This window comes from Reichenbachiella sp. MALMAid0571 (assembly GCF_040151475.1).
In the GTDB taxonomy this organism is placed as follows: Bacteria; Bacteroidota; Bacteroidia; order Cytophagales; family Cyclobacteriaceae; genus CAXBNB01.
The window spans coordinates 1-115,343 of sequence record NZ_JBDKWG010000144.1; the positions used below are offsets into that span (position 1 = coordinate 1).

Annotated in this window: 90 protein-coding genes and 1 tRNA gene; 43 read left to right on the forward strand and 48 right to left on the reverse strand. The window is 36.5% G+C overall.

Going from position 1 to position 115,343, the window contains the following annotated elements:
- Window positions 1–136: 136 nt before the first annotated feature.
- The 4 genes from AAOP42_RS17395 to tpiA form a co-directional block, all read right to left on the reverse strand.
- On the reverse strand, window positions 137–5,035 hold the full coding sequence (locus AAOP42_RS17395; protein WP_349529840.1) for a hypothetical protein: 4,899 nt from the start codon (window positions 5,033–5,035) through the stop codon (window positions 137–139).
- Between the two features lie 102 nt (window positions 5,036–5,137).
- Window positions 5,138–5,971, reverse strand: coding sequence for a 50S ribosomal protein L11 methyltransferase (gene prmA / locus AAOP42_RS17400; RefSeq protein ID WP_349529841.1), 834 nt, complete (start codon window positions 5,969–5,971; stop codon window positions 5,138–5,140).
- 3 nt (window positions 5,972–5,974) lie between these two features.
- Entirely contained in the window at window positions 5,975–6,319 is a 345-nt protein-coding gene (locus AAOP42_RS17405) for a 7(1) septoil knot domain-containing protein (protein WP_349529842.1), read from the reverse strand.
- Between the two features lie 37 nt (window positions 6,320–6,356).
- Complete coding sequence (gene tpiA / locus AAOP42_RS17410) at window positions 6,357–7,112, reverse strand: triose-phosphate isomerase (protein ID WP_349529843.1); 756 nt, start codon at window positions 7,110–7,112, stop codon at window positions 6,357–6,359.
- Window positions 7,113–7,361: 249 nt separating this feature from the next.
- Here tpiA and AAOP42_RS17415 point away from each other — a divergent pair, with 249 nt between their 5' ends.
- Window positions 7,362–9,143: a glycoside hydrolase family 15 protein gene (locus AAOP42_RS17415; RefSeq protein ID WP_349529844.1), complete on the forward strand. Its 1,782-nt coding sequence runs from the start codon at window positions 7,362–7,364 to the stop codon at window positions 9,141–9,143.
- 53 nt (window positions 9,144–9,196) lie between these two features.
- Here the strand turns inward: AAOP42_RS17415 and AAOP42_RS17420 are convergent, their stop codons facing one another.
- The 8 genes from AAOP42_RS17420 to pnuC all read right to left on the reverse strand — a co-directional run bounded on the left by AAOP42_RS17420 (window position 9,197) and on the right by pnuC (window position 15,164).
- A complete protein-coding gene (locus AAOP42_RS17420; protein WP_349529845.1) occupies window positions 9,197–9,523 on the reverse strand; it encodes a nucleotide pyrophosphohydrolase in 327 nt (108 codons plus the stop codon).
- 16 nt (window positions 9,524–9,539) lie between these two features.
- Window positions 9,540–9,992, reverse strand: a complete 453-nt coding sequence (gene dtd, locus AAOP42_RS17425) for a D-aminoacyl-tRNA deacylase (RefSeq protein ID WP_349529846.1) — start codon at window positions 9,990–9,992, stop codon at window positions 9,540–9,542.
- A gap of 45 nt (window positions 9,993–10,037) precedes the next feature.
- A complete protein-coding gene (locus AAOP42_RS17430) occupies window positions 10,038–10,712 on the reverse strand; it encodes an NAD-dependent epimerase/dehydratase family protein (RefSeq protein WP_349529847.1) in 675 nt (224 codons plus the stop codon).
- A 138-nt stretch (window positions 10,713–10,850) separates the two neighbouring features.
- On the reverse strand, window positions 10,851–11,108 hold the full coding sequence (locus AAOP42_RS17435; protein ID WP_349529848.1) for a hypothetical protein: 258 nt from the start codon (window positions 11,106–11,108) through the stop codon (window positions 10,851–10,853).
- An 8-nt stretch (window positions 11,109–11,116) separates the two neighbouring features.
- Window positions 11,117–12,622 carry a F0F1 ATP synthase subunit beta gene (gene atpD / locus AAOP42_RS17440; protein ID WP_349529849.1) on the reverse strand — a complete coding sequence of 502 codons (1,506 nt, stop codon included), beginning with the start codon at window positions 12,620–12,622 and terminating at the stop codon, window positions 11,117–11,119.
- A 100-nt stretch (window positions 12,623–12,722) separates the two neighbouring features.
- Entirely contained in the window at window positions 12,723–13,958 is a 1,236-nt protein-coding gene (locus AAOP42_RS17445) for a sensor histidine kinase (protein ID WP_349529850.1), read from the reverse strand.
- 74 nt (window positions 13,959–14,032) lie between these two features.
- Complete coding sequence (locus AAOP42_RS17450; RefSeq protein WP_349529851.1) at window positions 14,033–14,560, reverse strand: AAA family ATPase; 528 nt, start codon at window positions 14,558–14,560, stop codon at window positions 14,033–14,035.
- The gene (pnuC, locus tag AAOP42_RS17455; RefSeq protein WP_349529852.1) at window positions 14,547–15,164 is read right to left on the reverse strand and encodes a nicotinamide riboside transporter PnuC; all 618 of its coding nucleotides are present in this window, start codon (window positions 15,162–15,164) and stop codon (window positions 14,547–14,549) included. The genes AAOP42_RS17450 and pnuC overlap by 14 nt, the downstream gene beginning before the upstream one ends.
- A 125-nt stretch (window positions 15,165–15,289) precedes the next feature.
- On the opposite strand from pnuC, the gene AAOP42_RS17460 reads away from it, so the two are divergent.
- From AAOP42_RS17460 to AAOP42_RS17480, 5 genes are all read left to right on the forward strand, one after another.
- On the forward strand, window positions 15,290–17,566 hold the full coding sequence (locus AAOP42_RS17460; RefSeq protein ID WP_349529853.1) for a patatin-like phospholipase family protein: 2,277 nt from the start codon (window positions 15,290–15,292) through the stop codon (window positions 17,564–17,566).
- A 68-nt stretch (window positions 17,567–17,634) separates the two neighbouring features.
- Window positions 17,635–18,336, forward strand: coding sequence for an OmpA family protein (locus tag AAOP42_RS17465; protein WP_349529854.1), 702 nt, complete (start codon window positions 17,635–17,637; stop codon window positions 18,334–18,336).
- Window positions 18,337–18,383: 47 nt separating this feature from the next.
- Complete coding sequence (locus AAOP42_RS17470; protein WP_349529855.1) at window positions 18,384–20,429, forward strand: OmpA family protein; 2,046 nt, start codon at window positions 18,384–18,386, stop codon at window positions 20,427–20,429.
- A gap of 123 nt (window positions 20,430–20,552) precedes the next feature.
- Window positions 20,553–22,634, forward strand: coding sequence for an OmpA family protein (locus AAOP42_RS17475; RefSeq protein WP_349529856.1), 2,082 nt, complete (start codon window positions 20,553–20,555; stop codon window positions 22,632–22,634).
- A gap of 111 nt (window positions 22,635–22,745) precedes the next feature.
- On the forward strand, window positions 22,746–23,684 hold the full coding sequence (locus tag AAOP42_RS17480) for a hydrogen peroxide-inducible genes activator (protein WP_349529857.1): 939 nt from the start codon (window positions 22,746–22,748) through the stop codon (window positions 23,682–23,684).
- A 5-nt stretch (window positions 23,685–23,689) separates the two neighbouring features.
- On the opposite strand, the gene AAOP42_RS17485 is transcribed toward AAOP42_RS17480, so the two are convergent.
- Window positions 23,690–24,379, reverse strand: a complete 690-nt coding sequence (locus AAOP42_RS17485) for a Crp/Fnr family transcriptional regulator (RefSeq protein WP_349529858.1) — start codon at window positions 24,377–24,379, stop codon at window positions 23,690–23,692.
- 204 nt (window positions 24,380–24,583) lie between these two features.
- Window positions 24,584–25,186 carry a sigma-70 family RNA polymerase sigma factor gene (locus AAOP42_RS17490; RefSeq protein ID WP_349529859.1) on the reverse strand — a complete coding sequence of 201 codons (603 nt, stop codon included), beginning with the start codon at window positions 25,184–25,186 and terminating at the stop codon, window positions 24,584–24,586.
- 283 nt (window positions 25,187–25,469) lie between these two features.
- On the opposite strand from AAOP42_RS17490, the gene gldJ reads away from it, so the two are divergent.
- Window positions 25,470–26,693 (forward strand): gliding motility lipoprotein GldJ, encoded by a 1,224-nt coding sequence (gene gldJ / locus AAOP42_RS17495; RefSeq protein WP_349529860.1) that lies wholly within the window; start codon window positions 25,470–25,472, stop codon window positions 26,691–26,693.
- Window positions 26,694–26,748: 55 nt separating this feature from the next.
- On the opposite strand, the gene AAOP42_RS17500 is transcribed toward gldJ, so the two are convergent.
- The gene (locus tag AAOP42_RS17500; protein ID WP_349529861.1) at window positions 26,749–27,441 is read right to left on the reverse strand and encodes a ComF family protein; all 693 of its coding nucleotides are present in this window, start codon (window positions 27,439–27,441) and stop codon (window positions 26,749–26,751) included.
- Between the two features lie 84 nt (window positions 27,442–27,525).
- Here AAOP42_RS17500 and AAOP42_RS17505 point away from each other — a divergent pair, with 84 nt between their 5' ends.
- The 15 genes from AAOP42_RS17505 (at window position 27,526) to AAOP42_RS17575 (ending at window position 48,411) form a co-directional block, all read left to right on the forward strand.
- Window positions 27,526–27,879, forward strand: coding sequence for a hypothetical protein (locus AAOP42_RS17505; RefSeq protein WP_349529862.1), 354 nt, complete (start codon window positions 27,526–27,528; stop codon window positions 27,877–27,879).
- 167 nt (window positions 27,880–28,046) lie between these two features.
- Window positions 28,047–29,273 carry an ABC transporter substrate-binding protein gene (locus AAOP42_RS17510; protein WP_349529863.1) on the forward strand — a complete coding sequence of 409 codons (1,227 nt, stop codon included), beginning with the start codon at window positions 28,047–28,049 and terminating at the stop codon, window positions 29,271–29,273.
- Between the two features lie 14 nt (window positions 29,274–29,287).
- Window positions 29,288–32,584 (forward strand): DUF4175 family protein, encoded by a 3,297-nt coding sequence (locus AAOP42_RS17515; RefSeq protein WP_349529864.1) that lies wholly within the window; start codon window positions 29,288–29,290, stop codon window positions 32,582–32,584.
- Between the two features lie 38 nt (window positions 32,585–32,622).
- On the forward strand, window positions 32,623–33,024 hold the full coding sequence (locus AAOP42_RS17520) for an ATP-binding protein (protein ID WP_349529865.1): 402 nt from the start codon (window positions 32,623–32,625) through the stop codon (window positions 33,022–33,024).
- Entirely contained in the window at window positions 33,024–33,449 is a 426-nt protein-coding gene (gene ybeY / locus AAOP42_RS17525) for an rRNA maturation RNase YbeY (RefSeq protein WP_349529866.1), read from the forward strand. The genes AAOP42_RS17520 and ybeY overlap by 1 nt, the downstream gene beginning before the upstream one ends.
- Before the next feature lie 72 nt (window positions 33,450–33,521).
- The gene (gene mnmG, locus AAOP42_RS17530) at window positions 33,522–35,384 is read left to right on the forward strand and encodes a tRNA uridine-5-carboxymethylaminomethyl(34) synthesis enzyme MnmG (protein ID WP_349529867.1); all 1,863 of its coding nucleotides are present in this window, start codon (window positions 33,522–33,524) and stop codon (window positions 35,382–35,384) included.
- A 242-nt stretch (window positions 35,385–35,626) separates the two neighbouring features.
- Window positions 35,627–36,271: a class I SAM-dependent methyltransferase gene (locus AAOP42_RS17535; RefSeq protein WP_349529868.1), complete on the forward strand. Its 645-nt coding sequence runs from the start codon at window positions 35,627–35,629 to the stop codon at window positions 36,269–36,271.
- On the forward strand, window positions 36,268–38,022 hold the full coding sequence (locus tag AAOP42_RS17540; protein WP_349529869.1) for an Ig-like domain-containing protein: 1,755 nt from the start codon (window positions 36,268–36,270) through the stop codon (window positions 38,020–38,022). The genes AAOP42_RS17535 and AAOP42_RS17540 overlap by 4 nt, the downstream gene beginning before the upstream one ends.
- A gap of 438 nt (window positions 38,023–38,460) precedes the next feature.
- On the forward strand, window positions 38,461–40,272 hold the full coding sequence (locus AAOP42_RS17545) for a tetratricopeptide repeat protein (RefSeq protein WP_349529870.1): 1,812 nt from the start codon (window positions 38,461–38,463) through the stop codon (window positions 40,270–40,272).
- Between the two features lie 167 nt (window positions 40,273–40,439).
- A complete protein-coding gene (gene dxs / locus AAOP42_RS17550) occupies window positions 40,440–42,353 on the forward strand; it encodes a 1-deoxy-D-xylulose-5-phosphate synthase (protein WP_349529871.1) in 1,914 nt (637 codons plus the stop codon).
- A gap of 7 nt (window positions 42,354–42,360) precedes the next feature.
- On the forward strand, window positions 42,361–43,128 hold the full coding sequence (locus tag AAOP42_RS17555; RefSeq protein ID WP_349529872.1) for an alpha/beta fold hydrolase: 768 nt from the start codon (window positions 42,361–42,363) through the stop codon (window positions 43,126–43,128).
- Window positions 43,129–43,236: 108 nt separating this feature from the next.
- Window positions 43,237–44,682: an MltF family protein gene (locus AAOP42_RS17560; RefSeq protein WP_349529873.1), complete on the forward strand. Its 1,446-nt coding sequence runs from the start codon at window positions 43,237–43,239 to the stop codon at window positions 44,680–44,682.
- Window positions 44,683–44,915: 233 nt separating this feature from the next.
- A complete protein-coding gene (locus AAOP42_RS17565; RefSeq protein WP_349529874.1) occupies window positions 44,916–45,707 on the forward strand; it encodes a BRO family protein in 792 nt (263 codons plus the stop codon).
- 125 nt (window positions 45,708–45,832) lie between these two features.
- Window positions 45,833–47,650 carry a tetratricopeptide repeat-containing sensor histidine kinase gene (locus AAOP42_RS17570; RefSeq protein WP_349529875.1) on the forward strand — a complete coding sequence of 606 codons (1,818 nt, stop codon included), beginning with the start codon at window positions 45,833–45,835 and terminating at the stop codon, window positions 47,648–47,650.
- Between the two features lie 17 nt (window positions 47,651–47,667).
- Window positions 47,668–48,411, forward strand: a complete 744-nt coding sequence (locus AAOP42_RS17575; RefSeq protein ID WP_349529876.1) for a LytR/AlgR family response regulator transcription factor — start codon at window positions 47,668–47,670, stop codon at window positions 48,409–48,411.
- Between the two features lie 20 nt (window positions 48,412–48,431).
- Here AAOP42_RS17575 and AAOP42_RS17580 read toward each other — a convergent pair whose 3' ends face one another.
- Both AAOP42_RS17580 and AAOP42_RS17585 read right to left on the reverse strand, forming a co-directional pair.
- The gene (locus AAOP42_RS17580; RefSeq protein WP_349529877.1) at window positions 48,432–49,565 is read right to left on the reverse strand and encodes a cysteine desulfurase family protein; all 1,134 of its coding nucleotides are present in this window, start codon (window positions 49,563–49,565) and stop codon (window positions 48,432–48,434) included.
- Between the two features lie 68 nt (window positions 49,566–49,633).
- Window positions 49,634–49,831, reverse strand: a complete 198-nt coding sequence (locus AAOP42_RS17585; RefSeq protein WP_349529878.1) for a hypothetical protein — start codon at window positions 49,829–49,831, stop codon at window positions 49,634–49,636.
- 123 nt (window positions 49,832–49,954) lie between these two features.
- Here AAOP42_RS17585 and AAOP42_RS17590 point away from each other — a divergent pair, with 123 nt between their 5' ends.
- The 5 genes from AAOP42_RS17590 (at window position 49,955) to AAOP42_RS17610 (ending at window position 56,745) form a co-directional block, all read left to right on the forward strand.
- On the forward strand, window positions 49,955–51,394 hold the full coding sequence (locus AAOP42_RS17590; RefSeq protein ID WP_349529879.1) for a BatD family protein: 1,440 nt from the start codon (window positions 49,955–49,957) through the stop codon (window positions 51,392–51,394).
- A 79-nt stretch (window positions 51,395–51,473) separates the two neighbouring features.
- Window positions 51,474–52,550, forward strand: coding sequence for a chorismate synthase (gene aroC / locus AAOP42_RS17595; RefSeq protein ID WP_349529880.1), 1,077 nt, complete (start codon window positions 51,474–51,476; stop codon window positions 52,548–52,550).
- A 77-nt stretch (window positions 52,551–52,627) separates the two neighbouring features.
- Window positions 52,628–54,034 (forward strand): dicarboxylate/amino acid:cation symporter, encoded by a 1,407-nt coding sequence (locus tag AAOP42_RS17600; RefSeq protein ID WP_349529881.1) that lies wholly within the window; start codon window positions 52,628–52,630, stop codon window positions 54,032–54,034.
- Between the two features lie 380 nt (window positions 54,035–54,414).
- Entirely contained in the window at window positions 54,415–55,980 is a 1,566-nt protein-coding gene (locus AAOP42_RS17605; RefSeq protein WP_349529882.1) for a hypothetical protein, read from the forward strand.
- A 180-nt stretch (window positions 55,981–56,160) separates the two neighbouring features.
- Window positions 56,161–56,745 (forward strand): NifU family protein, encoded by a 585-nt coding sequence (locus AAOP42_RS17610; RefSeq protein ID WP_349529883.1) that lies wholly within the window; start codon window positions 56,161–56,163, stop codon window positions 56,743–56,745.
- A 1-nt stretch (window position 56,746) separates the two neighbouring features.
- Here the strand turns inward: AAOP42_RS17610 and AAOP42_RS17615 are convergent, their stop codons facing one another.
- The 3 genes from AAOP42_RS17615 to rho form a co-directional block, all read right to left on the reverse strand.
- Entirely contained in the window at window positions 56,747–58,216 is a 1,470-nt protein-coding gene (locus AAOP42_RS17615; RefSeq protein WP_349529884.1) for a TlpA family protein disulfide reductase, read from the reverse strand.
- Between the two features lie 339 nt (window positions 58,217–58,555).
- Entirely contained in the window at window positions 58,556–59,287 is a 732-nt protein-coding gene (locus AAOP42_RS17620; protein WP_349529885.1) for a hypothetical protein, read from the reverse strand.
- A 259-nt stretch (window positions 59,288–59,546) separates the two neighbouring features.
- A complete protein-coding gene (gene rho, locus AAOP42_RS17625) occupies window positions 59,547–61,205 on the reverse strand; it encodes a transcription termination factor Rho (RefSeq protein WP_349529886.1) in 1,659 nt (552 codons plus the stop codon).
- Between the two features lie 274 nt (window positions 61,206–61,479).
- Between rho and serS the strand changes: the two genes are divergently transcribed.
- Window positions 61,480–62,754: a serine--tRNA ligase gene (serS, locus tag AAOP42_RS17630; RefSeq protein WP_349529887.1), complete on the forward strand. Its 1,275-nt coding sequence runs from the start codon at window positions 61,480–61,482 to the stop codon at window positions 62,752–62,754.
- Window positions 62,755–62,766: 12 nt separating this feature from the next.
- Here serS and AAOP42_RS17635 read toward each other — a convergent pair whose 3' ends face one another.
- Window positions 62,767–63,069 carry a DUF4286 family protein gene (locus AAOP42_RS17635; RefSeq protein WP_349529888.1) on the reverse strand — a complete coding sequence of 101 codons (303 nt, stop codon included), beginning with the start codon at window positions 63,067–63,069 and terminating at the stop codon, window positions 62,767–62,769.
- A 205-nt stretch (window positions 63,070–63,274) separates the two neighbouring features.
- On the opposite strand from AAOP42_RS17635, the gene AAOP42_RS17640 reads away from it, so the two are divergent.
- The 3 genes from AAOP42_RS17640 (at window position 63,275) to AAOP42_RS17650 (ending at window position 69,025) form a co-directional block, all read left to right on the forward strand.
- Complete coding sequence (locus AAOP42_RS17640; protein ID WP_349529889.1) at window positions 63,275–63,775, forward strand: NUMOD4 domain-containing protein; 501 nt, start codon at window positions 63,275–63,277, stop codon at window positions 63,773–63,775.
- A 97-nt stretch (window positions 63,776–63,872) separates the two neighbouring features.
- A complete protein-coding gene (gene uvrA / locus AAOP42_RS17645) occupies window positions 63,873–66,701 on the forward strand; it encodes an excinuclease ABC subunit UvrA (protein WP_349529890.1) in 2,829 nt (942 codons plus the stop codon).
- A 128-nt stretch (window positions 66,702–66,829) separates the two neighbouring features.
- Complete coding sequence (locus tag AAOP42_RS17650; protein WP_349529891.1) at window positions 66,830–69,025, forward strand: bifunctional alpha,alpha-trehalose-phosphate synthase (UDP-forming)/trehalose-phosphatase; 2,196 nt, start codon at window positions 66,830–66,832, stop codon at window positions 69,023–69,025.
- Window positions 69,026–69,038: 13 nt separating this feature from the next.
- On the opposite strand, the gene lpdA is transcribed toward AAOP42_RS17650, so the two are convergent.
- From lpdA to AAOP42_RS17715, 13 genes are all read right to left on the reverse strand, one after another.
- The gene (gene lpdA / locus AAOP42_RS17655; protein ID WP_349529892.1) at window positions 69,039–70,439 is read right to left on the reverse strand and encodes a dihydrolipoyl dehydrogenase; all 1,401 of its coding nucleotides are present in this window, start codon (window positions 70,437–70,439) and stop codon (window positions 69,039–69,041) included.
- A gap of 47 nt (window positions 70,440–70,486) precedes the next feature.
- Window positions 70,487–70,837: a four helix bundle protein gene (locus tag AAOP42_RS17660; protein ID WP_349529893.1), complete on the reverse strand. Its 351-nt coding sequence runs from the start codon at window positions 70,835–70,837 to the stop codon at window positions 70,487–70,489.
- A gap of 41 nt (window positions 70,838–70,878) precedes the next feature.
- On the reverse strand, window positions 70,879–72,384 hold the full coding sequence (odhB, locus tag AAOP42_RS17665; protein WP_349529894.1) for a 2-oxoglutarate dehydrogenase complex dihydrolipoyllysine-residue succinyltransferase: 1,506 nt from the start codon (window positions 72,382–72,384) through the stop codon (window positions 70,879–70,881).
- 40 nt (window positions 72,385–72,424) lie between these two features.
- Window positions 72,425–75,151 carry a 2-oxoglutarate dehydrogenase E1 component gene (locus tag AAOP42_RS17670; protein ID WP_349529895.1) on the reverse strand — a complete coding sequence of 909 codons (2,727 nt, stop codon included), beginning with the start codon at window positions 75,149–75,151 and terminating at the stop codon, window positions 72,425–72,427.
- A gap of 184 nt (window positions 75,152–75,335) precedes the next feature.
- Complete coding sequence (locus AAOP42_RS17675; RefSeq protein ID WP_349529896.1) at window positions 75,336–76,343, reverse strand: glycosyltransferase family 2 protein; 1,008 nt, start codon at window positions 76,341–76,343, stop codon at window positions 75,336–75,338.
- An 83-nt stretch (window positions 76,344–76,426) separates the two neighbouring features.
- Complete coding sequence (locus AAOP42_RS17680) at window positions 76,427–76,801, reverse strand: ASCH domain-containing protein (RefSeq protein ID WP_349529897.1); 375 nt, start codon at window positions 76,799–76,801, stop codon at window positions 76,427–76,429.
- A gap of 4 nt (window positions 76,802–76,805) precedes the next feature.
- The gene (locus tag AAOP42_RS17685) at window positions 76,806–78,155 is read right to left on the reverse strand and encodes a PIN domain-containing protein (RefSeq protein ID WP_349529898.1); all 1,350 of its coding nucleotides are present in this window, start codon (window positions 78,153–78,155) and stop codon (window positions 76,806–76,808) included.
- A gap of 170 nt (window positions 78,156–78,325) precedes the next feature.
- Window positions 78,326–79,393: a hypothetical protein gene (locus tag AAOP42_RS17690; protein ID WP_349529899.1), complete on the reverse strand. Its 1,068-nt coding sequence runs from the start codon at window positions 79,391–79,393 to the stop codon at window positions 78,326–78,328.
- Entirely contained in the window at window positions 79,394–79,915 is a 522-nt protein-coding gene (locus AAOP42_RS17695; RefSeq protein WP_349529900.1) for an ATP-binding protein, read from the reverse strand. It abuts the gene before it with no gap.
- Window positions 79,916–80,047: 132 nt separating this feature from the next.
- Entirely contained in the window at window positions 80,048–81,697 is a 1,650-nt protein-coding gene (locus tag AAOP42_RS17700) for an ArnT family glycosyltransferase (protein WP_349529901.1), read from the reverse strand.
- A gap of 60 nt (window positions 81,698–81,757) precedes the next feature.
- The gene (locus tag AAOP42_RS17705) at window positions 81,758–82,618 is read right to left on the reverse strand and encodes a hypothetical protein (protein ID WP_349529902.1); all 861 of its coding nucleotides are present in this window, start codon (window positions 82,616–82,618) and stop codon (window positions 81,758–81,760) included.
- A gap of 79 nt (window positions 82,619–82,697) precedes the next feature.
- Window positions 82,698–84,053 carry a deoxyguanosinetriphosphate triphosphohydrolase gene (locus AAOP42_RS17710; protein ID WP_349529903.1) on the reverse strand — a complete coding sequence of 452 codons (1,356 nt, stop codon included), beginning with the start codon at window positions 84,051–84,053 and terminating at the stop codon, window positions 82,698–82,700.
- Entirely contained in the window at window positions 84,050–84,802 is a 753-nt protein-coding gene (locus tag AAOP42_RS17715) for an SDR family NAD(P)-dependent oxidoreductase (protein ID WP_349529904.1), read from the reverse strand. Before AAOP42_RS17715 ends, AAOP42_RS17710 begins: the two co-directional genes overlap by 4 nt.
- 131 nt (window positions 84,803–84,933) lie before the next feature.
- On the opposite strand from AAOP42_RS17715, the gene AAOP42_RS17720 reads away from it, so the two are divergent.
- Window positions 84,934–86,199 (forward strand): hypothetical protein, encoded by a 1,266-nt coding sequence (locus AAOP42_RS17720; RefSeq protein WP_349529905.1) that lies wholly within the window; start codon window positions 84,934–84,936, stop codon window positions 86,197–86,199.
- Window positions 86,200–86,202: 3 nt separating this feature from the next.
- On the opposite strand, the gene AAOP42_RS17725 is transcribed toward AAOP42_RS17720, so the two are convergent.
- Complete coding sequence (locus AAOP42_RS17725; RefSeq protein ID WP_349529906.1) at window positions 86,203–86,670, reverse strand: ExbD/TolR family protein; 468 nt, start codon at window positions 86,668–86,670, stop codon at window positions 86,203–86,205.
- 3 nt (window positions 86,671–86,673) lie between these two features.
- Window positions 86,674–87,225, reverse strand: a complete 552-nt coding sequence (locus AAOP42_RS17730) for an ExbD/TolR family protein (protein ID WP_349529907.1) — start codon at window positions 87,223–87,225, stop codon at window positions 86,674–86,676.
- A gap of 159 nt (window positions 87,226–87,384) precedes the next feature.
- Between AAOP42_RS17730 and AAOP42_RS17735 the strand changes: the two genes are divergently transcribed.
- Both AAOP42_RS17735 and AAOP42_RS17740 read left to right on the forward strand, forming a co-directional pair.
- Window positions 87,385–87,747 carry a BlaI/MecI/CopY family transcriptional regulator gene (locus AAOP42_RS17735; protein ID WP_349529908.1) on the forward strand — a complete coding sequence of 121 codons (363 nt, stop codon included), beginning with the start codon at window positions 87,385–87,387 and terminating at the stop codon, window positions 87,745–87,747.
- Window position 87,748: 1 nt separating this feature from the next.
- Entirely contained in the window at window positions 87,749–89,602 is a 1,854-nt protein-coding gene (locus AAOP42_RS17740) for a M56 family metallopeptidase (protein ID WP_349529909.1), read from the forward strand.
- Between the two features lie 203 nt (window positions 89,603–89,805).
- On the opposite strand, the gene AAOP42_RS17745 is transcribed toward AAOP42_RS17740, so the two are convergent.
- Complete coding sequence (locus AAOP42_RS17745) at window positions 89,806–91,119, reverse strand: sterol desaturase family protein (RefSeq protein ID WP_349529910.1); 1,314 nt, start codon at window positions 91,117–91,119, stop codon at window positions 89,806–89,808.
- Between the two features lie 65 nt (window positions 91,120–91,184).
- Complete coding sequence (locus AAOP42_RS17750) at window positions 91,185–92,015, reverse strand: CvfB family protein (protein ID WP_349529911.1); 831 nt, start codon at window positions 92,013–92,015, stop codon at window positions 91,185–91,187.
- A gap of 196 nt (window positions 92,016–92,211) precedes the next feature.
- Between AAOP42_RS17750 and AAOP42_RS17755 the strand changes: the two genes are divergently transcribed.
- Complete coding sequence (locus AAOP42_RS17755; RefSeq protein WP_349529912.1) at window positions 92,212–93,318, forward strand: fatty acid desaturase family protein; 1,107 nt, start codon at window positions 92,212–92,214, stop codon at window positions 93,316–93,318.
- Between the two features lie 16 nt (window positions 93,319–93,334).
- Here the strand turns inward: AAOP42_RS17755 and AAOP42_RS23810 are convergent, their stop codons facing one another.
- The 3 genes from AAOP42_RS23810 to AAOP42_RS17765 all read right to left on the reverse strand — a co-directional run bounded on the left by AAOP42_RS23810 (window position 93,335) and on the right by AAOP42_RS17765 (window position 94,579).
- Window positions 93,335–93,442 (reverse strand): type II toxin-antitoxin system RelE family toxin, encoded by a 108-nt coding sequence (locus tag AAOP42_RS23810; RefSeq protein WP_502947673.1) that lies wholly within the window; start codon window positions 93,440–93,442, stop codon window positions 93,335–93,337.
- Window positions 93,443–93,578: 136 nt separating this feature from the next.
- Entirely contained in the window at window positions 93,579–93,773 is a 195-nt protein-coding gene (locus AAOP42_RS17760) for a hypothetical protein (RefSeq protein ID WP_349529913.1), read from the reverse strand.
- A 92-nt stretch (window positions 93,774–93,865) separates the two neighbouring features.
- The gene (locus AAOP42_RS17765; RefSeq protein ID WP_349529914.1) at window positions 93,866–94,579 is read right to left on the reverse strand and encodes a hypothetical protein; all 714 of its coding nucleotides are present in this window, start codon (window positions 94,577–94,579) and stop codon (window positions 93,866–93,868) included.
- A 210-nt stretch (window positions 94,580–94,789) separates the two neighbouring features.
- Between AAOP42_RS17765 and AAOP42_RS17770 the strand changes: the two genes are divergently transcribed.
- Genes AAOP42_RS17770 through AAOP42_RS17780 form a run of 3 tightly spaced genes read left to right on the forward strand, consistent with a single transcriptional unit; the run spans window position 94,790 to window position 97,604 of the window.
- Window positions 94,790–95,284, forward strand: coding sequence for a tetratricopeptide repeat protein (locus AAOP42_RS17770; protein ID WP_349529916.1), 495 nt, complete (start codon window positions 94,790–94,792; stop codon window positions 95,282–95,284).
- 25 nt (window positions 95,285–95,309) lie between these two features.
- A complete protein-coding gene (locus AAOP42_RS17775) occupies window positions 95,310–96,584 on the forward strand; it encodes an ABC transporter permease (RefSeq protein WP_349529917.1) in 1,275 nt (424 codons plus the stop codon).
- Between the two features lie 6 nt (window positions 96,585–96,590).
- Entirely contained in the window at window positions 96,591–97,604 is a 1,014-nt protein-coding gene (locus AAOP42_RS17780) for an ABC transporter permease (protein WP_349529918.1), read from the forward strand.
- Between the two features lie 5 nt (window positions 97,605–97,609).
- Here AAOP42_RS17780 and AAOP42_RS17785 read toward each other — a convergent pair whose 3' ends face one another.
- Both AAOP42_RS17785 and AAOP42_RS17790 read right to left on the reverse strand, forming a co-directional pair.
- The gene (locus tag AAOP42_RS17785; protein WP_502947675.1) at window positions 97,610–98,398 is read right to left on the reverse strand and encodes a (Fe-S)-binding protein; all 789 of its coding nucleotides are present in this window, start codon (window positions 98,396–98,398) and stop codon (window positions 97,610–97,612) included.
- Between the two features lie 13 nt (window positions 98,399–98,411).
- Window positions 98,412–99,710, reverse strand: coding sequence for a 4Fe-4S dicluster domain-containing protein (locus AAOP42_RS17790; RefSeq protein ID WP_349529920.1), 1,299 nt, complete (start codon window positions 99,708–99,710; stop codon window positions 98,412–98,414).
- Between the two features lie 86 nt (window positions 99,711–99,796).
- Between AAOP42_RS17790 and AAOP42_RS17795 the strand changes: the two genes are divergently transcribed.
- Window positions 99,797–99,869 (forward strand) — tRNA-Phe (locus AAOP42_RS17795).
- Window positions 99,870–100,018: 149 nt separating this feature from the next.
- On the opposite strand, the gene AAOP42_RS17800 is transcribed toward AAOP42_RS17795, so the two are convergent.
- Window positions 100,019–105,397 (reverse strand): MG2 domain-containing protein, encoded by a 5,379-nt coding sequence (locus AAOP42_RS17800; RefSeq protein WP_349529921.1) that lies wholly within the window; start codon window positions 105,395–105,397, stop codon window positions 100,019–100,021.
- 70 nt (window positions 105,398–105,467) lie between these two features.
- Here AAOP42_RS17800 and pbpC point away from each other — a divergent pair, with 70 nt between their 5' ends.
- Window positions 105,468–107,756 carry a penicillin-binding protein 1C gene (gene pbpC / locus AAOP42_RS17805; protein ID WP_349529922.1) on the forward strand — a complete coding sequence of 763 codons (2,289 nt, stop codon included), beginning with the start codon at window positions 105,468–105,470 and terminating at the stop codon, window positions 107,754–107,756.
- Window positions 107,757–107,771: 15 nt separating this feature from the next.
- Here the strand turns inward: pbpC and AAOP42_RS17810 are convergent, their stop codons facing one another.
- The 3 genes from AAOP42_RS17810 to AAOP42_RS17820 form a co-directional block, all read right to left on the reverse strand.
- Window positions 107,772–108,617, reverse strand: coding sequence for a hypothetical protein (locus tag AAOP42_RS17810; RefSeq protein ID WP_349529923.1), 846 nt, complete (start codon window positions 108,615–108,617; stop codon window positions 107,772–107,774).
- Window positions 108,618–108,656: 39 nt separating this feature from the next.
- Window positions 108,657–109,103: a DM13 domain-containing protein gene (locus tag AAOP42_RS17815; protein ID WP_349529924.1), complete on the reverse strand. Its 447-nt coding sequence runs from the start codon at window positions 109,101–109,103 to the stop codon at window positions 108,657–108,659.
- A gap of 187 nt (window positions 109,104–109,290) precedes the next feature.
- Entirely contained in the window at window positions 109,291–109,776 is a 486-nt protein-coding gene (locus AAOP42_RS17820; protein ID WP_349529925.1) for a gliding motility lipoprotein GldH, read from the reverse strand.
- Between the two features lie 254 nt (window positions 109,777–110,030).
- Between AAOP42_RS17820 and AAOP42_RS17825 the strand changes: the two genes are divergently transcribed.
- On the forward strand, window positions 110,031–111,803 hold the full coding sequence (locus AAOP42_RS17825) for an AMP-dependent synthetase/ligase (RefSeq protein ID WP_349529926.1): 1,773 nt from the start codon (window positions 110,031–110,033) through the stop codon (window positions 111,801–111,803).
- A gap of 7 nt (window positions 111,804–111,810) precedes the next feature.
- Here AAOP42_RS17825 and AAOP42_RS17830 read toward each other — a convergent pair whose 3' ends face one another.
- Window positions 111,811–112,158 (reverse strand): YraN family protein, encoded by a 348-nt coding sequence (locus AAOP42_RS17830; protein ID WP_349529927.1) that lies wholly within the window; start codon window positions 112,156–112,158, stop codon window positions 111,811–111,813.
- A 397-nt stretch (window positions 112,159–112,555) separates the two neighbouring features.
- Here AAOP42_RS17830 and AAOP42_RS17835 point away from each other — a divergent pair, with 397 nt between their 5' ends.
- Both AAOP42_RS17835 and AAOP42_RS17840 read left to right on the forward strand, forming a co-directional pair.
- Window positions 112,556–113,905: an ammonium transporter gene (locus tag AAOP42_RS17835; protein WP_349529928.1), complete on the forward strand. Its 1,350-nt coding sequence runs from the start codon at window positions 112,556–112,558 to the stop codon at window positions 113,903–113,905.
- A gap of 121 nt (window positions 113,906–114,026) precedes the next feature.
- On the forward strand, window positions 114,027–115,091 hold the full coding sequence (locus tag AAOP42_RS17840) for an outer membrane beta-barrel protein (protein ID WP_349529929.1): 1,065 nt from the start codon (window positions 114,027–114,029) through the stop codon (window positions 115,089–115,091).
- Window positions 115,092–115,343 lie beyond the last annotated feature (252 nt).

A 115,343-nucleotide genomic window follows, 5' to 3' on the forward strand; every position in this document is an offset into this window, starting at 1 on the left:
GTCCATACAATGTGATAATCACATCGATATAGAACATGACTCAACTTTTTGAAATTACTCATCACTCAAAGTTAAGGGTTTCAGGCATAGCCTAATGTACATAACCACCTTCAAAGAAGGTGGATTTTAAGTTATATTAAAAACCGTCATCTTCCTCCTCCTCCTCGGTGTATTCAGATTTCTTTTCTTTTTCTTCTACTTTTTCTATTGTTTCGAACGACTCATTGTTTTCTAAGATGACATCTTGAGGAAATTCGAGATTATACGGGTCATCAAGATTGTAATAATTTTTTCTAAATTCATTTATAAACTTCATTGTTTCTGACTCTTCTCCAAGCCCTATTACAAATTGCCCAAAGCCAGCTTTAGCAATATTGGAAGTTTTTACCACCTCATCATTAAATAATTCATTAGATGAATATAAAAATAACCTATTGTCATCAAAGCTGAAATGATACCAGGTAGTCTCGGCCACTTGTAAAAAAAGGTTCACTACATCTCCTCCAAGGTCATTTTTTCTTATCTCTAAAAATCCTGACATTAAAGCATTTATATCCACACCCCGAATCCCGGACAGTCCAATTTTAGAAGAATTGTACCATGCTTTATGTTCGTCATTCCATTTCAAATCTACATTTGAAAGCACTATGGTTTTTTGTAGTACGGGAGAAATACTGACCATTGGCACATAATCTCTAAGAGACTTATCTTCATAATTTTTAGCTACATGATCACCAACAAGATCGGACAATTTGTAGATCAATTCAATACTGTTGTCGTGTGCTACATCTGCACCTAACCTCTCTATTATATCCAACACATCCTTAGTGAAAGCCTCCACGATCAATGGATTGACATTCATATTGAGCATTAAAAATGCATCAATAAAATATTGGGCAGAATCAGGCTTACCTACACCAAGACCTGATGCTTCCAAAGAAAAGTTTTCATCATTCTTTGTGAAAGTTAAAGCTCCCTCAAAAATTACATTTTTGTTTTTGTCGTTATAGATAAAGGTTTTCCCTGCGTAAGACTCTCCCGATGATTTTAACTCCGGTTCAATTTTATATGTGTGGTTTTCAAAATCATGAGTAAGAAGGCCATCAGCTTTAAAAATATACTCATCTTCAGGCCTGTTTTTGTTGTTGACAAAAAGGGAATAAACCTTATAGTTAAGATTGTCATAGAGCAAGCCAACATCAATAGGAGTAGCATCTTCCGTTAGAGCACTTCCTACATCTAGTTTTAGCTCAGTAGAGTCCCCCGAATTATAATATTGAATCCAATAGTTATAATCATCTACACTCTCCAAATCCAGTTTTACCAGACCACTTAATTCCAAAGCCTTTCTATCAGCGTACATTGTAGCATCTCCTTTAAACAACACTCCGGGTGCTATTTGTACTTTTTCTTCCTCTAAAACTGTACCTCCTGAAACCGTCATTTTTTTAGTTACCTCTTTTTTACTGGTTGTTTTACCAGTTGGAATGTCCATGAGGTCAAAACTCTCGAATTTAATGTTGAATGTATCACTCGCAGCTGTTACCAGTTCATACATAGCATTTCCTTCGAATTTGTTTCTTGAAATGATTTTAATATTTCCTTCAGTTAAATGGTGAAACTCATTTAAGGTATCAATTTTTAAACTGGCATTCTCAAATTGCTGTAGTTCCGAATTTTCCAGAATGGTTGTTTCGTTGTTGTCGGGTATTATTTCTGCATCTGCCACTTTGATATATGGAATACCTTTAATATTCAGTTTATAGGTATTTATATCATAAATAGCATTTGTTGCATTAAATGCCAATGAATCCAGTTCTTCTCTGGTGGTATAAAAATAGGAAGAACTGATATCCACATCTGCCGGTTTGGTCATTGTAATTTGGGATGTATTCAAATCCCAAATAGCGTTGGTAATTGACGTTTTCATTTGTGCATAAGGAAAACTTATAGCGGCTACACCTTCTTGCTCAGGGTGAACATCAGCAACGTTTTTAACCAAATCGAAATGAAGCGATATGTCATCTCCGGCCATGGCTGGTTTATCCGGAACATCCGTTAGAATCTCAAACTTTGCATGTTGAGCTGAGTATTCATATTGTTTAAATTCAAATTCATTTGATTCCGAACGTGACCCCCTTGAAAGCATTACACCAGAGCCAAAAACTCCTTTCGCACTAATGTTGGCTTTACCATCCAACGATGCAGTTGCATTATAAAACTGAAACGGCTCACCAATATTTGCAATGTACATACTGTCTTTCCTGGGCAACCATTTCATACTATATGGACCCAATACAGCTTCCGGATATGAGGCCCCTTTGTAATTTCCCTCTCTAATTACTCCCTCATTCCCAACAGCGGAAACAGAATCCATGTAAAATATAAAATCATTGGAATTAACGGTGGTAGTACGATAATCTATCTTTCCATTGACACGCAAACCTTCGTAATTCAATTTCAGGTCATTATACACAACACCCTCACCTCCATACAAAGAGTATCCTTCATCTGGTATTTTATGAGAAAAACCCAAAGACTTATCCGGCATTACTACCAGCTTTTCCTTAAACTCAGGAAGTATATCTCCAGCAATAAAAGTTCCTTCAAATCCCACCCCTATCATATCCGGTCTTGCTAAACTATCCACCTCAAAAGGAGGAATGATAAATTTAACAGTACGGTCATAAGCACCACCCAATATTTCAGGACTGTCAAAATAAACAACAGCATCAGAGTCAGAAGTAAAATATGGATACTTTTTATGTTCTCTTAATCCCGCTTTATTTTTTGGGTGGTTCACATATAAAATACCTGATGTTTCTGTGATTTGATTATGTAACGCCACTTTCTCATGATGGTCTGCTGTTTTCAATGAATCATGTACTTCAACCTCTATCCTAATAGAATCTACTTGTGCCATATTTATTAAAAATGCATTGTAGTCAAAGTCAAATTCTTTACCAATATATTTAAATCCACCAGACACCACAGTACCATCAAACCTCATGTCTTTATTCTTCAACAAGGTAAGTTCTTCATCTTTTGGAGTGACTACATTCTTATTATCAGGAGTCAGAAAAATTCTTCTAACCCCTCTTACTGTCATTTCACTGGTTTCGAAATTGAGAGATGCATTTGGTTTGTCAGGAGAAAGAGAGGATATCAAAATATTGTCATAATCTTTCTTTTTGCTATAAGACAAAATATTGTGATAGGATTTTCTTAAGACATGAATATCTCCGGTAATCTCATCATATCCTATATACTGGTTTTGCTGCAAGTAAATCATTGCCGCCCTTATCAGTTTTTCATCCACTTTATTATAATGGACAATCAACTCTGCAACATTAAAATTTGAGTCATTAATTTTTCTGGCATACTGCACAACAGCCACAATAGGATGAAAGCCAAATAAGCCCGTAAGTTTATCATACCTGATGGGATTAAAATATTCTTCCGATTCGAAAACTGCCGGAATAATATTTCTACCATTCATTATAGAAATATCAAGGCTGTCTGCATTAAGATCCCATTGGATTAAATCAGCCTTAAAATCCATTTTAAAGTATGATGAAAAATAATAGGTATTCTTAAAATCTCCTTCATCCTTCAACAAGGTGAGTTTGGGAATGGAAGTATCAAATGAAAACTGTACTCCGGGATGTACAATAGAATCGGACCCATGAAAAATTACCTGATAGGCTCTTTTTGACCGAATGACAGAATCTTCAAAAGAATATTTAACGGCTTCAGTTCTAAAGCTTCTGCCTTTTCCATCCTTTACATTTATCACCGAGGGATGTTCTGAAATTGATGTGCCATACATTTTATCTCCCACCAGCGAAAACCCTCCTTTGTAAGTGAAATTTTCAATTGGCAGTTTCAGTTCTGTTTTAGAATAGTTCGAAATAAATTTTGGATAAGTTCTGTTCTTATTGTCCTTACGTCTATGACTTCTGAAGATAAAAGCTCCATCTAAAGAATCGGAAAACAATCTGGGAAACCTCATTTTCGCTTTGGTAGTCTTTAGATAGGGCACACTGGTTTTAAAATGATACTCTTTGAGAATTACTTCAGCTCCTTCAGTACCCTTCAAACTATTTGGCCAATCAAAAACCCCTCCCTGGCCTACAAACATCAAGTCATTGATCATATAAGAACCAGATGTATTTTTAATTTCCACGGTATCATAGGGAGTTGTCATGAGCAAGTCAACATTCTTTAACTTGATAATTGCTCCAGATAAAGGAGGGGTAATATCGTCAGCTTGATAGTCAGACACTTTGTCTGTTTTAATCACATCTACATTTGGCCGATGAAAAGCAGGCCTTTCCGGAACCTCTTCTTCATAGGTTTCTTCAGTACCCCATCCATCATCATTACCCCAGCTGTCTTCCTGGTCATCTCCCCAGCCGTCATCGTTCCCCCATCCATCATCATCTCCCCAACTATCTTCTTGTGTGTTTGAGTCTTCTTCCTGAATTGAAATTTCTTCTTCAGTAATCTGCTCATCTAATGGGACATTAGTATCTTGCTCCTCTATTTGATCGAGAAAGCTTTTTGGAGCACCTAAAATTTCAAAGCTATAGCTACCCCCTGAAAATTTTAGAGAGTTGAACCTCGAAGTGTACAATGCACTGCGGGCAAAAAACATACTCATTCTTCTTAAATATTCATCAAGCTTCCTGTGTCCGTAAGTTTCTACTGCTGTTTCCGTAATTTTAAGCACATTGGTAAGCCTTTCGGAATCCAAATTAGCCTGTGTAACGGCATAAGTAATCAGACTAAAATAGTATTGAAAATACGGACGTGTTTGCAGCCTTTCCGCCTGCATTTTTTTTGCGGTACTTATTATTATTTTCTTCTGCTCATTGCTGATTTTAGAAGTCCAGATGTTCCTGAAATCATAAGCCACCTTTTGAGCGGACTCTGTATCAATTCTTGAAATCCCCGCTACAACGTCATTGACAAATACGTCGGGTTCTTCAGAAAAATTGAAGTATTGAGCATTGGTTTTGAATACCAAAAGCATCAATACAAATAGTAAGGGAATATATTTCGAGCGAAAGTTCAAAAGCAGTAACACAAATTCGAATAAAGATAGGCAATCGAATATTTATAATCTAAAAGAAAATCAGGATTTACTAAATACTACTGCTGCCCAGTTATCCTTAGTAACTATTTTGTCAAGTATAAGATTATACTTATCTGCACATTTTTTTATATCCGAAATGTCTTTTTCATAAAACCCACTCAACAAAAGGAAGCCTTTTTCTACTAAAAGATTGGAGTAATATGGTATCTCTTTCAGCAAAACATTTTTGTTAATGTTCGCAATAATAATGTCAAAATTGTCTTCAAATTGAAGGCCTGCTATCTCCCCTTTTTGAATTTTTACATCATTTATTCCGTTAAGTGCATAGTTTTCTTTACTGTTTTCAATGCACCACTCATCTATATCTGTTGCTTCTATGGACTTAGCTCCTAACTTATTTGCCATGATGGCAAGCACTCCGGTCCCGCAACCTACATCAAGCACTTTTTTATTGAGAAAATTGATGTCTAACTGTAATTTGAGCATTTGCCACGTTGTAGCATGGTGACCTGTCCCAAAGGACATTTTTGGAGTAATGATAATTTCAATTGGATACTTCTTCTCAATGTTATGGAAAGAAGCCTTAACTATACATCGATCATCTACTTCGATAGGATCGTAGTTTTCTTCCCACTTTTTATTCCAATTTTCCTTTTCAACAGAATTTATTTCTACTGTAAAATCAAAAGAACCTTTATATCTGGAAATAATTTCATCTAATGCCTTCTGATCGAAAGATTCGGCTGCAATATACGCTTTGAGTCCTGACTCCACTTCTTCAAACGTATCAAAATCTATTTCTCCTAACTCTGCCATAAGAATATCAGAGATAGAACTGTCTTCTGTGGAAATATATACTTCTATGAAAGACAAATTCTATTTGTTACAACCGGCAAAAGATTCGAAATCTGTAAAGTAAACTGAAAAATCAGCCAGCCCTTTTTGCTTTTCCCAGTAGATGTAGAAATCCGCAAATTCTTTTTTGTCTGTGAAACTCCAAAGCCCCTGCTTGTCAGCATAAAGCCTGTTTTCCTCTTCAAAAATCAAAATGTCAGCAAAAGCTTCCGAACTTTCCTCGTAAACCTTGAAATGCGCATAACGTGGATTCTTTTCTACATAGACCACACCGAAAATCTTGCATGGATCATATACCTTTCTGGTAGATCCTGTATTGATTATGATTCCGCAAAAAGCAATGAAATAAAAAAGAGTCTTCAACATTATGAGATTGTATTATAAACTTGACAATACTAAAACTCTAAAATGAGTTTACTATTGCAATAAAGTCGGCAGATTTTAAGGATGCTCCACCTATTAATCCTCCATCAACATCAGGGCATGCAAAAATCTCCTGAGCATTGTCAGGTTTACAGCTACCTCCGTAAAGAATAGATAAATCAGCAGCAGCTTCTTTTCCAAATTTTTCAGCCAAATGGGTTCTCAAATAAGCATGCATTTCCTGAGCCTGTTGAGAAGTTGCCGTTTTTCCTGTACCGATAGCCCAGATTGGCTCATAGGCTATTACTATTTTAGAAAATTCATCTTTGCTTAAGTGAAATAAGCTTTCTGTCAATTGATTACAGACATATTCGAAATGTGTCCCTTTTTCTCGAATTTCCAGCGGTTCTCCACAGCAAAATATTGGTGTCAGGTCATTAGCCAATGCCTGATTCAATTTTTCTGCCAACTCTTCATTTGACTCTTTGAAGTATTCTCTTCTCTCACTGTGTCCTATAATTACATATTCCGCACCAGTAGATTTTACCATTTCTGCAGAGATTTCACCTGTATATGCTCCACTGGTTTTGTCGCTACAGTTTTGGGCAGATACTTCAATATTACTACTATTAGCAACAAGTTTACTTACTGAAGTCAAATGAATAAAGGGGGTTCCGAGTACTACTTGCACATTTTCATCCAAATTACCTGCACTCACAATCTCATTGGTAAGCTCTATTCCTTCACTCAATGATTTGTTCATTTTCCAGTTGCCCGCTACTATATTCTTTCTCATTTCAATTTCATTTTGATGTTCTGGGCAAATATATAATGTCAAATGCGGTATATCCTGAATATCACTAATATTTTGATAAAAAAAAGCACTAAATAATTCGATTTTTTGAATTATCAACCACATCAATAATTAAGAGTCATAATTATTTTGATTCTAACTTTTTATTCAAATAATTTACCAATCATTAATAAAACAGTATAAATATTATATTATTTATAATAATACATATCAGTTATTAAACTAAGAAGGATGGCAAAACACACGTATGATTTCGGAGTAATTGGCAATTGTGCATTCACAGCTCATATAAAAAAAGACACTAATATTTCCTGGTTATGTTGGCCAAGGTTCGACAGTAGTTTCATCTTTGGTGGTCTGGTAGATGAGGAAAAAGGAGGTGAGTTTTCTGCCCTTCCTGTAGATGAAAATTATGAATCCAACCAATATTACCTCGAAAACACAAATGTGTTGTGCACGGAAATCAGCAGTGAAACCGGAAAGTATCGGGTAACTGATTTCGCTCCAAGGTTTTACCAGCATGAAAGATATTATAAACCTCTGATGCTAGTCAGAAAGATTGAACCGATAGATGGCTATTCATCGATAAATGTGAAATGTCATCCCGTAGGAGACTATGGAAAAATAGTTCCGGAAACCAGCCTTGGAAGTAGTCATATCCGTTACTTGGGGTTAAATTCTCAGGTACGACTTACGACGAATATTTCACTGAATTATGTCATGAATGACAAGCCTTTCGTACTCAATGAAACCAAATACCTGATATTATCTTATGGTCCTCCTTTAGAAGATGCCTTAACAGATACCGCTGAAAGATTTTTAAGTAAAACCGTTAATTATTGGAGAAAATGGATCAAAACAGCCAGCATTGTTAACTTTTATCAACGAGCGGCTATCAGATCTGCTCTTATTTTAAAGATTCACCAATATGAAGATACTGGTGCAATCATAGCTGCCACCACTACCAGTTTGCCGGAATCTCCCGGTGCCGGGCGAAATTGGGACTACCGATATTGCTGGATGCGAGACACTTATTATACTCTAAATGCCTTCAACAACATCGGTCACTTTGAAGAGTTGGAGCAATATTTCCACTATATAATGAATATTATTTCGGTGGAAGAAGATCGTTTCCAGCCATTGTATGGGATTTCAGGAGAAAAAAAATTGACAGAAATAGAAACAGATCTAGAAGGATATAAAGGTAACAAACCTGTGAGGGTAGGAAATCAAGCATATACTCATATACAAAATGACGTTTATGGTCAGGTACTTGTATCACTTCTACCTCTCTATTCGGATATGAGAATCATATTTACCGAGCTGTATGATTCTACTGAAATAGTGATTAAAGCACTAAAAATGATTGAAAAAACCATGGAAGAACCTGATGCCGGTCTATGGGAATTTAGAAACTTAAAGCAATATCATTGTTACACATACCTTTTTCACTGGGCAGGAAGTAAAGCAGCTGAAAAAATTGCAGATGTATTGAAAAACAGTGAAATGAAGGAACTGGCCACCAGGCTGAAAAATATGGCAGCTGAAAAAATAGAAGCGTGTTATTCGGAAGAGAAAAAAGGCTATGCTCAAGCAATAGGTGTGGATAGGATGGATGCCAGTTGTTTGCAACTTATAAACATGAACTACTTGCATGGTAACAGCCAACGTGCAAAAGACCACCTTAAAGCACTAGAAGCTGAACTAAAAGCCTCGAATGGCCTCTTTTACAGATACAAACATCAGGATGATTTCGGCGAGCCCGAAACTACTTTTTTAATTTGCGGGTTTTGGTATGTGGAAGCTTTGGCTTGTGTGGGAAGAGTGGATGAAGCTGTTGAGGCTTTTAAAAAACTGGAAGGCTTTAGCAACCACCTCGGATTACTCAGTGAAGATGTAAACGAACACGATGGCAGTCAATGGGGTAATTTTCCTCAAGCATACAGCCATGTAGGATTGTTAAATACGGCCAATAGAATTGCTAAAAAACTGGATAATCCTGATTTTTATTGATTTAATTCTTAAATAAGAAAATACTTTTTTAAGGAAGTTGAAGTAAATGGTTTTTACTTTAACTTCTTATTTTCCTTATGCCGATTAACGTCTCTATTGTTTTTCTTTTCAATATTCTTTTTTAAAGCATCTGTCAGATCGACACCCGTTTGATTGGCCAGGCATATAAGTACCCAAAGTACATCTGCCATTTCATCACCCAAATCTCTGTTTTTATCCGATTCTTTGAATGATTGCTCTCCATATTTCCGGGAAATAATCCTGGCCAATTCCCCGACTTCTTCTGTAAGAATAGCCATATTGGTAAGTTCATTGAAATACCTGACCCCAATAGAGTTTATCCAGTCATCCACTAGTTTCTGAGCTTCTTTTATTTCCATACGTTTTTAGATTGTACTATTTTTTATCTTTCGTATCCATGATGATGGTTACCGGCCCATCATTTATCAATGATACTTTCATGTCTGCTCCAAACTTACCTGTTTGAATCTTTTTTCCAAACTCAGATTGAATATGATCTATGAACCTTTCGTATAGGGGAATAGCTACTTCAGGTTTAGCTGCCAGAATATATGAGGGGCGATTTCCTTTTTTGGTACTGGCATGCAACGTAAACTGACTGATTAACAGTATGTCTCCATTAATATCCAATACACTTTTATTCATCACTCCGTCATGGTCGTCAAAAATCCTAAGGTTCAGTATTTTTTTGACTAGCCATACAATATCTTCCTCAGTGTCTTCATGTTCTATTCCCAAGAGAATCATTAAACCCTGATCTATTTTACCATGTACCTCTCCATCAATTAATACAGAGGATTCTATTACTCTTTGTATAACAACTTTCAATTTAAATGTACTGTGGATTTAGCAGATAAGAAACTTCAATAGTCATTATTCAATGTTCGCAATCCGAATCATTTTTAAAGGCTTATATACATGAACTCCTTCGTCTTCCTTGCTTTTCGCAACCAAAAACATTGCCTTAGCTACATCAGATGCTTTAATTGCCCAGAGTCTTAAACGAGTGCCTATGATAAAAAAAGAAAAAACGGAAGAAATAAGCTTTGCTACTTCTTCAAAAAAACGGAATTCATCACGATCTCCTAATAGAAGAGATGGCTGAAAGATTAATAAAGTTTTGAGATTTAACGCTCTTAAAGCATCTTCTGTCTTTCCTTTCACTTTATTGTAAAACAAAGCAGAATCAGTATTCGCACCATAAGACGAAACCATAAGAAATTGCTCAAAATTTGAATCTTGTTTGGCATGTTCCGCCAACATTAGAGGAATAGAATAATCCACTTTCATAAAGGCTTCTTTTGAACCCGCCTTTTTCATTGTAGTACCAACACTACAATAATAGTCATTGGCAGAAACCTGCATCTTATATTTTTCAAATTCCTTAAATTCAAAAATTAGCTCTTTGATACGACCATCCTCAATTCCTACAGACCTTCTGCCAATTATCATGATTTGATCATAATAATCATTTTCAAGAAGCACTTTCAAAATCTGCTTGCCCACCAGGCCAGTGGCACCTACGATAAGGGCAGATTTATTTTCCATTCTATTTAAGCAGCTATGATTGAATTTAAAAAGTTAGATAAAAAACAGGAAAAAATAATGGGAAAATAGGTTTATTTGAAAATAAAAAAAGCTGTCTAAAATAGACAGCTTTAAAAAATTTAATTTTTATTTAGATGTTTAGGCTTGAACAGACTCTACCAATACCAAGACCCGATTGTTCAAAACCTCTACTATCCCTCCATCTATTTTCAATTCTTTTTCTTTGATGTGGTCATGATCTTTGTATTTGTACCTTAATTCTCCCAAACCAAGAGAACTTACCAAAGGCGCATGGTCATCCAATACCTGAAAAGAACCTTCATTCCCTGGAAAAGTTGCGGAATCAACTTCTCCTTCAAAAAGCTTGTTGTCAGGAGTAATTATTTCTAAAAACATAGTTTTGATTATTTAGCTTCAGCCATCAATTTTTCACCTTTTGCCACAGCTTCTTCGATACTGCCTACAAGGTTGAATGCTGCTTCTGGCAGATGATCATGTTTGCCATCCATTATTTCATTAAAACCCTTGATGGTATCTTTAATATCAACCAAAGCTCCCGAAAGACCAGTAAACTGCTCGGCCACATGGAACGGCTGTGATAAAAATCTCTGAACTCTTCTGGCTCTGTGTACAGCCTCCTTGTCTTCATCTGAAAGCTCGTCCATGCCAAGAATGGCGATAATATCCTGAAGCTCTTTATATCTCTGAAGGATCTCAATCACTCTCTGTGCACAGCTATAGTGTTCTTCACCCACAATTTCTTCACTCAAAATTCTGGAAGTAGAATCCAATGGATCAACAGCAGGGTAAATCCCTAGCTCAGCAATCTTTCTGGAAAGTACTGTTGTAGCATCAAGGTGAGCAAAAGTTGTAGCCGGAGCTGGATCCGTTAAATCATCTGCAGGAACATATACTGCCTGAACGGATGTGATCGATCCTCTTTTTGTAGATGTAATCCTTTCCTGCATGGCTCCCATCTCTGTAGCCAAAGTTGGTTGATAACCAACAGCTGACGGCATCCTTCCCAAAAGAGCTGATACCTCAGAACCTGCCTGAGTAAATCTAAATATATTATCAATAAAGAATAGAATATCTCTTCCTTGTCCTTCTCCATCACCATCCCTGAAATATTCAGCCACTGTCAGACCTGAAAGTGCAACCCTGGCTCTTGCTCCCGGGGGCTCATTCATTTGTCCAAACACCAAAGTAGCTTGAGATTTTAAAAGCTCATCTTTGTCAACTTTGGTCAAATCCCAGCCTCCTTGAGCCATGGACTCTTCAAATTCTTTTCCGTATTTAATTACACCAGATTCGATCATCTCACGCAACAAATCGTTTCCTTCTCTTGTTCTCTCTCCAACTCCTGCAAATACTGAAAGACCTGAGTATGCTTTGGCAATATTATTGATCAATTCCATGATCAATACAGTTTTACCAACACCAGCACCACCAAACAATCCAATTTTACCCCCTTTAACATAAGGTTCAATCAAATCAATCACTTTGATACCAGTAAATAGTACTTCCGTAGAAGTTGACAATTCATCAAATGCAGGTGCTTTTCTATGAATTGGAAAACCCTTGCTATTATCTATGTACCCAATACCATCAATTGCTTCACCTACCACATTAAAAAGTCTTCCTTTTATTTCCTCACCAATAGGCATTTTGATCGGTGCTCCTGTATCCTCAACATCTAAACCTCTCATCAGACCTTCGGTACTATCCATAGCTACAGTACGAACTCTATCTTCACCCAAATGCTGCTGACATTCCAAAATTACTTTTTGGCCGTCAGGTCTAACAACAAAGAGTGCGTCTAAAATATCTGGTATTTTTGATCCCTCAGACTCAAAACTTACGTCCACAACAGGACCAATAACTTGTGTGATTTTACCGATGTTTGCCATTTTCAATCGCTTATTTCAATAAATATTATGATGTTGATTTTAAAGGTGCGAAGTTAAGTCAATAATTATATAAACCAAAGAGACTCAGTCCTTTTTGGTTTTACTTAATTCTCAGCAAAATTCTAAATGTCGTGCCTTTATTAATATCCGAAGATTTGACAAAAATTTTACCCTTGTGATAGTTCTCTACTATTCTTTTTACTAATGTCAACCCGAGTCCCCAGCCTCTTTTCTTTGTAGTAAATCCGGGCTGAAAAACTTTTCCTATTTTAGATTTCACAATCCCTTTTCCAGTATCGGTAATATCAATTACAGCCTGACCTTCATTGGCACGCAACAGTTTGATTGACAAATGACCCACACCTCCCATTGCATCAACTGCATTTTTACACAAATTTTCTATTACCCATTTAAACAGAGGCTCATTAATTTCGGCTGAAATGTTTTTGTTTGGAAAGCTCTTAACCTCAAACGTCACTTTGGTGGAAACGCGCTTTTTAAGATAATCAACTGTTTCACTAACTATTTCATAAAGGTTGGTTGTTTTCAAAATAGGTTCAGACCCTATATTGGAAAAACGAGAGGTGATCATTTCCAACCGTTCTACGTCCTTCTCCAACTCAGCAACAATCTCTTTGTCTTTTAGGTCATCGTCTGTTTTGAAGTATTCAACCCATGCCATTAGCGAAGAAAGCGGCGTGCCCAATTGATGAGCTGTTTCTTTTGCCAACCCGACCCACACCCGGTTTTGTTCAGCTGTTTTCGAATAATTGAATGCCATAAATGCTATCAAACCAAAAATGGCAATGATTGACAATTGTGCTATTGGGTAATATTTTAATTGAGTAAGGAGTGTTGAGTTTTTGTAATAGATGTATTGATAGCCCAGTATTTCATTAGTTTCATTATTTATTAAAGTTATAAGTCTTGGTTCATGTTGCTGCTTCATTTCTTCTAATTCCTCTCTCAGGATTCTGTTCCTAAGTTTCGAATTTTCTGCCTCTTTAGCTCTAGGAATATTTCTAAAACCACCCTCGACTGGTATCCCAAACTCATTGGTCATAACAATTGGTATAGTTGTATTGGCCGCTATTATCTCCTCAAAAAGGAAATTATAGTTTGTTTTAGTATCTTCTTCGTTGGCAAAAAATTCTAATGCATTCGCAAATTGTTCAATAAGTTTTTTTTCTCGTTGTTTAATTTTTTCAACGAGAATATTGGTGTACCATATTGACCCAAGCCCGATTATAACAGAAACACCCAGAACCACCCATTTCAGGTTTGAACGTTTTGAATACAAGTCTAAAGTTGTAGAATTATTGGATTGAGAAGCCATAAAGGTTTTCGATACTAGTAAAAGACCAGCGATACTGTGGACAAATATACTTTTTATTGATTCAGGTTAAAACTTCATTTTAGATCGTTCAGTAGTTCAGATACAAAGTCAGCTGCCAGATTGGTTCTCTGAACTCCTTTGCCTTCTACAACTTTGTAAGACTGATTGTTTTGTTTCAAATAAGAACTATAAATGTGGAACAAATATTCTCTTCTATGTTCATCTTCTCTCAATGGATCTGGCTGCCATGGCAGATCTGGCTTGCACAACAACATCAGATCATATTTCTCCATACCCAATTGCTGCTCTATCCATTTTTCACATTTCCCAAATTTATCATAGCTCCACACTTTTATGGTTATCAAAGAACTGTCGCAAATGAGCATATGATCTGAATTCACAAATGCCTCATTTTCCTGTTTCATTTGTTTTTTAGCAATAATCTGCAAATCTCGATAAGAATATGGCCTATCCAGATTTTGTATATACTGCCGGGCATACTCCTCCACATAGTCACATTGAAACAATGAAGCAAGTTCTTTAACCAACGTGGACTTACCTGAAGATTCCGGACCAACTACCGCAACTTTAATTTTCTTCATTTTTCAAAGTAGCTAATTTTTGTCTCCACGAAAAGTAACCTGCTATTGCCAGCGCAAGAAATACCAAAAATTGAAAACTTGTAAGAATATAACCTTTATAAAAATACAATGGTATAGATATTAAATCCGTGATAATCCATGCAATCCAGTTTTCAATTTTCTTCTTCGCCATTAGCCACATGGCCGTAAAAGCAAATGAAGTAGTAACAGCATCCCAGTGCGGAACGTCACTATCTGTGTAATTTTCCAACAAAAAACTTAACACAAAATATGAAAGCAAAAGAATCAATAAACTACTGCTATTTTCCGTTTTGTTATTTGAAGCAATCGGTATGTGATTTGCAGTATCCGTTTTTTTTGCCCACACATACCAGCCATAGATACTCATAATGAAATAATAAGCATTGATACTCATGTCGGCATACAGCTTTGCCCCAAAACAAATTTTTACATAGATGGTTACACTGATAATTCCCGTTGGGAAAACAAGAATCTTTTCCTTTTTTGCATACCAGACTGAAAGTAATCCAAAAAATACTGCAACTGCCTCCAGAAGTGTCATTTGTTCTACACCAATACGAAACCCTTCTATGATTACATCCATTAGTGATGATTATTACCGTCAAAGTATTATTTAACTCTGCAATTTCTCATTTTACATTATATAATCAATATTTTTAGTGCTGAGATAAAAATAGTTCAAGGTAAATATCAAAAGACTCTTTTTTTATGAAATACCGTCTTTTATTGTTATTGTTTGTTTGTTGTCAATATGCGTTTGCTCAAAAAGTCGCTTTGGTTTTAAGCGGTGGTGGTGCTAAAGGGTTAGCCCATGTAGGCGCATTAAAAGCACTGGAAGAAAACAATATACCAATAGATTGCATCACCGGTACTTCGATGGGAGCATTGGTTGGTGGCTTTTATGCCGCCGGATACAGTACCGAAGAAATTTTGTCATTAGGCTTATCTAAAGATTTACAAGATTGGGTAAAAAACATTCCTAAAAGCAAATACAGTTATTTACAAAAAGAAGATGACTTTGATCCATCCTGGCTTACTCTTAAGTTTAGCATAGATTCGAGCTTTTCCGCTACCCTAGGTACCACTTTATCCGAAGACTATATTTTGAACTTTGCTCTGGCAAAAGAATTTGCTTCAGCCACAAAACTCAGCAAAAGCAATTTTGACAACTTATTCGTGCCTTACAGAGCCACAGCGTCAGAAATATTCACAGAACAAGAAGTGATATTGAGTTCCGGTAATTTATTTGAAGCGGCCAGAGCATCAATGGCTGTCCCCTTTTTTTATCGGCCTGTCAGAATCAACAATCGGTTACTGTTTGATGGAGGTATTTACAACAATTTTCCCGTAAAAACAGCAAAAGAGGCATTTCACCCAGATGTAGTTATAGGGATAAATGTGGCCTCAAAAAAAATGCAAGAGTATCCTTATGACAAAGACAATAACCTTATTGCAGAATCTCTGCTTTTTGCCATTCTGGATAAAACAGACTCGACCGAAATAAGTGACAATGGTGTATTCATCGACGTAGAATTAGAAAATTTCAATGCATTGGATTTCAATGAAGCCAAAAATATTATCGAATTGGGCTACAACTCTACCATGAGAAAAATGGAGGAGATAAAAACCAAAATAAAGAGACGGGTATCTGATGATGAGCTAAAAGAAAAAAGAGAGGCATTCAGCTTGAAATCTGATGAAATATTATTTGATAGTATAGCAATTAAGGGATTTAAAAAAAATCAATTCAGATACATAACAGGACGGTTTGATAATACCAACCCAATATCTTTTGACAAAATAGAAGACGGGTATAACAAAATTGTTTCTGACGATTATTTCGCCAATATATTTCCATCTTACTCTTTTACTAAAAAAAATACATTCACACTTTCCGGAAATCCTAACCCAAAGTTGAGAGGAAAAATCGGAGGAAGTCTTACATCCAGAAATACCAGCCAACTATTTGTTGGGTTTGATTTCAAACGGTTGACAAGAGTACTCTCACATTATTCCCTTGGGATTCATACAGGAAGGTTTTATCAATCTGTGAACATAAAATCCAAAGTTCAGTTTCCTGGAAAACTAGAGTTGTCTATTAAGCCGGAATTCATTTACAACCATTGGAACTTCACCAGCATCACCGATTTGTTTTCACCAGGAGTCGAACCTGAAATTCAGGATTCTAAAGATTTGAGTTATGGAATCAATTTTGAATTTCCTATTAGAGAAAGGATCAAATTTAATTTTCATACTTCTTATTTCAAAAATCGGGACAAGTTCAGCAACAATAGCATTTTGGTTTCTTCTGACACCCTTGATGTTTTAAAACTAACAGGAAGTAAAATTCAGGGAAAAATATATTTTAACAGCCTCAACCTACATCAATATCCATCTAAAGGTCAAAAGCTAAACCTATTTGCCAATTACATCTTTAGCAACGAAAACTATAGCGCAGGAAACACTTCTAATATAAACTCTATTCAAAACAAAAGACAAAATTGGTATAAAGTTGGTCTTGAAGCCGAAAAATATATGAATCCTCATAAGTTTTACAGTTTGGGAATAAGTTTCACCTCCATATATTCTAATCAGCCTACATTCGGCAGTACTCGTTCAACTGTGTTGAGCCAAGCTTCTTTCAACCCATTACAAGATAGCCGGACACTGGTTCTCGGAAATTTCAGAGGTAGAAAATATATGACAATGGGAATTAAGAATGTTTTTCATCTAAACGGCAACTTTCAATTTCGGGTAGAAGGCTATGCTATTTATCATTTTGAAAAACTAAGCATTGACACAGAAAACCAGCCATATTATTTCACAAGTAAAAAAATCAACTTTTCAGGCACTACAGGTTTAGTCTATCAAAGCCTGATTGGACCAATTAGCTTAAGCTTGAATTATTATGATCAACAAAACCGCAATTGGAGTGGATTATTACATATTGGATATTTATTATTCAATAAAAAATCATTGGATTAATAATATAATAAATCACTAAATTACGTGTTGAATTGAACTTATTATTTCGTTTAAATCTTTTAATGATAATGGAACGCTTTCGACTCATCTTTTTCTTTTTCATTTTTGGGATCAGTTTTCCATGCCTTTCTTCGGGTTTTTTCTACCAAGCCGATACCTTGATAACGGTAACAGGAAAGATTACAGATAAAGAAACCAAAGAGCCTGTTTTAGGTAAATTGTTTTACGAGAAACTACCATACTACGATGATATGGGTATCGCAACAAGCAAAATAGAGAATGGCTCATATCAACTTTATATGATCAAAAACATAACATACAATGTAAAGATAAGTGCTGCCGGGTATGACCCTATTGAACAGGAGATGGTCATTGTTGAAGAAGATTCTTTAACAATGTATAAGGATTTTGAGTTGAGTCCCAATGGGTCGAACGATAAAGTGTCTCTGAGCAATTTAATTTTTACAAGAGGTCGAGCCGTAATATCTCAAAGCTCTTACAAAGAACTCGATGAATTTGCAGCTTGGTTGCAAGACCATCCTGATGTAAAGTTTAGGTTGGATGGCCATACCGACTTTCAGGGAAATGCCGAAGCAAACATGGCTCTGTCACAAGAAAGGGTCAATGCTGTTCGGGATTATTTAATAAAAAAAGGGGTTAAAGGATCCAGAGTAAAAACAAAAGCCTTTGGAGGTAGTCAACCCATTAGCCGTGAAAGAACTGATGAAGCTAAAAAAGCAAATCGACGTGTAGAAGTAACCATGCTATAGCCAGCTATATTGTTATTTGTAAACCTATTTATTGACCAACTCTCTTAATGAAAAAGATTATATTTTCCTTTTTATTCATTACCAACTTTGCTGTACATGCTCAGGAAACCGTACAATGGGCATCAAAAGTAATGTATGTGACTTCAGAATTAGAGTCTGTACAATACTCTGCTGCTCAGGTATTGTACAAGCCTAATGTTTACCCTGGAAGTGGTCCAAGCCCAAACGCCTGGAGAGCAAAAAAACCGGATAAAGATGATTTTATTGTTGTACAGTTTGACCAATTTATATCTGCCCAACAAATAGCTATAGCAGAAACTGAAAACCCCGGTGCTATTACCAAGGTATATGCCTATGACAAAGACGACAATGAATATTTGTTGTTTGAACTTACTCCCAGAAAACTTCCTGTTGAAAACAGACTTTTAAACTTGTTTTTTGAAAAAACACATTTTAAAATCGCCTATATAAGAATTGATATTGCGGGTGGGGCAGTGGAAGGATACAATGGCATAGATGCTATTGGCATATCTGAATCCAATGTTCCTATAAAAGTCCTATTGAACCTGACTGATTATGTAAATGAAGGTTTGGAAGTTGAAAAATTAGGAGAAAATGTAAACAGTTCTTATGTAGAGCATAACCCAATATTGTCTCCTGATGGAAAGGTTTTGTTTTTTAGCCGAAGAAATCATCCCGGAAATGTAGGGGGAGTAGAAGACGGTGAAGACATCTGGTATTGTACTTTAGACGAGAGTACCAATGAATGGAGTCCGGCAAAAAATATAGGCCCTCCATTGAACAACGAAGGACCAAACTTTGTAGCCTCTGTTACCCAAAAAGGAAGTGATATTGTATTGTTGTTGGGCAATCAATATGGAAGAAACGGAAGAATGAAACAAGGCCTTTCAACCAGTGTCAATCTGGGTGGGCAAATTTGGGACGAGCCCAAAAACGTGGAAATTGAAAATGACTATAACTACTCCCCAAATGCCGACTACTATACCAACCTGAAAAATAATGTAATCATTATGTCTGTAGAAAGAGACGATACTTTTGGAGACAGGGATCTTTATGCTTCATTCAATGTGCCTGGCAGGGGTTGGTCTGAGCCTATGAATTTAGGTGCTGATATAAACTCTGCAGATCAGGAATCTGCTCCTTTTTTAGACCAAGACAACAGAACCTTGTACTTTTCATCCAAAGGGTTTCCCGGATATGGCGGGATGGATATTTTTGTTACCCGCAGGCTTGGGAACGGATGGTCTCGTTGGACTACTCCCGAAAACCTGGGTAAAGCAATCAACGGGCCAACTGATGATTTGTATTTCAACATTCCAACATCAGGGGCAATGGCCTACCTTTCCAAAGGAGATCAAAGCAAAGACACAGACATCTATCAACTTAAACTAGAGGAATTCTTTATTAAGGAGGAAGAAAAAAAGCCAGTTGCCGAAGAAGAAAAAGTGGAAGAAGAAGTGTTGGTAACTGTTAAAGGTAAAGTATTGAATTCTAAAACGAACGAACCAATTAGCACTAAAATCTTCATAGAACGGTTGCCCGACGGAGCAAGCATAGGGATTACTTCTTCTACAGCTTCTGGAAATTATGAATTTAAAGTTAGGCCAGGTGCCAGATATGGTTTTTTTGCCGAAGCGGATGGATTTCTTTCAGTAAGTGAAAATATTGATATAAATGTGCAAGAGGAAACAGCAGAAAAAACACAAAACTTACTATTGACTCCAATAGAAAAAGGGGTTGGTATTGTTATTAACAATATCTTCTTTGAAGTAAATGCTGCTGATCTTCAAACGGCTTCATTTCCCGAATTGGATCGAATTCTCAAGCTACTTGAAGACAATAAAGTTGAGAAGATTGAAATATCAGGACATACGGATTCTTCAGGCGATGACAATTACAATTTGGACTTATCTCAGAAAAGAGCAAATGCCGTATTCAACTATTTCGTTTCAAATGGCATAAGCAGAAGCAGAATGGTACCCAAAGGATATGGTGAAACTGTCCCTATTGTAGCCAACGACACTGACGAAAATAAAGCAAGAAACAGGAGGGTTGAATTTAAAGTTTTGTGATCAATTATTTTTCATCTAAAAGTCGAGAAATATTCTGAACAAACAGATGCGCTTATGAAATAAATTAAAATGAATATATTTGATTGTCCAGCCCATAATAAAAGTAAATTATAAAACAGGAATATGAATAATATTAGAAGTATTCTCATAGCTATATTGGTTTCTTCCAGCACTTGTGTTTTGGCTCAGGAAACTGTACTATGGGCTTCAAAAGTAATGTATGTAACTTCCGAAATGGGACCGTTGCAACACTCTGCTCTTCAGGTACTTCACAAACCTAATGTGTTTCCAAAAAGTGGAAAAAGTCCTAATGCCTGGAGTGCTAAAAAAGATGATAAAGATGATTATATTGTTGTACAATTCGAAAAAGGTATAAATGCTCAGCAAATAGCAATTGCAGAAACAGAAAATCCTGGTGCCATATCCAAGATATACGCTTATGATTCCCAAGACAATGAATACTTGCTTTTTGACCTTACTCCAAGGCAAATTCCATTAGAAAAAAGATTGTTGAATTTGTTTTTTGAAAAAACAAAATACAAAATAGCTTATATCAGAGTAGATATCGCTGGTGGGGCTGTGGAAGGGTACAATAGTATTGATGCCATAGGTATTTCAGAGTCTAACATTCCTATCAACATATTAATATCCCTAACACAAAATGTCGCCACAGACCTACATGTAGAAAAACTGGGACCGGAAGTTAACAGCTCTGCTACCGAACACAGTCCACTGCTATCACCCGATGGAAATACTTTATTTTTTAGTCGGCAATATCACCCGGGAAATATTGGTGGTACAGAAGACAATGAGGATATCTGGTATTCAGAAAAAGATCCCAATACAGGAAAATGGCTTCCTGCCAAAAATCTAGGACCACCATTGAACAACAAAGGACCCAACTTCATTGCCTCTATAACACAAGATGGGGATGACATGATCTTGTTGCTAGGAAACCAATACGGCAAAAAGGATCGTATGACGGCAGGAGTTTCTATGAGTCGTAAAACTCCCGGAGGTGATTTTGAAAAGCCTGTTAATCTTTATATTGAAAACGACTACAACTATTCTAATAAATCTGATTATTACATGAACGATCAGAACAATACTATTTTATTATCTGCGGAGAGAGATGACACCTATGGAGATAGGGATTTGTACGTTACTTTTTCTGATAGAAAAGGTGAATGGTCTGAACCAGTGAATCTGGGAGCAACAATCAATTCAGCAGATACTGAAAGCTCTCCATTTTTAGACCATGATAACGAGACCCTGTATTTTTCCTCAAGCGGCTTTAGTGGATATGGTGGAGCAGATATATATGTAAGCAAGCGACTGGATGATACCTGGCAAAATTGGTCAGTACCAGAAAACCTGGGACCTGGTATAAACGGAACTACCGATGACGTGTATTTCAACATTCCTACAAGTGGCACCCATGCATACTTCACTAAAGGAGACATAGGCGAAAACATAGATATTTATCAGTTTCAGATGGATCAGTTTTTCTTGAAAACTGATCCGGAACCAAAAGATGGGGACAAGGACGGGGACAAAGAGAAAGAAAGAGACATGTCCTTTATTGCAGTTACAGGCAGGGTAATAAACTCAAAAACAAATGAACCGATTGGCAATACGAAAGTAAAAGTAGAAAGGCTTCCTGACGGAAAAGAAATCGGACAAGTGAATTCAAATCCTGAAACCGGTGAATATAATTTTAATTTGAAAATTGGAGCCAGATACGGTTTCCTTGCAGAGGCAGAAGGATTTTTATCTGTAAATCATAATCTGGATTTGGTGAACCTGAAAGACTCTTCCACAGTTCATCAGGATCTGGAATTGGTTCCTATAGAAACTGGTGTAGCTATCATCATGAACAACATCTTCTTTGATTTTGATAAATCTGAATTGAAAACGGCTTCATATTCTGAATTAAAGAGGATTTTAGGCCTTCTGAAAGAAAATAAAATTAACAAAATAGAAATATCCGGGCATACTGACTCCAAAGGTGATGATACTTACAACTTAGGGTTATCTCAAAGACGTGCAAAAGCTGTATATAACTATTTTAAAACCAATAATATAGCTGAATCAAGACTGGTCTCTGTCGGTTATGGAGAAGCCCAGCCTATAGATACTAATGACACAGAAGAAGGAAGAAAAAACAATAGGCGTGTAGAGTTTAAAATTTTGGATTCTTTTTAGTCTAATGGCTTTTAAAAAAAACCTGTTGGAAAATCAACAGGTTTTTTTTGCAATAACTTTCAACAGTTGTATAAAACCATTTTCATTTGTATAAACTAAATTTTTTAGGCATTGACATTAGTACAATTAGAATATATCGTAGCACTTGACACCTACAGGCATTTTGCTCTGGCAGCAGAAAACTGCTTTGTTACTCAACCAACCCTGAGCATGCAAATCCAAAAACTGGAAGACGCATTAGGTGTAACACTGTTTGATCGCGAGAAACATCCCGTGAAACCTACGCTAATAGGTACAAAAATTATAGAGCAGGCTCGAAACATCCTGAATGAGTCAAAAAAAATAAAAGAAATTATAGATGACGAAAAAAACGAAGTATCAGGTAATATAACAATAGGAGTTATCCCAACTTTAGCTCCTTATGTGATTCCGCTTTTCATCTCTTCTTTTGTAGAAAAAAATCCTAAAATAAATATTCAAATTACTGAACAGGTAAGCGACAGCTTAATAAATATGCTGAAAAATGATCAGATAGATATAGCTCTGATCGTCACGCCTGTAAATGATGAAAGCCTTGTAGCTCATCCTATATTTTACGAAGAGTTTTTCGTATATACTTCGCATCACCACAAAATGTATGCTCAGGGTGAAATTGATCCTGCAACACTAAAAACAGACGGTCTTTGGATTCTAAATGAAGGTCATTGCTTTAGAAATCAAACACTTGATATATGCAATGTGAAAGAACCCAACAGCTTCGAAAGCAGAGTCAAATATGAGAGTGGATCATTGGAAACATTAAAAAAATTAGTTGACAGACAAGGTGGATTTACCTTGTTACCTGAATTGGTTACTTTTGATTTAGACAAAAATGATAAAACCAAACTTAGAAAATTTCAAAAGCCTGTACCAACCAGAGAAGTAAGTTTATTGGTTAAAAAGAGCTTTCTAAAACAAAAAATTGTCAAAGCCCTTCATGCTGAAATTCTGAAAAATCTGCCTCCAACTTTTGTAAGCCAAAAAAAGTCTAAAGTAATTAATGTGAAATAAGAATATTATGCGGCAGTGTCTAATCGGGCAATATTTGAAATCACTATCTCCTTTCTGGAATACGAGATAAATCCATTTGACTTCAAATCATTCAATATTGATGTGACCGTTTGCCTACAGGTACTTATGATTTCCGCAATATCACTATGAGTAAGGTAATTTTGTATGACTATGCTATTTCCTTCTTGTTTGCCTTCTTCACTTGCCCAAAATTTGAAAAAATATACTAATCTGGTTTTTACATCCTTAAATGCCAAATGACTATATCTAACTTCAGACTTCTTTAGCTTTTCACTTATTGATTCGAATAGGTTTAGCGATAGACGGGGAATAGCTCCACACAACGTATTAAAATCCTGATAATTGATATAAAAGTAAACGGTCTCGTTTGATAACGACTGAGCATATTCATAATTATTGACAGCATCATTTTTCACAAAATTGCCAAAAACACTTCCCTCTTTTTCAACTGCTTTGATCAGCGAATTACTCATTCTATCGGTTTCCACTATTTTAACTTTTCCTTTTATAAGAAAATAAAGTTTAGGTTTTTCATTTTCAGAAAGTCGTATAATGTCAGATTTTCTTTTCCTCGAAAATTTGGCATGTTTTAAAACTTCATAGAGCTGTTCTTTGGCCAAGCCTGCAAACACTTTATGATCCTTCAAATAAAGATAGTTGATATCGTTACACATGATTCTTTCGTTTAAGTTTCAAAAAATGTCATATTACAAACAATTAATGAAAGTATTTACTCCAAATTAACCTTGAAGTTATCACGAAATGATCACGGTTTATTCAACTTTTTAAACCTGAACATTACGGTTCAAATTTTTAAGATTAGACGATAGCCTGAAAATTGAAATTAATCTTAGATACAAAAGGAAAAAGGACTGATTCTATTTGTTTTCTGTCAAAATGTCTTTTTTCAAACTTTCTATTAAATCCGAGAATTCTCCTAGAGTGGCCTTCTTAAATTCTTCGGCAAGTTTGAATATTTTATCTTTATCTACAGTGAATCGTTCCTTTTCTTCAGTAAGTTTTTGTTGCGCACGGCAAAACAACTGCCTGCAATTTTCGGATTTTTTATCCAACACATCTGTCAACTCTGAGTAATCAAAATTGAAAATGCCTTTTAACATAAACACCGCTCTTTCTGTGGGTGCTAGTTTTTTAAATAAAAGAGACAATGCATGAGTTATTTCATACTTTAAGTCGATATTGCTAAAATCAGGATGAATACCAAAACGAGAAATCGATGGGCTTAAGTTATCAAGAAACTCTTCCTTTTTTTGCTTAAAAGAATCCAGGTAATTTAAGCAAGAATTAGTGACAGACTTTATCAAATATGCTTTTACATTTTCTACTTTTTTGTTGTCTATTTTCAACCAATTCAAAAAAGTATCCTGAACTAAATCTTCAGCAATCTGACCACAGCCAACAAATTTGTAAGCAATGGAATAAAGTATTGGTCGATATATAGAAATTTCTGTTTGACTCATTTCACTATAAAATGCAAAGTTAGCATATTTAACTCGGTATTTATGCTTTTAATTGTTGAACACATACAATAACTTTTATTATAGCTATTACACAATAAAAGTGCCTAAATTCTATTTAGTTTATACAGGTGTGTATAATTTTATTTTTTTACCAAATTTATTGATCCAGAAAGTAGTGAATATTAAGGATAAGATTCTTTGATTTACTATTATTGCATGTCTCAATTTGATTTGTTAAAAATTGTAATTACTTTAGGAGATTAGAATAAAATTTGAATATGTTATGAAAAAATTCATTCGTCTATTAAATGGTGCGGCTTTGTATTCCCTTGTTGCAGCCGTCATCTCTGCTTGTTCCTTGTTGGGAGGAAGTAGCGGTCGTCCCACTAGCGTAAGCCCAGGTGAATATAGTACCGCAACCGGAATCGAATACAATGATGAGGATGGTGGCTTTCAGGTCAATGATTTCAGAGGTCAGCCAGAAGGACCAAACTTAAGATTTATTGAGGGAGGTAGAACAGTGTTAGGTTCTTTTGAAGAAGATGTACTCAATACCCGCGACAATGTTGAGCGTGCTGTTACTGTAGCTTCATTTTATATGGATGAAACAGAAGTAGCTAACATTCACTGGTTAGAATATCTTCATTACGTGAGATTGGATTCATCCAAAGAATTTTACGAATCTGCATTACCAGACACTACTGTATGGGCAAGAGATCTTGCATATAATGACCCTTATGTAGATCATTATTTAAGGTATCCTGGTTTCAGATTTTTCCCTGTTGTAGGTGTTACCTGGTTACAAGCACAAGATTATTGTAACTGGAGAACAATTACAGTAAACCTTAAATTGGCAGAGGATGCCGAATTAGAAGATTATTCTGCTGCAGAAGGTGGTGGAAACCAGAGAATCCCTCTTGAGACAGGAGTTGTACTACCTAACTATAGGCTACCAACAGAAGCTGAGTGGGAATATGCTGCTCAGGCACTTATCGGAACACAGTGGCTTGATGAAAATCAGACACATCGAAGACTATACCCTTGGGATGGTCATGCATTAAGAAACCCTTATGGTAAAAAAATTGGTACCTTCCTAGCTAACTTCAAAAGAGGTCGTGGTGATTATGCCGGTATCGCTGGAAAGTTGAATGATGGTGCTATGATCACAACTTATATTTATGATTATCCTCCAAATGATTTCGGTCTTTATAATATGGCTGGAAATGTAAACGAATGGGTACAAGATGTTTATCGTCCACTTTCTTTCCAAGATTTTGATGACCTAAACCCTGTTCGTAGAGACGGTTTCCTTGACGAAGAAGATGGTTACGATGCTGGAAATTTCAACTCTCTTATTACAGACAGGGTTCGTGTATATAAGGGAGGGTCTTGGGCAGATGTAGCATATTGGATGTCTCCGGGTACACGTAGATATTTGGAAGAAGATTCTTCTACTTCTACTATTGGATTTAGGTGTGCAATGATCAGAGCTGGTACGAATTACTAAGCCACCAATCTAGAAAATAAAATATTTTGAAGTCTCGGCAATAGTCGAGACTTTTTTATTGCTGTCCTGTCGCTATGCAAGCAATGGAAATCTTTCCAACACCAGATTCTGTAAGAATTTTGGCAGCTGATTCAATAGTAGCACCAGTAGTAATCACATCGTCAATCAACAGTATGTGTTGGTTTTTTATATCCTTATTATTACTTTTTTGAAAAATGTTATCCACATTAACCCACCTATCCGTTTTTCCCTTTTTAGTTTGAGTTGAAGTGTAAACTTTTCTTTCCAAAATATTGCCTTCCCAATTAATGCCCAAAGACTTACTCAATCCTTCTGCAATCAAGGCACTTTGGTTATAACCCCTTTTTCTAAGCTTTGATTTATGCAATGGAATAGGAATAATTAGATCTATATCCAGCATCTCCGCCTTTTCCAGAATGTAATACCCCAGCCATTGTCCCATCATTATACCCAAACCCTTTTGATCCCTATATTTCAATTCATGTAAAATTTTCTGTGCGGCACCATGCCTCACATATTTCAGATATGCAAAAACATAGTCAAGGTTTTCAATAGTAAGAAGATGCCTTCTCAAAGGGTTATCACCAACAACTGAAAAATTGGTTAAAGGAAAGTCTAACCGGCAGTGCATACAAATATATTCTTCTTTAGAAAGTAATGTCCTGTTGCAGCATATACAGGCTCTCGGGTAAAACAACGAAAGAAAATCTGTCAATATTCTTTTCATTCCATTAGGGTAGAATATCTTTGAATTTTAGTAGTTTATAATTTATATAATACTACCTAATATCCAGTTATCCATAGTCCATAAATGATCAAAAAAGATTTAGAATTAGAGAAGAAATGGCAAAAGGTTTTGATAGACCTAAAAGAAATTATAGGTAAAAAACCAGCGGATTTAAATGGTGTTCTTTTTCTTATTGGTATTCAGGAGTTAGGAAAAGGATATGCCAGTTTTTCCAAAGAAGAAAAACAAGATCTTCTTCACATTGGGATTTGTAAGGTATTGAGTTTATCCGGGTTTTATGAATTGGAAGGGCTTGATAAAGACGGCTGGCCTCATTGGAAACCAACAAAAAATCTACCCCATTTTGATATTCTAGAACAAGAAAAACTCTTAAAATATCACGTGATTGAATATTTTGAAAAGGAATATGAAATATGAAATTACCAAAGTATCATTCCATTTCAAAATATTTACTGTTAGGTGTATTGGTATGGTTAGTTTCATGTGAAACTTCTACAAAACCCATAATCAAGAATAAGAAACACGTCGAAACCAACCTAAAAATAGGGTTATCCGAAAATATAAAAAGCCTGATCCCAATAAAAATGAGCAATAATTCAGAGCTATTTATAGATAATCAACTATTTGAAGGATTATTTCAAAAAAATTCTAATAACGAAGTTGTTCCTCAATTGATAAAAGAATACTCACTTGATACATTGAATAAAACATATTACTTCACCTTAAATAAAAACAAAAAATGGAGTGATGGAAGCAGGGTTACAACCAATGACATTTATAATTGTTTCAAATCAATAATTGAAGAAGCGAACTCCGATAAATTAATACAATTTTTCTCGAAAAACCTGAATGCAAGTTCAAAGTTTAGAAGAGAACTAAATGGCTTTAAAATCATAGACGATATTACGTTTTCTATACAGGTCAACGAGCAAGAAAATTTCTTGCAAACCCTTACAGATTATAGGTTTTGGATATACAAAAAAACATCCAATCAAGAGATTATAGGTAGTGGCCCCTTTAAAATCAAAAATACCAATGATGACATTTCTTTCAATCTGGACAGAAATCCTTATCACTCTTTAGAAAAGAAAAATAACACATTCAGTGGAATAGACATTCGCTTTATTAAAAATGACAATGCATTAATTGATGAATTTTTAAATGGATCCATTGATGCTATTGAATACAACCCCGCTAAACAGGAAATCAAAGAATTAGAAGCTATCAAAAACAATAAATATGGTTACAAAAACTATGCAGAACAAAATAAAATATTTATACAATATTTGATTTTCCGAAATTTCAATAGCCTGCAGCAAATCCGGTCAATACTAAAAAAATTCCCTGCAAGCATTTTGTTAAAAGAAAAAAACTGGATGAACTTTAGCAATGTTGACTCAACAAGAACGTCAAAATTCGTTTCAAGTAAAGAAAACAGTCTAAAACCCACCCAAATATCTGTGGTTTATAGCAGCCCTACGGACAGTATTCAGCTCACTAAATTAATTAAGCCTGAATTCTCGCCAGAAATCAAGCTTATTTTGACCAAAAAAGAAGGTGTTAATCTTAATATGAAATATATCGTTATAAAGAATGGTATTTTTGAAGCACCTGAACCAACTATAAATGAAGATTACCTCCAGGTTTTAGAACCAAGTATCTATAACGACCAACAGAATATTGTTATAGCAGAGGTGAGCAGTAACCGCAATTTGGTTATTTTCGACGAACGGATCAAAGGGTTTAAAAAATACGGTGACTGGACAAAAGATATTAAAAACTTAACTTATAGTGAACCAACAACATTTTAATAAACATTAATCACTTGGCAAAAGAAGAATTCATACTGAAAACAAAAATTAGGGAGTATAAAAAGAAATATTACCTAAATCAGCTTTTAAGAGGAGCCATTTTGTTTATTGGTATGCTTTTATCAATATTTTTAATCTCCACCTCCGTTGATTTTGGGCTTCAGCCCGGAACAACTGGAAGAACATTTATCTTTTTTACAATTGTACTAGTATTACTAACTAGTGCTTACTGGTTCATTATCCGACCAATTTCCAAAATTTATATCAGTAAAAATCAAATAAGCGATGAAGAAGCCGCTACACAATTAGGTGTAATTTTTCCAGATTTGAAAGATAAGTTACTGAATACCATTCAGTTATCAAATATGAAAAATAGAGATAACAGTCTAATTAATGCAAGTATTGATAAAAGAATAGACGAAATCTCTGTTTTTCGCTTTACCACAGGAATAAAATTTAGTGCCAATAAAAAATACCTAAAATATATAGCCTATCCAGCGTCCATATTATTTATTCTCTTTCTTTTTATTCCTCAATTTTTAACAGAAAGTACTGTTAGAATAATAAAATACAATGAAGATTTTGCTCCAGCTTTATTTTTTAGCCTCAAGGGATTAGAAAACAACAAGATTGCTTTCAAAAATGAAGATTATACCGTCCGGTTCGAAGTAGAAGGAAATATTATTCCAGATAAAATTTATATTCAAGCTAACAAGAGAAGAATAAAACTGGAAAATGCAAACGATATATTGCAATACACCTTCAAAAAAGTACAAGATGATTTCATCTATAGCATAGAAGCAGCAGATTACAAATCAGCAGAATTTTTAGTTAAGGTCTATTCCCGTCCGGACATTAAAAATTTTAATATTAATCTGGACTACCCTGATTATACCAAAAGAAACAATGAAACAATTACAAACTCAGGAAACATAACCATTCCGGAAGGAACTAATGTAAGCTGGTTGATCAATACAATTTCCTCAGATTCCGTGTTCTTTTGGTTTTCCAAAAACAATAAAGAGACTAGTGCTCATCTATCTGAAAATCAATTATTTAGTTATGAAAATATGTTCTTTGACAACCAAGAGTATAGTATCAAACTAAAAAATCCAGTGAGCAACAACAAAAATCAAATTCAATATAAAATAGAAGTCAAAAAAGATAAATTTCCCTCACTATCGGTAAAAAGCCACAGAGATACAACGCTTTTTAGTTATCTAATCATGGGGGGAACAGTCACAGATGATTATGGCGTGTCAAAATTAGAATTGGTTTACAACACAAAAACCGATGGACATATATCTGGAGAGCAAATACTAAAAATACCTATCAGTAAAAATGAGAAATCACAAAACTATTTTTACCAATGGATGCTGGACAGCCTAAAGCTAAACGAAGGTGATGAACTCGAATATTATGTACGCGTGTGGGATAATGACGGCATAAATGGCTCAAAATTTACAAAATCCGGTAAGTACAATTTCAACCTTCCAAGCAAAAAAGAAATAAAAGAAGATCTTAAAAAAGAGGCCGAAGGAACAAAAGACAAATTGAATAAAACACTAGATAATGCCGAAGAACTCAAGGAACAAATAAAAGATATACAAGATAAACTTAAAGGCAAAAAAACGCTTGACTGGCAAGACAAAAAGCAAATTGAAGAAATGCTTAAGCAAAAAGAAAAGCTTCAAAATGACATAAAAGAGTTAAAAGAAAAAAACAAAGCCCTTAACCAGAAGAAAGAACGTTTTTCCAAACCAAATGAGAAACTGAAAGAAAAAGTCAAACAACTTCAAAAGCTAATGGATGACCTCTTAGATGAAGAAACCAAAAAGCTTTATGAAGAATTAAAAAAACTACTAAATGAACAGAAAGGCGTTGATGAGGTACAACAAAAAATCGATGAAATTCAAAATAAGGAAGACAACATAGAAAAAGAAATAGAACGCACCTTAGAGTTATTTAAAAGAATGCAGCTTGACTACAAAATGGAAGACATAGTCAATCAACTAGATAACTTAGAAAAAGAGCAATCCAAATTGTCTGAAAAAACCACAGAAAAAGAAAATAATCTGGAGCAGCTCCAAGAGAAACAAGATTCATTGAATGAAGAATTTGAAGATATAAAAGAAGATATTGATAAACTTGAAGAGTTAAATAATGAGCTCAAAAACCCAGAACAATTAGACGACACGTCAGAAGACGAAGAAGAAATCAGCGAAGAGCAGCAAAAAAGTTCAGATCAACTCAATGAAAAACAACGAAAAAAAGCATCTGAATCTCAAAAAAAAGCAACTCAGAAAATACAAGGGCTAAAAAAGAAAATGCAACAAATGCAAAGCAGCATGGAAATGGAAATGCTGGAAGAAAATATTGAAAACTTAAAAGACATAGTAGATAACCTTGTAAAAGTATCATTCGATCAGGAAAGCATTATGAATGATTTTAAAGGGGTAAACCAAAGCGATCCCAGATATGTATCTCTTTCGCAGAGACAATTAAAATTACGTGATGATTCCAAAATAATCGAAGACAGTTTGTTGTCTCTGGCAGGCAGGGTTTTTCAAATAGCGTCCTTTGTTACCCGAGAGCTTGATGCAATGAACTATAATATTGAATCCAGCTTACAGGCACTCAAGGACAGAAAAGTGCCAGAGGCAGTAAGCAATCAACAGTTTTCAATGACATCAATTAACAACCTGGCATTACTCCTCGATGATGTATTACAACAAATGCAACAACAAATGTCTGATGCTTCGGGAAATCCTAAAAAAGGCAAAAAAAGACAGAAACAAAAAATTCCTGGTCTTTCGGATCTTCAAAAACAACTGAATCAAAAAATAGAAGACCTTAAAAAAGGAGAAAAGTCCGGCCGGCAACTATCAGAAGAACTTGCAAAGCTAGCTGCAGAACAAGAGATGATCAGACAACAGCTTCAAGAAATGGAAGAAAAACTAAACGATGGGGATGGCGAAGGAGGAAATAATATTAAGGATGCGATAAAAAAAATGGAGGAAACAGAAATGGATTTGGTCAACAAAAACATTACCCAACAAACAATACAGCGGCAAAAAGACATACTCACCAGATTGTTGAAATCTGAAGATGCCTTAAGAGAAAGAGAACTTGATAAAGAAAGAGAATCTGAAAAAAGTGAAGAAATTAATAGACAACTGCCTCCTGAATTTGAAGAATACCTTAAAGCCAAAGAAAAAGAAGTAGAGCTATTAAGAACAATTCCTTTAAAATTAAACCCTTATTACAAAGAAGAAGTGAACAAATACTTTAAAAGGTTAAGTGAACAATAATATATTTGCAATTACAAAAAGAAATTTAGAGCATCGTTATGGACGTCATTAAAATCCAAATCCCATCACTAACAGAAAACATCCGAATTGTCGAAAGTTTTATTGACAATGCGAAAGAGAAATTCCACTTTAACGATGACATATACGGCAACATAATGATAGCTGTAACCGAATCTGTTAATAATGCTATTGTTCATGGAAACTTATCAGATAAAAACAAAAATGTATCTCTATCGCTAGAGTTGGATGATAATTCACTAAAATTTACGATAGAAGATCAGGGTGTAGGATTTAACTACAACGACTTAACCGACCCTACAGCTCCTGAAAATCTGGAGAAAATAGGGGGGCGGGGCATATTTTTGATGAAACACCTCTGTGATGAGGTTACTTTTCACGATGAAGGCAAAAAAGTTCAACTGTCCTTTTATTTGGGTTAATGTCCAAAATACAATTTTTTAACGAAGACATTTCCTTTGTTCTGCCTAATACTAAGTCTATTTCTGCTTGGCTTCAAAATACAATAAAGGAAGAAGGTCACCACCTTACCTCACTAAACTATATTTTTTGTTCGGATGAGTACCTTCATAAAATAAACATTGAATACCTGGATCATGATTATTATACTGACATCATCACTTTCGACAACTCTGAATATGAAACGTCCATAGAAGGCGACCTTTTCATTAGTATAGATCGGGTTACAGAAAATGCGGAAAACCAATTCATTTCGTTTTCAGAAGAACTTCACAGAGTAATGGTTCATGGTGTTTTACACCTACTTGGATATAAGGATAAAACAGAAGCTCAAAAAATGAAGATACGTGAAAAAGAAAATGCTTATTTATCTTTGCTCAAAAATTAACGTTCCACGTGAAACATTGCTATCGTTAGAGATATGTTCCACGTGAAACATTAAATAAACAATGCCTATAATATGTTTCCAATATATGATGTAATAGTTGTTGGTGCTGGTCATGCCGGATGTGAAGCTGCTGCTGCTGCTGCCAATATGGGATCAAAAGTACTTCTGGTAACGATGAACATGAATACCATTGCACAAATGTCATGCAATCCGGCAATGGGTGGCGTAGCAAAAGGACAAATTGTAAGGGAAATAGATGCTCTTGGAGGATATTCCGGAATTGTATCAGACAAGTCAATGATTCAATTTAGGATGCTAAATAAATCCAAAGGCCCTGCCATGTGGAGCCCTCGTACACAAAATGACCGAATGAGATTCGCTGAAGAATGGCGACTCATGTTAGAACAAACTCCTAATGTTGACTTCTGGCAAGAAATGGTGACCGGATTAACTGTCAAAGACAATAGAATAACTGGTGTAAGAACTGGTATGGGCATAGAAATACCCGGGAAGTCAGTAGTATTAACCAATGGTACCTTCCTAAACGGTCTAATTCATATTGGAGAAAAACGCTTCGGAGGAGGAAGAACAGGAGAAAAAGCTGCTACAGGAATAACAGAACAACTCATCGAACTAGGGTTTGAAGCTGGCAGAATGAAAACAGGGACACCTCCCAGGGTAGATGGTCGATCTTTAGACTATACAAAAATGGAAGAGCAACAAGGTGATGATGTCCCCGAAAAATTTTCCTTCTCCAATACTCACCCATTGACACATCAAAAAAGTTGTTTTATCACCTATACCAATGATACGGTTCATGACATTCTAAAAACAGGTTTTGAACAATCTCCTATGTTTACAGGCAGAATAAAAGGACTTGGCCCGAGGTATTGTCCATCCATTGAGGATAAAATAAACAGATTTTCAGAAAGAAATAGACATCAAATATTCGTAGAACCGGAAGGATGGAATACTATTGAGATATACGTAAATGGGTTTTCTACTTCTCTACCAGAAGACGTACAATATAAAGCTATCAGAAATATTGCCGGATTTGAAAATGTAAAAATGTTCAGGCCAGGATATGCCATAGAATATGACTATTTTCCTCCAACACAACTCAAACAAACGCTTGAAACCAAACTGATATCCAATCTATATTTTGCCGGACAAATTAATGGAACAACAGGATACGAAGAGGCCGCTTGTCAAGGCCTAATGGCTGGAATTAATGCACATAATAAGGTTAAAGAAAAAGATGAGTTCGTTTTAAACAGATCAGATGCATATATTGGCGTACTTATAGATGATCTCATAAACAAAGGAACTGAAGAGCCTTACAGAATGTTTACTTCAAGAGCAGAGTATAGAATTTTACTCCGACAAGACAATGCAGATATCAGACTCACAGAAATCGGGTATAATCTGGGACTTGCATCAACAGATAGAATGGAAAAAGTAAACAAAAAAAAGGAAGATACTCAAAAAATAATTTCTGAACTCAAAAATCTAAAAGTAGTACCAGATAAAATAAACCCACAACTACTAGAAAACAATACTGCAGAAATTAAAGAAAAAACAACACTTCATCAGTTACTAAAAAGACCAGAAATGGAAATTGAATCACTTATGCAAATAAGCCCTATATTCAAAGAATTCTGTTCAAATTACTCTGTTGAAGTTTTACAACAAGCTTCTATTTTAATAAAATATAAAACATACATAGAAAAAGAAAAGGCATTAGCAGATAAATTAAGCGACCTTGATAACAAAAAAATACCAAGTGTTTTTAATTATCATGAAATACCAGCTCTATCATCTGAAGCCAAAGAGAAATTAACAAACATTAAACCTGAAAATCTTGGTCAAGCTTCAAGAATAAGCGGTGTTAACCCTGCCGATATTTCAGTTTTAATGGTTTATATGGGAAGATAAGAATGTACGAAAAGGTAGAAAAATGTCCTGTTTGCAAAAGCACAACATTTGTTAATCACATAATATGCAAAGATCACTCTGTTAGTCATGAAAGCTTTGCATTAACAAAATGTACAAATTGTGGCTTTATTTTTACAAATCCAAGACCCAATAAAAATGTAATACAAAACTATTACGAGTCGCAGGATTATATTTCTCATACTGATAAAGCTAACAATCTTACCAACATACTGTATAAACTAGTGCGCAATTTTACACTTGCTGGTAAACTTCGAATACTCAATAAATTAAGTAAAAAGAAAACCTTACTCGATTATGGGTGTGGTACAGGTGACTTCCTGAAATACTGCCAATCAAATAACTGGAATGTAACAGGTATAGAAATCAACAAGAATGCCAATCAAATTGCAAAAGAAAAAATTGGAGATACCATCTTTAATGATATCAATGATATTGATAAAACTAATAAATTCGACATCATCACACTCTGGCACGTTCTAGAACACATACATGACCTTAAAAAAGTATTCAAAAAACTTAAAAACAAACTCACCAAATCAGGTCATCTTATAGTAGCCTTACCAAACCATGAATGCCTGGATCAAAAAATATACAAAGAGTATTGGGCAGCTTATGATGTTCCAAGACACCTATACCATTTTAATCGATTGACATTCAACAAATTAGCATCAAAAATGGATATGAAGGTGGTAAAAATAATTCCTATGAAATTTGATTCCTATTACGTCAGTTTATTAAGTGAAAAATATAAATCAGGTAGTACATCATATATAAAATCATTTATAAATGGTTGGAAATCAAACAGATGGGCATCAAAAAATGGAAATAATTATTCAAGTCTTATTTACATTCTGAAACAGAAATGAAGCACATATTCCCATTTATAATACTTGCAATAATCTTTTACGTTTCTTCATGTGCCAATCAAGGTTCACCAACTGGAGGCCCAAGGGATACTATTCCTCCTACATTACTTGAGTCAAATCCACCACACAAATCTAAAAACTACAAAAAACAGGTTTTTGAATTCACATTTGACGAACGCATCAATGCTGATCAGTTGAGAACTAAAATGAATATTACACCTCACACCGAAAACAAATTCAAAGTACTCGTAAAAAAGGACATACTCAATATTACCTTTGATGGAGCTTTTGATGACAGCACCACATATACTTTCAACTTTGCTGATGGTGTTGGCGATCTTACGGAAAAAAACCCGGTTATCAACTTCACTTATGCATTTAGTACCGGATCTATTATTGATTCGATTTACGTAAATGGAAAAATAAAAAACCTATACAACAATGAGCCGCTTAAAGAGATACTGGTAGGATTGTATTCAATTGATGATTCACTAAATCTATTTACGGGGAAACCCAGATACTTCACACATACAGATGAAGAAGGAAACTACAAAATTGAAAATATCAAGGCAGGTAACTATCGAATATATGCATACGAGGATCAGGACAAAAACCTTAAAAACAATCCACAAAAAGAAAAACATGGATTTATAGCCGACACACTCAATCTATTCACTTCTAAAGATTCTGTCAACATTTTATTGCAACTGATAGATGCCAGTGAGCTAAAATTTGTAAGGGCTAAAAACACAGGCATTTACTTTGATGTACTCTACAACAAATTCATAAAAAATTATTCTATATCAAAAATAGATTCTACCAAAAAGAACGAGATTCCCGCTAACAGCTTTTTCAAAGACAATACAATAATTCGTTTTTATCCTGATGGATCAATACCTGTAGAAAAAGACAGTCTTCAGATTAAAATTCAAAGCAGTGATAGTCTTGGGAATTCTATTATTGATACAGTATATGTTCAGTTTAAAGAAACAAAAAGAAAAGCCGAGGGTTTTCAATACACTGTATCACCAGACAGTAAATACAAAATTCAGAACAATATTAAATTCAAACTAGACTTTTCTAAACCAATTAAAACCATCAATATAGACAGTCTTACCTTGTCATATGACACATTAAAAACTATCAACATCCCCGACTCTATTATCAACTGGAATCAGAATAAAACGGTATTAATATTCCAGTTGAACCTAGACAAACATTATATCCCCAATCAAATAAAAGAATTTGAAAATGAACAAATAAGATTGGATTCCATTACTCAAAACAATTCCGTAGTACCTGATACTTTACGAAAAAAGAAACAAATACCTCAGGCCTTACCAGTTAAAAACAAAATAACATTTATTGCGAAAAAAGGCGCTTTCATTTCCATAGAAAATGATACTACAGAATCAGTAGAAAGATCTTATGAATTTTTAGTTGAAGAAAAAACGGGAAAAATCATTGGTCAAATAGAAACAGAACAAAAAAGTTATTTCCTCCAATTGGTAGATTCTAAATACAATGTTATAGCTCAATTAAAAAGTCCTCAGAATTTTACATTCAACAATGTAGAACCCGGTAAATATTCCTTTCGAGTACTTATAGATGAAAATAATGATGGAATCTGGTCTTCAGGAAACATACTTAAAAACATCCAACAAGAGCCAATTCTATTCCCTTTACCCTTTTCAGACCTTAAAGCAGGTTGGGAACAAGACCTCACAGGTGAAAACAAAATCAAATTTTAACCATGTGGACAACAGAAGATAATTCACCTCAAATGCTGTGTATAACCCATGCAAAAACTAGAATTTATAATGAGCTATCCACACATACCCACATTATGATTCAACCTTTGATCCGTGCTTCTAACAAACTCTGGTTAACTCTAATTTATCAACAAGTACCCCATGCAAAACTTATCAACCAACACAATATCGTCCAAAAATTAGAATATGTTCATAACCTTTTAAACTAATAAAAATCAATTACTTAACACCAATAAAATATGTTCATAACTTTATTTTCTTACACCAGTTAATCACATTATGAAAAACATGTTTTGCTTATCAACATATCAACAGCCCTAATAAGTAATAATAGTTTTAATTAAATATATATATAATATTATATTGAGTGAAAATGTGGAAAACGGAAAAGTCATTAAAGCCTGGAAATTATTGCCCATGAAAAAAATATTTCTATTCATATTAATAATATCAGCTGCCTCAAAAGTAGTTTGTCAAAAATCAGACGATATTCAGCTTGCTAATGAATATTACATAAATGGTGAACTGGAAAAGGCGGGTGATCTATATAAGTCGTTATCTACCGATCCAAAAAATATTTCCATCATCCATAACAACTATTTCAATTTGTTAATGGATCTTAAAGAATACAAAACGGCTGATAAGTATCTTAATAGAATTTCTAAAATTTTTCCTCAAAATGTTTATTACCAAATAGACCAAGGCATTTTGTTCAAACAAATGGGAGAAACCAGTCAGGCTGACAAATTGTTTAATAATATTATTGAAAAGAACAAAACCAACGAATATTTGATCAGACTGGCCTCTCAGTATTTTATTAACAATAGATTCTACGAATTTGCACTTAAGGCTTTACTTGTAAGTAGAACACAATCCAAAACGGCAGACAAACATGCCTTGGAGCTTGCAAATGTCTATCGCTTTATGGGTGAGAAAAGCAACATGATTGAGGAGTATTTAATATTTGCCCGTCAGAGACCAAGTAATCTTGCATACATCAAGAATATTTTTCAAAATTTACTCAAAGAAGAAAAAGATATTCTGGATCTACAAAATATTCTAATTGAGAAAATACAAAAAAGCCCCAATGAAGTGATGTATGCTGAACTACTCATTTGGGTAAATCTTCAGCAAAAAAACTTTTATGGGGCTTTCATACAAGCCCGATCGTTAGACAAAAGGCTTAATCAAGAGGGACAAAAAGTACTTGAAATTGGCAAGATTGCTTTGCAAAATAAAAGTTATGATGATGCTATTAAAATGTTTCAATATGTGGTAGATAATAGTAAACAGGAAAACTACTATTTGCAGGCCAGAAGGTACATTGTGACTGCTCGAGAAGAAAAAGTAAAGAATATATATCCTATTGATGAAATGGCTCTGCGGCAGTTGACAAATGATTACCAACAATTAGTTAATGAACTGGGATATAATACGAATACCTTGGAAGCTTATCGAAGCAAAGCTTTACTCCACGCATTTTATTTAGATGAAAAAGACACTGCTGTTGCTATTTTAAATGAAATAATATCCATCCCCAGAGTACACAATCAATTAAAATCAAAATGTAAACTCGATTTGGGAGATATTTATTTGCTTACAGGTGAATCTTGGGAGGCAACATTACTTTATTCGCAGGTAGAAAAAACAAATAAAGATAGCCCACTTGGCTATACTGCCAAACTCAAAAATGCTAAGCTGAACTATTTCAAAGGAGAATTTGAATTGGCTAAAAGTCACCTTGATATTTTGAAACTGGCTACAACCAGAGAGATTGCTAATGATGCATTATCACTGAGTCTTTTAATTCAAAACAATACAGTATTTGATACTTCTGATTTTGTAATGAAAGAATATGCCTCTATTGAGTTGATGCTTTTTCAAAATAAAAAGCAGGAGGCACTTACAGCTTTAGCTTCGATGTTGGAAAAATATCCTGACCATAGCTTAGTAGATGAAATATATTGGAAAATGGCCAGTATCAATATGGAGCTTGGAAAATTTGATGATGCATTAAATTATCTTGATCAAATCCTGACACGTTTTGATCGGGATATTTTGGGAGATGACGCCATGTTTCTAAAAGGAAAAATCACAGAGGAAAATTTAAAAGAAAACTCTATTGCCCAGGAAATTTATAAAGAGTTTCTATTGAAGTACCCGGGAAGTGTTTTTACGGCAGAAGCCCGTAAGCGATTCAGAATGCTTAGGGGAGATCAGGTTTTTTAAAAACGGAATTTTTTTTCTACTAAAATGACTTAGCAATAGTTCAGTTCTTCAACTGGGATATATTTCTATTTATACTAACATATTACCCAGTTTTCCTAATTTTGCATTTTACAAAACTTTTATGATGTGATTTGGTGCTTAATACAATTCACATTAGATTTATTGCTATGCTAATAAAGCCTGGGAAGCTTCTTGCCACTATCAACAGTCCGGAAGATTTAAAAAAACTGGATCTGAACCAGTTGGTTCAGATTTCTCAGGAACTCAGGCAATATATTATTGACACGGTCTCTATTTATGGAGGGCATTTTGGAGCCAGCCTTGGTGTCACCGAAATGACAGTTGCCCTTCATTATGTTTTCAATACGCCACATGACCAATTGGTTTGGGATGTAGGACATCAAGCTTACGGACACAAAATACTGACTGGCCGCAGGGACAGTTTTCATACCAACCGGGTTTATAAAGGTCTTTCAGGTTTTCCCAGGAGAAATGAAAGTGAATATGATTCATTTGGGGTAGGGCATTCCTCCACATCCATTTCTGCGGCTCTTGGTATGGCGGAAGCGTCAAAATACAAAGGGGAGAAAGAAAAGCACCACATTGCTGTGATTGGAGATGGAGCAATGACAGCAGGGCTTGCTTTTGAAGCCATGAATCATGCAGGAGTATCCAATTCCAATTTGCTGATTGTGTTGAATGACAACTGTATGGCCATCGACCCGAATGTTGGAGCACTGAAAGATTATTTGACCGACATTACTACTTCCAGAACTTACAATAAATTCAGAGATGAAGTCTGGAATGTTTTGGGTAAAATCAGCAAATTCGGTCCCAATGCAAGAGAAATAGTTGCCGGATTTGAAAACAGTATAAAATCATTTTTGCTTAAAGAAAGTAATTTCTTTGAATCCCTCAATTTGAGATACTTTGGTCCAGTAGATGGACATGATGTTAATCACATGGTGAGTGTGATGAATGACTTGAAAAATATTCCGGGACCAAAAATTTTACACTGTGTCACTGTGAAGGGTAAAGGATATGCAGAAGCTGAAAAAGATCAAACCAAATGGCATGCACCCGGTACTTTCGATAAAGTAACTGGAAAAGTTCATAAAAAAATATACGAGACGCCCCAACCCCCAAAATATCAGGATGTCTTTGGACATACCATAGTTGAACTGGCAGAGAAAAATGAAAAGATAATGGGAATTACGCCGGCCATGCCATCCGGTTCTTCATTAAATATCATGATGAAAGCTATGCCTGACAGGGCTTATGATGTCGGTATTGCAGAACAACATGCTGTTACATTTTCTGCGGGATTGGCTACTCAGGGTCTTGTACCTTTTTGTAATATTTACAGTACCTTTATGCAGCGTGCTTATGATCAGGTAATCCACGATGTATGTATTCAAAATTTACATGTGGTTTTCTGTTTGGATAGAGCAGGATTTGCCGGAGCTGACGGCTCTACACACCATGGCAATTATGACATAGCTTACATGAGATGTCTTCCTAACATGGTAGTTTCTGCTCCTATGAACGAAAGTGAATTGCGGAATCTGATGTACACGGCACAACTTCCGAGAGAAGGAGCCTTCACCATCAGGTATCCGAGGGGTCAGGGAGTGATGCCAAACTGGAGGACTCCACTGGAAGAAATAAAAGTTGGGACAGGAAGAATGATTAAAGATGGTGAAGATTTAGCTATTCTCACGTTAGGTCATATTGGAAATTATGCTGTAGAAGCCTGTGAAATGCTGACCGATGATGCTATTGAAGCTGCTCATTTTGATATGAGGTTTGCCAAACCTCTTGATGAAAAACTACTACATACTATTTTCAAAAAGTTCAAATATATCATCACTGTAGAAGATGGATGTTTGCAGGGAGGTTTCGGCAGTGCGATTTTAGAATTTATGGCGGATAACAATTATCAGTCTAAAATTATAAGGTTGGGTATTCCTGATGCCATATTCGAACATGGATCACAACTTCAACTTCATGAGGAAAGTGGGTTTGATCCAAGAAGTATTTTTGAAGCCGCCAAAAAAATGGTTGAGTCTATCCCGGTATAATTTACAAATGCATTACAACGTTTCTGGTTCGGGAATACCCATCGTACTTATTCACGGCTTTTGTGAAACTTCTTCTATTTGGAATGACTTGGCTAAAGAGTTGTCTGAAAAATATCAGGTAATCTCTATTGACCTTCCCGGGTTTGGTAAAAGTCCTTTATACAATCCTGATTTATCTTTAGGTAATGTTGCGACATTGCTTCATGATTTTTTGAAAAAACTTCAAATCACAAATTGCTTTATGATAGGCCATTCTTTGGGTGGTTACATTACACTGGCTTTTGCTGAGAAATATTCTGAAATGCTTTTAGGTTTTGGACTTTTTCATTCTACTACTTTTGCTGATAGCGAAGAAAAAAAAGAAACAAGAGAAAAAGGGATAGAGCATGTAGAGATTCATGGTATGGAGACCTTTTCAAAAGGTTTTGTTCCAAACCTATTTTATAAGGCTAATCATTCTAAATTTTCAGATGAAATGAAAACGCTGAAAAAAATAGCTTCAGAAACCCCAATAGAAACTTTTGTGGCATACAGTCGGGCAATGAAAAACAGAAATGACACCACGAAACTGTTATCTGGCTTCAAAAAACCCATATTTATAGTTGCCGGAGAAAATGACAATGCCGTTCCATTGTTTCAGTCTCAACAAATGATTGCAAAAACCGGAGAAGAAAATTCCCTGATACTTTCAGAAACAGGGCACATGGGTTTTATCGAAAAAAAGGAAGAAAGCTTTGCTTTTATACAATCATTTTTGACAAAAAACGAAATCTAAAAAGAGCTTGTTATCGTAAAGTGTTGGTGGTTTCTTATTTCTAATGTATCTTAAGGAAGTTACCTATCAAATTTGCTTATGATTTGTAGTCTTTTCGTTCTCCACCGTTTGAAAAAATTTGCATTCATTTGCTTATGCTTTCTGGCACTGCAAAGCTGCAAAAGGTCTGGCCAGGGAAATGTTTCAAATACAAAAAGCAAAGACATTACCGAAACCATTGTTGATCTCGATTTGGATAAAATCATAAAACGAGGTTACATCACTGCCATTATGGACAATAGTTCTACCGGACTCTTTCTTTATAAGGGACGCCCAATGGGATATGAATATGAGCTTCTTTCAATTTTTGCAGATTCTGTTGGTGTTGAGTTACGGTTTGATATTACACCAGATTTGGGACAAGCTTTTGACAAACTAAACAGAGGCGAAGGAGATATTTTGGCATATAACCTTACGGTCACTAAAGAGCGGCGTGAACGGATAGAATTTACTGATTACCACAATATTGTGAGGCAGGTTTTAGTACAGAGAAAACCTGACAATTGGAGAAAGATGAAGCTCCATGAAATAGAACGTTTAATGCTTCGCACGCCTATTGAGTTGATCGGCAAAGAAGTATATGTGAGAAAAAACTCTGCTTACGTGTCCAGATTGAAAAACCTGGCAGATGAAATAGGTGGAGATATTTTGATAGTTGAAGAATATTCTGATGTAGAGACGGAGGGTATCATTCGCAAAGTAGCTAATGGCGAAATAGATTACACCGTAGCAGATGAGGATATTGCACTCGTAAATGCACGATACTACCCGAACATTGATATAAAAACACCAATTAGTTTACCCCAACAAATAGCCTGGGGTGTAAGAAAAAACGCTGATTCACTCGTTTCTGTTTTGAACAAGTGGATTTTTCAAATGAAAAAAAGGCCGGAGTATTATGCCATTTACGACAAATACTTTAGAAGTACCTTAAAAAGTAAAGCACGGCTTCAAAGCGACTATTTTTCAACGAATGGTGATCGTATTTCTCCTTATGATAGCCTGATAAAACAGGCTGCATCTGAAATAGGATGGGATTGGAAGCTATTAGCTGCCCAGATCTCTCAAGAATCAAAATTTGATCCCGATGCGGAATCCTGGGCAGGAGCCATAGGGCTGATGCAGCTTTTACCATTAAATGCCATCGAATATGGTGTGAAGAATCTGAGAAACCCTCAACAAAATATACAGGCAGGAACCGAACACATAAAATGGTTGCAAGGTATCTGGAAAAAGGAGATTACTGATAGCCTGGAAAGGCAAAAATTTGTACTTGCTTCTTACAATGTTGGTCAAGGGCATATTCAGGATGCCGTAAGGCTTGCCAAAAAATACGGAAAAAACACAACGCTTTGGGAAGACAATGTTGCTGATTATTTATTGCTTAAATCCGAGGCTAAATATTATAAAGATGATGTTGTGAAATTTGGATACTGCCACTGCAAGGAGCCGGTAATGTATGTTGAAGAAATTTTGAAGTTATATCAGCATTATCTGCAATTGTCTCCCTCATAAAAAGAATAGCTGTGGTGCTTGACGTGTATTTTGTTTCGGTTTCAAATTAGGAAAATATTCAATTTTTCTCGTTATCTTTTTTTAACCAAGTGAGGGAACTCGAAGAATTTCAGCTACTACCAGAAATCACTGCCATTCTCTAGCTATGATCAACATGGATGATAGGTAATGTTATCGATTTTTTGATTTAAACTACTCTATTAATTGAAGTGGTTTTTTATAAATTTGTATTTATGAGCGAGCAATACAACGAATTATCATTTGAGGATTTAAGAAATGAAAACGGCATGTCATTTTGGTATGCGACTGATTTTCAGGTTGTTCTTAATTACGCCAATTTTGGTTCATTTGACAAGGTAATTCAAAAGGCAATGAAGGCATTGATGTCCTTGAATATTCCTCCCCACGATAATATTGTTCCCGAAATGAACCCCAAAACGGGACATCATGATTACAAGCTCTCTCGATTTGCGTGTTATTTGGTTGCAATGAATGCTGACCCAAAAAAGGAAGAAGTAGCTCGAGCACAGGCTTATTTTGCGAGTATGACTCGATCATTTGAGAAAATGATGGAAAACTCTGATCAGATTGATAGAGTAATTTTTAGGGATGAGATAAAGGAGGGAAATACTGCCTTATCTAAGGCAGCTAGTGCGGCAGGAGTTCAAAATTTCGCTTATTTTCAAAACGCTGGTTATGTTGGAATGTACAACATGAATAATTGGCAGTTAGCAAATCGCAGAAAAATTGATAAGACTAAGTTGTTTGATCATATGGGTAGAACGGAACTGGCTGCTAACTTATTTCGAATAACAATGACGGAAGAAAAAATAAAGAATGAAGGCATTAAGGGGCAGGTATCTCTTGAAAAAGCTCACCATAGCATTGGAAAGGAAGTTCGCAAAATGATTATTCAAAACACAGGTAAAACGCCAGAAAATTTACCTGTTGAAAAAAGACTTCCTGAGGTAAAAAAGGAGATTAAGCAAAACTACAAGGAGATCAAAAGTCAGGACAAAAAATAGCCTTTGCGCATTGTCCATAACACACCTGTATCTAACACATTTCTTTACAAACTATTTTTCATTCTTTGGCTGGTAGTTCTAGAATTTTGCACAACTTTAATGTTGTCAACACCAGCTAAGATTCAATGTCAACACAGCCGAAGACTTCTCCGAAAATAGTACTGACTTTTTTTATTCTTTGTCTTAATCTTTTTACCTACGGACAAAATCAAGAATTGGACAGTATAAAAACACTTGTAGAAACGTATAAGAAGGATGATACGATTAGGGTAAACTTGTTAATAGATTTTACTAAGTACTACACTTCCAGAGACATAAACCAGAATTTGCCTTTAATAGAAGAAGCCATGCAAATTTCTGAAAAAATCGGATACAAAAGAGGAAGCGGAATTTCACTCAATGCATTGAGCACGTATTACACATTAAAGGGGGAATTGGACAAAGCACTGGAAAATGCTTTACAGGCCAAAGAACTTTTGCAAACTATCAATGATCACAATAACCTGATTGTCACCAATAACAATCTGGCGAGAATATACGGAGCAAATAAAAAGCATAATAAGGCTCTGGAAATACATTTGCAGAATGTCGAACTGATCAAAAACCGGCCAACGAGTCCATCGAAAGCAGGATATTATTTTTATGTTGCTAAAACCTATCAGGAATTGTTGAAGCTGAAAGAAGCAGAGGAATACTATAAAACGGCATTAAAGATTTCTGAAAAAGCGGACTATTCAACAGGAGTAGCAATTGCTCAGGGGAGTTTGGGAAATTTATATAATATACTGGGCAACTACACCGAGGCTATAAAATTCATTAAGTTGGCACTTGACTTTTCCATAAAACATGGCCAAACTTCCAACGTAGCAGCTTCATATTTTACTTTGGCGGACAGTTATTCCAGGTTAAACAATTTGAATGCAGCAATAGAAAACAACTCGAAAGCAATAGAAATCTATGAATCTTTAAACAATTTCAGGATGTTGAAAGAAGCCTATATTGGACAGTATCAATATTTTGAAAAACTAAAGCAGTATGAAAATGCCAACAAATTTTTGAAGTTGCATTACAATATGGTGGACACCCTGTTTTCTGAAAATAAAGTAAAAATCATTGAAGATTTGCAGACTAAATATGAAACGGAGAAAAAAGAAGCACAGATTCTTTCTCTTTCACAGCAGGCCTCTATTCAGGCACTGGAAATTAAACAAAAAAATCAGGCCATTGTCATTGGACTTATTGTCGTTTTGTTTTTCGGCACTGCACTCTATTTTATTTACCAACAACGTACTTTGAAAAAAGAGCGGGCCCAGTCTGAACTTGAACAACGGTTTCTTCGGTCACAGCTCAACCCACATTTTATCTTCAATGCGCTGTTGGCTATTCAAAATTTCATGATAAAAAACAATGCCCAATCAGCAGCATTGTATCTTACCAAGTTTTCAAAACTCATGAGACAAATTTTGGAAAGCTCTCGTGAAGAATTTATTGCTGTGGAATCTGAAATAGAAATGCTTACCAACTACATGGATATTCATAAGCTTAGATTAAAGGATACATTTGAATATAAAATAGATGTTGATAAAAACATTGATGTAGAAACCGACACAATTCCTCCTATGTTTGTTCAGCCATTTGTGGAAAATGCGATCGAACATGGCATCATCAATGCAAAAGATCAAGGATTGGTCGAAATAAGGTTTTATAAGGAAAAAGAATACATCTCTATAGAAATAAAAGACAATGGTGGTGGGCTTGTTCGAGAAAATGCAACACCAAGTGAACACCAACCTTTAGCATCTACCATTATCAGAGAACGAATGGCTCTTTTCAATAAAAACCTCAAAGACAAAATACAGTTGATTTTGAATGATATTGAAAATGAAAAAGGTGAAATAATGGGTACAAAAGTAGAGTTGAAGGTTCCGTTCAGTTATGTTTAAATTTAGCTCGATAAGTTATGCGCATAGCAATAGTAGATGATGAAGAAGTAGTAAGAGAGAATTTAAAAACACTACTGTCTATGTATGCACCGGAATGCACGGTGGTTGTAGAGGCCGATGGTGTAACTACCGCTTTGAAATCTCTGAAAGAAAATTCGGTGGACTTGTTGCTACTTGATGTAGAGATGAAAGACGGAACAGGTTTTGATCTACTTTCATTTTATGGAGAACTGGATTTTGAAGTCATATTTGTGACGGCTCATGACGGCTATGCCATCAAAGCATTTAAATACAGTGCTATTGATTATTTACTCAAACCAATAGATCCCGAGGATTTATTGTCGGCATTAAAAAAAGTAAGAAAGCCCATTTCTCAAAATGAGCGAAATCTGAAAGTAAACAATCTTATACAAAACAAAAAACGATCTCAATCTGAGCAAAAAGTAATTCTTAAAGATGCCGAAACGGTATTTCTGGTATCGTTAAACGAGATTATCCGTTGTGAATCAGAAACCAATTATACCAAGTTCTTTTTAGTTGATGGCAGGAAACTATTTATTTCCAAAACCTTGAAAGAATATGATTCTCTTTTTCAGGATCAATGTTTTTTTCGGGCTCATCAATCTCACCTAATCAATTTGTATCATTTTGACAGATATGAAAAAAAAGAAGGCGGGATAGTATATATGAAAGATGGAAGCACACTACCGGTAGCGGTAAGAAAGCGAGAATCTTTGATGGCAGCTCTGGAAAAACTGTAGATTCTCACTGAATATTTTTGTTATTTGTTTACTATTTCTGACAGACTATCAACAGCATAGTCAATCTCTTCGGTTGTTGTAAATTTACTAAATGAAAACCGGATGGCTCCTTTTTTCGGGTTTGCACCAATCGCAGTTAAGACGTGTGATCCGATGTTGGTACCACTTGTACAGGCACTACCGCCGGAAACAGATATTTTTTTTATGTCAAGGCTAAACAACAACATGTCATTGTCATCAGATTCCGGTAAGCCCACATTCAATACCGTGTACAGGCTTTTATCCATATTTTCAGACTCCCCATTGAATGATACGCCGTGTATTTTTTCATTTAATGATGCGATCATTCTTAGTTTAAGCTTTTCGATATGTTTTCGGTCTGCATTCATGTCTCTGTATGCAATCTCCAGAGCTTTGGCCAAGCCTACAATTCCGGCAACATTTTCTGTTCCTCCACGCATATTTCTTTCTTGTGATCCACCATGAATCAGAGGGTTTATTTTATTGCGGTGATTGATGTATAAAAAACCAGCTCCTTTTGGCCCATGAAACTTGTGGGCAGCCCCAACCACAAAATCATGAATATCGGTACTAAGGTCATGAGTATAATGACCCATGGTTTGAACAGTATCAGAATGAAAGACAGCAGAATGCTCACGACACAAATTTCCTATAGCATCGATATTATAAATGTTTCCGATTTCATTGTTGGCATGCATAAGGCTCACCAAAGATTTGGGATTCTTAGAAAGCAATTGTTCCAGGTGATTCATGTCCAGATTTCCTTTTTCATCAAGGTGTACGAAACTTAGTTCAATAGCTCCCTTTTTTTCCAAAGCCTCTAATGTATGGAGTACTGCATGATGTTCGGCTTTTGAAGAAATTGCATGTTTGATGCCCATGGTCTCCACCGAAGAACATATAGCCATATTGTCTGCTTCTGTGCCTCCAGAGGTGAAAAATATCTCCGATGGGGATGTATTCAGTAACTCTGCTATTTTTTTTCTGGATTTCTCGATGGCAGATCGAGCTTCACGTCCGTGAGAATGAATAGATGAAGGATTTCCTACAAATTCAAGAAAATACGGAGACATTGCTTCCCACACTTCTTTGTCTATTGCAGTTGTAGCTGCATTGTCTAGATATATGCGCATATTAAGATCAATTTCAAAAGCCAAAATTGATCCAAATAATGGGGTTTTGCAATTATTTGTAAATCGTATTAAAGTGAGCCGATTATTGTATCGAAATTTTGATTTAATATGGTCAGGTACAAATCTCCAAATTGTTCGTAGCACCATTGTCTAAACACATTGAGATCGTCGTTTTTTAAATTTTGAATGGCTTTTCCTAGTTCTTTTTCGAATAGTATTTTGTCAAAACTTACTTTTGACAAAATAATCTTACAATATTCCAGCATTAAAAAAGTGTTTGGATATGTTAAACATCAATTTGTTGATCACGTCGATACGTTAATCTGACTTGTTGTGTTAATTTAAGGATAATCTTCTAATTTTGTAATTATTAAAATGGAAACAAGTACATGCTTTTAAACAGATGTTTGCTCTTTTTTGTTGTATTATTGAGTGCATTTTATGTCCATGCCCAGCAATTAAAAGTTGAACTGGGAGAAGGTGAAATAGCAATCAACGAACCTTTTACCATTACTTTCACTGTAGAGAATGCCACGCTAAAGGATTACAGTGGGTTTCCTGAAATCGAAGGATTAGTAAAAAGAGGTACGTCTTCTTCTTCTTCTACCAATTTTATCAATGGGCAGAGAAGCTTTTCGCAAAGTATCACTCAGAATTATGTAGCTACTGCTGAAGGAGAATATGAACTCAAACCTTTTTCCATCAAAGTAAACGGGCAGTTGGTAAAAATAAATGGAAAGAAAATAAAAGTAGGTCCTGCCAAGCAACGTCGAAGAACTTATGACCCATTTGGCAATGATCCGTTTCAGGATGTTTTTGGTCGTAGAAACGCACCTCAGGAATTTGTTGATGTAGAGGCGGATGCTTTTCTGGCACTCACCACTGATAAATCTTCCGTATATCTGGGAGAAGGGTTTACGGTAACAATCGCATTTTATGTGTCAGCAAAAAACAGAGCTGAACTTAGTTTTCATGAATTGGGTACACAGCTTCCCGAAATCGTGAAAAAAATTAAACCCAACAGTTGTTGGGAGGAAAATTTTGAAATTGGAAATATTACAGGAGAAGCTGTAGAAATCAACGGTCAGAGGTACAGCCAGTTCAAAATATACCAGGCTACTTATTATCCGCTGAACACAGAAACCATTGAGTTTCCTTCAATAGATCTCGAAATGATCAAATATAAGGTAGCCAAAAACCCTTCATTCTTTGGTCGCAACAGGCAGGAAAATATTGAGAAATTTTCCTCAAAACCTAAAACGGTGGTCATCAAAGAGCTACCTCCACATCCTTTGAAAGAAAGTGTGTCCGTTGGAAATTATAAGCTGCAAGAGAAAATTTCAAGCACGAACCTTCAGACCGGAGAGAGTTTTAGTTATTCGTTTAACATTTCGGGGGAAGGCAATATCTCGTCAATAAATGAACCTAATTTCCGGTCAGATGAGAATTTTGATTTCTATCCACCTAATGTGAGGCAGGACATCAACAAGGGCAATGGAAAAATACGTGGAGGAAAATCATTTAGCTTTTATGGTATCCCAAATGAGCCGGGGACATTTAACATGAAAGATTATTTTTCATGGATATATTTTAACCCTACTAAGGAGCAGTACGATACGCTTAAGTCAGAACAGGTTATCATTGTGTCAGGGGAGAGCAAGAAAAACGAGTCAATTTCATCAACTGATATGGGTTCTTTTTATGATTCAATCGAACTTAAAGACAACACATTATTTTCACTTAATAGTGAAGGTATGTTTAAAACAATTGCAAACATTGCCATCTTCCTGATGTTGGCAATAGCTGCTTTTGTGGTTTTTAAAAAATAGATAGAGACACAGTTTTCTTACGTGTTTTCGGCTTAATTGTATAATCTTGCATTTTTAATTTTTACGATCCACAAAACAGATGGGAAATTCCTTCGGCAACCTTTTCAAAATTACAACATTCGGTGAATCACATGGAAAAGCGATAGGAGTAACTATCGACGGATGTCCTCCAGGCATAGTAATCGACGAAGGTTTTATCCAGAGTGAAATGGACAGACGTAAGCCGGGTCAGTCAAAAATCACTACCCAGAGAAAAGAGCCTGATACTTTTGAAATTCTATCAGGAGTATTTGAAGGAAAATCAACCGGAACACCCATAGCTATTGTTATCCGAAATACGGATCAAAAGAGTAAAGACTATTCGCATATAGCCGATTCTTTCCGTCCTTCCCATGCCGACTACACCTATGATGCAAAGTACGGCAACAGGGACTATAGAGGAGGAGGTAGAAGTTCGGCAAGGGAAACAGCTGCCAGAGTAGCTGCAGGTGCTGTTGCTAAAATGATCTTGAAAGACCTGGGAGTGAGTATTTCAGCGTATGTTTCAGGTGTGGGAGAAATATCTCTGGATAAGGCTTACACCGAATTGGATTTATCTCAATCTGAAAACAATATTGTGAGGTGTCCCGATGCTGAAATGGCGGAAACGATGATCTCTTTGATTGATGGAGTGAGAAAACAAGGTGATACTATTGGAGGCACAGTTTCTTGTGTCATATCTGGTACACCAGTTGGATTAGGGGAGCCGGTTTTTGACAAATTGCATGCTGTTTTGGGAGCCGCCATGCTGGGCATCAATGCGGTAAAAGGATTTGAATATGGTAGTGGGTTTGAAGGAACAAAACTGAGGGGCTCTGAGCATAATGATGAATTTGTAAATGAAGGAGGAAAAATAAAAACAACTACCAACCATTCCGGAGGAATTCAGGGTGGTATTTCAAATGGTGAAGACATCTATTTCAATGTAGCATTCAAACCGATAGCCACCATTATGACAGATCAGGTGAGTGTTGATAAAGAGGGCAATGAGGTAATGGTGAAAGGCAAAGGTCGCCATGATCCTTGCGTAGTACCCAGAGCCGTTCCAATTGTAGAAGCAATGGCTGCTCTGGTGATTGCAGATTTTTACCTGATCAACAAAATGTATTCAAAATAAAACCGACTAAATACACGGTGAACTGTTCCTTTTCGGTTAAAATACTGATATTAGTAGCTTATACTAAATAAGGATAAATGAAAAACCTGCCGCTGCACATAAAAATAGTAATCGGATTAATTTTTGGTGTGATATGGGCATTCATTTCCAGTTTTCTGGGATGGAATGCTTTTACTATTAACTGGATAGATCCCTTTGGTGCTATTTTTATAAGACTACTGAAATTCATTGCTGTTCCGTTGGTACTCTTTTCCATTATTGGCGGTATTTCAGGATTGACGGACGTGTCCAAACTGGGTCGTATGGGGGGAAAAACCCTGGGGCTTTACTTGATTACCACAATAGTAGCTGTGCTGATTGGACTATTGTTTGTAAATGTTGCCAAGCCGGGTATGTCTTTGGACAAAGAACAAAGAATTAAAAACCGCTTGGTTTTTGAAAAATGGGCGGGAGAAAATGGAGTTTCAATTCCTGATGGTAAAAACTTTTTGGCAAACCCTGAATACAAAATACAAGCTGATAAGTTAGAAATTGATAACCTGTCTGAAAAAGACAAACAAAGTGTTGCTCAAAAAATGAAAGATGCGAATAGCACCAAAGATGCTTCGCCACTTCAATTCATTGTAGAAATGGTTCCTGAAAATATCATGCTTTCTATTTCTGACAACAAACTGATGCTACAGGTCATTTTTTTTGCTATCTTTTTTGGAGTAGTATTGGTTTTATTACCAGCGGAAACGGTTGCTCCTGTCATTGATTTTATCAATGCCATCAATCAGGTATTTTTAAAAATGGTGGATTTGGTTATGAAAGCATCTCCCTTTTTCGTTTTTGCCCTACTTGCGGGAGTTATTGCTAAAATGGCAGATACACCGGGAGAAGTCTTGGAAATATTTATTGGCCTGGGTTCGTATTCTATTACGCTTGTATTGGGTCTGTTCTTTATGGTTTTTATTTTTTATCCTTTGGTTATCAAAATTTTTGTTCGGAAGCTGAGCTATAAAGAATTTTTCAAAAACATAAGTCCTGCACAATTTCTTGCTTTTTCTACCAGCTCCAGTGCAGCGACATTGCCCGTTACCATGGAGTGCATTGAAGACAACATGGGTGTTTCTAAAAATGTTTCCAGTTTCGTATTGCCAATAGGAGCAACTGTAAATATGGACGGAACCAGCCTGTATCAGGCTGTGGCGGTTGTATTTCTAGCCCAGTTGCACATGGTGGATCTGAGTTTTACTCAGCAAATGACTATCGTACTCACCGCTACTTTGGCATCCATTGGAGCGGCAGCTACTCCCAGTGCCGGACTGGTGATGATGATTATCGTACTCCAATCTGTAGGATTGAATCCGGCATGGGTAGCCATAATATTTCCGGTAGATAGAATTCTCGATATGTGCCGCACAGTAGTGAACATTACCGGAGACGCCACAGTTTCTACTATCATTGCCAAATCTGAGGGAGAGTTGAAAAAATATGTTTGAGAATACTTAATCGTGCATTAAGATGAGTGCTGGCAGAATATAATTCTAATTGTTTTTATTTAACTTGACTGAATTATTTGCCAAATAACTTACAAATGAAACTTGAAAAAATTCTCGACAGTCTTAATTCCTTAGAAAAAAACTCCTTTCTTAAAATTATAGACAACCTGAATTCCGAAACGCCTCAGAATTCTAAAAGTATTGAAAAGATATTGAATGATGCTAGTGGAGACTTGAAAGCAATGGATAGTCTAAATATTTCCAAAGTTTTCGTTTTGTTGAAACAGGAGTTTTCGGAATATTTAAGTCAACACTTTCTAAGTGTTACTTCTCAAATTGACATTCTAACAGACATAATTGTACGAGATGGAAATTGTATAATGAAACAAGACTGGTTATCTCGTTTGTATGAAAGAGAATTGAAGGAACTGAACAAAAAAATCAAATCTTTTCAAGCTGAGATTGATAATGAAAAAACAAATCTGGAGGCAGACAGACAAAGGGATTATCAAATTTACAGATCATGTGTCAATACTGCTTATACAAATGATGACTTTAATAACCAAGAGCGAAAAATTACATTTGACGAACAAACTATACTAAATACCCTGTCCACTGAACTGGATTTATCTCGTGAGGAAATAAAGTTGATAAATTATATGGTTATTCCTCTTAGACAAATGGATATTGATTCGATAATTGGAGAACTGAAAAACTTGGGCGTCATTTTCTATTCTAAGAAGACTAATATGATATATGTCGCTGATGAAATGGTAATACTTCTAAGAAAGATTAAAGGGAAAAAGGTAGCGGACAAATTTTTTAGAAGAGTTCTCAGACACATAAAAGAGCCTCAAATCAATATGGTCTGTAGGAAACATAATATTGATTGGAAACAACCAATCGATGTAAAAATCAAAGAGGTCATTAAAGTGGGAATATCATTTGAAGGATTACTTTCGAACGATATTCATAAACCGGGAACCTTAGTTACTGACAAGAAAAAAATAATCAATGAACTTTGTGATGCCAAGCTAAAAATCAAACCTTCTTTGAAAGGAGTTACAATTGAAGATAAATTGGGAAACTTAATAACCTATTTTGATGAATTAGAAAGAGATGATAAAGTCGGTATTTCAATTGATGGATACGAAAAACTACTTCTCGAATTAAATGAATCATTACCTAAGGCAAATGGGATTCTTAAAAAGGAATTTGAACTTCAGGAAGAAAACGTGATGAGGAGTTCGTACCTCTTGGATTTCAATATTAAACCGATGGATGTTCTAGAAATAATCCCTGAAATAGAACTTGATAAGTTTTGTAACAAAATATCTATAAAAACTAGAGGTGATATTGTTTCAAATATCCTTGAAAACTACAAAGATGCGGAGAACCTGTATCTCGAAAATTATTCAAGTGTTGGATATAGAGACATAGCCTCATTAAAGGAAAATGGCATTGTGGTTAAAGAAAGTGAGCTTGGAATATTGTTTGAAGATTTAACCAAAAAGATATTGTCAAAGTTGGGATTCATAGTTGATGAAAATCTTCGAAAGAAATTAAACACTACAAAGGACAAAATGGATATTGTATTGACTGTTTCAGATACAGAGATTATTCTAGTAGAGTGCAAATCAGTGAAAGAAAGCGGCTATAATAAATTTAGTTCGGTTTCACGCCAGCTTAAATCTTATATGTCTTTGGCAGAAAAGAACAATGTTAAAGTCATTAAATCATTATTGATTGCTCCAGAATTTTCGGACGATTTTGTAAAAGATTGTGGACTTGATTATGAACTTAACTTATCGTTGATTACCGCCAATTCATTATCCAAAATATTAGAAGCATTTAAAACCTCTAAGCATCAGTCACTTCCATATAATCTATTAATGAGAGATGTTCTAATTCAAGAAGATCGAATAATAAAGGCGATTGGCAAGTAATAAAAACCCACCTTTTAATAAAACAATGGATTATACAAACTGCATGTTGAAGAATCCGTATTAGTTAGACGTTTAATAAGGAAACCATGTCAATGATTACACTTGTTTAGATCAAGCGTATTTGGAATGTAATTATCTCATGGATTCCATATAACTTTGCACAGTAAAAATTTTATTCCAATGGAAAGCCAGACATCAAAAATCCCCTTTAATATATATTTCGAATCCAACCCAAATCCAAATTCACTGAAGTTTGTGGCAAATTCCATGTTGCTTCCTGCCGGTGAATATTACGATTATCAGAATATCGAAAGTGCTTCAAATTCAGAATTAGCTCAGGAGCTTTTCACCTACCCATTTGTGAATGGGGTGTTTTTCATGAGCAACTTTGTTACGGTATCGAAGGAGGAAAACGTAGAATGGGAAGAAGTAAAAGAAGGATTGAAACAACACATCAAGGATTATCTGGAATCAGGTAAATCGGTTGTTAAAGAACATATAAAGCCCGAAGTGGTTCAAGCTACACAGGATTCAGACATTGTAACCAATATCAAAAACGTATTGGATGAATACATCAAACCTGCAGTTGAGAGTGATGGTGGTGCTATTGCTTTTGAGTCTTTCGAGGAAGGTACTGTAAAAGTGGTGTTGCAAGGTTCATGTAGTGGATGCCCATCCTCTACGTTGACGCTTAAAGCCGGTATCGAAAATCTACTGAAGCGAATGATTCCTGAAGTAGAAAATGTAGAAGCGGTGAACGGGTAATCTATTTTTCAGCGTTTGCTGTTTTGAGTACCTCAATGATTCGTTCTTTCACTAAAGGAGCTTTATTCGCAAAATTTTCTTCGAGAATGTTGTCTTCTCGTAGAATTGAATAATGAGGAATACCTTTAATATTGAAATAGGATTTTAGTCTTGAGTTCCAATTTCCTACAGCTAAGAGGTTTATGCCTTGGAGGTTGTGCTTGGAAATAGCAATAGACCATTTTTCTTTTTCACTGTCTAAGCAGATATTCAGAAAAGCGACTTTATCATCATCTACAAATTCTGTTATCATCTCATTCAAGGCAGGGATGTTCTTAATACATGGGCCACACCATGTTGCCCAGAAGTTTATGTACACAATATTATTGCTGAAGTCCCTTATTGATATTAAACTATCAAGTACACTGGTTACGTAAAATTCAGGAATTGTATCAGTTGGATTTAAATTTAGAGGACTAAGACCACCTTTTGATTTAGACCCAGTGATTCTAAGTAAATTTGTATAATCGTTAATTTGAAATTCTTTAGCAAGTGAATCAATCTCTAAGGAATCAGAATAGAACCGGAGTAAATAGCCAAAATTGTATTTCTGATACACGTCCTTTGCCACTCCACTTAGCTCCTTTTTTGATAAATTCAATGTGTACTTTCTTACCTCACTACTTCTAAGAAACCCAGAATACTTATCATATTCGGTAGGCAGATTCCGAATGAAATATGAGTCTAGAAACCTCAAATAGGCAGGTGAAAATATTGCAGAACTATTATCAACCTCGGTTTCTTCCAAGAAGTTAAAATACTGATTCGGAAGGTTGTCATCAAAATAATTAAATGTTCTATTGGTGAAGGGAATAGAAGTTTTAAAACTAGCTCCTGAATAAAGTATTTCAGAAAATTCCAAATCTAAAAACCAAGCCGGTAGGTCATGATCTGTTTTATAATCTTCAAAAAAATGGGTAGCTATATTGGTAACGGAATCGATTTTCCTTTTAGCGAGAGCGTAGGTTGATTTTGACCTAATGTGTTTGCTGAATTCAAGTCTGGGATCAGTATAACCCAGATTTTTTTGCTTGTCAGTAAAATAATCATTGATCATTTTGTACTTACCAGTAAACTGTATGTTCGCTGTATGATCATCAAAATCAACTTGAATATGCGTGGTGTCATTCGGTAGAATAATTATATCGAATGCTTTTTTACCTAGTTTAAATCCACCTTTTAACGGTCTATCAATTTCTATCGTCAAATAATATTTACCTTTTACATTGGTAACAATATCATTTGATTCAACCTTATTTCTTGGAATTAATGTATTTGCGTATGCAACCATGAAGATTGTATCTGTCGGATTGTTCAATATATCTACCTCTATAACTGAGGTTGAAAAAGGTGTGTATAATTTCACATCCTCTTTCGTCTTTGATTCGCATGCGAAAAAGACTAGAATTAATAAGTAATTTAATGTTTTCATATTTTCCAATATTCCACACAACTTGCAAGTAATAGATACAGTATGTTTTGCCTATTTTTCAAATTAGGTTATTTATTTCAATTATTATAGGATAATTGAAAAATAAGAGCGAATTATATCCTAAGCCGTCCTTTTATAGAATGACTAGGCACGAGAGTACCACTTCTATTTGGAGAAAAGGTTGTCTCAGAAGGTGGTGAGTAATTGATTCTCAGATTTATTGTTGATCCTACATCTGTGAAACTCTAAACGAGATCATATAAAAAAAACCGAAGAGCTTTTCTTCGGTTTTTTTTATGATCTTATTTACTAACCTAAAGTAAAGAGGTCTAATATCCTTTATGCGGGTTGTTCTTGTCTCAATTTGGCTATTGAAAAGGATTTTCTTTCTTTATGCCCACAGTATCCACAAGAATAATGTTTCATTAACTCGCCTTCTTCAGTTACTGTAGGAGATTGAATAATCTCTTCATTTGTTACTTTCAACGTTTGGTAGTTACATTCAGAACACTTTAAAGCTGTAAGCCTTCCGTTGTATTTTTCAATATGCGTATATCCGGACTCCTCATCTATCCATACGTCATAGTCAATAGAAAATGCATTTTCTTCTGCCTGCATGCCTTCATCCAGATAAACATCCTCTTCTTCTTCACTCAATAGTCTCATTTTACGGCCATCAGGAGAGATTCTTGGTTCATATCTCAGATACTTCAACCTTTTTTCTATGTAAAAAGGATAATAAAACTTCAATATGTTCTGGATTATTACTCCGGCTATTATTGCAAACATGGTGCTAACAAATATTCTTACAAAGAACCACAGCATTCCGGATTCTGATACTAATGTGTTGGCATAAATAGCACCAGCTATTATTAATAGCAATGATGCTCTCCACAAAAGCTTAATTTCATACATGTTAATGTAGTCATACTTTGCTTTGTAGTCTTTTGTAATCAGCAACTTGATCAAATGACCAAAGAGTATAAGTACAGCAAGTACAGCAAGCCCGTAAGTGGCCATTTGTCCGTATTTACTAAGTGATGCCAGCAGTTCAGGATTCATTTCGTTCATAGCATTTCGCTTTTTAAAGTATTAGGTTTCTGACTAAGAATTAGGTAGTATATGTTATACATACCCTCACCAAAGTTAAGGTATATTTCAAATATAATTAAAATGGTTTATTGTTTTTAACATCTATAATTAAAATTTAAAAAAAAGTCGCTTATTTAAAGCCTGTTGCTAACATTAGGTGTCATTGCTTTGAATTGCCAAGGGCATAAAAAAACCACTTTCTTTTAAAAAAAGTGGTTTTTTTCTATTTCTTGATCAATTATCCATTCATGGAAATTAAGAATTCTTCATTATTTCTGGTTCCTTTCATTTTATCGAGAAGGAATTCCATTGATTCATTCGGATTCATATCGCTCATGTATTTACGCAAAATCCAAACCCTTGAAAGCTCTTCTTTATCCATAAGCAAATCTTCACGTCTGGTGCCTGATGCAACGACATCAATAGCAGGGTAAACCCTCTTGTTAGACAGTTTTCTATCCAGTTGAAGCTCCATATTACCCGTACCTTTGAATTCTTCGAAAATCACTTCGTCCATCTTCGATCCTGTTTCGATTAGAGCTGTTGCCAAAATTGTCAATGAACCGCCATTTTCAACATTTCTCGCAGCGCCAAAAAATCTTTTTGGTTTGTGCAATGCATTTGCATCAACACCGCCGGAAAGAATTTTTCCACTTGATGGTACTACTGTATTATGAGCCCTGGCCAGCCTGGTGATCGAATCCAAAAGAATTACTACATCGTGCCCGCATTCTACCATTCTCTTAGCTTTTTCCAAAACAATATTGGCGACTTTCACATGCCTGTCTGCTTGCTCATCAAATGTAGAAGCAATTACATCTGCCCTTACACTCCGGGCCATATCGGTAACTTCTTCCGGCCTTTCATCAATCAGCAAGATCATCAAATATACTTCAGGATGATTCTCCGCAATTGCATTGGCCACATCCTTTAGCAACACCGTTTTACCTGTTTTAGGCTGTGCAACGATCATTCCCCTTTGACCCTTACCTATAGGCGAAAACAAATCCATAATCCTGGTAGAATAATTGTTTGCTTTACCGCTTAAGTTCAATTTTTCTTGTGGGAATAAAGGTGTCAGGTATTCAAAAGGAACTCTGTCGCGTATTTCTTCTGTTGTTTTGCCGTTTACTGACTCTACTCTCAGCAAGGCAAAATACTTTTCTCCATCTTTTGGAGGTCTGATTTGACCCTTAACGGTATCACCGGTTTTCAGGCCAAATAATTTTATCTGTGAAGGTGAGACATATATATCATCAGGACTTGCCAAATAGTTGTAATCACTAGAACGGAGGAATCCGTACCCATCCTGCATTATTTCTAATACACCATCGTTTGCAATGACTCCATCAAATTCTTTGACGTTAGCATTGTGATTGGCTTTTTTAGATTTAAAGCCGTTTTCTCTTTGACCGCTTTTTCTCTCATTGCTGTCTTGATTGGTTGGTTTCTCTTCGGCGATTTCTTTTTCAGCCTTTTGAACTTTTTCAACTGGTTTCTCAGCAGGCCTTTCTTTTGGCTTGTCAGTCCTGTTTTCTGTTCTTCTATCGTTAGGCCTTTTAGGTTTCTCTTCCTTCTTTTCTTCAAATGAAGTAATCGAAGGGTCTATTTCTAGATCAAAAGACTCTAATATTTCATCAGCACTTTTGCCCTTTGGTGTTTGTGCTTTAGGCTGATCATTCTTTGGAGGGTTTGATTTCCTTTCCTTCTTTGGTTCGTCTTTATTAGACTCTTCTTTTAAGGGCTTTACGGCATCTGGGTTAATTGCCTGTTCATCTAAAATTTTGTAGATTAAATCTTTTTTAGATGCCCTTTTAACGTTTTTTAATTTTAGGCTTTCCGCTATATCCCGCAGCTCCGATAAAAGCCTATCATTCAATTCATCAATATTATACATATAATTAATAGAGTTTTGCTTTATGAAAAAGCATTAATCAGATAAGAAATTTAACTAAGGTTATGACTGTAAGTAAGTATTTGACTTTTTGAGAAATGGACTTAAAAAAGGAATGAGTTAAGCCCAAGTGTCTGTTTGCTGGTACAATAATATGTTAACCTCCAATATTTAACAAATAATTCAAAAAAAATATAGACAAAACTAATATATAGGTCAAGATAAGACTGCTTTTGATCCAAACATATAAATTTGCCTCGAATTATAAAGCAAAAAAATGTTACAAGTATCTGACATCAAAGAAAACAGAAATTTATTTATAAAGAGGCTTTCTAAAAGAGGTATTCCCGATTTAGACCGTATTTTGGATAACGTAATTGCCCTTGACGAATCCAGAAAAGAAAGTCAGACTCAACTAGACAATCTGTTGGCAGAGCTCAATAGCCTTTCTAAGACAATTGGCCTTTTGATGAAAGAAGGCAAAAAGGAAGAAGCAGAAGAAGCAAAATCGAATACTGGCAGAATAAAAAATCAAACAAAAGAGATTCAGGAAAAACTCGAAGCAACAAAAAAGGAATTGATTTCAGCCTTATATAATATCCCCAATGTTCCCAATGAGCTGGTTCCTGCTGGAAATACAGAAGATGACAATGAATGTATCTATACTGTTGAAACCCTGCCTGAATTATTTGATGGTGCAAAACCTCATTGGGATTTAATCAGTACTTATGATATTGTAGATTTTGAATTAGGAAATAAAATAAGTGGTGCAGGGTTTCCTGTTTACAAAGGAAAAGGTGCAAAACTGCAAAGGGCACTAATCAACTTTTTTCTTGATGAGGCTGAAAAAGCAGGATATACTGAGGTACAACCACCAATAGTAATAAATGAAGCCTCTGGTTATGGTACAGGGCAGTTGCCGGACAAAGAGGGGCAGATGTATCACCTTGAAGATACGGATCTTTATCTGATACCTACTGCGGAAGTGCCTATAACAAATCTGTACAGGGACGTCATAATCAATGAAAATGATTTGCCTATAAAAAATGTAGGTTATACTCCGTGCTTTAGAAAAGAAGCCGGCTCATGGGGAGCACATGTTAGAGGTTTAAATAGATTGCACCAGTTTGACAAAGTTGAAATTGTGCAGGTGCAGCATCCGGACAAGTCCGATGATACCTTAAAGGAAATGATGGCACATGTGGAAGGGTTACTTAAAAAACTAGGATTGCCGTATAGAATTTTACGTCTTTGCGGTGGAGACTTGGGATTTACTTCTACTTTAACTTATGATTTTGAGGTGTATTCTGCAGGTCAGCAACGGTGGTTGGAGGTAAGTTCAGTCAGCAATTTTGAAACATATCAGGCAAACAGACTTAAGCTAAGGTATAGAACCAAAGACAACAAAAAAGAGCTACTTCACACTCTAAACGGAAGTGCTCTGGCACTACCAAGAATTCTCGCATCTATTCTGGAAAACGGTCAAACAGAAGATGGAATTATTATCCCCGAAGTATTGAGACCTTACACCGGATTTGACAAGGTTAGTTAGTATGTGATTGGGCTAATCCACGGACTCCAACACCGTTCTAAATGCGACCAGATGCCTGCCATAGTTTTGGATGGTTTCAGCCTGTAAGGCTGATGCAAATTCTGATTGATATTTGTTCAGCTTTTCCATAGAGTCAGCGAAATATTGAATTGAATAACTTGTGCCCTGCGGATCATCTGCCATTATTTTGTACATCTTATGATCGACAAACATTCCTGTTTTCAGCACGTTGGGAATATGAATTTGTTTCATCCATTGTAGCCATTCGTTTTCAACCTCCTTATCAATATTTACGGTAACGTTATATAAAATCATATCTGCTCTAAAATTTAAAATGGAAAATTAGTGCTTTAAGTCAATGATCAAAAAAGTATAGTTTCTTATTGTACTATTTCCTTCAAAATCAGGTTAGTCTGTTGATAATTTCTAGTCATAGAAATTTCCAGATGGTTCATCGAACTTTTTTAAAACTGCCTGAAAGAATAAATACATTTACCTATACTCAAAGTAAAACAACAATATGTCACTTCAAAAGATAGAACGAATAGAGGAAGTTTGGAAGCCTATAGAGGGTTTTACTAATTACCAGGTTTCCAATACTGGAAAAATAAAGAGGAGAGAACGTAAAATAGCCAGCAACAAAACAGGTAAAGAAATACGACTCAAAGAAAAAGTAATGAAACAACGCTGGAACAAAAACTGCAAATGTTTCTTTATGGACTTATTGAATGATGATGGAAAACGAAAAACAGTGTATCCTCACAAAGAAGTAGCAAAAGCCTTTTGCATCAATGTTTTACCCGAAGAGTTTACCATGATCGTGCATCTGGATAATGATCCGAAAAACAATAACTCCACAAACCTGGAATGGGTAACACCCTCTGAGCATATGGCATTTCAGTTTCAGGTGGGAAACAAGAACAACTATAAGGTTTGGGAAACAAGAAAAAAGAAATATTCTAATGGCTTTAAAAAACGCTTTTCTCAAAAGAAAAAAAGTAGAGAAGAACTATTGGTTTGAACCCATTAATTCTAAAATAGTATTTTTTTAATCATCATTCCCTTTTGCATTAGGTATTCTTAACTTTGCCGATTAATTTTCGTTTCGAACTTTACTCATGCAAATAGAACCCTCAAACAATTCTTCCGAATCCATAGATCATCTGGATCCAAGAAATCACATAATTATAAAGGGTGCAAGAGTAAATAACCTTAAAAATTTAAGCGTAGCTATCCCCAGAAACAAGTTGGTGGTCATTACAGGGCTTTCCGGTTCAGGTAAATCTTCACTTGCTTTTGACACGCTATTCGCTGAAGGTCAACGAAAATATGTAGAAAGCTTGAGCTCCTATGCGAGGCAATTTCTTGGACGAATGGAAAAGCCGGAAGTTGACTACATCAAAGGAGTGTCACCTGCAGTAGCAATTGAACAAAAAGTAAATACAAGGAATCCCAGATCTACAGTAGGCACATCAACGGAAATCTATGATTATCTAAAATTGCTATTTGCCCGAATAGGAATTACATATTCTCCGGTCAGTGGTAACGTAGTAGATAGCGATAGTGTGAGCTCTGTGGTAGATGCTATCAACTCAAAACCTGACGGAAGCAAGTTTACCATCTCTGCACCTTTTATCCAAAAGGACAGGAGCCTTCTTGAAGAAACCAAGATTTTATTAAGCAAAGGGTTTACCAGAATATTGGTTAAAGGTGAATTGAAGTTTATAGAAGAAACAGAAATCGAAGCTCTTGATCCAAAGGATGTTGAAATACTAATAGATCGGCTTTCTGTAAACAAGGAAGATGAAGACATTGTATTTAGAACTTCTGATTCTGTACAAACAGCTTTTTTTGAAGGAGAAGGAACATGTATTATAAGGTATTTGGGAGAGAAGCCGATATCGTATTCAGATAAGTTTGAATTGGATGGCATGCATTTCGAAATGCCATCAGTAAATCTTTTTAGCTTTAACAACCCTTATGGAGCGTGCCGAAAATGTGAAGGGTTCGGAAAGGTATTAGGTATAGATCCGGATTTGGTAATACCAGACAAAAATATGTCAGTCTATGAAGGAGCCATTGTGCCCTGGAGAAGTGAAACCATGAAAAAATGGTTAGACCCACTGGTAAAAAATGCCATTAGATTTGATTTCCCTATACATCGGGACATAAAAGACCTGAGTGAAGCGGAATATGAACTTTTATGGACTGGAAACGAATATTTTGAAGGCTTAAATAACTTCTTTTCTTTCATAGAATCACAACTTCACAAAATACAATATCGGGTGATGCTGTCTCGATACCGTGGCAAAACAGTTTGCCCTGATTGTAAAGGTACAAGGCTAAGAAAAGATGCAAACTATGTCAAAATAGATCGTGCTACAATATCTGATATAATACTGAAGCCAATAGCTGAGAATCTTGAATTTTTTAATAGTTTGAAATTATCAGATCATGATCAGAAGATAGCCAAAAGAATTATTACAGAGATACAAAACAGGCTAACCTACCTGGATCAGGTAGGTTTGGGTTATTTAACACTCAACAGGTTGACATCAACATTATCGGGTGGAGAATATCAAAGAATCAAACTGGCTACATCTTTGGGTAGCGCACTGGTAGGTTCTATGTACATCCTTGACGAACCGAGCATTGGCCTGCACCCTCGTGATACCCAAAAGCTGGGCACTGTACTCAACAGGCTTAAAAACCTGGGCAATACAGTTATAGTGGTAGAGCATGAAGAGGAGGTGATGAGACAAGCCGACCAAATTATTGATATAGGACCCGATGCTGGTATTCATGGAGGAGAATTGGTATTTCAAGGCAATTGGGAAGCAATTGTTCAAAATGACAAATCCCATACTGCCCGGTTTTTAAACGGAAAAGACTCAATAGCAATTCCTGAGCAAAGAAGAACCTCAAAAAGGGTTATCAAAATACATGGTGCTCGGGAAAACAATTTAAAAAATATTGATGTTGAGTTTCCTCTTGGTGTGTTGACTGTGGTAACCGGAGTAAGCGGGTCGGGGAAATCAACACTTATTAAGAAAATACTTTATCCTGCATTGGGTAAAATTCTGGGGATTACAGGTGAAACAACTGGTAAATATGACCTGCTGGACGGTGACTATAAGGACATTGATCAGATAGAATTTGTGGATCAAAATCCTATTGGCAAAAGCTCCAGGTCCAACCCCGTAACGTATGTAAAAGCTTATGACGCTATTCGTCAGCTATTTGCCGAGCAAAAGATCTCAAAACAAAGAAGTTATAAACCTGCTCACTTTTCATTTAATGTAGAAGGAGGTCGGTGTGAAACTTGTCAGGGAGAGGGAGTAGTCAAAATAGAGATGCAATTTATGGCGGATCTCCATCTGACATGTGATGAATGCAAGGGAAAGAGGTTTAAATCTGAATTGCTTGAAGTAACCTACAAAGAGAAAAATATTGCAGATGTACTTGATTTAACAATTGAAGAAAGTCTCTCTTTTTTCGAAGAAAATAAATCGATAGTCAACCGTCTCAGACCATTGTCGGATGTCGGATTAGGGTATGTCAAATTGGGTCAATCATCAAATTCACTAAGTGGAGGAGAAGCCCAAAGGGTAAAACTTGCCTCATTTTTGGGAAAGGGGAATACTATACATAAAGAGAGAATTCTATTTATTTTCGACGAGCCTACCACAGGGCTTCATTTTAAAGATATCCAAAAACTTTTAGACTCCATCAATGCTTTAATTGCTCAGGGAAACAGCGTGATCATCATAGAGCACAATATGGAGATCATAAAATCGGCTGACTGGATAATAGACTTAGGCCCGGAGGGAGGAAATCTGGGAGGAAATATTTGTTTTACAGGTACTCCCGAAGAAATGGCGAAGCTCGAAGAAAATTACACAGCCTTTTTTCTAAAGGAAAAATTATTTCTTCCATCCAAATCGTAATAATATTTAAATATCTGGTTTCTTATCATTTTGTTCTATTCAAGGTATCTTTGAATTCCCACTACAATAATTCATTGTTGAGAATTCTTATGTGAGTTTTCAATTGAACTTTTTCAAAAAAATAAACAATGCCAAAAACTATTATTGTATCAAACAGATTACCAGTAAAACTTAAAAAAGAAGACGGAAAATATATTTACATTCCCAGTGAAGGAGGTCTGGCCACAGGGTTAGGATCCATATATAAAGAAGGAGGGAATATTTGGATGGGTTGGCCTGGAGTGGCTATAGAAGAAGAAAAAGACAAACAGGACGCCATAGAAAACCTGAAAAAGAGTAACATGAGTCCTGTTTTCCTTACAGAAAAGGAAATTGAGGAATATTATGAAGGTTTTAGTAATGAAACACTTTGGCCCAATTTTCATTATTTCAATCAATATGCTGAATATGAAGAAAGATATTGGCAGGCATATAAAAGGGTAAATCAAAAATTTGCTGATCAGCTAAGTGAACTCACAGAAGAAGGCGATAAAATATGGATTCATGACTATCAGTTGCTATTGCTGCCGGCACTTATTCGTGAAAAATATCCCAAGATCAGTATAGGCTTTTTCTTACACATTCCTTTTCCCTCGTACGAGACATTCCGGTTGCTACCATGGAGAAGAGAACTGCTTATGGGTATGTTGGGGTCAGATTTCCTTGGGTTTCATACTTACGATGACATGCGTCACTTTTTGTCGTCAGTTAATCGGTTGGCTGGTATAGGTAATTCACATGGTCAAATAAGCTTAGGTAGCAGAAAGGTTTTGGTTGATGCTCTTCCCATGGGTATTGACTATGATAAATATGCTACTGTGGCAGCTGACCCTGAGACTTTAGAAAAAGAAGTTCGGTACAGAACGCTTATTGGAGAAACTAAAATCATGTTGTCGATTGATAGATTAGACTATTCCAAAGGAATTCCCCAGAGACTTAGGGCTTTTGAGCTTTTTCTTCAAAGGTATCCTGAGTACAAAGAAAAAGTTTCTTTACTGATGGTGGTAGTGCCTTCCCGTGACCAGGTAGGTAAATACAAAGAACTAAAAGAAGAGATTGATCTTTTGGTGGGTAGAATCAATGGAAACTTTAGCAGAATGATTTGGACTCCAATTCATTATTTCTACAGATCATTTCCTTTACATGCCTTATCGGCGTTTTATCGCATGGCAAAAGTTGCTCTTGTCACCCCAATGCGGGACGGAATGAACCTGGTAGCAAAAGAGTTTATAGCCAGTAAATTAAACAAAAAGGGAGTTCTTGTATTAAGCGAAATGGCTGGTGCATCCAAAGAACTTTCCGAGGCTATTTTGATCAACCCAAATAATATTGAGCAAATGGTTCGTGCTTTTAAACAGGCACTGGAAATGCCGGAAAAGGAACAGATTAAAAACCTGGAAGTAATGCAAAATTCTCTCAAGAGATACAACATTCACCACTGGGTAAAGTTGTTTATGGAACGTTTGGACTATATAAAGTCTCAACAATTGGCTTTGCAGACCAAGATTTTGGATGAAGCATCGCAACTGCTTCTGGAAGAAGCATATAGAAATGCTGAAAGTAGAATAATTTTTCTCGATTACGATGGTACACTTACTCCTTTTCATGGTGATCCGCAGCAGGCCAGTCCCGATGATGAACTTAAAAATATCATTCTAAAACTTTCTGAAAACCCCAAAAACCAAGTAGTAATTATTAGCGGTCGCGATAAAGAAACGCTTGAAAGATGGTTCGGTCAATATAGCCTTGACTTAATAGCTGAACATGGTGTTTGGTTGAGGTTACATGGGAAAAAATGGAAAACGCTTGCCATGTTAAAAGACAATTGGAAAAAGGATATCAATGATGTATTGGAAGATTATGTAGGAAGAACTCCCGGATCTTTTATTGAACAAAAGGATTACTCTTTGGTATGGCACTATAGAAAAGTTGAAACAGGGCTTGGTGAACTGAGAACCAGAGAGTTGACCAGCCACTTAAAATATTTAGCATCTGACCAAAACCTTCACGTACTGGAAGGTGATATGGTAGTGGAAATAAAAAGTTCCGAAGTAAATAAAGGACGCGCAACTCAAAAATGGCTCAAAGATGCCAATGCAGAGTTTTATATGGCTGCTGGAGACGACTGGACTGACGAGGATACTTTCAAAGCCATGCCCGAAAATGCCTTTACCATCAAAGTTGGTAATACACCATCAGCAGCTAAGTATAGTGTCACCGACTATAGTGACGTCCGCAAGTTGTTGATTTCGTTGTGTACAAACAAAAAAGAGGCTATCACATAAGACAGCCTCTTTTTTATATGTGAATAGGCCTTGCCTCCGTAGCAGCCAGACAAGCTTCTTTTACTGCTTCCATATAAGTCGGGTGAGCATGCGACATGCGTGACACATCTTCGGCTGAAGCTCGGAATTCCATAGCTGTTACTCCTGAAGCAATCATATCGGCAGCACGAGCACCAATGATATGAATTCCAAGGATTTCGTCTGTATTTTTATCTGCCAATACTTTCACAAGTCCATCTACATCCATACTTGCTCTGGCTCGACCCAACGCTTTAAATGGAAATGAGCCAACTTTGTAATCTGTGCCAGCTTCTTTAAGCTGCTCTTCAGTCTGACCAACAGCTGCTACTTCAGGCCATGTATATACCACTCCGGGTATGAGGTTGTAATTGATGTGAGGTTTTTGACCAGCCATTTGCTCTGCAACCAGTGTTCCCTCTTCTTCTGCTTTGTGTGCAAGCATAGCTCCTTTTACCACATCACCAATTGCATAGATATTACTTACTGACGTCCTTAGATGTTCATCCGTTTCGATCCTTCCACCTTTATCCGTTGCTATTCCAATATTTTCTAATCCGAGACCTTCAGTGTAAGGCCTTCTTCCAATAGAAACCAGACAATAGTCTCCATCAAGTTCCAAACTTTCTCCCTTTGGGGTCTCGGCAATTACTTTGACATTTTTTCCTTTGGCTTCTACTCCTGTTACTTTATGTTTCAGATAAAAATCAAATCCAAGTTTTTTCAATGACTTGGTCAGTTCTTTGCTCATTGTGCCGTCCATTCCCGGGATTATCCTGTCCAAAAATTCCACAACGGAAACCTTCGCACCCAATCGGGCATAAACAGAACCCAATTCCAAACCAATTACACCCCCACCAATGATAACCAGGTGCTTTGGTACTTCTTTCAATGCTAATGCTTCAGTGCTTGTGATTACCCGCTTTTTGTCTATTTTGATAAAAGGCAATGAAGAAGGTTTAGATCCTGTAGCGATAATTATTTTCTCAGATTGAATTTGAGATTCTTTGCCATCAGCTGCAGTAATTTTAATCGTATTTTTATCTACAAAAGAACCAAAACCATGATGCACATCAATTTTATTTTTCTTCATCAGGAAATCAATGCCATCACATGTCTGCTTTACCACATCGTCTTTTCTTGATATCATTTGCCCAAAGTTTACCTTTGGTTTGTTAATGTCAATGCCGTGCGTTTTGAATGTGTGCTCTGCGTTGTGAAAATGTTCTGAAGAGTCAAGCAATGCTTTTGAAGGAATACATCCCACATTCAAACACGTTCCGCCAAGGGTATTGTATTTTTCAACAATAGCGGTTTTGAAACCCAATTGTGCACATCTAATGGCAGCTACATAACCACCCGGGCCTGATCCTATTACTGTTACGTCGTATTGCATTTTTTCTTTTTTTAGTATTTTGTACGGTGTATTTCGTATTGTGAAATTCACTCCAATGATTTCTTCAACCTAAATATCATCTTTTGAATAATATCGATTAAACTGATCAACATATTTTTATCAGACATATTTAGGTAGCCTATTTTCTCAGCTAAAATTAATTGTGTTTCAAGTTCGCAACTAGACCCATAAGCATATCCTAAAAATTGAGCAAATTCTTTCTTGCCATTTCTCCCTGCTCCTTCGGCAATATTTGAAGCCACTGAAATTGCACTTCTCCTTATTTGATTAGTTAAGCCGAATTTTTCACTATCGGGAAAATTTGAAGTACATGTATATGCCAATTCTCCAAGATCAATAGATTTTTTCCAAACTTCGAGTTCTTTATACTTATGCACTGTTTTTTTTCAATTCTATATACTCAATACAATTTACCAGATTAGATTCCAAGCATTAGCCTAGCTGGGTCTTCCAATAATTCTTTAACCCTCACCAAGAAACTAACAGATTCTCTTCCATCTATGATCCTGTGATCGTAAGAAAGTGCTACATACATCATTGGCCTGATCACTACTTCACCATTGATAGCTACAGGTCTTTGTATGATGTTGTGCATGCCCAAAATAGCGGATTGTGGTGCATTGATAATAGGAGTAGAAAGCATAGAGCCAAACACCCCTCCATTTGTAATAGTGAATGTACCACCTTGCATTTCTTCTATGCTTAACTTGTTGTCCCTTGCTCTTGTAGCCAATCTAATGATTTCTTTCTCTATTTGATCAAAAGACATTGACTCTGCATTTCTAACAACTGGTACTACCAATCCCTTTGGTGCTGATACAGCAATTGAAATGTCACAATAGTCATTGTATATTATTTCGTTTTCATCAAGCATGGCATTCACTGCAGGCCATTCTTGTAATGCCTGACAGCAAGCCTTGGTGAAAAATGACATGAATCCTAAGCCTACTTCATATTTTTCTTTGAAAGCATCTTTGTACTTTTTCCTCAAATCCATGATCGGCTGCATATCTACCTCATTGAATGTAGTTAGCATGGCTGTTTCATTCTTCACGGAAACCAACCTACGTGCAACCGTTTTTCTAAGAGGGGAGAGCTTTTTTCTTCTTTGTTCTCTTCCAGCACCAAATAATGGCGTAGCACTTTCATCAGTGCTGGTGGTTTTAGGAGAAGAAGGAGTGCTTGCTTTTTGTGCAGAAATAGCATCTTCTTTGCTGATTCTTCCGCCTACACCTGATCCCTGTACTGCCGAGGCAGCAATTCCTTTTTCAGCCAATATTTTGGCTGCTGCCGGAGAAGGGTGACCTGCTGCATAATTTCCGGAATCAGAATCGGAAACTGGTTTTGGAGCTTCTACCGGAGTTGAAGTTGCCGGAGCAACATCAGTTACCTCAATAGTGCATATCAAAGCACCAATTTCTAACGTATCTCCTTCTTGTGCTACAATGTCGAGTTTTCCTGTTGCTTCTGCAGTCAATTCAAAAGTTGCTTTATCAGATTCTATTTCAGCTATCGGCTCATCCAACGTAACAATATCCCCACTTTTCTTCATCCAATTGGAAATGGTAACCTCATTAATAGATTCTCCAACAGCAGGCACTTTCATTTCCAGTGTTTCTCCCGTAGATGCGCTGGCTTCAGAACTCTTTTTTTCTTCTGCTTTTTCCGCCTTTTTCTCAGACTTCACCACTTTGGTTTCATCAATTTCACAAAGTAATGTACCTATTTCTAAAGTATCACCTTCTTCGGCCTTGTGGTGCAAAACCCCTGCCGATTCAGCATTCATTTCGAATGTAGCTTTATCGGATTCCAGTTCACATATCACCTCATCCATTTCTACATATTCGCCTTCTTTTTTCAGCCACTGTGATATAGTAACTTCTGTTATAGACTCACCGACTGCCGGTATTTTGATTTCGATCATTTTCTTATTTTTTTAATGTTTTTTGAGGTCTTTTTTAATATTAGGCAAAAGCTTGATCAACAATATCTTGTTGCTCTTTGAGATGAACTTTTGCAAAACCTGTTGCTGGAGATGCCGCAGCTTTTCTGGAAATAACATCCTTTTTTACTTCACGGAAAACCCTCAAGATAAATGACCATGCACCCATATTTTCAGGCTCTTCCTGTACCCAAAGAATTTCAGCATTTTTGTATTTTTTCAATTCAGTCATTACTTGTTTTTTAGGGAATGGGTGCAATTGCTCCAATCTAATGATTGCTATGTCTTTTCGTTTGTCCTGCTGTTGTCTTTCGAGCAAGTCAAAATACACCTTTCCGGTACAAAGCAATACTTTTTTCACCTTGCCGGCTGTTACATAATTATCTCCAATCACCTCTTGAAACCTTCCTGACGTAAATTCTTCAAGGTCAGATACCACTAGCGGATGCCTGAAAAGAGACTTTGGTGACATCACAATACATGGCATTCTGAATGGCATGGCCAGTTGTCTCCTCATCATGTGAAATAAGTTAGACGGTTTGGTCATGTTTACAATGTACATGTTGTTTCCAGAAGCAAGTTGCAAATAGCGTTCTGGCCTGGCATTGGAATGCTCAGGCCCCTGGCCTTCATATCCATGTGGTAGCAACAATACAAGACCGTTCATTCTTCTCCATTTAGTATAGGAACAAGAAATAAACTGATCAATCATCACCTGAGCACCATTTGCAAAATCACCAAATTGTGCCTCCCAAATTACCAATGCATTAGGATTGGCCATAGCATACCCAAATTCGAATCCCAATACACCATATTCGGAAAGTAGTGAATTAAAAATTCTAAACTTCTCCTGGCCCTCTTCTATATGATCTAAGCTATTGTAAGGTTCATTGGTATTGGAGTCTTTAAGAACAGCATGTCTATGAGAAAATGTTCCTCTCTGAGAATCCTGACCCGAAAGTCGTACAATTTTATTTTCTAAAAGAATAGACCCATAAGCTAAAAGTTCGGCAGCCGCCCAGTTTAGTTTTTTAGTATCAAAAAACATCTCCTTTCGTTGCTTAAGTACTTTTTCAATTTGCTTGATTGGCTTAAAGTCTTTAGGCTTTTTTATTAGCGCATTGGCTATTTTATCTATTGTCCCCTGAGAGATGCTGGTATCCGGGGATAATTCAAAATCTTCTGGTTTCGAAATTCTAAGCTCTTTCCATTCCTGTTCTACTTCCTGATACTCATAAGTCAATGAATGTTGCTTTACAAGATTCAATCTGTCTTGCAGCATATCCTTAAACTCTTTATCCATTGATTCAGCAAGTCCCGCATCAACATCCCCACGTTCAATCAAAGACCTATTGTAAACTTCTCTCGGATTGGGGTGTTTGGATATAATATTGTATAATGATGGCTGTGTGAATTTAGGTTCATCCGATTCATTGTGGCCATGCCTTCTGTAACATACCATATCCACAAAGATGTCTTTCTTGAATTTCTGTCTGTATTCTACTGCTAGTTTGACACAGAAAACCACAGTTTCAGGATTGTCTCCATTTACATGGAGTACTGGTGCATCAATGATTTTAGCTATATCTGTACAGTATATACTAGACCTTGCATCAGCAAAATCTGTAGTAAATCCTACCTGATTGTTGATGACAAAGTGAATGGTACCACCTGTGGTATAACCATCCAATTTCGACATTTGTGCCATTTCGTACACAATTCCCTGGCCTGCCGCTGCTCCGTCTCCATGTATGATTACAGGCAATATCTTGGTGTAGTCATTATTATATAACCTATCGGCTTTAGACCTCAAAAAACCTTCGACAACCGGATTGACTGCTTCTAAGTGAGATGGGTTAGGTGCCAGCTTAAGATTAACTCTTTTACCAGAAGGAGTTTCAACAATACTGGAATATCCCATGTGGTATTTAACATCACCATCTCCCATGGTTTGATCCGGCACTATTCCTCCTTCAAACTCATTAAATATCTGCTCATAAGTTTTTCCCATGATATTGGCCAAAACATTAAGCCTGCCTCTATGAGCCATACCAATCATAACCTCCTCTACTCCTAAGTCTGCCCCTGTGTTGATAATTGCGTCCAGTGCCGGAATAGTTGTTTCTCCCCCTTCGAGGGAAAATCTTTTCTGCCCTAGGTATTTAGTGTGAAGAAAGTTTTCAAAGACGACTGCTTCATTCAGTTTAAAGAGAATCCTTTTCTTTTCTTCAAGTGAAGGGTTAAAGTTTAAGGCTTCAGATTCTGATTTAGTTTTAAACCATTCGAGTATTGACTGTCTCCTTATATACATGTACTCAAAACCCACGGATTTTTCGTAGATTGATTTTAAGGAATCAATTATCTTTCTCAAAGAAGCCCTTCCTATTCCAATCAGTTTTCCTACTTCAAATTCAGTGTCCAGATCTGCTTCTGTCAACCCAAAATCTTCTAAATCCAGAATAGCATACCTTTCTTTTCTTTCTCTTACCGGATTAGTTTTTGATCTAAGATGTGCTCTCGATCTATAAGCATGTATTAAATCCCGAACAAGAACTTCTTTTTCTGAATAGTTGCCTCCTGAAATTTGAGCAGGTTGTCCGTTCTCTCCGAATTTTGTTTGGGAAAACTCAAACCCTTCAAAAAACCTTTGCCATGAAAGATCAACCGATTCAGAATCTGACTTGTATGCTTCATACATGTCTTCGATAACAGCACTATGCGCATTTGCTATATAACTATACTTGTCCATTGAGGAAATATGTTGAATAATTAGAAAGCAAATATATGATAATACTTCTTAATTATAAAACCCTATAATCGTGTAAACGATTTATTTTGAATTTATTCAATTTAGGCTTGTTATAAGCAATTAATTACCACACAATCATATTGATGTAAACAACTAAGCTTTGTTAATGATACCGTTATTAAGCCTAAGGTTTTCCTTTTCCCATAAAAAAATCGGGAAGAGCTTCTTTTTCATTTTTGCCTAATACCTTGATCAGGAAAAAAGATTTCAAGAAACCATAGCCATAGCCATAGAGCTGAATGAATGAAGCGAATACTGCTTTGATGGAAATGAAAAGAGACTTGGTTTTTAACAAGGAGTCAAAGAGAATTAAAACCACAAAAAACAATAAAGGCGTTAACACCCATGCACTAAGGACAAATGCCCCTAATATCAAAGCTACACTCCCCAATAAAAATAAAGACGGCAGGTAAAACACAAGGCCTTTTTTTTCAGGATGCCACTTGTTGAGGATTACACGCACTACGCCAAACTTATACACTTGCTTGACGTATTTTCCGAAATCAATCCTGCGCTTGTGATATACATAAGCTTCTCGAATCAGTCCGACTTTAAACCCGGCATCCATTATTCGGTAACTTAAATCCGGATCTTCTCCGGGGTGGATGTTGCTAAAACCACCAACCTTTAGATACACTTCTTTGGAAAAACCCATATTGAAGCTACGGGGCTGAAATTTATCCAATTGCTTTTTGCCCCCACGGATTCCACCAGTTGTGAAAAATGAGGTCATGGCATAATTGATGGCCTTTTGTGTATCGGAAAAAGACTCGTGCGCTCTGTCCGGACCACCGAAAGCATCAAGGTTTCTTCTCTGAAGCTGGCCATCGAGATTTTGGAGGTAATCTTCAGGCAACACACAGTCAGAATCAAAGAACAGAAAGTAATCACCTGTTGCCTGTTTCATCCCAAAATTTCTGCTGTCACCGGGCCCAGTGTTTTTTTTGAAAAAGTATTTTATTTCTACACAGCCAGCATACTGCTCTATCAAATGTTCACTTTTCTGATCAGAGCCATCTTCCACCAACAGAAGCTCAAAATCTTTAAACCTTTGTTTCGCCAAACTATCCAGCAATTCTGCTGTTTCTTCAGGACGATTGAAAACGGGAACTATTATCGAGTATTTACGCAATGGTTTTTTATGGCTTGGGAATGTTGAATGTACAAACGACGTTGCATTATTTAACAAAATGTGTCACCTCTTTTGGTAGGCATTTATACTAAATACTTAAAAGACTGAGGAGCTGTAAAATTAGCATACTGTTCTTTCGGATTAATTGGCTCTTTGTACAAAACAGGATTATCAACTTCTATAGCAAAAGCCAAGTCTCTTCCATCATAATACTCGTTGAAGAAATTTTCGTCAATACCTGAAAATCTTTTTGTTTTATGCCAAATAGATTCAGGAGAATCTTGATGGATATGTTTGATAGAAAACTCACCGATAATCCTTCCTACTGGCATTGTTGAATAAACTACAACTGTATGTACTTCAAGGTTTTTAAATACCCTTTTTCTGAATTCAAATTTTTTCTCTCCTGAGAAAATCTTATTTGCGTATTCTGGTTTTATAGATAATAATACCTTCATTTTCCTATCTTCTGCTGTATGCAAAGTTAATTAAATCATTAAACTGTTCGTTGGTCAATTTAGCAAATCCCTTAGGTAAGCTCATTGGGTCAGCAAATATTTTTAAATCTATTAAATTCTTTAATGTTGGCTTTGGTGTTGGTAATGAATGTGCGTAAAGAAAGTTTATGACAAAGGGTTTGTATTTAGGAAATTTGTCCCACCATTTTGTTTTTAAATCATCTTTTGAAATCATTGTCCTCCTGTTACAGCTATTGAAGAAATCATCAAAATCTTTGAAGTTGTTTTTTATGCTCTCAACAATACAGATTGTTGTTACAGTACTTGAAAATATTTTGGGCTTTGTTTCACCAATTCTGTATATGATAACAATGTCACCGGATTTTAAATTTCTGTCTGGTGAGTGTGATATATAAACCTTACTAATTCGATTCCTATGAGGTTCATTCTCGGTATATTTCGCTTTATCCTCTTTTGTGTTAATACTGTCAGGAAACAATTCTGTATGATATTGTGGCTCAATTCTAATCAAATACTTATCAGTTTGTCTTGAAAAGAATGGAAAAGAAAGTTTTGGTTTTTCAATATTTACAGGAAGATTTTTATTAAACTCTCTTATATAGACAAGCTCCTCACCGTTCTGAGTTGTTTTAATGCCATGTTTAGTAAACCCCCAGTCTTCAAGCATTTCGATTAGTTGTTCCTGTTCTGGTCGTTTGTCAAAAATTGTAACATAGATTTCTTCAACCTTAAAAAGTAAAGCATTGTCAAATATGGTTTTCAGAAACCGTTCTCCAATTTTGTAACCATTACCAGTTACTTTCAGAGTCCCGATTTTTAGTCGTTTTTTAGGTTTAAAGACAGGGGTTATCTCAGAATAACTTTCTTCTCCAGCCTTTTCAATTTTTATGAAAAGGAAAGCTATTAGTTGATTGTCGCTGTAACATACATAACAAGGCTCTTCTGCTTTACTGTTAAACCATTTGTCGAACTCTGTATAGTCGTTTCTAAAACTGTCAAAAAAACTGTCTTGCAAATTAACCTCCGCAAAGTCAACTTTTTTTACCGCTAAAACTTTATGCTTTAATAATTCTGGATTTTCAGCTGTTACTTTCTCTAAGAAGGTTTGAATACGAAAAACTTTATCACTTATTCCTAAGAGTTTTGCTTTGGTGTGTATTTTCTTGTCTTCTGAAATTAGCAAATCAACTCGATTTTCAAAAACTTCATTTAAAATTTGTGTGTCATTAAGGTCGTTTTGTAAGTTATCAACTTGCTGGCTTACCTGTTTAATAATATCACTTAAAGGTGCTTGATATTTCAATTGATTGTAACTCTCAATTTTAATATTCATTGTCTTTAAGGCGTTTTGGTCTTTATACCTATTCAACTCCTCAACCGTCAATGGATGAATATATTTTTCGAATTTAAGTTTGTCAAGCCAATTGAAAAGCAGCCCAATGTCAAGGTTGTAAGCCTTATTAGCTTCCCGATGGATAATAATATTGGTGTCGAGTAGTACTTTCATTGTTTTTTAATTGGAAGAAATGAAACAATCCAATTGACCCCTTTTCTGAAAGCAATGGAAAGACTAGGGTAGAAGAAATAAAGCAGAACAGATAAAGCCAAAATGACCGCCAGATAAAATTCAATCGGAGGATAATTAATCATATCTCGCATTGGCACCTCAGAGGGTATCTCATTTCGGATAGCAGGCAAAGCAAATAAAAACCCGCAAATAATATTGATTAATATGGCCACAGCAAATTGACTGGCTCCAATTCTCTCTTTTGTGTAAATAGAAAAGAAGGAATAACTCTCCGAACCACTTTTCTTGCTGAATATTACAATTAGTTCATCTCTTTTCAGCCTTTTGTCATCGAGATAATTTTTGAATGGCTCAAATTCTAATGCTCTAACATTTTGCAGATGCTCTGATTCAAAAAACGTGATGTTGTAATTATTTGGAACAATATGAAAACAAAAGCAGGTCTCGATTGCACAAGGAAAATTACTCTTAAATTCGGTCAAAAGAGAATTGGGAATATTCCTCTCCTCATTAACCTTTAAATCAAAAATGATTGTTGATTTCCCGATACCTTTTTTCTTTGTTGATATTGTTTTGGCCTTAGGCTCAACACCGATCCTAATGTACAAATTGGTCTCTGCATCAGCCTTGGATCTGTAATCACTCAACTCTAAGTCCAGGAGAATTTTATGGTGTTCGAAATCAGAAGTTATATTTGGTGGTATAAGACAAAGTTTTTGTCTCCCGCTAAAATCATGAATTACTCCTCGAGTGTTTTGCCCTCCATCAAAAGAACTGGTATTTGATACTGAGTCATTAAATATAAACCTACTGTTATCCGAACTTTTTAGTTTGTCGTAGAAATCTTTGGTGACACACCCTTTTTCAAACCAAGGAATATATAGCTCCAAAGTCAATTCATCATGGTCTTTAAGACTGCTAGATTTTACTTCTATTCCAAATTCAACTAGTGAAGTATTATTATTGAATTCCCATGTGCATATATGAAATCTTTTTATTTCAATGGATTTGGAATGGGATCTTAAAAAGAATGAATTATCCATTTATTTGAGATTAGAAATTAGATTAATAAGTTTACTGTAATCCCCATCTTTTATTTCAAAAAACGGAACCGTGAGCTTCAATGCTATTTCTCGGGCATATTCTTTTTCAGAGTTTTGCATATTCTTTAAAACATGAAAGTCATAGGCTTTGCTATCTCTCTTTTCTAATCGTTCTTTAATTAAATTAATCTCAGTCGTGACGACTGAAATTAATTTGGGTGCAATATTCTTGAACGTTTCAATTGGTACATTTTCAACCTCACCTTCTGAGTTGAATAAGCAAAAATGGCCATCTAATAAATAGTCTTTATTCTTTTTTAACGTCTTCCTTAGTCCTGTTATCAGTCTGTCTTGTGTATTCTGGATATTCACGACTTTTTTATTGTCAGGTTTGCTTATTTCATCCCACCTTAAAATTTCACTCGCAGTTATATGTACAAAATTCGTTTGCTCACAAATTTTGTCGCAAATAGTGCCTTTTCCAACACCATGAATGCCTCCTATAAAGACTAAATTACTCAAAATAGTTGTTGTCGAACAAAAAGAACATTGGTTACTCTTGAAAACTCTACTTCACTTAATAAGTAAAATTGTTTGATGGTTTTGCTGTGATCTTCATAAAACCATAAAACCAAATATAACCCATATATCACTCTACTCATATTGAAACAACACAAAATCAAAGCCCCTTTTGCCAAGGTGAAACTCGTAGAATGTTGTTTTGTTTTCGGGTTGTGCTTCATAAAAAGCTTTTTCCGACAGGTAAAAAACACCCTTTCTTTTCTCGTTTGAAAACTCGAAAATTTTCTTTCTGCCTTTCTCAATATAGTACGTCAACTGGAAAGGATTGTAAGCCATTTCCTGATAGGGAATAATGGTAGTGCTCAAGGGTAGTTTTTTCTCTGAGTATTCTATTTTCGAATGGAGGGAAAAAGGTTGGTTACCCACTATTTCCAGCATATTGGTTACATGCAATTTATAATTGTCCCGATGCTCATCTTCCAAACGCAACGGCATCACAATGAAATTGAAACCAATCCTGGCAACTACTACAAACAGTATGAAAACAAATATTTTTTGAGTGTTCGCTTTTAAATAGAGGAACAACAGACCTATAAACAAAACAAATAGCACCCCAGTGACCACAGAAATACCTGACACAGTGGAAACCAGCGGCACGAACGGCAATACGGGCATTGCCACTACAAATATTCCTATAAGAAAAATTAGTAGTCCATTTGCCAGCTTTGGCATTTTGGTCTTGTCCAGAGAATAGTTGCAGACAACAAAGGCAAAAAGTGTTGTTACGAACGGAACAAACATATAGAGGTACCTGTCTCTGCTACCGGGAGAAATCCAATAAATAATAATATTGGAAACAAAGAACAATACGATGTATCCGATCCATTGCGATTGTTTTGCTTTTGTGAAAATAGATGAAGTAATAAACAATGGAGCAATGATCAGCCAGGGAGCCAGGATGTCCAAAAGAATCAACGGGAAGGTGAACAAATGGATGATGGATTCGAAAAACGATTTTTCTACTACGGTTCGGTTCGTCGATTCTGTCAGCAGACGAGCCATGTAAGGAATGGCGTCATTTTGTTGGTTGTACAAATAGAAATATCCTCCAACAATAGAAACGAAAAGACCAAATCCAACAAAATGCCAAATATTAAAAAGTTGCTTAAATCGTCGGTGGTAAATGAAAAATGCCAGCAATGTAAATCCCTGAAAGGCCATAGAAGGAATGCCTTTGGTGAGCACACCAACAGCTACCAGAAAATAAGACAACAGGAAAAGCGCCCTATAATTTTCCTTTTCGAAAAACCATAAAATAGTGATGACTTGCAGGTAAACCAGCAGTGAATAAAACATGTCGATTTCTCCCTGGAAGGAAAAATAAAACAGCAAGTCCGTGCTGGTGATAAAAAACAGGGAAGAAAGCACAGCTACCTGGTCTCCCAGTTTTTTCCTGACCACCTTATAATTAATAAATGCGATCAAAAGAAAAGACAATACTGTGGGAATGCGGAGCACCCAATCTTCGTAAGAACTAAACGTTTTGAACAGGGCAACCAGCAGCCAATTGAAAATGGGTGGCTTATTGTAATAATACTCTCCATTGATCGTAGGAGTCAGGTAATTGCCCGTCATTTCCATTTCCAATGCCACCACCCCTCTCCTCGGCTCCTCAAATTTTAATGGCAAATAATCAAGATGCGAAAACAGCGCAAAGGTCAGGAGTAAGAAAAAGACCCGCCAAAAGTATTTTTTGATAAGTGGATCAATGGATTGGTTCATAAAGCTATGAGATCGAAAAAACAAAGATATAATCTATTGTTAAAACTATCGTCCGATCTGTTAATTCCCCATCAGTTTTCTGAGTACAGGAATCCCCTTTGTAAAAAAGGTCTGTACTGCGGCATGTTGCTCATCAGCGCTGGTGATATGTGAAATATCAGAGCTTCTTAAAATAGCACCAATCCAATTGTGTTCATGCCAGAAGCCACCGGTTTCTGATATATCTGGTAATTCCTCTACAGGATATGGCCAAGGGGAAATATAAAAATAGGGTTCATCATAATTGTCGTCTCCTGGCGACATGCCAATGTTAATACTTTTAGAAGTTTCTGGATCGCCGGTATCTACCAGCGTAATCAATGAAGCAATATCAAAATGATGGGGCCAGCATTTCACTTTTGAAGCACCTTCCATATCGGCAGTTATTTCTTTTAAAAGCCAATCTGTATTGTGAAACAATGCTTCGAATTCTCGCCCGGCGGCTTCTCCTTCTATGTTAAACGACTCACGCTTTGCTGTAGGATATTCCGGTATTTCATAAGGCAGACTCAAAGAAAGGTCGCTACTGTTCAGGCCAAGCATGTCTATTTGCTCTTCCAACCACACCATCACATCCACTTGTTTTTCCCCCTGCAAAGGAAAAGAAGAAATGGTATGAAAAAGCTCATCGACCAGATATACCGAAAACTCACTCAAACTGAATGAAGACCTGAAATGTATGTCTTTATCTATCCATCGACCAGCCAACCGCTGTAGTTTTGAATCCCAATCCAAATTGGCATTGATGTCTCCCGGTTGCTCCGGCAAAAAAGACCTACCGATTGATCCTACATTTTGTATGGCTTGATGAAATTGATGTCTGGCAGAAATCATTTCTTCCTTATCCGGAAAAACCAGCAGTTTCCAATCGGTAGTAGTCATGTTGCTATATTTAAATCCATGATAAGTTTAATACAAATGCTTCAACTTCTCAATGAAATACGCTTAGTTTTTACTTAAGTTATCCCCTTCGATTTCCTTGGAAGGTAATCCCTTTAATAGTTCTGAAAATAGAAATTGCGGTAGAATCTGTAAGTCCAGAAATAAAATCTGTCACGTAAAGCATACTCTCATAAACGGTATTTTCTTTTTCTTCAAGTTTGTATTTTGTATAATCAGGCAACAACCGATACATACTTTCATGGCGATGAGAATAGGAATCTTTTGAATAAAACTTCAAAAAGACTGCTTCCACAAAAGATTCCAACAAACCACTGATCACTTCAAAACCTGCGGCTTCTTTTTCCAGCACTGGACGACATCTATAGATCCGCTCTACCGAAAATTTCCCGATTTCGTCCAAAGCATCCGATGCAGGAATGTTGTTTGTCAGAGCCCTATCAAATTTTCCTGATAAGATCTCACTTTCATTTTCCAAAAACGTTTCCGTGACCTGTTGTACCAATTTTTGAATGGTCACAGCCCTCAGTACGCCGATTTTTTCCTTTTCACCAGGAATGGCTGTCAGTTTTTCGGGCATAAACCTTTCCTGCAAAATATTGGCAAGGAAACCTTCAGCCTCTTGATAGCTTACCAAGCCTAGTCCAAAACTATCTTCTAGGTCAATGATATTGTAACAAATATCATCGGCAGCCTCCACCAAAAATGCCAGCGGATGACGACACCATATTTTTTCTGAATCTGATAGTGATTGTAGATTTAAAGTTTCTGCCAGGCTTTCAAACTCGGCATTTTCACTTTGGAAAAAACCATATTTTTTCTGGCTCTTTCTGATCTTGTCTCTGGAAGAAACCAAAGAAGGTCGGGGGTATTTTGTAAATGCTCCCAAAGTAGCTTTGGTGATGTTTAGTCCTTGCAGGTTGTTGCGGATCAACAACCGAAAGCCCTGGGCATTGCCTTCAAAATTGATCAGATCACTCCATTCGGCATCAGAAACTTCATTTTTGATTTTGTTGCTTTTGGGATTGCTTTTGAAAAAATCGGAAATTGCTTCCTCACCCGAATGACCAAATGGTGGATTGCCCACATCGTGAGCCAGAGATGCCGCTCCGGTGATCGCACCAAAATCAAATGCAGTGATATTTTTAAAATCCGGATTCCGATTGATTATCTCAGCACCTACATTTTTGCCCAGTGACCGGCCAACACTTGACACTTCCAAACTATGTGTAAGCCTGGTGTGTACAAAATCTTGTTCGGGTAAAGGAAAAACCTGGGTTTTGTCCTGCAATCTCCTGAAAGGCTGAGAAAATATAATCCTGTCGAAATCAACTTCAAATTCACTTCTGATGGGAGCATCACTTTTTTTCTTTTTATCGCCAAAACGCTCTTCAGAAATTAGTTCTTTCCAATTCATCCTTTTCTGTTTACAAGTTTGGCAGATGCCTGAGCAGAAGCAAGTACTGTAATGTCGGTCAAAGCAACATTGACTGGTCGATCCACAGCAAATTTCACTACTTCAGCGATATCCTTAGCCGTCAGCGGGTCTAATCCTTTATATACATTTTCTGCTTTTTCAGTGTCTCCTTTAAATCGTACATTAGAAAATTCCGTCTTAACCAAACCGGGATTGACGGAGGTTACCTTGATATTGTAAGGATTAAGATCTAATCTCATTCCCTGTGTGGCTGCATCTACGCCAAATTTGGAGGCACAATAGACATTGCCATTTTCATACACTTCCTTTCCGGCAATAGAGCTTATATTCACGATGTGTCCGGATTTTCTTTCCACCATACCAGGCGTAATGGCTCGGCTGACGTAAAGCAGTCCTTTTAGATTTGAGTCTATCATAGCATCCCAATCCTCTACATTTCCTTCATGTATTGGCCCGAGTCCATGCGCATTTCCAGCGTTGTTTACCAAAATATCTATTTCCGTCCATTCTTTGGGTAATGAACTTATAGCAGCATTTACTTCCGCATTGTTTCTTACATCAAATTGCAGTGAGATGACTTCCGTTTTCTTTTCGAGTTCCGATTTCAGTCCATCAAGTTTTTCCTGCTTTCTGCCACATATTATAAGAGCATAGTTATCGGCCAGTTCCCGGGCGATGGCTTCCCCTATTCCTGAAGTGGCTCCTGTCACCAAAGCTATCTTTTTCATTTCTGTTCTGTTTTTCATTCAAAAACCTAAATTAAGCAAAAGGAATAAGTATGAATAAATCTATGTGAAGTATCCTACTATTTTTTAGCACGTTTTTTGTCTTAACGGGAATACAACTAAACGCAAACAATATGAAAGCTCTAAAAACGGTGCTTATAATTTGCATCATCCCGATCCAGCATTTATTTGCTCAGATAGCACAGGAAGACATTTTCAACCATAACATTATTTTCAAAGACGCATACACGAATGCCAATTTTCAGGAAGCCAACAATGAATTGAACTGGCTTTTGGAAAATGATCCCGAGCTCAGTGAAAACGTATTTATCAAAGGAGTAAAGGTACTGGAAGCCATCATGAATGAAACCTCCGATAATGAAACTTTGGACAAGCTACAGTTAAAATCATTATCGCTTTACCAACGAAGGTTTGCAGAATTTGGAAACTCCGAGAAAGTGAAAAACCTTGAATTGACTGCATCCTACAAATACTGGATCAACCGACCAGAAAAATACAATGACCTGTTGAAGTTGTTTACGACGAACGTAAGTGAGTTTCCAGAGATGGTTTCCAATCCCAATTTGCTGGCTTTCATGGATGTAATGAGAAGGTCAAAAGCAACAGGTATTCAATTGTCGGATGAGGAAATTATTTCGGAATATGATGCCATTTCCTCTTTGGTCGAATCCAGAAAATCAATTACGGATGATTCGGATATATACATGGCAAAAATTGATGCCATGTTTACGAATCTGGTAGTATTGGACTGTGCCATGTTGGAAAACAGGTATGGCAATTCGTTATCAGACGATTTTGAGGCAGTTGGTTCGGCCAAACTTTATTTGAAACTGGCTTTGAAATCAGATTGCAAGAATAGCGAGTCATTTGACCGTGCATTGGGATATGTCATAAAATATGATCCAAGCCTAAAGCTTGTACTTTACAAAGCCCGTAGAGTTTTGGCTCAGAAAAAATTAGAAGAAGCTGAAAGCCTTTTTGGTAAAGCTCTGGCATTTGAAATGGATGCCGAAACAAAATCTGATATATACATCCATTTAGCTAAAATTTATACTCTCAGGGAGGAAAAGGAAAATGCCAGAATGTTTGCTTTCAAAGCAATCAAAAACAACGGAAGCAAAGAAGCACATTCGCTTATTGGCAATCTGTACATGTCCAGTTTTTCGGAATGTGCCGATGGTAAAGACATTGTGAAAAGACGGGCTATATTCATAGCTGCGTATAACCAATTCGAACTTGCGGGCGACACCAGGAATATGGAAATAGCCCAAGCAAGTTTTCCTTCTTCAGAGGAGATCCACTCTAATCTTTATCAGGTGGGGCAAAAAATAGACGTTGAATGTTGGTTCAATGAAAGTGTAGAATTGAAGCGCAGGTGATGATTATTGTATCGGATCAGTGGTAGATTCACTGGTTCGGTACAATACTTTTCTCGCATCAACTTCCCGTAGTTGTTCCTGAATATCTGCTATCAATCCCATATCCACATCAGCATCGGCTTTTAGCAATACAATCATTTGGTCTTTGTAGTTTTCAGGCAACTCCGCTTTTGCAGCAGTTGCCCACTGAGCAATGTCTTTGATTTCCAGATACCGCTTTCCGTCCGATATTCTTGAAGTTACGCCAAGTTTTTGGCTTTTTGGAAAACCAATTACCAACTCTTTTATCAGAAATTTCATTTCAGGTTTGACTAAATTTTCTGCATTGGGTACTTTGTATGCCAACAGTTCTGCATTGGGTTTGATAGTAGCACTCACCATAAAAAAGAACAGCAATAAAAAAACAATATCCGGTAGGGAAGAGGTTGATATTTGAGTTTTTCGAGACGCTTTTTTTCTAAAATGTGCCATAGGTTAAATGGTTGGTTCAGCAATAGATATATTCATAGGGATACCCTCCTTGGACTTTAAATACAACTGGTTTTGTTGAGGGTCACTTTGCTTCAGCTTTAAATATTCCTTCTTTGTCAGTCCTATATTTTCTGCATAAATCTCAAAATATGCTGCTTTCAATTCATCAAGCACCTGTATAAAAGAAGCGTATTTCGTCCCTCTACTTGTTTTCAATGAAATAGTAGCCTTTTTTGGGCTTTCTGATAAATGCTCCTGTTTGCCATTGTTCAATACAAATGCCTTTATTTCATCCCTGAGCCCAACCAGATCTTTTCTATACTCTCCCTCAATAAGGATTTCCTGTCTGGAATTGACCATGACTTTAAAAAGGTTTCTTTCTTTGATCGGAGGGCTGGTAGAATTGTCCTCTTTTTTACGTGGCAACTGTAAGTCCAACCCTTTCTCTTGCAACAAGGTAGTGGCTACAAGAAAAAATATGAGGAGTAAAAAAGCTATATCCGCCATCGAACCTGTATTTACTTCCTGATCGTGTTTTCGTTTTCTGATTTTCATAGGAATGCTTTTTTTCTAACAATCCAATGGTTAATAGAAAGTCACATTCACCTAAAAACCTTCTGATCGAAGCAGATGCAACAATTGACTAGTTGATAAAACTATATATATAGTTTGCACAACAATTATTTTAGTTTTATGTTTGTTTATATGAAACCGATGACAAGCAAAGAAGAAGAAATAATGCAGGTAATATGGAAGCTTAAAAAAGCTTTCGTCAAAGAGATTATTGAAGAACTACCTGAGCCCAAGCCTCATTACAACACAGTTTCTACTCTGGTGAGAAACCTGGAAGAAAAGGGATTGCTCCTATATGATGCTTTTGGAAATAGCCATAGGTACTATGCAGCCATACCGCAGGATTTGTACCGAAAGAAAAAGCTCAAAGAGCTAATGGGCGGCTATTTTGACAATTCATTCAAAAACCTTGTGACGTTTTTTACCAATGAAGAATCTCTGTCACAAGAAGAACTAACAGAACTCTCAGAGCTGATCAATAAAGGCCTGAATAAACCAAAATAAAATGGAATATCTATTCAAATCGACCGCTTGCCTTGGAGCTTTGACTTTGTTTTACTGTTTATTAGTCAAAAACCTGACTTTCCATAAGATGAACAGGTTTCTGCTGGGCGCAGTTTTTATACTGACATTAACCTTGCCGCTGGTTAATTATGACTTGCCTTTTGACCCTACAAAATACGTGTCTTTTGATTATTTCAAAGTCCAAGATACTTATACATATGAAGATAATAGTTTTTTCACCGAAGCTGTAATCACTAGTAGTTCAGAATCAACCATAAATAAGCCGACACCCATAGAAATTGAAGAAAGCCAATCCTACTTATCGCAATACAGTATCTGGGATTATGCTGCTTTGGTCTATTTGATAGGGTTGACTTTTTTTCTTACACGCTTTGTGATACAATGGATTTCGTTGTTTAGATTTTTTTCTTCAGCCCATAAAATAGAAGGACGACATTCTACTCCATTTTACACTTCTATGACCGAAGTGCCTCCTTTTTGTTTTTTCAATAGAATAGTAATCCCGTCTAGTTTTTTGACCCACCCCGAGTTGGATCTTATTTTATCACATGAAAAAATACATCAAAGAAATGGACACACCTATGACATCTTCATAGCCGAGATGGTCAAAGTGATACACTGGTTCAATCCTTTTGCCTGGCTGTATAACCGAATGGTAAAAGAAAATTTGGAGTACCTGACCGACAGCCATATAGTAAAAACCGGGCACGACAAACAGGAATATCAACACTGCCTTGTCAATACGATCTTGAACATGCAACCAGTACCTTTGACAAATTGCTTTGCCAGTTCACTGATCAAAAAACGAATAGTCATGATGAACAAAAAGCAAAACCGCAAGATTGCTGCAATTCGATATGCCTTGATATTGATACCGCTTTTTGTGTTGACTTCATTTTTTAATGATGGTATAGAACAAGAAATCACTTCTGAAACATGGGAAGATAAGATCGAAAATTTTGAGGAATATCATTTTATTGTCGGTCCAAAAGCAACAGTGGAAGAGTTGACACAGCTTAAAGAGGATTTGGCAGAACAACTAGAGGTAAAACTGGTATTTGACGAATTGAAATTCAATGATCACCTTGAAATCAGTTCCCTAGTCGCTACCTTTTACTCCGGAGGAAGTAAACTCAGTATAAATGCTGGGAATGAGGTAAAAGACAAGGGCATTTATCCTATTTATTTTAAAAAGACTAATGAAGAAGTAGGTGTAGGCAGGCTTCATAGGGAACCTGCGACTCAAATTCTAATTAAGGAATTTAAGAAAAAGGCAGAAGTATATTTATATGGAATTACTAAAAAAGATTTTGAAACTCTTGATCTGGAGAATTCATCTTCAAACGAAGTAGGGGACGTAAAATATAAATTTCTCATTGATGAAACTCCTTCTGAAACGATAAAGAAACAAAACCTTTTTCCTCTAAACCCATTGCATATTCAAGAAATTAGAGAAAGCTTATCAACGGATTCAGACGGAAATAAGACAATGACTGTATACATCAATTTGAAGTCCGAAGAAAAAAGAAGCCTTCCATTTAATGAATATCCTGAAAGCTGGAAAGACTACAAATCTTCAGTCACATATAATCAGCTTAACGAAGCTAGGATCAAAAATTTTCGTGGACAAATAGAGCGACTTCCATTCCCAGCAAAATACTTTATTGATGGCCTGCCTACAACCAGTAATGTCCTTGATGAATATGAAAACCTTGAAAAGGTTGAAATGGAAACTTATTACTTATCCCCAAATATAAACATGGCTCCAGTCACTCAATTTACCGAAGTAAGGGTCAGTACCAAAAGGAACAAAGCAGATATTGAAAAGAAATAATTAGGCAAAAAAACTTAAAACATGGAATATCTATTGAAATCGACTGCTAATCTTGGTGTTTTGAGTGCTGCAAACCATATCCAAAAAGATGGACTTTAAATATGCATTGAACGAAAAAAGATTGATCATTTCATTTTGATGGTGTTATCCGATAAGCCCTCCATGAGTTGTTTGGATAATATTGAGCGGATAAGTCTACAGTATCAATCATTTGTAGATACCTCTTGGAGGGTTTTCATTGGCTGTATTGACTTCTCAACATCACTTGAAGATTGGTTGATTTCAAACTTCACAAACCAGACTACTGCCAACACAGAAAAGACATGATAAAACACCATGAAATAGGTACCGAATGGCAATAGATTTTCAATACTAAACCAGCTTCCGTAAAACCATATTATAGCCAAACCAAACACACTTTTAATACTTTCAGTAAAAACTGCAGCAGGTTTTCTGTCCATGAGTGTGGTAAAAGAAAAAATGGTTAGGAACAGGAAGGTTCCATACAAATAGAGATTTGCCAATTTCAAGTCAGGCAAAACGACAAGCATGTGCAGCATCAATAGCAGGGTGATAGTAAATTGAACCCATGACCAAACCTGAAGCGAAGTGGATGCTGCTGTGTCATATTTCACCTGAGTTGATGGGTCGTCAATAATCTCAATGGGATATTTGTCCCTGACATCTTCCGGTCTCCATCCTGTAGGCATAAACCATAGTCGCATTTTGTCCCAATAGCTTTTTGCCCGCCAGGCATCTTGAATCAGCAGCCAGAGATGTTGAAAATTGATGATGATTGGATTCCATGTTCTTGCTGGTTTTTTAACGCCATAGACACAAGGCACTTCATCCAACTCTTCTTGATAAGTACCGAACAGCCTATCCCAAATTATAAAGATTTGTGATAAATTTTTATCAAGGTATTCCTTATTGATGGCATGGTGTACCCGGTGTATCGACGGGGTAACTAAGATATACTCCAGTATTCCGAGTTTAGGGATGTGCCTCGTATGGTACCAAAACTGTAAGAACAAATGGATGGGAGAAATAGTGGCAATGACTTTCGGAGGTAAACCGATTAATGCCGCCGGAATAAGAAATATGGCATAAATAGAAAGTGTATCGGAGATGGACTGCCGCAACGCACACGGCAGGTTAAATTCTTCCGAACTATGGTGGATGACATGGTAGTTCCAAAAATAATTCATGAAATGAGACAGCCTGTGCATACAATAGCCGGCAAAATCTATGGCTATAAAACTCAAGACATAAACCAGAAATGTTCCTTTGATCTGAACGATCTGAAAATGTTCAACCAACCAGGAATAGCCAATGACTACCACTGTCAGCCCCAATACATTTTTAATGGTATTGGTAACACCGGAACTTAAACTGGAAATAGTATCAAAGCTTCTGAGTGTTTGCTTTTTTATCATCCAGCCATATACAAATTCTATAATGACCAGCACCAGAAATGCCGGAATGGCAATCAATAGAACTTTGGCGTATGCTTCCATACGGGGTGAAATGTTGTTGAATTAGTAATTTAGCGTATTGGTATGATATTGTCAATTGCTTTTACTCAGGTAGAGTAAATCCCGTCTTCTTCTATACGAATGGCTTTTTGTTTGTATAATCCTCCAATCGCTTTTTTGAAGAGTTTTTTACTCATTCCCAATTGCTCTTTGATGTCATCCGGATTGGATTTGTCATTCAATGCTAAAAACCCACCGTTAAATTTCAGGTTTTCAAGAATAATCTGTGCGTTAGGCTCTACATTTTCATAACCTTGTTTTTCCAGGATTATGTCAATTTTTTTATCCGGACGAACTTTTTTTACAAAGCCAGTGGTTTTATCTCCCGGAGCTATGTTCTTGAATATTTCATTGTCGTAAATCAGACCCTCATATAAGTGGTCAATGATTACATTGTATCCTATGTCTGTTTTTTTGCAGATCAGTAAATCTACTTGTTGGCCTTCTTCCAACTGAATGTCGTCTTTTTCGGCAAATTCGGTAATCTTCATAGAAGCGGCTATTCGCTCAGTTCTGGGATCGAAATACACAAAGACAAATACCCAGCTACCTGCCTTAATTACACCCGATTGTTCCCTGTATGGAAGCATCAAATCCTTTTCCAATCCCCAATCCAAAAAAGCACCCATGCTATTCACATCCTTTACCTGCAAATAGGCAAATTCATCTGTTTTGGCAAATGGTACTAATGTTGTGGCAATAATTCTGTCCTCAGAATCCTTATATATAAAGACCTCAATGGAGTCTCCCACTCCCAGATTTTCTGGTGCATACTTTTGAGGGAGCAACACATCATTGTCTTCATCGTCTCCCAGGTAGAAACCAAATTCTACATGCCTTAATACTTCGAGTGTATTGTCTTTGCCTACATGGATCATTGATACAAAGTTATGTTAATTAATACCAACATTTTAACATTTGTCGTTTTCACCTGACTATAATTGAGACAGTTTATGATGTAAATTGCACTTCTTGTAGCTCAATAAAACAGAATGTGCTAAATTTGAAGTTGCGGCATTTAGTTTTAGGGCATTTGCGTTCATTTTTCCGTTAAGTACTTTCTTAAAAACAGCTATGAAATTAGAAAAAATTAGTTTTGCAAACCATCAGGACGTTGAGTTTATAAAGACTCTACGTACCCGCGTGTCGGATTATTTCAAAACAAAAAATATTTCACGCTACGGAAATGCCAAAATGGTGGTGAAGTCCGTTTTCATGTTGTCGCTCTTTTTTGGCCCTTATATTTTGATGATCAGTGGTGTTGTCAGTTCACCTCTCGCTATTTATAGTATGTGGTTGCTGATGGGAGCCGGAATGGCCGGAATAGGAATGTCCATCATGCATGACGCAAATCACGGAGCTTACTCTAAAAACAAAGTGGTAAACAAACTAATGGGTATTTGCTCTGACTTAGTAGGGGCAAGTAGTACAAATTGGAAAATTCAGCACAATGTCTTACATCATACTTATACTAATGTGGACGGTATGGATGAAGACATTGATCCTAGTGGTGTAATGCGTTTTTCTCCGCATCAGAAATGGTATAAAATTTATAAACTTCAACACATTTATGCCTGGTTTTTTTATGGAGTAATGACCTTGTTTTGGGTAACAGCCAAAGACTTTTCATCTTTATACAAATACCGAAAACTAGGTCTCAATATCAACTATGGGAATATTAACAAGTTACTGATAGAATTGATCGCCTGGAAAAAATTCTATTATGGCTATATTCTGGTATTGCCCCTGATTTTTCTTCCTGTACCATGGTGGCAGGTACTTTTAGGTTTTTTTAGTCTGCATTTTATTTGTGGTATTATACTATCCTGCATTTTTCAATTGGCACATGTGATGCCAGATATGGAGTACCCTGAAATCAACGAAAGTGGTTCATTGGAAAACAATTGGGCAATTCATCAAATACTTACTACAGCCAACTATTCACCTAAAAGCAATATTTTATCATGGTTTATAGGAGGCCTGAACTATCAGATTGAACATCATCTTTTTCCAAACATTTGCCATGTTCATTACAAAAATATTTCTAAGATTGTGAAAAAGACTGCTTTGGAGTTTAATCTTCCCTATCGTTCACAACCTACATTCGTGTCTGCTTTGTGGAATCATATCAAAATGTTAAAAAGACTGGGATCTTATCAATTGGCAGAAGTGAAAGCTTAAAAGCAGCGGTCACTGATTAGTTGTAGATGTCTTTTCTGTGCCCCACTTTTCGAATGTTTACAATTCTTATTGAATCTTTAATAGAATATATAACTCTGTAATTTCCTGTTCGAATTCTCCACAAATCTTCATCACTACCTCTTAACTAGGTCGTGGATTTTCCGATAAATTGTCTATAGAATTAACTATTTTGGGTAGCATCGAAGAAGGTAATTTCAGCATTTCCTTTGCTGCTTTCTTCTTAAATGTAATTTGATACATTATAACTTACCTGAAGCTTTTAATTGGTTTTTCAGTTCTTCCCAGCTAAGTTCATCATCGTCCTTTCTACTTTCAGCTATGATCACATCCAGTAAATCCTCTACTTTGTCTTGATGAGTTTCAAGATGATCTATATCTATTTGCACAAACCGTTTGTTGTGCGTTTCGTCTTTGATAAATGTTACTCCTTTCATGATTGTTGTAATTTTAGATAGTAAAAATACTAATTTCAATACTCATTCGAGTTTTGTTATTGAGTTTTGTTTACCTAAATAGGGTTCGCCACTTATTGTGGTTTCTTAAAAAAACTATTTGGTATTCCAAGACCCAGTACTATTTCGTTGATGATTACATTGGTGGTTTTTCCTTTGCTTCTTATTTCATATTCCATGGGGATGTTTATGCCACTGAGCGGTTTATAGTTTTTGAAAAAAGCTTCCTGATATACATATCTTTCGTTCCCTTTATCTTTTTCTATCGTTTTAAAGACTTGGAAGGAAACCGGATTGATATAATAATAGGTAAGCCTACTCTCCATAGTGTTTACCTGGATTACTAAATATAGTTCTTCATCAGAGGTTTGCTCACCAATATAGACCATTTCTAAGCTGTCTTTTTGAGCGATATATAAAGGACTGTCAATATTTGGAGAGTTCACCAGTTTTGAAATTTCTGATGGAGTCATTTCCTGTTGTCCGGTGTTTGTGATACACCAATATTCTGCACCATCAAAGGAATAGATAAATTGATGTTCCTGCCATTTGCCATCCATTCTTACTTTATTCGGTCGTTTCCTTGTTACTTCATATTTTCTCTGGTCACTAAGTCCTTTAATTTCCGTAACAACCAACTGCATAGAACGAATCGAAGACACCTGCTCCTGTCCCCAGGATTTAAAATGTTTTTCAAGAATCGTATTGATATTTTGACTCATTAGCACATTCGGGTGAATTCCAACCCAAATGACAAGAGTAATAGCAATGGTTTTAAAAGTTATCATGAAAATGGTTTTTTTACTAAAGCTCATTCTATAAAAATAGCCTTGTCTTTATTGACATATAAATTGAATGTAAATCAGTTTTTCAGCAATTCAAATCTCCTGAGTCAGTTTTTTCTTATATTCGGAGATAGTTGGGTTTTGTTGTGACTAATCCAATATTTGAACGTTGTTATAAGAAATTCATACATGATCAGACTTAACTCCATTTTTATGTATAAATACCTCATTTTATTTTTTCTGCTTCCAATATTATCAGTTGCCCAAGAGGATAAAGGTTTTGAAAAGGCTTTTAAAGCTTACGATAAAGGCGATTATGAAAAAGCCCTGGATTTGTTTAACAAGATAGAAGAATCACAATCATCCAATGCTGAATTTTTCCTGTTCAGGGGCATTTGTTTTTCAGAAACAGGCAATGATGTAAAAGCGATTGCTGATTATAATTTGGCCATTGAAATAGATAATGAATATCCCGAAGCATATAACCAAAGGGGTTTTTCCTTCTTTTCTCAGGGAAATGATTCGCTGGCGATTAAAGATTTCGATAGAGCCATTGAGCTTAATCCTGAGATGGTGGAAATATATATGAATCGTGGCTCTGCAAAATATGATGCGGGAGATACTAAAGGTGCATGTGAGGATTGGAAAACGGCAAAGGTAAAAGGCCTGGGTATAGCCGACCAACTCATAGAACAACTGTGTAAATAGATAGCTCTAAAGCTAAAATATAAAGATGGGTGTTTATATTCTCAAAAGACTAATCACGATAATTCCATTTGCCTTGCTGGCAGTTCTTTTGGTTTTTATTGTCTTCGAGTCTTCATGGAATCCCGATCCTTTAGAATATCAAAACGGCTCCCATTTGGATTTCACAGATCAGCAAAGGATCGAAAAAATCAACTGTGAACGGAGAAAGGATTTACACCTGGACTGGCCTGTTTTCTATTTTTCCATTACATCAGCTGCTATTCCCAAAGACATTGGAAGTATATGTAACTACTACGAACGTGATCTTTTGGAAACGCTTTGCCTCCGCAATGGAAATACTCTAGGAGCGCAAAATTTTGTAGAACTTTTAACACAAAAAATCAAAGAAACCGGCAACAATGATCTGGATCAAATCTTTAGAGCAAATGCACAATTGGAGATTGAAAGTGCGGTTTCAACATTCCCAACACTGAATCAAGCATTTTTAGAATACAGTAAGCATGATCATTTCCATAAAATTTTAATTCCACGTTTTGAATTCCATTTTGCGCAAAATAGATTTCATGCTTGGTTAAGTGATTTGCTAAAATTTGATTTTGGAAACTCCACATTGGACAACCAGCCTATAGCAACGAAACTCAACAAAGCACTGGCTAATACTCTTATCTTTACGATACCTGCGGTCTTCTTTATTTTTTCGATTTCTATTTTCACAGGCCTCTATCTTTCAATCAAAAAAGGCAAACTAAATTCAATAATGTCAAATGCACTGTATGTGATAGATGCCATCCCATTGATTTGGCTTTCAATTATATTCATACTGCTGTCCGCATACCTGGGTATGGGTTACTCAACCATGAGCTTTGGTTCGAACTCATTTTTGGACACACTTTCCCGATACGGTTTGCCCATCTTTACTTTGGTTTTGGCATCTGTACCTTATGTCAGTAAACAAATCCAGCAAACCATTCTAAAATCGAAAAATGAACCTTTTGTAAAAACAGCTATTGCCAAAGGATTATCTGAAAAAGTGATTTTCACAAAACACATTTTGCCAAATGCGGCACTTCCTATCGTCATACTTTTTTTCGATTATCTGGCGTATGCTTTCGGAGGTGCTTTTGTAGTAGAGTTGGTTTTTTCCATCAACGGCATTGGTATGTTGATGGCAGATTCGGTTTTAGCTAATGATTTACCTGTCATATCAGCCATCATCTTATACCTGATTTTTATTAAGATGATATTAACACTTCTGAGTGATGTAGCCAGCTATTTGATCAATCCATCTATTAAATTTTAGTCGCAAATGGGAAAGATCGCAAGCATATTTTTCAATTATACCACAATAGTTTACCTGACTATTGTTCTCATTTTGTGTGTGTTTTCAAACCCAATATTAGGCATACTGGGATTGGATACAAATCTTCATTTGGATCATACCAATGTTGCCCCATCATTGAGTGGCACATATCTTCTGGGCAGTGATCATTTGGGTAAAGATGTTTTTGCCATGTTGTTGAGCGGCACAAAGTTTTCTATTGCCATAAGTTTGTGCTCTGCGCTATTGGCTTCAATTATCGGAGTGGCAGTTGGCGTACTATCCGGTTTTTATGGGGATGACAAACTGAAAACAAGCAGAAGTAATTTGTTTGTTTTATTAGTCCTTTTTCCTTTTGCCATTCATTATCTAAACCTCTCTCGAAAAATGGAGACCAGTTCAGGTTCTCTAATTCTGGTCTTTTTTATTATCATCTTTCTGTTACTTTGGAAATTACTGAATTTCCTCTTGAAAAAAATTCCTGTATTGAAACGGTCGTTATCCATTCCAGTCGATTTTATTAATATGAAATGGATAGAGATATTATTCGCCATTCCGACCTATTTTTTGTTACTGGCATTGTCCGGAGTATTTTCTCCTTCAGTCTATTCTCTTGTGGCAATCATTGGTATTACCTCATGGCCCAAAACGGCTTTGTTGACCCGGTCTGAAATGCTGAAAATTCGAGAAATGGATTTTATGCATTCCCTCAAATTGTCAGGAATTCCATGGTATCAAATCCTGTGGAAACACGCAATTCCCAATGCCATAAGTCCTGCCATAGTCGATTTTGTCTTTTTCGCATCAGCACTATTGGTAATAGAATCAACCTTGTCATTTATTGGTATCGGACTTCCTGGCGAGATTATTTCCTGGGGGAAAATATTGACTGGTTTCAAATATAATTCAGCCAGCTGGTGGACTGCTCTATTTCCAGGAATGACCATTTTAATTACCATACTATCGTTTCACAGAGCAGGAAAAATGGTGAATAGGCAATAAATATTTTACAACTGCTTTGCTTCGGCAATCAACTCTGCCAGATCTTTCACTTTGACTTGTTCTTCCTGCTCTTTGTTTTTCACACCGTCTGAAAGCATTGTCATACAAAACGGACAAGCAGATGCAATCACATTGGCTCCTGTTGCCAATGCCTCTTCTGTTCGTTCAATGTTTATTTCTTTATCGCCCTTTTCGGAATCTTTAAACATTTGTGCACCTCCTGCTCCACAGCACAGGCCTTTGGTTTTGCAGCGTTTCATCTCTACCAAATCTGCATCCAATGTTTTTAAGACCGCTCTTGGGGCTTCATAAACCCCGTTGGCACGACCAAGATAACAGGAATCATGATAGGTAATCTTTTGGCCTTTGAAAACACCTCCTCCTTCTATCACAATCTTACCTTCATTGATAAGTTGTTGAAGAAATGCCGAATGATGAATGACTTCATAATTGCCTCCAAGGTCTGGATATTCGTTTTTCATTGTATTAAAACAATGAGGGCATGCGGTTACTATTTTTTTGATATTATAAGCATCCAACAACTGGATATTGGACATGGCCTGCATCTGGAACAAAAACTCGTTACCTGCTCTTCTGGCCGGATCTCCGGTACAAGACTCTTCCTCACCCAACACTGCAAAGTTGATTCCTATATGGTTTAGAATCTTGGCAAAAGCAATGGTTACTTTTTTATAGCGGTCGTCGAAAGAACCCGCACATCCTACCCAAAATAAAACTTCCGGACTTTTTCCCTCTGCTACTAATTCTGCTATCGTTGGGGTTTTATATTCCATTTTTTCCATGAGCTTATTTGTTCAGTTCTTCTTTCCACTTAAACCTATCCGAGGGAGCGAATTTCCAAGGAGCAAAATTCGTTTCTATATTTGAAAACATTGAATTCCAGGAAGCTGGAGACCCTGATTCTTCCATAGAAACATACCTTCTCATTTCCAGAATAATTGACAATGGGTCAATGTTTACCGGGCAGGCTTCCGTACAGGCATTACAACTGGTACAGGCATTTATTTCTTCCTTTGTAATATAGTCACCCAACAAAGTTTTGTCTTTACCTTCCCCTTTGCCAATTTCTTCTATGCGGTCTCTTGTATCCATCATGATTTTTCTGGGAGAAAGTAACTTGCCAGTTTGATTGGCAGGGCATTCGGAAGTACACCTTCCACACTCAGTGCATGTGTAGGATTCCATCAGGCTTTTCCAGGTCAGGTCAGTGGCATCCTTTGCTCCGAATCTGGAAACTTCCGTTGGAGGAGTTTCTGCTTCTGTAGTCATGCCGAGCATCATTTTCACTTCATTGGTTACTTCATCCATATTTCGGATTTTACCCTTGTTCCACAAATTAGAATAGTAGGTATTGGGAAAGGCCAAAAAGATATGAAGGTGTTTCGAGTAAGTCACGTACACCGCAAAACCAAGGATACCTATAATATGAAACCACCAGGATGCTCTCTCTACAAAAATTAAGAAAGGAGTTTCAAAATGAGAAAATATGGGGATCAGCAAGCCACTAAAGAAAAAGCTTCCTGTTTGAGTATAACCCTCAACACCTCTGCTTTGTAGGATTTGATCTGCTGCATTCATTTTCAGAATGGCCATCATCAAGGTGATTTCTATTATCAGAATAAGATTGGCATCCATCGCAGGCCACCCTTTCATCTCAGGTTTTACCAATCGGTCAACTTTTAATATATTTCTCCTAACAAGGAATACAATACAAGAAAACGTAACCAGCACCGCTAAAAACTCGAAGAAATTCAAAGCAACTGTATAAAAGCCACCAAGGTAAGAGGCAAATATCCTGTGTGTACCAGCCAATCCATCGATCACGAATTCCAGCACCTCTATGTTAATGACCAAAAATCCGACATAAATAAGTAAGTGCAAAAAAGCAGGTATCGGTTTTTTAAACATTTTGCCCTGACCAAAAGCTACCAAAAGCATCGTTTTCAAACGCTCTTCTTTGTTTCCGGATCTACCCAGGTCTTTTCCCAGTAAAATATTTTGTCTAATTCTATTGATCCTTTTAGTGAGGAAATAGCCTGCAATAGCTATTATGATCATGAATGCTACTTGTGAAATCCAATTCATATTCTAATCTAAATATTCTTTATCAAATAATAAATAAAAGCTTTGCGTGAATTACTTTTATTTATACTTTTGCACCTCTTTAACGGGGTGATGTAGCTCAGTTGGTAGAGCATCGGACTGAAAATCCGTGAGTCGGTGGTTCGAGCCCACTCATCACCACAATAATTTTAAGACCTTTCTTTAACTGGAAAGGTCTTTTTTTATTTATATCAAATATAGCATTTTCTGCAAAAAGTATGCATGCATACTTTTTTTAATTCGTCTTTACGTGAAAAAATACAGCAAAATGGTTAGGTTATAAATCAATCTTACTCTACCACAATAGTACCTCCGCCGCTATAGGAATGATACTCTCCGTTATACATGGCGTCAGCACCAATCGGTCCCATTTGATAAGTGCCTTTAGAAACTGCCCGAACTACATAATAGTAGTTTCGGGTTACATTTTCTGCTGTTAAAAAATACGTGATTCTATCGTCTCTAATATCCACATAATCTGAGGTGGAGGCATTCTTGATCCACTCTGTTCCGGGCACTTCTGCGATCCTTGGATTTTCAATCTCAAAACCTGCTGGCAACATGTCGGTCATTGCCACATTTTCTACAATTTTATTGTTGGATGCCTGTATCGATAGATTGATGACAATAAGGTCATTTTGCTTGAATTTATTACTTCTGATTTCTCTCCCATTTCTATCGAAAAACTGCTTTCTCACTTTTAGAAAAGAATCTTCCTTCTTATAGCTTCCATCCATACTGATTCCCTCCGTTTCCCAAAAATAATACAAAGAGCCATTGCCCGATGTTTCTATACTCAGGTCATTCGAATCCAACTGTTTAGAATCCAGTGTCAAAGTTTTATTATGGTATTCCGAAATTGTTTTTCCTTCTGATTTCACAGTGGCTTTGATGTTGCTGTTTGCATTTTGTCTGGCAATTTTACCCAATGCCAAAAAGCCAAAAGCCCGTTCTTGCGTATTGAGATACCTTTCATTTTTTAGTGCCTGAGACAAATGTCTTGCCATGATCCCCACTTGAGGATTGTCTTTATCCACTTCTAGGAGCACATTGAGTGCGAGTGCCTCATCCCGAATGTAAGAATGAAAGCTTCCTCCAAAAACTCTTTTCGACTTTTCACCTGAAAAAGCAGGTGGCAATACTTCTTTATATTTCTTGTCGTCTCCGATAAGTGCATAAGCTGCCGCCAAAAGGTATTTCCCATCCAGACTTAAATCATTGATATTGCTTTTGTAGTAGTTCATTGTGGATCGCTGGGCTTTGCCTGTGAGTGCCAATACGTACAAGGAATAAGGAATTTCTTTGTGGGCAATTTTCCTCTTGGTATCGTTGTAAAAATAGAATACCGTTTCTTTCGTCTTCAATTTGGTAATCAAATAGTCCAGCAATTTTTTGTACATTTTTTGATCAACCTCAAAACCTGCCTTTTGGGCTTCAAAAAGAAAATGTGCTGCATAAGCAGAACCCCACCAACTTTCATACCCTTGCCCAGGCCAGTAAGTTAATCCACCATGATAGAGTTGCATCAACTGAAGTTTTTTGATGGCTTCAGTGATGTGGTAATGACTGTTTGCATTTTTTGTGTCATCTGTAGATTGGAGAATCTGCTCACTCAATTCCTGAAAATACAATTGTGGAAAAGCTGCGGAAATTGTTTGTTCCAAGCAATAGTGTGGGTAGCGCAACAAATAGTCCAAATCTTTAGCGAATTCTACCATGGGAGAATTGCTGATCACAAGATTTCGTCGAACACTTTGTGCCATAAACTTGTTGTCTTCTAAAGCAACTTTTAAACTTTCGCCTGCTTTAATCGCTCCCGATCCTGAGACCTTTTGTAATGGGGAAGCAGGACGAACGGTAATGTCAGTACTGTTTTTGAAAGATTCCCCAAGTGCGTTTACATCAACAGTTATATTGGACTGTCCAAGAGCTTGTTTAGCAACGACTTTATAAATCACCTGCCCTTCAGTGTTGGCTGCTACTTCAGTTTTCATGGATTTCTTGCCTAGAAGTGTTACCTGTCCAGATACACTCAAAGTTGTTTCACATTGAGTAGTTTTTTCTGTGGTATTGGACATAATCACTGGTACAAGTATGGTATCCCCGGGACTTAAAAAACGAGGAAGGGCTGTACTGATCACAATAGGATCGGCTACTTTGATATTGTCCTGAGCCGAAGCAAAAGTATGGTCTTTATAAGCAGTTGCCATTATTCTCAAATCTCCAGAGAATTGAGGAATATCTATTTCATACGAGACATTTCCACTCCCATCAGTTTGCAAAATACCACTCCAGAAAGACACCAACTTTACCCGCTTATTTGTTAAGGGGTTTACTCTTTTTGCCAATTGGGCAGCTCTTGCATCATCTCCGCCTACTCTTCCGGATGCCAAATTTATTTCTGGAAATAAATAAGGATAAACATCATAGGATTGCACGCCCAATGCTCTTTTTCGATAAAAGTATTCGTATGGATCAGGCGTAGCATATTGGGTCAATTGTAAAATCCCTTCATCTACCACCGCCACTGATATTGCAGTATTTGGCGTTGATCTAATCTTAATTTTTTGCTTTGTCTTTGACCTGGATTTTTCAACCGCTTCTATTGACAAAGGCAATTTGTTGGAAGTGTTCTCAACCATCAAAGGAGCAACTCCATGAGCTATGGTCAAGGGCAAATCAGATTCCTCATGCGGTTTAAACAAAGTAGCGGTGATATAAATATTTGGCACAAACCCTTCCTGAATTTCTATGGGAAATGAAGTTGCTCTTTTATCAGTATCTATATAAAAATGCCTGAGAATTTTATCTGTTTCCAAAGTCACCAATATTTTACCAGAAAAGGGAGATTTCAAAATTACATTGGCTGTTTCTCCTACCTTATAGGTTTCTTTATCCAATTCAATGTCTATCTGGCCTTCACTATTCACCTGAAACGATGAATTGGATGTGCCTCCCCAGCCATAGGCATAAAAATCCTTACTTACATAATTTCTGGTGCCGGGTGTGGACAAACGCAGTTCATATCGACCGGAAAGCTCGGGGATAAAAGAATAATATTCATTTTTCCCACTAATCAATATTTCTTTGTCTTCCAGTACTTTTTCCACCTTCTCCGATCTGTATCGAAAGTATCCTCCCGAACGTGATAGTACTGTTTTGAATTCATGTTTGATGAGTTGCAAATGTGTTTTCACACCAGATAATACCTTTCCGGTTTTATCCAACGCTACCATTGGAAACTGTATTTCACTGTTGGTGGCGGCATAGTATCGGTCACTGGCTATGCCATAATACACCTCCTGAGTAGAAATAGTTAATGTATTTTTTCTATTGACGGGTCGTCCGGTTTCGTCAAATACTGTGGTATATACATCAGCCTGTACAAGACCCATATCCTGATACTGTTGCCCTAACTGGTAACTATTTTGCGCTTCTCCATTAGAGTCGGTTTTGCCTTCCAAAAAAGTTTGCTCGAAATAAATATTGTTGGGTGTTTCAATATTGAAATTATAACTTCTAAATTCTTTGGAAGAAAAATATTTTCTTCTGGCAGAAATATTGAGTTCATAATTTCTATTGGCAGCAGGAGGACCAAAAAAATTGGTCGCTTTTAATTTTATCTCTGCTGTTTCCTCAAGGTCTAAATCCACCTTATCAATTTGTACTTCTACCTTTATCCGATCCGGCATAAACTCTTCCACTTTAAAGTTTTTTGCCCCAAGGTAGATGTCGTTGGTGGTATAAATCTGCACCCCATAGCTTCCTGTGGCAGCAGCAGTAGAAAGCTCTAAGGATGTTTCGAAGGATCCAAATTCATTCAAAGTTTTTTTGATTGTTTGAAGGGTTTTTCCATCGGGAGTGGTGATTGACACTTTTATCGGAATTGGTGCCGGAGTTTTCCATTGCTCATCTCTGATAATGCCACTCAGATTCACCGTTTCACCGGGTCGGTAGATGTCACGGTCTCCATATATAAATACATCAAAACCGGACAAGTTCTCATACTTACCTCCAACATCAAATTTGGAAGTATTTACACCTGTAGAACTAAAAGTCATATAGTTGTAGTCGTCCTGATTTTTTGCGGTGATCATTGCTACCTGGAATCCATCAGGAACATCCTTAGGTTTTTGAAAAATAGCCACTCCACTATTGTCCGTAACAGAAGTGCCTATCAACTGATTGTTGCGTCCGAAAAAGCTGATTTCCACTCCTGATTTTGGAGAAGCTGTCTTTATCGAATTGCTAAAGACCGTAATGTCATTTTTTCCTTCTTTGGCTACAAGTCCAATGTCAGAAATCGAAATCAGTTTCGAGTCCCTCAACCAATAATTTTCATCAGACGAAATCTGCAAGACGTAAATTCCATTGTAACCTTTGATTTTATCCTCCACATCCAGATTCAAGATGTTCAGACCTCCTTTCTTTGGTAAATCTTTGCTGGCTATTTTTTTACTCCATATAACGTCTCCCTGCTCTTCAATCGAATGGTAATTGTAGGTATAGCTGTCATTCTCATAATCGTAGTACTTGTTTCTGGTAAAATTGAGAATGTTGTTTTCGTATAACTTGGTAAGCTTCACCTCTACTTCCTCCACATTGATGATTTTCACCTGTATGTTTTTAGCACCATTGGCCGATAGGTATGTTGAGCGTTTGTCAGTAATGGTAATTTCGGGTCTCAATTTTCCAAAAGAAATCTCTTTGTTAAAATCTGACTTCAATGCCCCTCCAAACTTTCCTTTTAAACCATTTTTTATAGTAATTGAGTACTTTTTCCTCAGGTCAAAATCTTCGCTACTTATCTTCAGCCCCTTTTCTGTAAGTTCTACCTGATAGTTTAATTGAGGTGAAATGGTTACAAATTCTTTAGCATCATCTGTTGTTTCCTGAGAAATATCAACATTAAGAACACCTTCTACTCCATTGTGTTCTGCTGTCACATCTTCAATACTCACATTGTAAGGTGATTTCAATGACAAACTTCTCACCAATTTTCCGGTGGTTTTAATACTACCTCCTTTAGGAACCAATCCGGTTTCCATTGCTACTTCTATTTTAAAAGCCGCATCAGCCATTGCTATATCAGGCAGAAAAAACCTAACTCTGTTTTGATCTGAACTCTCAGCCAACGCAATCTTTTCAGGCTTCCCATCTACATTTACCTTCACCTTCTCTAATACCTCATTCTGATCAACATCAAAATTGAAATTGGCATCAACATGAATCAGGGTCTGACCACCTTTGGTTTCAAACCAAAACCCGGTGACATTTAAAAGTTCCAGTAGCTGTGTCTGGAAGCTAATGGTTTTGTCTCCGGTAAATTCATAGTTGACCTTTTCTGAAAGTTTTTCAGTAAAGGTTGCTTTATAACTAGTGGCAGGAGGAAAAGGTGCCTTTGGTGAAAACACCAATACGCTTTCGGAAGACCACCTAAAAGAACCCGGAATGTCAGGTTCAAAACGGATATAGGCAGTGCTGTCCCACCTGTTGAGCACACTGTCTCCAACGAGGGGTTTGTTGAAAACAAAATTCAGATTCTGATCCGATTTAATTTCTTCTTCAAAATTGGTATCTATAAGTTTGAAAGACTGATCATCGGTGCATCCAAATATTATTAAAAATAAAACGATACACAGAATATAATTTGTAGGTTTGATACGCATGATATCTAGGCTGATTATGTGGGAATTGTTGAAGGTAATAAAGTTAGTGGTTAAAAATACAAATAGAAATTTGAAATCATTTTTCCTTGTTATATTCCTGTTACTTTTTGTGGCATCTCTTCTGTTTGTCGTTTTTCCTTATAAACCAAAAATAGAGTATTCGCCAATTGTGCTTTCTAAGGATAGCGTATTGATGCACTCCTTTCTAACCTCGGACGACAAATGGAGGATGTTTACCGATCTGGATGAAATCACTCCAACACTCAAAAAAGCAATAATATTCAAGGAAGACCGCTTTTTTTATTACCACTTTGGCATTAACCCCATTTCCATTTTTCGAGCTGCTTTCAACAATATATTTAAGGGTAGGAGAACGTCAGGAGCATCTACCATCACGATGCAGGTCGCACGACTGCTACAACCAAAAGAAAGATCCTATGCAAACAAACTGGTTGAGGTATTTCGTGCCTTTCAACTAGAATGGAGGTATAGTAAAGATGAAATTCTTCAGATGTACCTCAACCTGGTCCCTTATGGTGGGAATATCGAAGGAGTGAAGGCTGCTTCGCTGATCTATTTTGAAAAAATGCCTAATCACCTAAGTATTGCCGAGATCACAGCACTTTCTATCATCCCAAACAGGCCCAATTCCTTGCGGATTGGAAAGTCAAATGCATTGATAGTACAGGAAAGAAATAAATGGTTGGATAGGTTTGAACAAGAAGCTGTTTTTAGCGATGAAGCCATTGGAGATGCCAAAGAAGAAGTTTTAATTGCCCAAAGGAAAGTTTTGCCAAAAATAGCTCCTCATTTGTCTTTCCGATTAAAGCAGGAAAATTCAGATCTCAATATCATTCATTCTTCTGTTGATATCAATTCCCAACTGAAAGTAGAGGCGATAGTGTACAATTATATCCAGCAACTTTATCAAAACAATATCAGAAATGCAGCGGCTCTGGTTTTGGACAATGAAATAATGCAGGTAGTAGCCTATGTAGGTTCGGCTGATTTTTACAACAACGAAGATGGTGGGCAGGTAGATGGCATTCAGGCCGTTCGCTCGCCCGGTAGCACTTTGAAGCCGCTCTTGTACGGTATGGCAATAGACAAGGGTTTGCTCACTCCGAAAACGATCATAAGTGATGTTCCTGTCAATTTCAGTGGTTACCAACCACAAAATTATCAGGAGAGTTTTAACGGCAATGTGAGTATGGAATATGCCCTATCCAATTCCCTTAATATTCCGGCAGTAAAGGTGCTGGACAAAATGCAAACCTACCCATTTATAGAAGCCCTTTCAAATGCAGGTTTTGAACAGATAAAAAAAGACAAAGCATTTCTGGGCTTGTCAACTGTGCTTGGTGGTTGCGGAGTGACGCTGGAAGAGCTTACCAGGCTTTACGCTGCTTTTAGTCACGGTGGTTTGTACAGCAATCTTAATTTTCTGGCCAACGATACTATCAGTTTCAAGTATCAGGTAATCTCCGAAGCAGCTACTTTTATGATTTCCGAAATCCTTACTACTGTAACGAGACCAGACTTACCAGCTCAATGGAAAAATGCAACCTACCTACCTAAAGTCGCCTGGAAAACTGGTACTTCCTATCGGCGCAGAGATGCCTGGAGTGTGGGGTTCAATAAAAAATATACCATCGGGGTATGGGCTGGAAATTTCTCTGGAGAAGGTGTACAAGAACTGACAGGGTCGGATATAGCCTCTCCATTATTATTTAATATTTTTAATGCCATTGATCAGGAGTCTTCTAAAGAATGGTTTCGAATGCCGAAGGGTGTAAACTTCCGCTATGTCTGTACCGAAACAGGGATGATCCCAAACGATTTTTGCGATCAACAACAACTAGACTATTTCCTGCCAGGTATTTCAGACTATCAGCCATGCAATCACAGCAAATTCGTCTATGTGTCGGCGGATTCTACCAAATCATATTGCAGTGCCTGCCTGCCACAAAATGGTTACATAAAAGCCCGATACCCCAACCACCAACCCGAAATCCTTTCCTATTTTGAATCAGAAAGAATCAATTACATCAAAATACCTCCACATAATCTGGATTGTGAAAGGTTATTTACCGAGTCTGTTCCTAAAATAATATCTCCTATTGATAAGCTGGAATATCTGGTGGACAAAACGGATTCCTTACAAATCATGCTCAGCAGCCAAACCGCCAACAATGTCAATCAGGTCTTTTGGTACATCAACAACCGATTCTATCAATCGGCTTTGGCGAACGAAAACATCTACTTTACGCCCAATGAAGGCAGGGTAAAGATATCCTGCACTGACGACAAGGGAAGAAATACAGATATTGAGATTGAGGTGAAGAAGATTAGGTTTTGAAAAGCCATATTCAACTCATTGCTCTTCTCTTTTTAATTCAAAAACCAGTCCGATGCTATACACTGAGCCGCTATAAATATTTCTTCGGGGCTGTGGCCCATTAAGATACCCGAAGTAATTCACATCAATACCCCACCTTTCAATAAATTGATAAAACACTCCGCCATAAATCGAAGTAAATTCAGTGCCTTCTCCCCGCACAAAACTTACGCTTGGATTGTCGCTTGAAAGGGTCTGCTGGATTTTTATGCCTAATTTAAGCCAAACGGGTTTGATCGGATTATAACCAACTTCCAACCCGGCAAGGAGTTGATCGCTCAATGCGATTGATTGATATTTTGTCCGGAAATTATAACCAATGTAGAAATTGGCATAAACAGGTATCGGATATAGGGAAGTAGAAATAGCCAAAACACTGAAAACATTGAATTCTCCATCACCTGTGGGTAAGTTGATTTGTTCAAAGGAATTTATCTTATTTTGAGCATATTTATTGGATTGAGCCAGAGGAAGATCAGGGATCACGCTAATTGAAATCGGTATTTTCTTTACCAGCGCATATTTTACTCCCAATTTCATATCGCCAATGCCAGTGACATTTTCTGTAGTTTCAAAACCCTGACTTTTGAGAAAAGACCAATCCATCAATAGTGTCAGACGGTCTGTAATCCCATACTCTCCATACAACCCAAGTGCATTCTGAGTGCATTCTGATGTCTGCATTGAATTGCCGGAAAGATTATAATATTTATCTGAACCAAAGTTCAGGTAAGATATTTTGGCAAAAAGATCACCCTTATCTTTCGTCCACCCACTTTGCGCATTTACAGAAAAGGCATAAAAAAAGAATAATCCACTCATGGCCAGGTGGATTATTCTATAAAAAACACTTCTCATAGCTTATTGCAGTTGCGCATATCCAAATGGGATACTTGCCGATCCGCACCATAAGATCACGTAAGTGAACTTGCTATCAGCAGCAGGATCAAGTTTGAAATATTGATCTCCGTTACTTTTTACACCTGCAATCAATAATAAATCAGGATTGCCATTGCCCGGATCTGCCATGTAAGTATCCGATGTGGACAAATACACCGTGACTGTGCCAGTGCCAAGGTTGGTGGTAAAATTGCTGCCAAAATGAAGGAATTGAGTTCCTTTTTCGTCTGTGCCTAACTCAGCCGTGCCGGCACTTCCCGTATCATTTTGTTCAGTAAAAGTGCCACTTTTGGAAGCTGTGAAAGTTCCCTGGGGCATACTGGTATCAATGGTTTCAATAGTAGGTTCATCATCACCGCAAGAGAAAAGAATACCTGTGGCCAAAATCATTAATATTAACTTTTTCATTTTTCTATATGTTTTGTTTCCTCACAAAGAAACCTTCCAAATATTACGAGAAAGTCACAGAGGAATCACATTTTAGTCAAATCATGAAAAAGGTATGTGGAAGCCTACTAACAGGCTGTGTAGGAGAAAGCGAAAATAACTGAAGGACTTGGAGATTGCAGGCCAAGATCAGCAATGACTTGGTCTGTTACTTTTCAGGCTTATCTATTCTAAGTCCAAATGACATGATTCCGGGAAGGTTGTCAACACGCATAAATTGCTTGACCTTAAAGGTATATTTTCCTTTAGAGGGAAATTTGAACCCTTCAAAAATCAACACTTCCCGATCAAATATATCTCCTAAACCGTCACCCAGCGGAGTGCCTGTTTTTTTGTCAAATAATATTATTTCCTGCAACTCTGAGTCAATGATGTTTTTTGAAGAATCCTCCAGAAAGTACTTCATGTATAAATTATAATAAGGATAAACATCGGCATACCTGATATTGTAAGAGATATTATACAATACCGTTTCATCTTCTATTTCGAAATTGTAAGTTGGTAGAGTATCAACATTCCAAATGCTGTTGTCTAAATCAACATAGGTATCGTATATTTTGTTTTGATCACAACTTGAAAATATTATCGCCACTATCGTAATAATCAGACTTACCTTAATACCAATATTGTTCATTCTTTCCGGATGTATGACTAAAATGCTAATTTAATCTTTTGACGATGAATTGTTTAAATAATTGTCAATACTATCATAAAAATGAGTTCGCTATCGAGAATCCACTATGTTTTTTTATGAAAAACAGGTTGTCCAGAATGACTTGTTGTAGAAGACACATTATTTGATATCAGAGATGGGACATTCTGTGTATTCTGCTTCATATATGAGTTAAAAATTGATATATTGCTTGATACACAATCACTCATAGATACATGCAAATTACCCGTGCTTTCGATTTTATTTTTTACCAGCAGGAGACCTATCCACAACATGACTGTTTGAATTACAAAGTCAATGGAATATGGAGGAATTATGCCACACATGAAGTAATAGACATTGTGAACCATGTGAGTCTGGGACTACTCAAGCTTGGAGTAAAACCGGGAGACAAAATTGCCATCATATCCCCAAACAGGCCGGAATGGAATTTTATCGACTTGGCTACTCAGCAGATTGGAGCGGTGAGCGTGCCTATGTATCCTACCATTACTATCGAAGACTACAAATACATTTTTGAGCATGCAGAAGTCAAGATCGTTTTTGCTGGAACGAAAGAACTGATCGAAAAAGTAAAACAAGCTACCGTTTCTCTGAACATAGAACAAGTTTATTCATTTGATGAAATAGAAGGAGTAGATCATTGGACGAAAGTTCGGGATATGAACAGAACCGAAGATGTAGATACATTGGAAGAATACAGGAACCAAATAAGTGAAAATGATCTACTGACAATTATATATACTTCCGGCACCACTGGTCACCCAAAAGGGGTAATGCTTAGTCATAAAAACGTTGTAAGTAATACGTTGGCTGTGGCACCAAGATTCGGGAAGTTGCTGGTGAGAGGGCAATCAAAATCTTTGAGCTTCTTACCCCTGTGTCATGTTTATGAAAGAACGGGGCTTTACTACTTTATGTATTGGGGTGTTTCGGTTTATTATGCCGAAAGTATGGACACCATTGCAGATAACTTGAGAGAAATAAAACCTGATACTTTCCATACAGTTCCCAGACTATTAGAAAAAGTGTATGATAAGATCATTTCTAAAGGATACGAATTGTCTGTCATTGGAAGAAAAATATTTTTCTGGGCTGTTAACCTTGGTTTAAAATACGATCCGGCCAGAGATATGGGCTGGTGGTATAATATTCAGTTGAAGGTAGCTAACAAAGTAGTGTTTAGTAAATGGCGGGAAGCCCTGGGAGGAAATGTGAAAATGATAGGCTCTGGGGCAGCCGCACTGCAACCCCGGCTTGCCAGAATTTTTTGGGCAGCCAACATCCGTGTTTGTGAAGGATATGGTCTTACCGAGACCTCTCCTGTCATATCTGCAAACGCACCAACATCCGACTCTATCAGAATAGGAAGTGTGGGGAAAATACTTGAAGGAGTACAGGTGAAAATCGCTGATGATGGCGAAATACTGTGCTCAGGGCCAAACGTAATGATAGGGTATTTTAAACAGCCGGACATAACCGCCGAAGTAATGTCAGGAGAGTGGTTTCATACGGGAGATATTGGCGTCATTGAAGATGGCTTTTTGAAAATAACTGACCGCAAAAAAGAAATGTTCAAAACTTCCGGCGGCAAGTACATTGCGCCACAACCAATGGAAAACAAGTTTAAAGAGTCTGTATATATAGATCAGGTCATGGTGATGGGCGAAGGACAAAAATTCCCCTCTGCACTGATTGTTCCCAATTTCGATACTTTAACCGAGTGGGCAGCAAAAAACGAAATCTCATTTACAAATAATGATGATTTAATCAGGAATGAAAAAGTGATGGCACTTATTCAAAAAGAACTGGACGAAAGAAATAAGGATTTTGGCAGTTGGGAGCAGGTAAAAAAGTTTGAACTGGTAAGTGAGGCTTGGGGTGTAGATACTGGTGAGTTAACTCCCACACTTAAATTGAAACGCAGGGTTCTAAACAAAAAATTCGAAAAACTGATTGAAAGTATATATTCTTTCGCCAGTTCTTAATCAGTAGCTAGTAAAAAGCGTCTGTAAAATGCTCCAGGCTGTCACTATTAATTGCTATAATATCAAATCGTATATTCTTTTTCCAGTTGATGTTGTGTAAAAAATTATCGGCACTTTCAATTACGAGCCTTTTCTGATTTTCTGAAACAAAATCTTCCGGATTGCCATACGATAAATTGCTTCTGTATTTTACTTCTACAAAAATCATCATTTCTTGGTTAGAAGCGATAATATCGATTTCACCTCTTTTGTATCGGTAGTTACGTTCTACAATTTCAAAACCCTGTGCATTGAGGAAAACACAGGCTCTGTCTTCTGCCCTTAATCCTAAACTATGTTTATCCGATTTGTCCATTGAAGAGTGCTTTTTATAAATATAGAAAATCTTCTAATAAAAAGGTATAATCATTGAAAAATCGCTTATTTGAAACATTCTTTATTGAAAGAATATCAATATTGAAAAATTTTCAATCCACATAAAACACGTCACTTATACGTTTTATCGGCTCATTCCATCAATTTTTCACAAAAAATGCCTCATTTGGATAAAAAAATACCCTTAAACATAAAATAGTTTGAAATATTTATAAATGACGGATATTATTTATACCAAAAATGTATTTTTTTACGTAAATCATATTTTTTTATGGTAAAAATTTCATCCGTAAATTCACATTCTCATACTTTTGCTATCAAACAGGGTGAAAAATCAACCCGGTATTTATTTATTTAACAATTTAATTAGAGAAAGTATGAAAGAGCTTTTACTAAGAATCTCCACTGAAGCACTAGCCACAGACGCAGTAAACACTGTTTCAGAGGTGGTTAGCAATGTAGCTGTGGTTACCCAGGAAGCAGCTTCCGAAGGGGCGACTGCATTATTTACGGCCAACAACATCTGGATGATGTTGGCAACTGCGCTTGTTTTCATTATGCACCTCGGATTCGCAGGTGTGGAGGCAGGTTTCGGACAGTCTAAAAACACTGTCAACATTTTATTCAAAAACACGATCACTCCAATTATCGGATTGATTACTTATTGTTTTTGTGGGTTTAACCTGATGTATCCGGGAGAATTCAACATCATTGGTGATGGAATTCTTGGATTCGCAGGATTTGGTATAGGATATGACGCTGCTGCAAGTGGCCCATCTATCGGATATGCCAGTGCTGGTTACACATACTGGACAGATTTCTTGTTCCAAGGTATGTTTGCTGCTACTGCTGCTACTATCGTATCAGGAGCTATTGCAGAAAGAGTAAAGCTATCTGCATACATGATTTTCACAGTAATCTATGTTGGTTTGGTTTATCCATTTCTGGGTAGCTGGAAATGGGGTGCAGGATGGTTAGATGCTATGAGTTTCTACGATTTTGCAGGATCTACTTTGGTTCACTCTGTAGGTGGCTGGGGAGCATTGGCCGGTATCATAGTTATTGGGCCAAGACTAGGCAAATATGTAGATGGAAAAGTAATTGACAAACCAGGTACTTCAGTTCCTTTGGCAGTAATCGGTGTTTTCCTTCTTTGGTTAGGATGGTTCGGGTTCAACGGTGGATCTGTTCTTTCTGCTGATCCGGATTTAGTTTCTTATGTATTAGTTACCACTTGTCTGGCGGCTTGTTCCGGAGGTTTATTCGGATTTTTTACAGCATATTTCACATTCAAAAGAATGGATTTGGGAATGGTCTTGAATGGTATTCTTGCCGGACTTGTGGGAATTACTGCTGGTGCAGACACTGTATCTATCAACTCTGCTTTAATTATTGGAGCTGTTGCAGGAGTTATAGTTGTTATTTCCGCAATCACTCTGGATAAATTCCAATTAGACGATGTTGTTGGAGCTGTTTCCGTTCACCTGACCTGTGGAATCTGGGGCACTCTTGCAGTAGGTATCTTTTCCACCAATGCAGACCACACATTTATGACGCAACTAATTGGTGTATTGGCTTATGGAGCGGTAGCGTTTCCAGTAGCATTCTTATTGTTCTTCATCTTGAAGAAAACGATCGGTGTAAGGGTTTCTGAACAACATGAAACAGAAGGCCTGGATAGCCACGAACATGGCATTAGGGGCTACACTATTGTATATGATAACTAATTCTTAGTTGAATTGTTAATTAAATACCTGCCCGGATGTAGTGGGATTTTCTGGGCAGGGTTTAATTCCACATTCCAACACTAATTAAACAATTAATCACAAACTCATAATTTATTTTATCATGAAAAAATTAATATCTCTTACATTTATATTTATTCTTGGACTTTATTTAATTGGATTTGCTCAAGACGAAGAATCATCAGCTCCAGAACTTAGTATTTCAGGAAGTATTGATGCTTATTTCAGATCAAACCTTAATGCATCAAACAGTTTAATGGTTGATGATGGCGTTTACATAGCACCGGGTTCTTCGTTTGCTAACTTGCCAGGTTTTTCTCTTGGTATGGCCAATGTAGTATTGGGTCTTGAAGGTGAAAAAACTGGTTTCGTTGCTGACCTTGTCTTCGGACCAAGAGGTAATGATGCCGTTTTCGGTTCTACCGTTGGTTCTACTCCTATTGTTAACCAGTTGTATGCATACTGGAATGTTAGTGATGGAACAACTTTAACTTTGGGTAACTTCAACACATTCTTAGGATATGAAGTAATTTCTCCTACTGCAAACTACAACTACTCTACTTCTTATATGTTTTCTTATGGCCCGTTTTCTCACTCTGGTTTGAAAGCCGACTTTACATTAAGTGAAGATGCTAGTTTAATGCTTGCCATTATGAACCCAACTGATGCTACTGATTTCAATCCTTCAGGAGATTATGTATTGGGTGCTCAAGTAGGTATAAGTGGACAGTATTTCAACTTCATATATGACGGTGCAAATGATTTCTACCAAATTGATTATACAGGTGGATTTGACTTGTCAGAAACTGTTTTCTTAGGAATAAATGCTACTAAAGCAAAAGATAACTTTACAGGAGCGGCATTATACTTGCAAAATTCATTTTCGGATGCCTTCTCTATGGGTTTGAGAGGTGAGTATTTCAAAGACGATGGAATTGGGTTATTTACTGAAGGTGAGAACGTAATTGACCTGACTCTGTCTGCTAATTACTCTGTTGGTAACCTGACTATTATTCCTGAATTCAGAATAGATATGCTATCAGGAGATGAATTTGTAACAGATGGCGATCAAACTTTTGATTCAGATGATATTCCAAACGGATACACCAATGCAAAAATGAGTAAAAGCCTGTCTTCATTCGTATTGGCAGCTGTTTACAGCTTCTAATATTGATTAAAAATAGAAATATTGAATATTTCAAGAATAGATAAAAAAACTGACTAAAAAGGTGTCCATTTTATAAATTTTTCATAGATCAGGATCATTTTTTACCCTATTTGAAGAATTTTAATTATAGGATGGTCTTAATTAGTTCCAAATCAAACCCAACAAGCGCATTGTTGGGTTTGATTAATGAAAAAGGCATAAGGATTTTAAGTGAGGGTAATTATATTTGTGTATCCCAAAAAGGTAGATGAA

Coding starts and splice junctions, on each gene's coding strand:
- AAOP42_RS17620 (WP_349529885.1), bottom strand. CDS start 59,287: ATGAACGAAATGAATCCTGAACTGCTGGCATCACTTAGTAAATACGGA.
- AAOP42_RS17775 (WP_349529917.1), top strand. CDS start 95,310: ATGGGTGTTTATATTCTCAAAAGACTAATCACGATAATTCCATTTGCC.
- AAOP42_RS17700 (WP_349529901.1), bottom strand. CDS start 81,697: ATGAACCAATCCATTGATCCACTTATCAAAAAATACTTTTGGCGGGTC.
- AAOP42_RS17735 (WP_349529908.1), top strand. CDS start 87,385: ATGACAAGCAAAGAAGAAGAAATAATGCAGGTAATATGGAAGCTTAAA.
- dxs (WP_349529871.1), top strand. CDS start 40,440: ATGCTAATAAAGCCTGGGAAGCTTCTTGCCACTATCAACAGTCCGGAA.
- AAOP42_RS17785 (WP_502947675.1), bottom strand. CDS start 98,398: ATGGAATATAAAACCCCAACGATAGCAGAATTAGTAGCAGAGGGAAAA.
- AAOP42_RS17705 (WP_349529902.1), bottom strand. CDS start 82,618: ATGACTACTACCGATTGGAAACTGCTGGTTTTTCCGGATAAGGAAGAA.
- AAOP42_RS17615 (WP_349529884.1), bottom strand. CDS start 58,216: ATGAAAACATTAAATTACTTATTAATTCTAGTCTTTTTCGCATGCGAA.
- lpdA (WP_349529892.1), bottom strand. CDS start 70,439: ATGCAATACGACGTAACAGTAATAGGATCAGGCCCGGGTGGTTATGTA.
- pnuC (WP_349529852.1), bottom strand. CDS start 15,164: ATGGATGTAATCATAGAAGGGTTTCGTATTGGTGTAGAACAAATGACA.
- AAOP42_RS17750 (WP_349529911.1), bottom strand. CDS start 92,015: ATGATCCATGTAGGCAAAGACAATACACTCGAAGTATTAAGGCATGTA.
- AAOP42_RS17610 (WP_349529883.1), top strand. CDS start 56,161: ATGGAAAGCCAGACATCAAAAATCCCCTTTAATATATATTTCGAATCC.
- AAOP42_RS17545 (WP_349529870.1), top strand. CDS start 38,461: ATGAAAAAAATATTTCTATTCATATTAATAATATCAGCTGCCTCAAAA.
- AAOP42_RS17730 (WP_349529907.1), bottom strand. CDS start 87,225: ATGAAAATCAGAAAACGAAAACACGATCAGGAAGTAAATACAGGTTCG.
- AAOP42_RS17520 (WP_349529865.1), top strand. CDS start 32,623: ATGGACGTCATTAAAATCCAAATCCCATCACTAACAGAAAACATCCGA.
- tpiA (WP_349529843.1), bottom strand. CDS start 7,112: ATGAGAAAGAATATAGTAGCGGGCAACTGGAAAATGAACAAATCATTG.
- atpD (WP_349529849.1), bottom strand. CDS start 12,622: ATGGCAAACATCGGTAAAATCACACAAGTTATTGGTCCTGTTGTGGAC.
- uvrA (WP_349529890.1), top strand. CDS start 63,873: ATGCAAATAGAACCCTCAAACAATTCTTCCGAATCCATAGATCATCTG.
- AAOP42_RS17600 (WP_349529881.1), top strand. CDS start 52,628: ATGAAAAACCTGCCGCTGCACATAAAAATAGTAATCGGATTAATTTTT.
- AAOP42_RS17780 (WP_349529918.1), top strand. CDS start 96,591: ATGGGAAAGATCGCAAGCATATTTTTCAATTATACCACAATAGTTTAC.
- rho (WP_349529886.1), bottom strand. CDS start 61,205: ATGTATAATATTGATGAATTGAATGATAGGCTTTTATCGGAGCTGCGG.
- AAOP42_RS17430 (WP_349529847.1), bottom strand. CDS start 10,712: ATGGAAAATAAATCTGCCCTTATCGTAGGTGCCACTGGCCTGGTGGGC.
- AAOP42_RS17760 (WP_349529913.1), bottom strand. CDS start 93,773: ATGAAAGGAGTAACATTTATCAAAGACGAAACGCACAACAAACGGTTT.
- AAOP42_RS17490 (WP_349529859.1), bottom strand. CDS start 25,186: ATGAGTCAAACAGAAATTTCTATATATCGACCAATACTTTATTCCATT.
- AAOP42_RS17420 (WP_349529845.1), bottom strand. CDS start 9,523: ATGGAAATAAAAGAAGCTCAGAAACTAGTGGATGACTGGATAAACTCT.
- AAOP42_RS17405 (WP_349529842.1), bottom strand. CDS start 6,319: ATGTTGAAGACTCTTTTTTATTTCATTGCTTTTTGCGGAATCATAATC.
- AAOP42_RS17810 (WP_349529923.1), bottom strand. CDS start 108,617: ATGAGTGGATTATTCTTTTTTTATGCCTTTTCTGTAAATGCGCAAAGT.
- AAOP42_RS17580 (WP_349529877.1), bottom strand. CDS start 49,565: ATGCGCATATATCTAGACAATGCAGCTACAACTGCAATAGACAAAGAA.
- AAOP42_RS17790 (WP_349529920.1), bottom strand. CDS start 99,710: ATGAATTGGATTTCACAAGTAGCATTCATGATCATAATAGCTATTGCA.
- AAOP42_RS17820 (WP_349529925.1), bottom strand. CDS start 109,776: ATGAACAATATTGGTATTAAGGTAAGTCTGATTATTACGATAGTGGCG.
- AAOP42_RS17635 (WP_349529888.1), bottom strand. CDS start 63,069: ATGATTTTATATAACGTTACCGTAAATATTGATAAGGAGGTTGAAAAC.
- ybeY (WP_349529866.1), top strand. CDS start 33,024: ATGTCCAAAATACAATTTTTTAACGAAGACATTTCCTTTGTTCTGCCT.
- AAOP42_RS17570 (WP_349529875.1), top strand. CDS start 45,833: ATGTCAACACAGCCGAAGACTTCTCCGAAAATAGTACTGACTTTTTTT.
- odhB (WP_349529894.1), bottom strand. CDS start 72,384: ATGATCGAAATCAAAATACCGGCAGTCGGTGAGTCTATAACAGAAGTT.
- AAOP42_RS17500 (WP_349529861.1), bottom strand. CDS start 27,441: ATGAAAAGAATATTGACAGATTTTCTTTCGTTGTTTTACCCGAGAGCC.
- AAOP42_RS17835 (WP_349529928.1), top strand. CDS start 112,556: ATGAAAGAGCTTTTACTAAGAATCTCCACTGAAGCACTAGCCACAGAC.
- AAOP42_RS17755 (WP_349529912.1), top strand. CDS start 92,212: ATGAAATTAGAAAAAATTAGTTTTGCAAACCATCAGGACGTTGAGTTT.
- AAOP42_RS17485 (WP_349529858.1), bottom strand. CDS start 24,379: ATGTGTAACGATATCAACTATCTTTATTTGAAGGATCATAAAGTGTTT.
- AAOP42_RS17740 (WP_349529909.1), top strand. CDS start 87,749: ATGGAATATCTATTCAAATCGACCGCTTGCCTTGGAGCTTTGACTTTG.
- AAOP42_RS17605 (WP_349529882.1), top strand. CDS start 54,415: ATGAAACAAGACTGGTTATCTCGTTTGTATGAAAGAGAATTGAAGGAA.
- AAOP42_RS17640 (WP_349529889.1), top strand. CDS start 63,275: ATGTCACTTCAAAAGATAGAACGAATAGAGGAAGTTTGGAAGCCTATA.
- AAOP42_RS17450 (WP_349529851.1), bottom strand. CDS start 14,560: ATGAAGAAAATTAAAGTTGCGGTAGTTGGTCCGGAATCTTCAGGTAAG.
- AAOP42_RS17715 (WP_349529904.1), bottom strand. CDS start 84,802: ATGAAAAAGATAGCTTTGGTGACAGGAGCCACTTCAGGAATAGGGGAA.
- AAOP42_RS17470 (WP_349529855.1), top strand. CDS start 18,384: ATGAAAAAGATTATATTTTCCTTTTTATTCATTACCAACTTTGCTGTA.
- AAOP42_RS17745 (WP_349529910.1), bottom strand. CDS start 91,119: ATGGAAGCATACGCCAAAGTTCTATTGATTGCCATTCCGGCATTTCTG.
- AAOP42_RS17770 (WP_349529916.1), top strand. CDS start 94,790: ATGTATAAATACCTCATTTTATTTTTTCTGCTTCCAATATTATCAGTT.
- AAOP42_RS17435 (WP_349529848.1), bottom strand. CDS start 11,108: ATGTTTTTAGAAATAATTACTCCTGACAACAAGCTTTTTGAAGGAGAA.
- AAOP42_RS17585 (WP_349529878.1), bottom strand. CDS start 49,831: ATGCTGGAATATTGTAAGATTATTTTGTCAAAAGTAAGTTTTGACAAA.
- aroC (WP_349529880.1), top strand. CDS start 51,474: ATGGGAAATTCCTTCGGCAACCTTTTCAAAATTACAACATTCGGTGAA.
- AAOP42_RS17670 (WP_349529895.1), bottom strand. CDS start 75,151: ATGGACAAGTATAGTTATATAGCAAATGCGCATAGTGCTGTTATCGAA.
- AAOP42_RS17505 (WP_349529862.1), top strand. CDS start 27,526: ATGATCAAAAAAGATTTAGAATTAGAGAAGAAATGGCAAAAGGTTTTG.
- AAOP42_RS17510 (WP_349529863.1), top strand. CDS start 28,047: ATGAGCAATAATTCAGAGCTATTTATAGATAATCAACTATTTGAAGGA.
- AAOP42_RS17685 (WP_349529898.1), bottom strand. CDS start 78,155: ATGAATATTAAAATTGAGAGTTACAATCAATTGAAATATCAAGCACCT.
- AAOP42_RS17830 (WP_349529927.1), bottom strand. CDS start 112,158: ATGGACAAATCGGATAAACATAGTTTAGGATTAAGGGCAGAAGACAGA.
- serS (WP_349529887.1), top strand. CDS start 61,480: ATGTTACAAGTATCTGACATCAAAGAAAACAGAAATTTATTTATAAAG.
- AAOP42_RS17710 (WP_349529903.1), bottom strand. CDS start 84,053: ATGAATTGGAAAGAACTAATTTCTGAAGAGCGTTTTGGCGATAAAAAG.
- AAOP42_RS17475 (WP_349529856.1), top strand. CDS start 20,553: ATGAATAATATTAGAAGTATTCTCATAGCTATATTGGTTTCTTCCAGC.
- AAOP42_RS17465 (WP_349529854.1), top strand. CDS start 17,635: ATGGAACGCTTTCGACTCATCTTTTTCTTTTTCATTTTTGGGATCAGT.
- AAOP42_RS17540 (WP_349529869.1), top strand. CDS start 36,268: ATGAAGCACATATTCCCATTTATAATACTTGCAATAATCTTTTACGTT.
- AAOP42_RS17415 (WP_349529844.1), top strand. CDS start 7,362: ATGGCAAAACACACGTATGATTTCGGAGTAATTGGCAATTGTGCATTC.
- AAOP42_RS17575 (WP_349529876.1), top strand. CDS start 47,668: ATGCGCATAGCAATAGTAGATGATGAAGAAGTAGTAAGAGAGAATTTA.
- AAOP42_RS17395 (WP_349529840.1), bottom strand. CDS start 5,035: ATGCTTTTGGTATTCAAAACCAATGCTCAATACTTCAATTTTTCTGAA.
- AAOP42_RS17690 (WP_349529899.1), bottom strand. CDS start 79,393: ATGGATAATTCATTCTTTTTAAGATCCCATTCCAAATCCATTGAAATA.
- AAOP42_RS17840 (WP_349529929.1), top strand. CDS start 114,027: ATGAAAAAATTAATATCTCTTACATTTATATTTATTCTTGGACTTTAT.
- AAOP42_RS17460 (WP_349529853.1), top strand. CDS start 15,290: ATGAAATACCGTCTTTTATTGTTATTGTTTGTTTGTTGTCAATATGCG.
- AAOP42_RS17800 (WP_349529921.1), bottom strand. CDS start 105,397: ATGCGTATCAAACCTACAAATTATATTCTGTGTATCGTTTTATTTTTA.
- AAOP42_RS17825 (WP_349529926.1), top strand. CDS start 110,031: ATGCAAATTACCCGTGCTTTCGATTTTATTTTTTACCAGCAGGAGACC.
- AAOP42_RS17815 (WP_349529924.1), bottom strand. CDS start 109,103: ATGAAAAAGTTAATATTAATGATTTTGGCCACAGGTATTCTTTTCTCT.
- AAOP42_RS17565 (WP_349529874.1), top strand. CDS start 44,916: ATGAGCGAGCAATACAACGAATTATCATTTGAGGATTTAAGAAATGAA.
- AAOP42_RS17555 (WP_349529872.1), top strand. CDS start 42,361: ATGCATTACAACGTTTCTGGTTCGGGAATACCCATCGTACTTATTCAC.
- gldJ (WP_349529860.1), top strand. CDS start 25,470: ATGAAAAAATTCATTCGTCTATTAAATGGTGCGGCTTTGTATTCCCTT.
- AAOP42_RS17765 (WP_349529914.1), bottom strand. CDS start 94,579: ATGATAACTTTTAAAACCATTGCTATTACTCTTGTCATTTGGGTTGGA.
- AAOP42_RS17680 (WP_349529897.1), bottom strand. CDS start 76,801: ATGAAGGTATTATTATCTATAAAACCAGAATACGCAAATAAGATTTTC.
- AAOP42_RS17590 (WP_349529879.1), top strand. CDS start 49,955: ATGCTTTTAAACAGATGTTTGCTCTTTTTTGTTGTATTATTGAGTGCA.
- AAOP42_RS17725 (WP_349529906.1), bottom strand. CDS start 86,670: ATGGCACATTTTAGAAAAAAAGCGTCTCGAAAAACTCAAATATCAACC.
- mnmG (WP_349529867.1), top strand. CDS start 33,522: ATGTTTCCAATATATGATGTAATAGTTGTTGGTGCTGGTCATGCCGGA.
- AAOP42_RS17650 (WP_349529891.1), top strand. CDS start 66,830: ATGCCAAAAACTATTATTGTATCAAACAGATTACCAGTAAAACTTAAA.
- AAOP42_RS17720 (WP_349529905.1), top strand. CDS start 84,934: ATGAAAGCTCTAAAAACGGTGCTTATAATTTGCATCATCCCGATCCAG.
- AAOP42_RS17445 (WP_349529850.1), bottom strand. CDS start 13,958: ATGGCTTCTCAATCCAATAATTCTACAACTTTAGACTTGTATTCAAAA.